Annotated in this window: 99 protein-coding genes, 2 tRNA genes and 2 pseudogenes (2 of these 103 running past the window's edge); 40 read left to right on the top strand and 63 right to left on the bottom strand. The window is 43.4% G+C overall.

Annotated features, from left to right (window positions below):
- Positions 1-449: the 5' portion of a transcription antitermination factor NusB gene (locus QJS82_RS12305; RefSeq protein WP_281490681.1), read on the bottom strand. Its footprint begins 1,138 nt before the window's first position; 449 of the gene's 1,587 nt are visible here — the first part of the coding sequence; its start codon is at positions 447-449; its stop codon lies beyond the left edge, outside the window.
- Positions 450-553: 104 nt separating this feature from the next.
- Entirely contained in the window at positions 554-1,660 is a 1,107-nt protein-coding gene (gene fmt, locus QJS82_RS12300) for a methionyl-tRNA formyltransferase (RefSeq protein ID WP_281490680.1), read from the bottom strand.
- Positions 1,661-1,893: 233 nt separating this feature from the next.
- Here fmt and QJS82_RS12295 point away from each other — a divergent pair, with 233 nt between their 5' ends.
- Positions 1,894-4,896, top strand: a complete 3,003-nt coding sequence (locus tag QJS82_RS12295) for a response regulator (RefSeq protein ID WP_281490679.1) — start codon at positions 1,894-1,896, stop codon at positions 4,894-4,896.
- A gap of 259 nt (positions 4,897-5,155) precedes the next feature.
- On the opposite strand, the gene QJS82_RS12290 is transcribed toward QJS82_RS12295, so the two are convergent.
- The 8 genes from QJS82_RS12290 to rpmH form a co-directional block, all read right to left on the bottom strand.
- A complete protein-coding gene (locus QJS82_RS12290) occupies positions 5,156-5,830 on the bottom strand; it encodes a riboflavin synthase (protein WP_281490678.1) in 675 nt (224 codons plus the stop codon).
- A 478-nt stretch (positions 5,831-6,308) separates the two neighbouring features.
- Positions 6,309-7,364, bottom strand: a complete 1,056-nt coding sequence (ribD, locus tag QJS82_RS12285) for a bifunctional diaminohydroxyphosphoribosylaminopyrimidine deaminase/5-amino-6-(5-phosphoribosylamino)uracil reductase RibD (protein WP_281490677.1) — start codon at positions 7,362-7,364, stop codon at positions 6,309-6,311.
- Positions 7,365-7,473: 109 nt separating this feature from the next.
- Positions 7,474-7,932 (bottom strand): transcriptional regulator NrdR, encoded by a 459-nt coding sequence (gene nrdR, locus QJS82_RS12280; RefSeq protein ID WP_149490272.1) that lies wholly within the window; start codon positions 7,930-7,932, stop codon positions 7,474-7,476.
- A 148-nt stretch (positions 7,933-8,080) separates the two neighbouring features.
- Positions 8,081-9,526 carry a tRNA uridine-5-carboxymethylaminomethyl(34) synthesis GTPase MnmE gene (mnmE, locus tag QJS82_RS12275; protein ID WP_281491726.1) on the bottom strand — a complete coding sequence of 482 codons (1,446 nt, stop codon included), beginning with the start codon at positions 9,524-9,526 and terminating at the stop codon, positions 8,081-8,083.
- Between the two features lie 204 nt (positions 9,527-9,730).
- Positions 9,731-11,413: a membrane protein insertase YidC gene (gene yidC, locus QJS82_RS12270; RefSeq protein WP_281490676.1), complete on the bottom strand. Its 1,683-nt coding sequence runs from the start codon at positions 11,411-11,413 to the stop codon at positions 9,731-9,733.
- A gap of 216 nt (positions 11,414-11,629) precedes the next feature.
- The gene (yidD, locus tag QJS82_RS12265) at positions 11,630-12,004 is read right to left on the bottom strand and encodes a membrane protein insertion efficiency factor YidD (RefSeq protein ID WP_281490675.1); all 375 of its coding nucleotides are present in this window, start codon (positions 12,002-12,004) and stop codon (positions 11,630-11,632) included.
- A 1-nt stretch (position 12,005) separates the two neighbouring features.
- On the bottom strand, positions 12,006-12,377 hold the full coding sequence (rnpA, locus tag QJS82_RS12260) for a ribonuclease P protein component (protein WP_201620258.1): 372 nt from the start codon (positions 12,375-12,377) through the stop codon (positions 12,006-12,008).
- 200 nt (positions 12,378-12,577) lie between these two features.
- Positions 12,578-12,712 carry a 50S ribosomal protein L34 gene (rpmH, locus tag QJS82_RS12255; RefSeq protein ID WP_007394757.1) on the bottom strand — a complete coding sequence of 45 codons (135 nt, stop codon included), beginning with the start codon at positions 12,710-12,712 and terminating at the stop codon, positions 12,578-12,580.
- A 622-nt stretch (positions 12,713-13,334) separates the two neighbouring features.
- Here rpmH and dnaA point away from each other — a divergent pair.
- The 6 genes from dnaA (at position 13,335) to QJS82_RS12225 (ending at position 22,962) form a co-directional block, all read left to right on the top strand.
- Complete coding sequence (gene dnaA, locus QJS82_RS12250) at positions 13,335-14,780, top strand: chromosomal replication initiator protein DnaA (protein WP_281490674.1); 1,446 nt, start codon at positions 13,335-13,337, stop codon at positions 14,778-14,780.
- 190 nt (positions 14,781-14,970) lie between these two features.
- Entirely contained in the window at positions 14,971-16,146 is a 1,176-nt protein-coding gene (dnaN, locus tag QJS82_RS12245) for a DNA polymerase III subunit beta (protein ID WP_201620257.1), read from the top strand.
- An 81-nt stretch (positions 16,147-16,227) separates the two neighbouring features.
- On the top strand, positions 16,228-17,478 hold the full coding sequence (recF, locus tag QJS82_RS12240) for a DNA replication/repair protein RecF (protein ID WP_281490673.1): 1,251 nt from the start codon (positions 16,228-16,230) through the stop codon (positions 17,476-17,478).
- A gap of 608 nt (positions 17,479-18,086) precedes the next feature.
- Positions 18,087-20,672, top strand: coding sequence for a DNA topoisomerase (ATP-hydrolyzing) subunit B (gene gyrB, locus QJS82_RS12235; RefSeq protein ID WP_281491725.1), 2,586 nt, complete (start codon positions 18,087-18,089; stop codon positions 20,670-20,672).
- Between the two features lie 140 nt (positions 20,673-20,812).
- Complete coding sequence (locus QJS82_RS12230; RefSeq protein ID WP_281490672.1) at positions 20,813-22,294, top strand: DUF6880 family protein; 1,482 nt, start codon at positions 20,813-20,815, stop codon at positions 22,292-22,294.
- A gap of 59 nt (positions 22,295-22,353) precedes the next feature.
- Positions 22,354-22,962 carry a manganese efflux pump MntP gene (locus QJS82_RS12225; RefSeq protein WP_281490671.1) on the top strand — a complete coding sequence of 203 codons (609 nt, stop codon included), beginning with the start codon at positions 22,354-22,356 and terminating at the stop codon, positions 22,960-22,962.
- Positions 22,963-23,078: 116 nt separating this feature from the next.
- Here the strand turns inward: QJS82_RS12225 and rlmF are convergent, their stop codons facing one another.
- Positions 23,079-24,131, bottom strand: coding sequence for a 23S rRNA (adenine(1618)-N(6))-methyltransferase RlmF (rlmF, locus tag QJS82_RS12220; protein ID WP_201629510.1), 1,053 nt, complete (start codon positions 24,129-24,131; stop codon positions 23,079-23,081).
- 243 nt (positions 24,132-24,374) lie between these two features.
- Here rlmF and QJS82_RS12215 point away from each other — a divergent pair, with 243 nt between their 5' ends.
- Positions 24,375-25,181 (top strand): crotonase/enoyl-CoA hydratase family protein, encoded by an 807-nt coding sequence (locus tag QJS82_RS12215; protein WP_281490670.1) that lies wholly within the window; start codon positions 24,375-24,377, stop codon positions 25,179-25,181.
- A gap of 27 nt (positions 25,182-25,208) precedes the next feature.
- Entirely contained in the window at positions 25,209-26,366 is a 1,158-nt protein-coding gene (locus QJS82_RS12210) for a MalY/PatB family protein (RefSeq protein WP_281491724.1), read from the top strand.
- Between the two features lie 35 nt (positions 26,367-26,401).
- On the opposite strand, the gene QJS82_RS12205 is transcribed toward QJS82_RS12210, so the two are convergent.
- The 4 genes from QJS82_RS12205 to QJS82_RS12190 form a co-directional block, all read right to left on the bottom strand.
- A complete protein-coding gene (locus QJS82_RS12205) occupies positions 26,402-26,899 on the bottom strand; it encodes a cupin domain-containing protein (RefSeq protein ID WP_281490669.1) in 498 nt (165 codons plus the stop codon).
- Positions 26,900-26,970: 71 nt separating this feature from the next.
- Positions 26,971-28,539: an FGGY-family carbohydrate kinase gene (locus QJS82_RS12200; RefSeq protein ID WP_281490668.1), complete on the bottom strand. Its 1,569-nt coding sequence runs from the start codon at positions 28,537-28,539 to the stop codon at positions 26,971-26,973.
- 154 nt (positions 28,540-28,693) lie between these two features.
- The gene (locus QJS82_RS12195) at positions 28,694-30,361 is read right to left on the bottom strand and encodes a glycerol-3-phosphate dehydrogenase/oxidase (protein WP_281490667.1); all 1,668 of its coding nucleotides are present in this window, start codon (positions 30,359-30,361) and stop codon (positions 28,694-28,696) included.
- A gap of 79 nt (positions 30,362-30,440) precedes the next feature.
- Positions 30,441-32,201, bottom strand: coding sequence for an FAD-binding oxidoreductase (locus QJS82_RS12190; RefSeq protein WP_281490666.1), 1,761 nt, complete (start codon positions 32,199-32,201; stop codon positions 30,441-30,443).
- Between the two features lie 589 nt (positions 32,202-32,790).
- On the opposite strand from QJS82_RS12190, the gene guaA reads away from it, so the two are divergent.
- From guaA to QJS82_RS12175, 3 genes and pseudogenes are all read left to right on the top strand, one after another.
- Positions 32,791-34,419 (top strand): glutamine-hydrolyzing GMP synthase, encoded by a 1,629-nt coding sequence (gene guaA, locus QJS82_RS12185; protein WP_438656149.1) that lies wholly within the window; start codon positions 32,791-32,793, stop codon positions 34,417-34,419.
- Between the two features lie 54 nt (positions 34,420-34,473).
- A complete protein-coding gene (locus tag QJS82_RS12180) occupies positions 34,474-35,451 on the top strand; it encodes a tetratricopeptide repeat protein (RefSeq protein WP_281490665.1) in 978 nt (325 codons plus the stop codon).
- A gap of 11 nt (positions 35,452-35,462) precedes the next feature.
- Positions 35,463-35,705, top strand: a pseudogene (locus QJS82_RS12175) (GMP synthase (glutamine-hydrolyzing)); the annotation flags it as partial.
- 104 nt (positions 35,706-35,809) lie between these two features.
- Here QJS82_RS12175 and QJS82_RS12170 read toward each other — a convergent pair.
- From QJS82_RS12170 to QJS82_RS12120, 11 genes are all read right to left on the bottom strand, one after another.
- Positions 35,810-36,211, bottom strand: a complete 402-nt coding sequence (locus QJS82_RS12170) for a hypothetical protein (protein ID WP_281490664.1) — start codon at positions 36,209-36,211, stop codon at positions 35,810-35,812.
- A gap of 181 nt (positions 36,212-36,392) precedes the next feature.
- On the bottom strand, positions 36,393-37,340 hold the full coding sequence (locus QJS82_RS12165; protein WP_438656714.1) for an IS256 family transposase, variant Zn-binding type: 948 nt from the start codon (positions 37,338-37,340) through the stop codon (positions 36,393-36,395).
- Entirely contained in the window at positions 37,256-37,831 is a 576-nt protein-coding gene (locus tag QJS82_RS12160) for a hypothetical protein (protein ID WP_281490663.1), read from the bottom strand. The genes QJS82_RS12165 and QJS82_RS12160 overlap by 85 nt, the downstream gene beginning before the upstream one ends.
- A 193-nt stretch (positions 37,832-38,024) precedes the next feature.
- Positions 38,025-39,038 (bottom strand): YhdH/YhfP family quinone oxidoreductase, encoded by a 1,014-nt coding sequence (locus QJS82_RS12155; RefSeq protein WP_281490662.1) that lies wholly within the window; start codon positions 39,036-39,038, stop codon positions 38,025-38,027.
- A gap of 55 nt (positions 39,039-39,093) precedes the next feature.
- Positions 39,094-40,074, bottom strand: coding sequence for a zinc-binding dehydrogenase (locus QJS82_RS12150; RefSeq protein WP_281490661.1), 981 nt, complete (start codon positions 40,072-40,074; stop codon positions 39,094-39,096).
- Positions 40,075-40,374: 300 nt separating this feature from the next.
- Positions 40,375-41,352, bottom strand: coding sequence for a zinc-binding dehydrogenase (locus QJS82_RS12145; protein WP_281490660.1), 978 nt, complete (start codon positions 41,350-41,352; stop codon positions 40,375-40,377).
- Positions 41,353-41,741: 389 nt separating this feature from the next.
- Positions 41,742-42,329, bottom strand: a complete 588-nt coding sequence (locus QJS82_RS12140; protein ID WP_281490659.1) for a GDYXXLXY domain-containing protein — start codon at positions 42,327-42,329, stop codon at positions 41,742-41,744.
- A complete protein-coding gene (locus QJS82_RS12135; protein ID WP_281490658.1) occupies positions 42,326-43,510 on the bottom strand; it encodes a DUF4401 domain-containing protein in 1,185 nt (394 codons plus the stop codon). The genes QJS82_RS12140 and QJS82_RS12135 overlap by 4 nt, the downstream gene beginning before the upstream one ends.
- Entirely contained in the window at positions 43,500-44,657 is a 1,158-nt protein-coding gene (locus tag QJS82_RS12130; protein ID WP_281490657.1) for a DUF2157 domain-containing protein, read from the bottom strand. Before QJS82_RS12130 ends, QJS82_RS12135 begins: the two co-directional genes overlap by 11 nt.
- A 123-nt stretch (positions 44,658-44,780) precedes the next feature.
- Positions 44,781-45,662: an IS982 family transposase gene (locus QJS82_RS12125; protein WP_281490656.1), complete on the bottom strand. Its 882-nt coding sequence runs from the start codon at positions 45,660-45,662 to the stop codon at positions 44,781-44,783.
- Between the two features lie 126 nt (positions 45,663-45,788).
- On the bottom strand, positions 45,789-46,043 hold the full coding sequence (locus tag QJS82_RS12120; RefSeq protein ID WP_149490298.1) for a DUF2798 domain-containing protein: 255 nt from the start codon (positions 46,041-46,043) through the stop codon (positions 45,789-45,791).
- Between the two features lie 174 nt (positions 46,044-46,217).
- Between QJS82_RS12120 and QJS82_RS13730 the strand changes: the two genes are divergently transcribed.
- A complete protein-coding gene (locus QJS82_RS13730) occupies positions 46,218-46,379 on the top strand; it encodes an aspartate/glutamate racemase family protein (protein ID WP_348651570.1) in 162 nt (53 codons plus the stop codon).
- A gap of 39 nt (positions 46,380-46,418) precedes the next feature.
- Here QJS82_RS13730 and QJS82_RS12115 read toward each other — a convergent pair whose 3' ends face one another.
- Complete coding sequence (locus QJS82_RS12115) at positions 46,419-47,933, bottom strand: MATE family efflux transporter (RefSeq protein WP_281490655.1); 1,515 nt, start codon at positions 47,931-47,933, stop codon at positions 46,419-46,421.
- A 327-nt stretch (positions 47,934-48,260) separates the two neighbouring features.
- Here QJS82_RS12115 and QJS82_RS12110 point away from each other — a divergent pair, with 327 nt between their 5' ends.
- Positions 48,261-49,208, top strand: a complete 948-nt coding sequence (locus QJS82_RS12110) for an alpha/beta hydrolase (RefSeq protein WP_281490654.1) — start codon at positions 48,261-48,263, stop codon at positions 49,206-49,208.
- A 64-nt stretch (positions 49,209-49,272) separates the two neighbouring features.
- Here the strand turns inward: QJS82_RS12110 and QJS82_RS12105 are convergent, their stop codons facing one another.
- The 5 genes from QJS82_RS12105 to QJS82_RS12085 all read right to left on the bottom strand — a co-directional run bounded on the left by QJS82_RS12105 (position 49,273) and on the right by QJS82_RS12085 (position 53,802).
- Positions 49,273-50,316, bottom strand: coding sequence for an NAD(P)H-dependent flavin oxidoreductase (locus QJS82_RS12105; RefSeq protein WP_281490653.1), 1,044 nt, complete (start codon positions 50,314-50,316; stop codon positions 49,273-49,275).
- A 407-nt stretch (positions 50,317-50,723) separates the two neighbouring features.
- Positions 50,724-51,101, bottom strand: coding sequence for a DsrE family protein (locus QJS82_RS12100; RefSeq protein ID WP_281490652.1), 378 nt, complete (start codon positions 51,099-51,101; stop codon positions 50,724-50,726).
- Between the two features lie 191 nt (positions 51,102-51,292).
- Positions 51,293-51,835 carry an acyl-CoA thioesterase gene (locus tag QJS82_RS12095; RefSeq protein ID WP_201564213.1) on the bottom strand — a complete coding sequence of 181 codons (543 nt, stop codon included), beginning with the start codon at positions 51,833-51,835 and terminating at the stop codon, positions 51,293-51,295.
- A 54-nt stretch (positions 51,836-51,889) separates the two neighbouring features.
- Positions 51,890-53,023 (bottom strand): YheT family hydrolase, encoded by a 1,134-nt coding sequence (locus QJS82_RS12090; protein WP_281490651.1) that lies wholly within the window; start codon positions 53,021-53,023, stop codon positions 51,890-51,892.
- Between the two features lie 182 nt (positions 53,024-53,205).
- On the bottom strand, positions 53,206-53,802 hold the full coding sequence (locus QJS82_RS12085; RefSeq protein ID WP_281490650.1) for a YigZ family protein: 597 nt from the start codon (positions 53,800-53,802) through the stop codon (positions 53,206-53,208).
- Positions 53,803-53,998: 196 nt separating this feature from the next.
- Here QJS82_RS12085 and QJS82_RS12080 point away from each other — a divergent pair, with 196 nt between their 5' ends.
- Complete coding sequence (locus tag QJS82_RS12080) at positions 53,999-54,703, top strand: pseudouridine synthase (protein ID WP_201564218.1); 705 nt, start codon at positions 53,999-54,001, stop codon at positions 54,701-54,703.
- 353 nt (positions 54,704-55,056) lie between these two features.
- Complete coding sequence (locus tag QJS82_RS12075) at positions 55,057-56,121, top strand: disulfide isomerase DsbC N-terminal domain-containing protein (protein ID WP_281490649.1); 1,065 nt, start codon at positions 55,057-55,059, stop codon at positions 56,119-56,121.
- A gap of 156 nt (positions 56,122-56,277) precedes the next feature.
- On the opposite strand, the gene QJS82_RS12070 is transcribed toward QJS82_RS12075, so the two are convergent.
- Positions 56,278-56,931: a DUF2939 domain-containing protein gene (locus tag QJS82_RS12070; protein ID WP_281490648.1), complete on the bottom strand. Its 654-nt coding sequence runs from the start codon at positions 56,929-56,931 to the stop codon at positions 56,278-56,280.
- Between the two features lie 431 nt (positions 56,932-57,362).
- Here QJS82_RS12070 and dnaJ point away from each other — a divergent pair, with 431 nt between their 5' ends.
- Positions 57,363-58,493 carry a molecular chaperone DnaJ gene (gene dnaJ, locus QJS82_RS12065; RefSeq protein ID WP_281490647.1) on the top strand — a complete coding sequence of 377 codons (1,131 nt, stop codon included), beginning with the start codon at positions 57,363-57,365 and terminating at the stop codon, positions 58,491-58,493.
- A 100-nt stretch (positions 58,494-58,593) separates the two neighbouring features.
- On the opposite strand, the gene QJS82_RS12060 is transcribed toward dnaJ, so the two are convergent.
- On the bottom strand, positions 58,594-59,475 hold the full coding sequence (locus tag QJS82_RS12060; protein ID WP_281490017.1) for an IS982 family transposase: 882 nt from the start codon (positions 59,473-59,475) through the stop codon (positions 58,594-58,596).
- A gap of 170 nt (positions 59,476-59,645) precedes the next feature.
- Between QJS82_RS12060 and dapB the strand changes: the two genes are divergently transcribed.
- Both dapB and QJS82_RS12050 read left to right on the top strand, forming a co-directional pair.
- Positions 59,646-60,476 carry a 4-hydroxy-tetrahydrodipicolinate reductase gene (gene dapB / locus QJS82_RS12055; RefSeq protein ID WP_281490646.1) on the top strand — a complete coding sequence of 277 codons (831 nt, stop codon included), beginning with the start codon at positions 59,646-59,648 and terminating at the stop codon, positions 60,474-60,476.
- A gap of 104 nt (positions 60,477-60,580) precedes the next feature.
- Complete coding sequence (locus QJS82_RS12050) at positions 60,581-61,525, top strand: hypothetical protein (protein ID WP_281490645.1); 945 nt, start codon at positions 60,581-60,583, stop codon at positions 61,523-61,525.
- 109 nt (positions 61,526-61,634) lie between these two features.
- On the opposite strand, the gene QJS82_RS12045 is transcribed toward QJS82_RS12050, so the two are convergent.
- The 9 genes from QJS82_RS12045 to QJS82_RS12005 all read right to left on the bottom strand — a co-directional run bounded on the left by QJS82_RS12045 (position 61,635) and on the right by QJS82_RS12005 (position 71,134).
- Positions 61,635-62,810, bottom strand: coding sequence for a type III PLP-dependent enzyme (locus tag QJS82_RS12045; protein WP_201620081.1), 1,176 nt, complete (start codon positions 62,808-62,810; stop codon positions 61,635-61,637).
- Between the two features lie 198 nt (positions 62,811-63,008).
- Positions 63,009-63,563 (bottom strand): peptide deformylase, encoded by a 555-nt coding sequence (gene def, locus QJS82_RS12040; protein ID WP_281490644.1) that lies wholly within the window; start codon positions 63,561-63,563, stop codon positions 63,009-63,011.
- Between the two features lie 313 nt (positions 63,564-63,876).
- Positions 63,877-64,131, bottom strand: a complete 255-nt coding sequence (locus tag QJS82_RS12035; protein WP_201564232.1) for a GlsB/YeaQ/YmgE family stress response membrane protein — start codon at positions 64,129-64,131, stop codon at positions 63,877-63,879.
- 437 nt (positions 64,132-64,568) lie between these two features.
- Positions 64,569-66,056, bottom strand: a complete 1,488-nt coding sequence (gene mpl / locus QJS82_RS12030) for a UDP-N-acetylmuramate:L-alanyl-gamma-D-glutamyl-meso-diaminopimelate ligase (RefSeq protein ID WP_281490643.1) — start codon at positions 66,054-66,056, stop codon at positions 64,569-64,571.
- 169 nt (positions 66,057-66,225) lie between these two features.
- Positions 66,226-66,849 carry a copper resistance protein NlpE N-terminal domain-containing protein gene (locus QJS82_RS12025; RefSeq protein WP_281490642.1) on the bottom strand — a complete coding sequence of 208 codons (624 nt, stop codon included), beginning with the start codon at positions 66,847-66,849 and terminating at the stop codon, positions 66,226-66,228.
- A 477-nt stretch (positions 66,850-67,326) separates the two neighbouring features.
- Positions 67,327-67,839, bottom strand: coding sequence for a disulfide bond formation protein B (locus QJS82_RS12020; protein WP_281490641.1), 513 nt, complete (start codon positions 67,837-67,839; stop codon positions 67,327-67,329).
- A 53-nt stretch (positions 67,840-67,892) separates the two neighbouring features.
- On the bottom strand, positions 67,893-69,467 hold the full coding sequence (gene gshA, locus QJS82_RS12015) for a glutamate--cysteine ligase (RefSeq protein WP_281490640.1): 1,575 nt from the start codon (positions 69,465-69,467) through the stop codon (positions 67,893-67,895).
- Positions 69,468-69,870: 403 nt separating this feature from the next.
- Entirely contained in the window at positions 69,871-70,251 is a 381-nt protein-coding gene (gene erpA, locus QJS82_RS12010) for an iron-sulfur cluster insertion protein ErpA (protein ID WP_281490639.1), read from the bottom strand.
- A gap of 181 nt (positions 70,252-70,432) precedes the next feature.
- Positions 70,433-71,134, bottom strand: a complete 702-nt coding sequence (locus QJS82_RS12005; protein WP_281490638.1) for an IS1 family transposase — start codon at positions 71,132-71,134, stop codon at positions 70,433-70,435.
- Between the two features lie 466 nt (positions 71,135-71,600).
- Here QJS82_RS12005 and QJS82_RS12000 point away from each other — a divergent pair, with 466 nt between their 5' ends.
- Positions 71,601-73,628: an ATP-binding cassette domain-containing protein gene (locus QJS82_RS12000; protein ID WP_281490637.1), complete on the top strand. Its 2,028-nt coding sequence runs from the start codon at positions 71,601-71,603 to the stop codon at positions 73,626-73,628.
- 271 nt (positions 73,629-73,899) lie between these two features.
- On the opposite strand, the gene QJS82_RS11995 is transcribed toward QJS82_RS12000, so the two are convergent.
- Entirely contained in the window at positions 73,900-74,262 is a 363-nt protein-coding gene (locus tag QJS82_RS11995; protein ID WP_201564246.1) for a septal ring lytic transglycosylase RlpA family protein, read from the bottom strand.
- A gap of 1,062 nt (positions 74,263-75,324) precedes the next feature.
- Here QJS82_RS11995 and QJS82_RS11990 point away from each other — a divergent pair.
- Both QJS82_RS11990 and QJS82_RS11985 read left to right on the top strand, forming a co-directional pair.
- Positions 75,325-76,305: a DnaJ C-terminal domain-containing protein gene (locus tag QJS82_RS11990; protein WP_281490636.1), complete on the top strand. Its 981-nt coding sequence runs from the start codon at positions 75,325-75,327 to the stop codon at positions 76,303-76,305.
- Between the two features lie 116 nt (positions 76,306-76,421).
- Positions 76,422-76,745 carry a chaperone modulator CbpM gene (locus QJS82_RS11985; RefSeq protein WP_201564015.1) on the top strand — a complete coding sequence of 108 codons (324 nt, stop codon included), beginning with the start codon at positions 76,422-76,424 and terminating at the stop codon, positions 76,743-76,745.
- 80 nt (positions 76,746-76,825) lie between these two features.
- Here the strand turns inward: QJS82_RS11985 and sstT are convergent, their stop codons facing one another.
- The 4 genes from sstT to QJS82_RS11965 all read right to left on the bottom strand — a co-directional run bounded on the left by sstT (position 76,826) and on the right by QJS82_RS11965 (position 81,273).
- Positions 76,826-78,028, bottom strand: a complete 1,203-nt coding sequence (sstT, locus tag QJS82_RS11980) for a serine/threonine transporter SstT (RefSeq protein ID WP_201629547.1) — start codon at positions 78,026-78,028, stop codon at positions 76,826-76,828.
- 200 nt (positions 78,029-78,228) lie between these two features.
- Positions 78,229-78,744, bottom strand: a complete 516-nt coding sequence (locus QJS82_RS11975; RefSeq protein WP_281490635.1) for a DNA polymerase III subunit chi — start codon at positions 78,742-78,744, stop codon at positions 78,229-78,231.
- Between the two features lie 35 nt (positions 78,745-78,779).
- Positions 78,780-80,435: a leucyl aminopeptidase gene (locus tag QJS82_RS11970; RefSeq protein ID WP_281490634.1), complete on the bottom strand. Its 1,656-nt coding sequence runs from the start codon at positions 80,433-80,435 to the stop codon at positions 78,780-78,782.
- A gap of 217 nt (positions 80,436-80,652) precedes the next feature.
- A complete protein-coding gene (locus tag QJS82_RS11965) occupies positions 80,653-81,273 on the bottom strand; it encodes a cysteine hydrolase family protein (protein ID WP_281490633.1) in 621 nt (206 codons plus the stop codon).
- A 416-nt stretch (positions 81,274-81,689) separates the two neighbouring features.
- On the opposite strand from QJS82_RS11965, the gene QJS82_RS11960 reads away from it, so the two are divergent.
- Positions 81,690-82,994 carry an LPS export ABC transporter permease LptF gene (locus QJS82_RS11960; RefSeq protein WP_281490632.1) on the top strand — a complete coding sequence of 435 codons (1,305 nt, stop codon included), beginning with the start codon at positions 81,690-81,692 and terminating at the stop codon, positions 82,992-82,994.
- Positions 82,994-84,235, top strand: a complete 1,242-nt coding sequence (gene lptG, locus QJS82_RS11955; RefSeq protein ID WP_281490631.1) for an LPS export ABC transporter permease LptG — start codon at positions 82,994-82,996, stop codon at positions 84,233-84,235. The genes QJS82_RS11960 and lptG overlap by 1 nt, the downstream gene beginning before the upstream one ends.
- 87 nt (positions 84,236-84,322) lie before the next feature.
- On the opposite strand, the gene QJS82_RS11950 is transcribed toward lptG, so the two are convergent.
- From QJS82_RS11950 to recN, 10 genes are all read right to left on the bottom strand, one after another.
- Complete coding sequence (locus QJS82_RS11950; RefSeq protein ID WP_438656657.1) at positions 84,323-85,270, bottom strand: IS256 family transposase, variant Zn-binding type; 948 nt, start codon at positions 85,268-85,270, stop codon at positions 84,323-84,325.
- A 165-nt stretch (positions 85,271-85,435) separates the two neighbouring features.
- Positions 85,436-86,044, bottom strand: coding sequence for a class I SAM-dependent methyltransferase (locus tag QJS82_RS11945; protein ID WP_068407352.1), 609 nt, complete (start codon positions 86,042-86,044; stop codon positions 85,436-85,438).
- A gap of 383 nt (positions 86,045-86,427) precedes the next feature.
- Positions 86,428-86,766 carry a DUF3817 domain-containing protein gene (locus QJS82_RS11940; protein WP_281490629.1) on the bottom strand — a complete coding sequence of 113 codons (339 nt, stop codon included), beginning with the start codon at positions 86,764-86,766 and terminating at the stop codon, positions 86,428-86,430.
- Positions 86,767-86,810: 44 nt separating this feature from the next.
- Complete coding sequence (xerD, locus tag QJS82_RS11935; protein WP_281490628.1) at positions 86,811-87,749, bottom strand: site-specific tyrosine recombinase XerD; 939 nt, start codon at positions 87,747-87,749, stop codon at positions 86,811-86,813.
- A 38-nt stretch (positions 87,750-87,787) separates the two neighbouring features.
- On the bottom strand, positions 87,788-89,008 hold the full coding sequence (locus tag QJS82_RS11930; protein WP_281490627.1) for a methyltransferase: 1,221 nt from the start codon (positions 89,006-89,008) through the stop codon (positions 87,788-87,790).
- A 140-nt stretch (positions 89,009-89,148) separates the two neighbouring features.
- The gene (gene tusA / locus QJS82_RS11925) at positions 89,149-89,475 is read right to left on the bottom strand and encodes a sulfurtransferase TusA (RefSeq protein ID WP_068033657.1); all 327 of its coding nucleotides are present in this window, start codon (positions 89,473-89,475) and stop codon (positions 89,149-89,151) included.
- A gap of 76 nt (positions 89,476-89,551) precedes the next feature.
- Positions 89,552-90,031: a hypothetical protein gene (locus tag QJS82_RS11920; RefSeq protein WP_068033659.1), complete on the bottom strand. Its 480-nt coding sequence runs from the start codon at positions 90,029-90,031 to the stop codon at positions 89,552-89,554.
- Between the two features lie 73 nt (positions 90,032-90,104).
- On the bottom strand, positions 90,105-90,617 hold the full coding sequence (gene ruvX, locus QJS82_RS11915) for a Holliday junction resolvase RuvX (protein ID WP_281490626.1): 513 nt from the start codon (positions 90,615-90,617) through the stop codon (positions 90,105-90,107).
- Between the two features lie 72 nt (positions 90,618-90,689).
- Entirely contained in the window at positions 90,690-91,253 is a 564-nt protein-coding gene (locus tag QJS82_RS11910; RefSeq protein ID WP_201620045.1) for a YqgE/AlgH family protein, read from the bottom strand.
- A gap of 132 nt (positions 91,254-91,385) precedes the next feature.
- On the bottom strand, positions 91,386-93,065 hold the full coding sequence (gene recN, locus QJS82_RS11905) for a DNA repair protein RecN (protein WP_281490625.1): 1,680 nt from the start codon (positions 93,063-93,065) through the stop codon (positions 91,386-91,388).
- A 557-nt stretch (positions 93,066-93,622) separates the two neighbouring features.
- Here recN and ppnP point away from each other — a divergent pair.
- Together ppnP and rlmB are read left to right on the top strand one after the other, a co-directional pair.
- Positions 93,623-93,958, top strand: coding sequence for a pyrimidine/purine nucleoside phosphorylase (gene ppnP, locus QJS82_RS11900; protein WP_068407914.1), 336 nt, complete (start codon positions 93,623-93,625; stop codon positions 93,956-93,958).
- Positions 93,959-94,232: 274 nt separating this feature from the next.
- Positions 94,233-95,003, top strand: coding sequence for a 23S rRNA (guanosine(2251)-2'-O)-methyltransferase RlmB (rlmB, locus tag QJS82_RS11895; protein WP_183619390.1), 771 nt, complete (start codon positions 94,233-94,235; stop codon positions 95,001-95,003).
- Here rlmB and coaE read toward each other — a convergent pair.
- From coaE to pilB, 4 genes and pseudogenes are all read right to left on the bottom strand, one after another.
- Positions 94,966-95,655, bottom strand: coding sequence for a dephospho-CoA kinase (coaE, locus tag QJS82_RS11890; RefSeq protein WP_201620042.1), 690 nt, complete (start codon positions 95,653-95,655; stop codon positions 94,966-94,968). The genes rlmB and coaE overlap by 38 nt on opposite strands.
- Positions 95,656-95,772: 117 nt before the next feature.
- Positions 95,773-96,672, bottom strand: a complete 900-nt coding sequence (locus QJS82_RS11885; RefSeq protein WP_281490624.1) for a prepilin peptidase — start codon at positions 96,670-96,672, stop codon at positions 95,773-95,775.
- Between the two features lie 25 nt (positions 96,673-96,697).
- Positions 96,698-97,921: pseudogene (locus tag QJS82_RS11880) on the bottom strand (type II secretion system F family protein).
- A 229-nt stretch (positions 97,922-98,150) separates the two neighbouring features.
- Positions 98,151-99,860 carry a type IV-A pilus assembly ATPase PilB gene (gene pilB, locus QJS82_RS11875; RefSeq protein WP_281490623.1) on the bottom strand — a complete coding sequence of 570 codons (1,710 nt, stop codon included), beginning with the start codon at positions 99,858-99,860 and terminating at the stop codon, positions 98,151-98,153.
- A gap of 534 nt (positions 99,861-100,394) precedes the next feature.
- Here pilB and tpiA point away from each other — a divergent pair.
- The 14 genes from tpiA (at position 100,395) to pnp (ending at position 114,637) form a co-directional block, all read left to right on the top strand.
- Positions 100,395-101,195, top strand: coding sequence for a triose-phosphate isomerase (tpiA, locus tag QJS82_RS11870; protein WP_281490622.1), 801 nt, complete (start codon positions 100,395-100,397; stop codon positions 101,193-101,195).
- A 257-nt stretch (positions 101,196-101,452) separates the two neighbouring features.
- The gene (secG, locus tag QJS82_RS11865; RefSeq protein ID WP_025652589.1) at positions 101,453-101,761 is read left to right on the top strand and encodes a preprotein translocase subunit SecG; all 309 of its coding nucleotides are present in this window, start codon (positions 101,453-101,455) and stop codon (positions 101,759-101,761) included.
- A 250-nt stretch (positions 101,762-102,011) separates the two neighbouring features.
- A tRNA-Leu gene (locus QJS82_RS11860) sits at positions 102,012-102,096 on the top strand.
- Between the two features lie 134 nt (positions 102,097-102,230).
- Positions 102,231-102,307: transfer RNA gene (locus tag QJS82_RS11855), tRNA-Met, on the top strand.
- Between the two features lie 573 nt (positions 102,308-102,880).
- Positions 102,881-103,381: a ribosome maturation factor RimP gene (rimP, locus tag QJS82_RS11850; RefSeq protein WP_201564284.1), complete on the top strand. Its 501-nt coding sequence runs from the start codon at positions 102,881-102,883 to the stop codon at positions 103,379-103,381.
- 157 nt (positions 103,382-103,538) lie between these two features.
- Positions 103,539-105,023 carry a transcription termination factor NusA gene (gene nusA, locus QJS82_RS11845; protein WP_149490341.1) on the top strand — a complete coding sequence of 495 codons (1,485 nt, stop codon included), beginning with the start codon at positions 103,539-103,541 and terminating at the stop codon, positions 105,021-105,023.
- 164 nt (positions 105,024-105,187) lie between these two features.
- The gene (gene infB / locus QJS82_RS11840) at positions 105,188-107,914 is read left to right on the top strand and encodes a translation initiation factor IF-2 (protein ID WP_201564286.1); all 2,727 of its coding nucleotides are present in this window, start codon (positions 105,188-105,190) and stop codon (positions 107,912-107,914) included.
- Positions 107,915-108,164: 250 nt separating this feature from the next.
- Complete coding sequence (locus QJS82_RS11835) at positions 108,165-108,569, top strand: ribosome-binding factor A (RefSeq protein WP_201564288.1); 405 nt, start codon at positions 108,165-108,167, stop codon at positions 108,567-108,569.
- Positions 108,570-108,577: 8 nt separating this feature from the next.
- A complete protein-coding gene (gene truB, locus QJS82_RS11830) occupies positions 108,578-109,657 on the top strand; it encodes a tRNA pseudouridine(55) synthase TruB (protein ID WP_281490621.1) in 1,080 nt (359 codons plus the stop codon).
- A gap of 378 nt (positions 109,658-110,035) precedes the next feature.
- Positions 110,036-110,560, top strand: a complete 525-nt coding sequence (locus QJS82_RS11825) for a type 1 glutamine amidotransferase domain-containing protein (RefSeq protein WP_201564292.1) — start codon at positions 110,036-110,038, stop codon at positions 110,558-110,560.
- Between the two features lie 120 nt (positions 110,561-110,680).
- Complete coding sequence (locus tag QJS82_RS11820) at positions 110,681-110,842, top strand: hypothetical protein (protein WP_201564294.1); 162 nt, start codon at positions 110,681-110,683, stop codon at positions 110,840-110,842.
- Positions 110,843-110,950: 108 nt separating this feature from the next.
- Positions 110,951-111,124 carry a hypothetical protein gene (locus QJS82_RS11815; RefSeq protein WP_281490620.1) on the top strand — a complete coding sequence of 58 codons (174 nt, stop codon included), beginning with the start codon at positions 110,951-110,953 and terminating at the stop codon, positions 111,122-111,124.
- Between the two features lie 365 nt (positions 111,125-111,489).
- Complete coding sequence (gene rpsO, locus QJS82_RS11810) at positions 111,490-111,756, top strand: 30S ribosomal protein S15 (RefSeq protein ID WP_045443035.1); 267 nt, start codon at positions 111,490-111,492, stop codon at positions 111,754-111,756.
- Between the two features lie 778 nt (positions 111,757-112,534).
- Positions 112,535-114,637 carry a polyribonucleotide nucleotidyltransferase gene (gene pnp, locus QJS82_RS11805; RefSeq protein WP_281490619.1) on the top strand — a complete coding sequence of 701 codons (2,103 nt, stop codon included), beginning with the start codon at positions 112,535-112,537 and terminating at the stop codon, positions 114,635-114,637.
- A gap of 121 nt (positions 114,638-114,758) precedes the next feature.
- Here the strand turns inward: pnp and QJS82_RS11800 are convergent, their stop codons facing one another.
- Positions 114,759-115,343 carry the 3' portion of a hypothetical protein gene (locus QJS82_RS11800; protein WP_281490618.1) on the bottom strand. Its footprint extends 9 nt past the window's final position, so only the last 585 of its 594 coding nucleotides appear in the window; its start codon lies beyond the right edge, outside the window; its stop codon occupies positions 114,759-114,761.

Here is a 115,343-nt window from a genome sequence, read left to right as displayed (position 1 = left end):
TTCTTACGGAACTTACTAGGATTCTTAGCCACTTTACGCAAGATAGCATTGATTAAACCTGTTGCATGTGAAAACTCGATTTCTTTTGCCGCTTCAACGGTTTCATGAATCGCCGCATGGTCAGCGACTTCCAAATACAGCAACTGCACTAAGCCCACTTGAATGGTGGTTCGAACTTCAACTTCATCGATAGGGTTGTCAGCTAAGGTATCGAGCAAACGCGCCAGTGCATGCCACTGACGTAATGTCGTTAGTAGTAGCGCATGGGCAAAACCTTTATCACCATCATGTAGACTGTTGAGTAACGGATCAAGAACGCTGGCAAGCGACTGACCGTTTTGAATGGCCAGTAAAGTGCGAATGACCCGTACACGTACGCTACCATTCATAATAAGGTTGCTTGATGGTTTGAGCTTATTGTTTCTTGGCGCAGTGTTGGTTTGTCTCATTAAATTGGATTTCCTTGACGTCTGGTCGATCGCGTCTGATAAAAGTTGGATTATTTGGTATTAAATTACCGATATTAAAATATACAGATTTAATTTGGCGTAGGTTATTTCGAATCGGTCGTAAACTGGTCGCCATCATTTAATTGATTACCATGGCAAATTTGCTCAGCGGTCATCGGCTTGCCACCAGCGAACTGCAAGTTAGTGATAGCTAAAGTCGTGGCTGATTCTTCATTGCTTTTTTGTTTGGTCTCATCTTCTTTGCCACAAGCTACTAATATCGCTTTGCGGCCGACGCTAATAACAGTGCCAGCAGGCTCATTGGTTTGCTGTGATGGGTTCACAGGTAAGCTGGCTAAAATTTTGACCCGCTGCCCTGCTAAAAAAGTATAAGCACCTGGCCATGGCGTCAGCCCACGAATTTGTCGCTCAATCTCAGTAGCGGATTGCGTCCAGTCGATTTCGCCTTCAGTTTTGACCAGTTTTTCAGCATAATTGGCTTGGCTGTCATTTTGGGCTACTGCTTGCGCTTGATAATGCATTAAGTCTTTTAATACCGTACTAATTGCCGCAGCGCCAAGCTCAGCCATTTTATCATGTAGGCTCGCAGCCGTATCATTGGCTTCAATAGGCGCGCTGACCTTGTGGAGCATATCACCGGTATCAAGCCCCTTATCCATCTGCATGATAGTAATGCCGGTCTCAGAATCGCCCGCCAGTAATGCACGGTGAATAGGCGCCGCACCGCGCCAGCGTGGCAACAGCGAAGCATGGATATTTAGACAGCCATAAGTAGGCGTGGTCAATACGCCAATCGGTAAAATCAGACCATAAGCCGCGACAATCATGACATCAGGTTGATAGGTTCGTAAAGTCTCACGTGCAGCCATGCCTTCTGTGCTGGATTTTTTAAAGGTGAGAGGCTGCTCAACCGCAATACCATGCGCCAATGCCACTTGCTTGACGGCAGATGCTGATAACTTTTGCCCGCGCCCTGCCTTGCGATCAGGCTGGGTATAAACCGCAACGATATCTATATTCAACGCATCTTGCTGCTTGATAAGCGCTTCAAGGCTGACAGCAGCAAACTCAGGTGTACCGGCAAATACTACTCTTAGCGGCTTAGCGACTGTTGGTATTTCGGTTACGGCGCTTTGCTCAGCTTGATTGGCGTCAATAGATATATCGGATTGTGCAGCAAGTGTGGTCATAGTCAGGCATTATTTATGGTTAATTTGCCTATTATAGGTGAGTTTGTGGTGTTGTGCCATGATTGTAATAGCAGCCATCCAGCGCTATTAATGGTGCTATTTATCTCTATAATAGTAAGCAGGCTCAGCTACTTATTTATCAAATAAGCCATAGCAAGCAAATCTGTCAGATTTATCATTATTTTACGATGCGCCATCACACCGACTTACGGTCGATTTAGGGTCATGCTTTTATGCAACAATTTCAGTCTCTCCAACGCTTGCTGATTTTTTATACGCTGACATTATTGGCGATGTTGTCAGTGTATTACTTCACCATGTTTTATGAGATAAGGCAGGATAGTAAGCAAGACAGCATAGAGAGCTTTTATGCATTGCAGTATGAGATTTCTGAGCTTGCCAACCCTGACAATACTGACATTAAAAAGGTTTTAAAAAAGCCGTTTCTAAAAGACATCAGCTATCAGCTGATTTTTATGATGCCATCTGGACAGACTTATATTCATCGTCATACCCGTCCTAATGAGCGTGATTTTAGGGGTATTACCTTTCCCAAAGTCATCGCTTCACTGCCTTCTAGTAGCAATCATTCTAGTGCCTCTACGGTAAACAATAATGCCTTAATCGGCACCATTGAGCCTGAAAGTGGTCATAAGATTTATACCATCCTGCGTCATAAGCCGCTCGATATCAATTGGATATCGTATCGCTATTGGCTGCCTTTAATGATAGCCATCATGTTTTTTACCATGGCATTACTCTATATGCTCAAACGCCATGCCAATTGGGAAAAGCTCCTCGTTTATACCGATGAGTTAAGCAGCCATACCAAAGATGCCTACATCACGCCGCCGTTTATTGAAAATAAAACCACGGCTGAGTTTTTGCGTTTAGGGCATGCTCTTAGTCGTATCAGTTATCAGCTGCATAATAATCACCGACGCATTACCACCCTAAAACATCGTCTCGAGCGTTTGGTTGATCATGCGCCGCTGCCCATGCTGATGATTATGAGACATGGTCAAATCAGCTTTTTTAATCAGCGTTTTGAGCAAGTATTTGCAACGCCCTTTCAAAGCGATAGCAATTATCAATTGACGGATTTTGTCTTTGCAGAAGACGAAACAACTCAGGCACTATTATATAAACTGGTAGAGCTGCGTGTCACTCGTACCTTATTGGTGTATGGATTACATAATAAAAAAGCCTATCAATTGCATATTACCCCATGGTTTGGTGAGCATGGACAAGTACATGGCTTTACAGTACTGCTAAATAATATCAATGAGATGGTCAATCAAAGCGCGGACTTACAACAACGAAACCAGCAGCTACAACGCCAACTTGATGAGTTTAATACCCTTAAATCAACGATGGGCCATGATTTACGCCTGCCGTTAGAGGCGATGATTGACACCTTAGAGCCGATTGACCCTAGTACCTTAACCGCTAAACAAAATAAAACTGTCACAATTTTAATTCAAACCAGTCATTCGATGCTTACCATGCTTAATGACATGCTAGATATCGGTGAGATAGAGGTGCGGAAAACCCGCCTAAATATTGAGGCGGTTGACCTGTATAAACTTGGGCAAGAAGTCAGTCAATCAGTCGTAGAGAGGACGAAAAACCAAGGGCTAGAGCTCCTTTACTTTTTTACACCGGACAGTCCGCGTTGCATTGATACCGACCATAAGCGCTTGCAGCAAATATTACGCAATTTATTAGACAATGCGGTCAAATTCACCACGGCTGGCTACGTGGCATTGACCATTGATACGGTGAGCAATACGGAGGTATTGTCCATCAAAAACAGAACTTTGATAGACGTTAATAAAGATACTAACACGCCTGAAAACACTGATATTAATAAAGAAAACATCAGTCATGCCGCACACGATTGGGTTCGATTTAGTATAAAAGACAGCGGTATAGGCCTCGATATAGCAAAGCAACACCAACTATTGACTTATCTTAATCAAAACAATAATCAAAATAACCGCCAAAGCCAAAGCAGCCAAAACAACCATCAAGCCAATAACCCAAGCAAAAACCAAAACCTTAACTACATTCAAAATAGCAGCACTGAGAAAGGGCTCGGGTTAAATAATGCCAATAGTTTTGCGCGCTTATTGGGTGGTTTTATTGAAATAAAAAGCACGGTAGCTAAAGGCAGTACTTTTAATCTTTACCTGCCTTGCAAGCGGCCAAATTATCAGCCGGTCTACCACCTTAATCCCCATCTGACCCAGATTCATCTGCTTGCGGTAATCAAACAACCGCTGCGTGCTGACTATCTGCGCCTTTTATGTGCCTATTTATCGATACCAGCCACCATCTCGACTTTTATAGACAGAAGCACGCTACAGCAACTGAGAGAGAGGTTAGCAAAAGAGAAGCAGAGCCTCGCCCCTATCTTGCTGCTAGATTATGAATACTATGAAGAGGTAAATATCGCGCTTTCCAATCAAGCCTTAGCCAGTGATAAAGATATAGACTTTGAAAAAATAAAAAGCATAAACACAGAAAATATAGCAGCTTTGCATAAAAAAGCGGAAGATGAATTGTCTGTTTATATCGATAGACAACAGGCTTTAAACAGTTTGCTTGCCGATACTGCGCTGCCAAAGATATTGGTTAGCATGAAAGCTGAACGCCGTATTCCGTCTATGCTATTAGATAGGTGTGACGGCTTTTTAAACAAGCCAATCGATGTGGCATTGTTACTCTCTGAATTACTGCGTTTGACCTTGGCTGTTAGGCAAACTTTGAGTCAACCAGAAAGTATTCAAGGGGATACCCAAGATAATACCCAAAAAAATAGTAGCCAATTAGTCACAGCTGTAGATGAAGCTAGCAGCGAAACTCTGGCGCCATTAATTTTAGTGGTAGAAGACAGTTTAACCAACCAAAAAATAGCCTGTAAGATATTGGCGAAACTTGGCTATCGTAGTGTGGTTGCAGAAGATGGGCAGCAAGCGTTAGATAAGTTAAAAGACCAGCGCCAAGAAATTGCGCTTATTTTGATGGACTGCCGGATGCCAGTGATGGATGGACTACAAGCGACCCAAGCTATTCGTGCGCAAGGGGATGATATTCCTATTGTGGCACTGACGGCAAATAATACCGAAGAGGATCGTAGCGCCTGCTTGCAAGTTGGCATGGATGAGTTTTTAGCCAAGCCTATTAATAAACTTAAACTGCAAGAGATTTTGCAAACGTTTATTAAAAACTAGGGCGTGTCCTCATTTTAAAAATGGTGATAAAAATGAGATAAATTGTAGCCAAACAAGGAAAATAGTGCAGTTAATATCGGGATATTACCAAGCTATTTGACGAAGTTTGGCAAAATTTAGCCATTTTTAGACCATTTAGATGTCTATCGATTGAATTGAGGACACGCCCTAGTAAACGCTTGCAATATTTGCCAGCCTTATTAAAGCAGCATCACAGCTAAATCGCCAGAAGGAGAGTTATAAATTTAGACTTTAGCCGTTACTTCATAAAACCATTATCTGCCAAAAACGCCTCGGTAATCTTGCTCTTTGGACTGCTTGTATTTGAGCTATCTGCTTGCGATTTATTCAATAAACGCTCTAAATAGCGCGCCACGATATCCACTTCCACATTGACCTTAGCTCCTAGCAACCAATGCTGCGCTATATTGGTCACTTGCGCGGTATGCGGAATGATATTCAGCGCAACGATATTATCGCGTACTAAATTGGTGGTTAGGCTGATACCATCAAGGGTAATAGAACCTTTGGTCGCCGTATAATGCGCCAGCTCTTGTGGTATCTCAACTTCGATATAAATAGAGCGCGCATCTTTTTGCAGCTTACTAACCACGCCTACCCCATCGACGTGACCGGCGACGATATGCCCACCAAAACGGGTGGTCGGCAGCATTGCTTTCTCTAGGTTCACAATATGACTCGGCTTTAAATCTGCTAAAGCCGTACGAGCAATCGTTTCACGTGAAACATCAACAGAGTAGTAATTATTACCAAACTCGACCACGGTCAAACAGATGCCATTAGAAGCAATCGAATCTCCCAGTTTTACATCACTAAAATCCAAACCGTCAGATTCTATCGTTAGACGGATATCACCGCCAGTCGGCTGCATAGACTTTACTTTGCCGACGCTTTCTATAATTCCGGTAAACATATCAACCTCTTTTCATTTTTTATTGCCGTTAAAGGCAGAATATATTATTTAAGCCTATTGTTTCATGTGAATCCATCAATAAATTCGTCAATAATGGCAACTATTAGCTTTTATGCTAGCTATGACGTTTATTATAAACCTAGCGAGAATAAGAAGAATTATGGGATAAGTTGTGGGTAACTAAGGATAATTCAAGACATAGCAGGGTTAAAACCTTGGTGTTTAAAGAGTTATCCACAGAAAGCCTGTTTCTTGCTAATTTTTTATTAGAAATAAAAAATATACATAAGTTATTGATTTTAAATAAATTAATCATAAATATTATTGTCAATAACCACTGATAAGTTTCATGTGAAACAAAGTTATACACAGTTTCATGTGAAACCTTTATTAAACCACTATATTTATCCACATACCCTATCAATAGGTCTAATCTTGTGGATAAAACATTGAAAGACAAGAGTATCTAGCAGATGGTTTATAAAGGGTACAAGGTCAGCTTAAGGTCAGCGCCCAATTGCTCATGACAGTGAATATCGAAACGTAGCTGCTGCGCCAACGATAACGGATTGATAGCAACCATAGGCCGTGCTTGCGTGCCTAATAAGCAAGGCGCTTGATAGACAATGAGCTCATCTACCAGTTGCTGTTGTAAAAAACTACCAGCGACACTTGCCCCTGCCTCTACCAGTACGTCATAACATTGATAGTCACGCACTAGGCTTTTTAATAATTCGATTAAATTCTCTTCCCGCCAATATAATGTATCTGAGCGACGGCATAGCTGATAGTCAGACTGCAAGTCGTGTTTTAGTCGCACTCGTCTATCCAGTATCACTATCTTAGGCGGCGGCACTCGCTCAGGCGCGACACCCAACTGATTTGAGCGTACGTTTAATTGCGGATTATCAACGATGACCGTTTCGCTACCCGTGATAATAGCGCCACTTTGCGCGCGTAATTTCTGTACATCTTCACGCGCAGCCGTGCCCGTAATCCATTTAGACTCTCCAGACGCCATGGCCGTCCGACCGTCAAGACTGGTGGCAATCTTAAGCCTGACATAAGGCATTTGGCTGCGCATCGCCTTTAAAAAGCCTTTATTTAAGGCTTCTGCTTGCGCGGTTAGCAGGCCAACGGTTACGGCTATGCCTGCTTCTTCTAACAGTTTCACACCGCGACCAGCCACTTGAGGATTGGGGTCGAGACCAGCGATGACGACACGTTTTACACCGGATTCAATAAGTGCTCGCGCGCAAGGTGGTGTGCGCCCAGTATGACTACAAGGCTCTAAAGTCACATAAGCGGTTGCACCCATGGCTCGCGTATCGGCGTCTTTTAGGGCAAAAACCTCAGCATGCGGCTGCCCCGCTTTAGGATGAAAACCTTGACCCACTACCTCGTCTGCTTGCACAATCACACAGCCGACAGCGGGATTGGGACGCGTCGTATACAAACCACGCTTGGCCTGCTCAATGGCAAGCATCATAAAATAGCAGTCTGTGGCATCTTGAGAATGATTTGAGTTTGGCATAAAGGTGGACTTAATCAATGATTGATAATTATTATTAAAGACTTTATAGAGTACAGCGAGTAAGAAATATAAACTTGCAAGCAGGCTAAATACTTAGCATGAGTCATGCTTATTTTTCATTAGGACGGATATTGGCAATCTCTTGATGAAAAGCGTCGATATCTTGAAAGTCACGATAAACACTGGCAAAGCGCACATAAGCGACATCATCGAGCGTTTTAAGCTCACTCATAATAATTTCACCCAAGACCTTACTACTGACTTCGCGCTCACCCATTTGCCGTACGCGTTTTTCAATACGGCTAATCATCGCTTCTTGTTCATCAATGGTGATCGGGCGTTTTTGTAAGGGTAATAAAATCGAGCGGCGCAATTTATCATTGTCATAAGGTTCGATTTTGCCACTTGATTTGATAATACGCGGCATCACCACTTCTACCACCTCAAAAGTCGTAAAGCGTTCCTGACAGCTATTACATGAGCGGCGGCGACGCACCTGCGCGCCTTCAGCAGCCAGCCGTGAGTCGATAACCTTGGTATCTGACGCATTACAATAGGGGCAATGCATACTCTATTCCTTGTCTTAATATTAAGCGCTATAGGAGCAATTACTGCATAAACAATGGTATCTGAACAATAGATTTAATGATTAATATGAAACATATTTAAGGCTAAGCAATTTGAGGCTAAGCAACTTAAAGACATCAATAATGACATCATTTACCAATACAGAAGCTACCAAAAATCTTACCTAATAAATCATCAGCGCTAAGTTCACCAGTAATCTCACCCAAACTACGCTGCGCTTGGCGTAAGCTTTCTGCCACTAACTCTCCGGCTTTAAAAACTGTCAGCTGCTCATGCGCTTCTGCTAACGAATCCGCGGTACGTCTTAGCGCATCTAAATGACGCGTACGGGCGATTAAGCTATTTTCTGGCGGATGAAAACCTACTTTAGCACATAAGGTTTCGACTAAGTCCTCAATACCCGCGCCTGTTTCACATGAAACATTGACCTGTTCGTAGCCACGATTCTTGATTTCTGCTTGCGAAATAGAAGTTATCTCATTACTGCTGCTATCGTTTAATAAATCGCTTTTATTGGCAATAATCAGTAAGCGCTTGGCTTCTGGCAACTCACCAAATAGCTGTTCAGCCAATTGTAGCGGTGTGCTGTCACTCTCAAGGTCACGAGTCACATCATAAACCATCAGCAGCATATCAGCCTGCGTGATAGCGGTACGGGCACGTTCAATACCGATACGCTCGACCGTATCTTCCGTCTCGCGCAGACCTGCGGTATCGGTCAAATGCAGCGTCAAACCGTTAAGCACGACGGTTTCTTGTAGCGTATCGCGCGTTGTTCCAGCAACGTCGGTAACGATAGCACGCTCTTGTCCTGCTAAGCGATTCAGCAAGCTTGATTTGCCGGCATTGGGTCTACCTGCAAGGACTACATGAATGCCATCGCGTAATAGCTGACCTTGCTTGGCAGTCGCTAGCACTTGCTGTATTTTAGCTTGCGTTTGCTCAAGCTTATCTTGGATAACCCCATCAGATAAAAAATCAACGTCTTCTTCATCGGGAAAATCAATCGCCGCTTCAACGTGCAAGCGCAGATGAATCAACTTCTCAAGTAACTGGTTAATTTTTTGTGAAAACTCACCGCTAAGCGAGCGAATCGCACTACTGGCAGCAGCGGCACTAGTCGCATCAATAGCGTCAGCGATGGCTTCTGCTTGCACCAAATCCAGTTTATCGTTATCAAAAGCACGGTAAGAGAATTCCCCTGCGCCCGCTTGTTTTGCGCCCAATTCAAACACCCGCGCTAACAGCTGATTTTGCAAAATCATGCCGCCATGACCTTGCAGCTCAATCACATCTTCGCCGGTAAACGAGTGCGGACCTTTAAAATAAAGCACCAAACCTTCATCAATGGTCGTGCCATCAGCCTGATAAAAACGGCAAAAACTGGCCATACGCGGCGTGAAAGCCAACTTACCGGTGAGCTGACACGCAATATCATAAGCACGTGAGCCCGACAGACGAATAACCCCGACGCCACCTCGCCCAAGCGGTGTAGCAATCGCCGCAATGGTTGGAAGGCTAGATAGATTAGACTTTTTAGGTGACTCATCTAAATTATCGGCGGCTAGTGCCATCTCTAAAGAATCCACAATCACTCTCAATAAGCAAAAACCCCATTATAGACGGCTTGATGCACACTGACAAAGCAAACTTCAATGAGCAATTTTTAAAACCATGACGCATGGCTGTTTTCCTCGGCTATCAATGGAGTAAAACGCCATTTTTTAGCACAAAAAAACCACCGCCGGAGCGATGGTTTTTATCAATCAATAAGCTGCTTAGTCCAGAACTTTAACGGTACGACGTTTTTGCTCTTCTTCAACTTTGCGGTTGATTAAGTACTGCTGCGTCATACTGAATAAGTTATTCACAGTCCAGTATAGAACCAAACCTGCTGGGAAGAACAACATAAATGCGGTGAAAATAATCGGTAAAAACTTCATCACTTTCGCTTGCATTGGATCAGCTGGCTGCGGGTTTAGCTGCTGCTGTACAAACATCGACGCACCCATAAGCAATGGTAAAATGAACCACGGATCCATCGCCGATAAATCTTGAATCCATAAAATCCAAGGCGCATGACGCAGCTCAACACTTTCAACCAACACCCAATATAGCGCTAAGAAAATTGGCATTTGCATCAGAATTGGCAAACAACCCGCCATCGGATTGACCTTTTCTTCTTTATAAATTGCCATCATTTCTTGCGACATTTTCATGCGATCGTCGCCATGCTCTTCTTTCAATGCCGCTAGTCGTGGCGCGATAGCACGCATTTTTGCCATTGAATAGTAGCTCTTATTTGAGAACCACATCAGGGCAATTTTCACTAAGATAGTCAGTAAAATAATTGACCAACCCCAGTTGCCGATAACCTTATGAATACCATCCAAAACGGCAAATAATATCTTCGATATTGGCCATAACAAGCCATAATCGACGGTTTGATTCAAACCTACTGCGACTTCTTTGAGCTCAGACTGTACTTTTGGACCAGCATATAAGGTTGCATTCAAAGTCACTTGCTTATTTGGCGCAACATTGACAGGTTGGCTGTTAAAGCCAATAAAATACTCATCACCCGTTTCGCGGCTAAAGAATTTACCCGTAAAGTTTTCAGGCGTCCAAGCAGACACGAAGTAATGCTGTACGATGCCAACCCAACCTTTATCGCTGGTGGTGGTCAACTCACCATCATTAAACTTGCCGAATTTCAGCTTATTATAAGGGTCATCAGGTGTGCCCCAAGCACCGCCCAAATAAGTCGCCATGCTTAGCGCGCCTTTATCAGACATCCCAGGATCTTTACTATCGTCACGTTTTAACTGTGCAAACATCTGCCCTTGCCAAGCATTGGCAGAAGCGTTTTGAATTTGATAGCTGATATCAATCGGATATTTGTCTTGGGTAAAGGTAAAGGTCTTAGTAACTGTTACGCCATCTTTTTTATACGTAAGCGGTACTGACAGCGTTTGCTGACCTTTCTCCATTACATAGTTGTTAGCAGTATGGCTGTATTTAGCGCGGCCTTCTGCGGTATCGATACCATTTTGACCAATCAGACCAGACTGTGCGACATAAACGCGATTGCTATTATTTTCTAACAACACAAAAGGCTTATCACTATCGAGCGTCGCATCATACTGCTTTAGTGCAGCATAAACGATATCGCCGCCTTCTGGATTGATTTTGATGTCATAGCGATCGGTGGTTACCGTGATAAGACCAGCACTAGCAGCAGGTGTTGCTGCTACCGCACCCGTATCTACTGGTAACGTCTGTACTGGAATGTCGCCTGCTGCGCCGCTGGTCGAAGGAATATCCGCTCCTACCGATGTTGCAGTTTTTGGCACCGTGTCTACAGCTGGCGCATCGGCATAATCATCTCGCCATGCCAAAATCAGCAGATAAGCGGTGATTAGCATCGCAATGATGATCATCACCCGAAATATCTTTTGCATAAACCTTTCCTAGATTAAAAAATTAGGGAATGAAAAATCAGGCATGTGTCATGACCACCACAGAGTATTAACCCGTATTCCTAGCGGTAATATCAGCAGTCAATCACATAAAATGTTCATCATTTTACTAAAAAACCACTCTAAATGATACCAAGAGTGTGGATAACTTGTGGGTAACTAAATAGATATCCACAACGGCCCTGTCGCTAATAAGATTTAGGCCTGTTTCATCATATGATTTAGGCGCGAAACATAGCTTATCGTATCTCTAAAAACATATAAACCTTGCCTTCTGACGTCAGCAAGTGCGATAGGGGCTAAATATTGGTAATAATAAGTAGATAAAGGTAACGGCACAAAATCAATGCCATGTCCGCCCAAAGGATGACAGCGACCAATACGTTTTAATAACAGCCAACTACCTGACCAAACGCCATGCCATGCTAAAGCTTGTTTACCGTAATTTGAGCAAGTTGGATAATAACGACAGCGAGCAGGTAATATAGGACTAATTATCTTCTGATAAAATATAATAAAAAAATAAAACAAATTATAGAAAATTTTATTTATTGTTTCTAATAAATAATTCATTTTATTTTTTTTCTATTTTTTTAAATATATTATTGATCTCATTAATCAATTCTTTATTACTTAAACCTTTTATAGATTGTTTAACAATAAAAACAATATCTTTATTTTCTAAGTTACTAGCTTTTACGCGAAACTGTTCACGTACTTGACGTTTTATTAAATTTCGCGCAACGGCAGTAGGTACTTTACGTTTAGTAATGGCCATACCGACTCGAGGCTGCTCATGGGTATTGGTACGCACAAACGCCATTAGATGGCTCTGATGAAGCTTACGCTCAGGTGCATCAAACACCTCACGAAAGGCTGCAGGCGTGAGTAAGCGCTGCGCTTTGGTGAAGCGAGCATTAGGTGGCGCTGAAACAGTATTAGACATAGTACAACCTAGTATAAGAGCTGATAACAATAGCAGAAATAGTAGCGTAGAAATAATCATAAAGTATAGAGACAAAAAAAGCGCCGATGTGGGCGCTTTTAATATATGGCTAAGTGTCAGTTGTGATGATTGACGATCGCAATCTATAAATAATAGAAACACAACAAGCACTATGAGCCATGCTTATCGCAATCTACCGATTATACAGTAAGGCGATGACGTCCTTTAGCGCGGCGACGAGCTAAGACCTGACGGCCTTTTTTAGTTGCCATACGAGCACGGAAACCGTGAGTACGTTTACGCTTGATCACGCTTGGTTGGAATGTACGTTTCATAACTCACCTATCAAAATAATGGACTAAATTCGTAATAACGGAGGATTATACCACCGCATAGTACCTTGGTCAATAAACTAATTAAGTCTGTGTTTATACAGATAAGTTTTATAACAGAGAAAATAGTCTTTTCAATGATTCATTGTTAAAAAACACTGATTTCTAATGCCAATCTACCTACTGAAAACATCTGTTTTGATAATTGAATTTTAAAAGTTATCCACAATTTTTGTCGGTCTCTATAATAATTAACTATTAATATATATAAGTATTGTTGTTATTGGGAGCCGTATTATCTGTGGCTAACCCAGTTTTTTCCTTTAATATCAAAATATTAGACTATGGGTAAGGTTGTGGATAACCTGTGGGTGAAATATGGATAACTCGTGTTGTTTACTTATCCACAAAACTATCCACAGCCTTATCCACAAAAAACAAGGTGTTATCCACAGGCCGTTTGTGTTAGATTAGCCCCCTAGCTGATGTATGGTTTTAAGTAATCTCACCATAGAGTCTCTTAGGTAAGAAACGATTCACTCTATAGGTAAAGATTCAGTGATTTTAACAATAAAAAAGTTGTTCTTTTGACCAATTATTTTGGACTATGGGGTTAGTACTTTTCATGATTGATACAGCAACTATTTGGGATAAATGCCTAAATGACTTACGTTATCACGTTAAAGACAACGTCTTTACGATGTGGTTAAGACCATTATCGGCGCATCAAGAAGCTAATAGCTTGATTATTCTTGCTCCTAATGATTACTTTGTGACCTACATTAAAAAGAACCATCTGCAAGATATACAACAGCTGGTCGCTAAACATAGCCAAGGTAGTGTCGAAGAGGTGATTGTTCGTGTTGATAATGCGGGTCGTGACATGGATGACAGCCATCAATCACAGTCAGGCTCATTGTTTGAAGACGATAAGCCCTCCCCTCCCCCGGCAGATCACAGTTTTCAAACCACGCATAATAATATTGCTAGAGCAGATATTGATGCCAATATGCGTCATGCAGAACTGATCGAGTCTGCCGATGCCAAATCATTAAGCTATCTAAATCCTGACTTCACCTTTGAAACCTTTGTCACTGGTAAGTCCAATAATCTGGCTTACAAGGCCTGTTATGAGCTTGGAAAACGCCAATCAAAAAATCGGCACAATCCTTTATTTATATACGGACCTTCTGGTTTGGGAAAAACGCATTTAATGCATTCTGTAGCACACCGCTATTTAAAAAATAAACTAAGTTTTTATTATTTCACTTCTGAGAAATTTATTAATCAATTGGTTTATTCATTAAGAAATAATAAAATAGAAGATTTTAAAAAGAAAATAAAAAAAGTAGATTTATTAATTGTAGATGATATTCACGTATTAGCAGGAAAGACAAAAAGTAGTAATGAGTTTTTAACTTTATTTGCAGATTTTACCAGTGGTGATAAGCAATTGATTTTGGCATCAGATCGCCATCCATCACAGATGACGGAGTTTGATGAACGTTTTAGGTCGCGTTTTTCGTGGGGTTTGACGGTCGCGGTTGATCCTCCTGAGATTGATACACGTGTACAAATCTTACAGAGAAAAGCGGCATCGTACGGAATGAGTCTCCCTAAAGAATGTGCATTATTTATTGCTCAAAATGTGGTTTCTAACGTCAGGCGTTTAGAAGGTGCGCTCAATCAGGTATTTGCCAATGCCAATCTTACCGGCGCGCCCATTACGCTTGAGATGGTGCAATACGCGCTAAAAGATATTGTTGCGATGCGCGTGCAAGCCGTAAATATGGACAATATTCGTAAAGTGGTTGCTGAATATTACGATATTACAATCAAAGATATGATGGGGCGCAAACGTACGCGCAGTATCGCAAGACCGCGTCAAATTGCGATGGCATTGTCACGCGAGCTAACGAGTGAGAGCTTTCCTGAGATTGGACAGTCATTTGGTGGACGCGACCATACGACCGTGATGCATGCTTGTGATAAAGTAAATGAGCTACGCGCTGCCGATCCAGCGTTTGATAAGGATTACAAAACCTTGGCTTTAATGCTGCAAGCGGGTTAGAGGCTTGTGGTATCGCAATGTTGTCATAAGCAGATATGGTTTATAATACTTTGAGTATCAGTAGACACAAGCTGTATGGATTATCGTTAGTAGACAGGGTATTATTAAGCCATTATTTTAAAATTATATAATTTAAAACCATAAAAAAATCCTTTTAATAAGAGCAACTAATAAACAAGAGTAACTAAGCATGCAATTATCGATTAATCGAGAGTCGTTACTAAAAGCTATTAACTTGATCGCCAAGGCTGCTGATAAGCGCCATAATATGGTTATCTTGGGTAATATTAAGCTACAGTTGTCTGAATCAGCGCTGATTTTGACCGCATCTGATTTAGAAGTAGAGCTGACATCGACGTTGAAATTGCCTGCCGGTGCTTGTATTGAAGCCGGTACGACGACGTTGCCTGCGACTAAGCTCAAAGATATTTGCAAATCACTGCCGTCGCAAGCGCAAGTCAATCTTACCACGCAAGAAAACGAGCGTTGCTTGTTGACCAGTGGCAAAAGTCGTTTCACGTTAGGCACACTGCCTAGCGAAGACTATCCAAGTCTTGGTAATCCTGAAAATATCACACCTTTAACCATTAGCCGTAGCCGTTTGACGGATTTGATTCATAAAACCCAATTTGCAATGGCGATTCAAGATGTCCGTTACTATTTAACAGGCATGTTGTTTGATGTTTCACAGCAGCAGCTGACTACGGTTGCCACCGACGGTCATAGATTGGCGTTAGCGCGTAGCGTTATTGACGTTAGTGCTGATTTGAATATGCAGGCGATTTTACCGCGTAAAGCTGTGATTGAGCTTGAGCGCTTGGCTTCTGAGCTTGGCAAGATGCTGGGTGATAAAGACAACGCAGTCACACTAAGCTTTGGTCGTGAGTTCTTGCAAGTAAGCTTGCCATTTGGTGATGTCGATAGTACAGGGCAGGTGAGTGATAACTTAATGGTGACCTTTACCGCGCGTCTTATCGATGGCAAATTCCCGGATTATCGCCGCGTTATGCCAAGTAATACCGATAAATTGGCGTTGTTTAACCAAGAAAAAATGACTGATGTGCTGCGCCGTGTAGCGATTTTGAGTAATGAAAAGTCTCGCGGCGTAGTATTTAACTTTGCTAGCGATGGTATGGTAGAAGTACGCGCCAATAACGCTGAACAAGATGAAGCAGTCGAGATGATACAAGCGAAGTATCAAGGCGAGCCGATGGAGCTATCTTTTAATGCTGCGTATCTACAAGATGTCTTAGGTGTGATTCAAGGTGATTTGCAAATGCATATGAGCCAATCAAATGCCTCGGTACTGGTTAATCAGCTTAACGATGAGTTCCACCAGTATGTCATTATGCCAATGCGTATATAGTGCAATTCTATTATGAAATTATTTTTTAATAAACTTTTGCCTACTAATTAGTAGGTGGTAATATAGGCGGCTGTCACTGTTATGATTGAACGTCTACAAATCTCACACCTGCGCAATCTAACCCAAGTGAGTCTGCATTCTGCTGCTTGCAACGTCATTATTGGCGCAAATGGTAGTGGCAAAACCTCCTTACTTGAAGCGATATTTTTGCTATCAAGAGGTAAAAGTTTTCGTCATCATCAGCCTAAACGCTATATCCAACACCATCAAAATGCAGCAACAGTGCATGCTAGGCTCAATGATAGCAGTACCTTAGCTATCCAAAAGCAAGCCGATGCGACGACGGTTCTACGTCTGAATCAAACCACGGTTTATAACCAAAGCATCTTAACCGAGCAGCTACCCACGCTACTGATAGATCCCTCGACGATGGATATGTTAGAGCAGGGTAGTGCCAGTCGCCGGCAGCTCTTAGATTGGCTAGTGTTTCACATGAAACAAGGATTTCACCCACAATGGGTAGCTTACCAACGCCTGCTAAAACAGCGCAATAGTTTACTAAAGAAGAGTCGCCATTTAACCCAAGTACAGCTTGCTGAGCTAAAATCATGGGATAAAGGACTCAGTAATCATGCTGCGCTTATTCATCATTATCGTGAGCGTATCTTTACAGAATGGCAGCCTTATTTTGCTGAGAGTATCGCGCAATTATTGCCTGCTTACGCTGAGCAATTAAGCCTGAGCTATAATGCTGGCTATGACACCAGTGTGGCGCTTGAGGTGCAGCTTAACGAGCGCTTAGAACAAGATTTACAACTGGGTTATACCCGTATCGGTAACCACCGCGCTGATATTCATGTGCATTGGCGCTCTATCGATATATCAGAAACGACAAGTGACGATGAAAAGGACGCTAGTTCAAATCCCACCGTAAACATAGACTTCAATACCAAACTACCAATTTTAAAAGAACAAGCGGCCAATGTATTGTCTCGCGGTGAGAAAAAGCTGTTAATCACTGCTTTACGTTTATCACAATTGCCGTTATTGCTTAATGATGAAAAGCCCCCGCTTGCTGTAGGAAAAGACGGTAATAGTGATACCGTGTTCAACAGCTATACCAAGTCGAGAGCCACGCCAGTGGTGTTGCTAGACGATATCACAGCAGAACTAGATGATAGGGCGATAGATATTTTATTGTCGACGTTAGCGCAGCTGCCATGTCAGGTGTTTATGGCCAGCTTAACCGAAGATATTTTACCGTTGGTGCATGAGTATTGGTCAGAACCTAAGATGTTTCATGTGAAACAAGGAAGTTTGACAATTTTATAAACAACAATTTATAAAAAGTCGTTTTTAATGACCAATATCAGCTGAATTTGCGCTTAACTCTTAGCGCATGTTACTTATATTCCCCCTCAATTATCATTATATTGCTTATATTTTTAGCAAAGTAATAACCATCCCAAAATACTTGCTCAATATCGATAAAACTGTCAGTAAACAGTGACTTAGCGACGAAAAAATGTTAAAATAGAGCTTTATTTTTGTCCTATTCTCAGCAAGTTATCTTACAAATTTTTATCAGTATTTTTTAAAGATTTCTTAACACTTATAAGAATCTAAGTGTTTGATAATTATACGCTTAATTTTACTCCGCTTTAATGATGGGTAAAAAAAGTAGAAGCGAATATGAAAAACGGTGCTTGAAAAACAGGCTATGTTTAGAGCTGCTTTTTTAACACGGTTTTATACGCCTTTAAACGACATCTGATAACGTTTTAGCGAATACTATAACTAAATATTTTAACCCTAAACGTTAACTCTAAGATAACGTCATTCAGTATCGCCGCCGTGGTGAGCTGATGACAAATAGCTGATGATGGCTAGATTAAGGAATGCACATGAGTGATTCATTACCTACCGACCACGAGCAAATGATGCCAGACAACGCTCTAGATACTGTTGCCCCCGCTGCTGTCCCTGAAGGATTGCCCTCTGATTATAGCTCCAAAGATATTCGTGTATTGCGCGGGTTAGAAGCGGTGCGCGTACGTCCTGGTATGTATATCGGTGATACCGACGATGGTACTGGCTTGCACCACATGGTCTTTGAGGTGGTGGATAACGCGATTGATGAGGCGTTGGCCGGTCATTGTGACCAAATTGACATCATTATCCATGAAGATGAGTCTGTTAGTGTCATGGATAACGGCCGCGGTGTCCCTGTGGATATCCATCCAGAAGAAGGGGTGTCGGCAGCACAGGTTATTATGACCGTACTGCACGCCGGTGGTAAATTCGATGACAACAGCTATAAAGTATCGGGCGGTCTGCATGGCGTCGGTGTTTCTGTTGTTAACGCCTTATCTAAAACGCTTGAGATGAACATCTGGCGTGAAGGCTATCATTATCATCAAACTTATACCGATGGTGTACCAGACGGCGATATCCAGCAGATGGAAGCGACGGATCAAACCGGTACCCAGATTCGTTTTTACCCAAGTAATGATGTCTTTACCGGCACTATCTTTGAGTACGATATTTTAGCCAAACGCTTACGCGAGCTGTCTTTCTTAAACTCGGGTGTGCGCATCGTCTTAACGGATGAGCGTATCGATAAGCGTCATGAGTTCGAACATAAAGGCGGTTTGTCAGAATTTGTCAGCTACATCAATGCTGGTAAAGATGGCATCAATGATGTCTTTCATTTTGTCAGTGAGCAAGATGATGGCATCAGTGTCGAAGTGGCACTACAGTGGACGGATACTTATAACGAAAAAGTATTGTGTTTTACCAATAACATTCCGCAGCGCGATGGCGGCACGCATTTATCTGGTTTCCGCTCAGCATTGACGCGTGGTCTAAATAGCTATATGGACCGTGAAAACTTATTTAAAAAAGAAAAAGTCGTCGCCACTGGTGATGATGCGCGTGAAGGGTTGACGGCGATTGTTTCTGTGAAAGTGCCTGATCCTAAATTCTCAAGCCAGACTAAAGATAAGCTGGTTTCAAGCGAAGTAAAATCCGCTGTTGAATCAGCAATGCACGATAAGTTTAACGATTATTTATTAGAAAATCCAAGTACTGGTAAAGCAATCGCCAGTAAGATTATCGATGCCGCCCGTGCCCGTGATGCGGCGCGTAAAGCCCGTGAAATGACCCGTCGTAAAACCACCTTAGATATCGCAGGCTTACCGGGTAAATTGGCTGATTGCCAAGAAAAAGATCCCGCATTGTCAGAGCTTTATATTGTGGAAGGGGACTCTGCAGGTGGTTCAGCAAAGCAAGGTCGTAGCCGTAAGACCCAAGCAATTTTGCCACTAAAAGGTAAGATTCTTAACGTTGAGCGCGCTCGTTTTGATAAAATGCTGTCATCTGCGGAAGTTGGTAACTTGATTACTGCGCTTGGTTGCGGCATTGGTCCGGATGAATATAATCCTGATAAAGTACGCTATCATAAAATCATTATCATGACCGATGCGGACGTTGATGGCTCGCACATTCGTACGCTGCTGTTAACCTTCTTTTTCCGTCAAACGCCTGAGCTGATTGAGCGTGGTTATATTTATATTGCTCAGCCACCACTTTACAAGGTGAAAAAAGGTCGTCAAGAGCTGTATCTAAAAGACGATGAAGCCTTAAAAGCGTATTTATTATCATCAACGATTGATAATACCAGGCTGCATATCAGTGCCGATGCGCCTGCCATTACTGGTCATGCGTTAGAGACGTTGTTAAACGACTATAACCAAACCCAGCTTATCAAAGCGCGTTTACAGATTCGTTATCCTGCGGTGTTATTGGATGCACTGACCCATACGCCAAAGCTTAGCACCGATATGACCTATGATAAGTCGGCGATGGAAGCGTGGAAGGCGTCTTTACAGACGCAGCTTGAGCACTTCGGCAGTGATTTAAATCCTGAGATTGAACTGGTCAATATCCATGCGCCGCAACCAAAAAACATGGATGCCGCTGCTGCTGATTTATTGGGTATGAAACCTGTCATCGAGCCTGAAGCGGGCGCTACGTTAGATAGTGACGGTGAAGCACAGCCTGCTAAAGCCCAATGGTTGCCACGTATCACCGTTTATGTGCATCAATTGGCGCATCATTATCTGCTCGATGCCAGCTTTATCAATTCAGGCGAGTATACCAAGCTGCTGCGCTTATCAGCTGAATGGAATACGTTACTTGCAGAAGATGCCTTTATCCGCCGTGAAGCCACCGCAGGTACCACTAAAGACATCCCAGTACGCGACTTTGATTATCTCTGGCAACAGATGATGCTTGATGCGCGTCGTGGTTTGGCGATTCAGCGCTATAAAGGGCTGGGTGAGATGAACGCTGATCAGCTGTGGGATACCACGATGGATCCTGAAAACCGTCGTATGTTACGCGTTACGATTGAAGATGCGATTGCTGCTGACCATATGTTTACCTGTCTGATGGGTGATCATGTCGAGCCACGCCGTATCTTTATTGAAGAGAATGCGTTGACAGTATCTAATTTAGATATTTAGCTTTTAAGCTTTGAGTTTATAGACCTTAAAGTTATAGTTTTGAAGTTTGAATATAATTGTTTATTGGTATAAAGTTATCTTGCTCGCAAGGTGGCTTTTTTTATGTGAAACATTACCAGTAAAATAGCGAAGGGAATACTATGCTAAACGCAGAACAAAAGAAGTATTTGTCACAACTATCAAAAATGGCCTTAATTGATTTTGTCTCTGATGTGTATGGTATAGATAAAATGCTCGATAAAAAAATTGAGCGTCTGCTATTACAATCAGATAAACCTAAACTTATAAAAAAGTTAACCACTACACTAAAAGGACTTAGAAGACGAAGGAAATTTGTAGATTACTGGGAATCTAGCGAATTTGCCACTGAGCTTCAGCACTTAGCCAGTGATATAATGAGCCTTTATCCTGAGCAACCACAAGAGTGCTTGACGTTACTTGAGTTATTTATAGAGTCTACTAATGCTAGCCTAGAACGTGCTGACGATTCCAACGGTTATATTGGTGATATTTATAGGAGTTTGACGTCATTTTGGCTAACAGTGGCTAGCACTTGCTATGAGCAAGAAAAGCGAGACATACCTGTTGATGAGCGCGATATACTCAGCCAAGCTTGGGTAAAGAAAGTGAGAGTACTGGCTGACGATAATGATTATGGTACCAAAGATAGTTTATTAGAAAACATTGATCAACTGTTATCTGAGCCTGAGATACGTGGGTTGATCGCTGATTATCAACAAGAGCGTGAGATTATCCAAACAAAAAAGGCAAATAAAGATAGGCTCAACGAAAGGCAAAACAGCCCTTTAAGCGATGATGCTTTTTCAATTAACTATGACAAAATGGTAATTGAGATCGCCATAAAAAATCTAACAAGGGCGCTAGGTGATGTGGGTTTTTTTGAAACCATATTTTTTGAGATGCAAGAGACTAGACCGGTTCATCCTCGAAGATTAGAAGAGTTGCTAACATTTCTGCTAAATCAAAGAGCTTTTGATAAGGCACTACACTACTTAAATGAAGAGTGGCAAAGCGATGGTCTATTAGATAAGATCAGACGTTTGGATTGGCTGAGTCACATATATCACATGCAAAAAGATACCGATGCGCTCATGGAGGTGCTAGGCGAGGCGTTTGAGCTACAATCAACCCCTTCGCGGCTAAAAGCTATCATGGCGGTGGCCAGTCCTGCTCAGCAATCTAAGTGGCGAAAAAGAGCTTATGAGCTGGCAGAACAACAAGAAAATGTATTTATGGCAACATCGCTACTGCTCGAGATAGGAGAGATTGAGCTTGCTAATGAGGTCGCAGTTGCCCGTCATTCCCATTTTGCTGATGTGCATTATACAGATCTAACAAGCATGTTAAAAGATTTGCCAACTAAGACAGATTTACTTCAAGTTATTATTTATCGCACTTTACTGACTGATATTCTAGACAGCTCCCGCAGCAAAGCTTATGGTCACGCGGCTCGCTACTTCCATCGTCTAACAAAGCTTGATACGGTTATTAGTAAATCGTCTAAGCCTTACAGTGAACTTGCGACCCATAAAGAATATGTCATTACGCTTAAAGATAAGCATGGTAAAAAGCATAGTTTTTGGGAAAAGGTAAACGATTAGATTGATGTAGTGTTTCACGTGAAACTTATGGCAATAAGCAGAAATAAGCGAATAATAAAATGATTGAAGTTGTATTACTTGCCATTGCTCTTGCGATGGATGCGTTTGCTGTTGCGATTGGGCTAGGGGCGAAATCACAAAAACAGCGTCGTCATTATGTGCTGCGTTTGGCGATTTATGCGGGTTTGTATTTTGGTATTGCGCAGGGCGTGATGCCACTGATTGGTTATTTATTGGGCGCAGCTTTATTAGGCTGGTTGGCTGCTGCTGCACCTTGGATTGGTGGCCTTATTCTTATCGGTCTTGGTAGCAAAATGCTTTATGAGGTGTTTTTAGGAGATGGAGAAGAGGCGGTAGATAAAGCGCTGCATATAAATAGTGAGGCAGTGTCTGTAAATGACAGCCTAAAGAAAAATATCAATCATCGCACCATGTTTACCCTTGCGATTGCCACCAGTATTGATGCCATGGCAGCTGGTTTTACGCTGAATTTGTTGGCGCTTAATGCGTGGTTAGCTTGTTTAATCATCGCTATTATCACTGCTGTTTTTAGCGTCTTTGGTGTGTATTTGGGTAAGAAATCAGGTACGTATCTTGAAGATAAGGCGGAAGCGCTAGGTGGATTAGTGCTTATACTTATTGGCTTAAAGGTGATGTTCTTTAGCTAACTTATTAACCTTTAGCTTTTACTCTATAAAAAAACACCGCCTTGGACCAAAGCGGTGTTTTTTTGTTTCACGTGAAACTTTAAATAAATATTTTTCAGACAGTCATTTTTTATTAATTACGCGTCGTCAGTATTAAAGCGCCACGCTAGAACACGGGTGTTCTTTTGTCCTTGGCTCATCTCAATGATGCGCATTTGGGCAACATCAAGCTGTTTTAATAATAGTTGTAATGGTTTCACGTTTTCTGACTTTGACACTAAACTGGTAAACCAGCCAACGTGCTCGGCAAAATCTTGGCTTTCTTTCATCATTTTGGTCAAAAAGGCAATCTCGCCGCCCTCACTCCACAGCTCTTTATGCTGACCGCCAAAGTTTAGATTTTGCGCAGCATTTCCAGCCTTGGTTGAATGGCGGCTGATTTGCTCGTTTTCATTCTTACCGCGATGGCGTTGCAAATTATGCTGCTTGCGGGTATTGGCTTGCATCGCTTCTTCTAATGACGCATGGAACGGAGGGTTGCAAATAACCACATCAAAGTAATCTTGACGACCGATGATGTTTTTAAAGATAAACTTAGGCTCAGGTTGCAGCTTTACTTTAACGGCACTTTTTAGCTTCGGGTTAGACTCACAAATCAGCGCTGCCGTGTTGACCGAAATAGGGTCGATATCACTAGCAGTAAAACGCCAGCCATAGCTTTGGCTACCGATAATTGGATAAATGGCACTGGCACCGGTACCAATATCGAGGGCATGAATTTCTTTACCTGTTGGCGGGGTATTGTCGTCATTAACGTGCGTGGTTTGCGCCAATAAGTCGGCAATATAATGGATGTAATCTGCGCGACCCGGTATCGGCGGGCAGAGATAGCCTTCTGGAATGTCCCAAAATTTAACACCATAATAATGAGCGAGTAACGCCTGATTCAGGACGCGTACCGCTTCACTATCAGAGAAGTTAATGGTTGGCTCGCCATTCGGGTTGGTGATGGTGTGCTTAGCCAATTCGGGCAGGGCACGGGTCAATAGCGCAAAGTCATAACGACCTTGGTGCGGATTACGCGGATGTAGCTTGCCGAGTTTTTTGGCGGTCTCAGGTGAGCGGTTGCGATGATTATTAGCACTTGCTCTACGGACGTTTGATGTATTGGTGATGGGCTTACTGGTCATAGTTTCGGACTGCAATGTTTGAATATAATCACCCAGTTTAGCAGATTTCGCGTTCATCTATCTGTTTATCCATTGCGACCGAATTACCTATAGCGAATAAAAAATAGCAATCTGCCTGTGCGCTTATATCTGTCCTTGCGTTATAGCATAGGGGTGTCTATATTGAAACTAAGTCAAATGAACATAAAGCGGCTATTTTATAAGCGCAGCAGATGATAATAATAAACTTAAAAGGATAAAAATATGACAACGGAAAGTAATAATCACAGCAGCGATAACCGCATCACCTATGAAACTGACGGCTATATCTGCCTGATTGGGCTTAATCGCGCCGATAAGCGCAACGCCTTTGATAGCCATATGATTAAGCAGTTATCCAAAGCACTGACGCGTTATGAAAATGACGATAACTTACGCTGTGCCTTAATATTTGCTCATGGAGAGCACTTTACCGCAGGGCTTGATTTAATGGAGCTACAAGATAAATGGAATAAAGGTGCGTTTGATTTTAATGATAATGAGATTGACCCATGGGGTATCGGTGGTAAATTACGCAGCAAACCTGTAGTCGTCGCGGTACAAGGAACGTGCTTTACCGCGGGGATTGAATTAATGCTGAATAGTGATGTGGTCATCGCAAGTGATAACTGCAACTTTGCACAAATGGAGGTACAGCGCGGTATCATGCCGTTTGGCGGTGCAACGGTACGTTTCATACAGGCAGCAGGTTGGCAAAAAGCCATGCCGTATTTGCTGACTGGTAAAGCCTTTGACGCGCAAACTGCTGATAGACTAAATTTGGTCAGTGAAGTAGTGGCAAATGGCGAAGAATACGAACGAGCAATGACTATTGCAAAAGAGATTTGCCAAGCTGCACCGCTTGGCGTACAAGGGTTACTGTCCTCAGCACAAGATGTCAGTCGTAGTGGAACTGCCGCCGCATTGGCTAATATCCATAGCTATTTGCCACATTTATTCTACTCAGAAGATGCGAAAGAGGGTGCGATGGCGATGGTAGAGAGACGTGAGGCTGATTTTAAGGGGCGTTAATAATTCAAAGATCTATGCTTTAGGAGACTGATGGTGCAATACAATTTTGATGAGATAATAGATAGACGTGATACGGGGTCAGTCAAATGGCATTATAGCGATGATACCATCCCGCTATGGGTCGCGGATATGGACTTTAAGGCCGCCCAGCCTATTTTAAAGGCGATTGAGCAAGTCGCGCAGCATGGCATATTGGGCTATACCAAACCGACTGAGGCCTTGTACGAGTCTATTATTCAGTGGCATGGCAGTCGTTATGGTTTGCAGCTAGATAAACAGAATATCTTGTTCTCGCCGGGCGTCGTGCCAAGTTTAGCGCTGATGATGAACGTATTTACTGAAGTAGGCGATGCGGTACTGGTTAATGACCCCATTTATACGCCTTTTATGACCAAGGTTGAGCAAAATAGTCGCACGCTTGTGATGTCAGCGTTAAAAGAATTCGACGGTAAATATCAGTTAGATTTAGCTGATATCGAAGCCAAGATAATCGAGCATAAGGTTAAGCTATATTTATTATGCAATCCGCACAATCCGGGCGGGCGCGTATGGACGAGGCAGGAGCTTGAAGCGTTACTGGCACTTTGCAAAAAGCATGATGTGGCGATTGTCAGTGATGAGATTCATCAAGATTTAACCTTGAGTGGTTATACTTTTACACCTCTTTTAACCCTAGCAAAAGGTTACGCGCATAAAGTCGTCAGCCTGACCTCAATGACCAAGACCTTTAATGTAGCAGGTATTAAAGGCTCGATGATATTTGCTAAAGACGATGCGTTAATAAAGAAAATCAGTCAGCAGCAGCAGTTAAATGATGAGTATGAGCTCAATTTATTTGCTTATAAAGTGATGCGTAGTGCTTATGAAGATGGCGATGAATGGCTTGAGCAGGCGCTTAATTATATTGAAGCCAATATTGACTTAACCATTAGCTTTTTAGAGGAGCATTTGCCCGATATTAAGATTATGCGCCCAGAAGCCTCGTATTTAATTTGGCTGGATTGTTCGGCTTATGCACAAGATAATCAAAAGCTTTATGATAAGTTAAGAGACGCTAAGGTTGAGCTCAATGCGGGGGTTAAATACGGCGCGGAGGGGCATCTTAAAATGCGCCTGAATGTGGCGTGTCCTGAGGCACTGCTGCGCGAGGGATTAAATCGAGTTTCTGCGGCGTTTAGTGGTTAATAAGGCTTTATAAAGCGAGACGAGATTTAATGTTCTCAAGGCTCTATTTGACCTAAATTCTCTAAGTCTACAAACTCCTTTTTGCCATGGATAGTATACATTCTGCGTTTGATGTCTGGATAATTACAGATATCAAACGCTGGTCTGTTGCCTCCCATTAAGTAGGTAGCATCCGTATCACTATTATTACGCATAGAATGCGCTGGACCGTGTGCGGGGAAACCGACAAAATCTCCTGCATGTAGTTGATAAACTTCATCGCCATAATATAGTGAAAGCTCGCCAGATAGTATATAAATGAACTCGTCTGAATTTTCATGATAGTGGTGTTGCGTGGTTTCATCACCCGACTCAACACGTACGAGATGCAGACCGAATTTGGTAAGACCGACAATATCACTTAATGAAACCGTATGGCGAATGGCATTGTCGTTAAACTGATGGACGTGTTTGGTTGCAGGGGTGTTTTCAATATCGGGTTTGGTTAGGACGTAATGCTGAGTGTTTTTGAGTGCAGACTTTGGTGTAGTCATAGCTTAGTCTCCGTTATTATTATCTTAAGCTTGAGTCTATAGAAGTAATAAAGTTAACTTAAAGGCTTAATTCACTTTGCAGGATAACCGGTAATATCTTGAATGCTTTGATATAAAGGTTTTAGGCGCTCATACATTTTTAGATAAACCTCATTATAGAGACGCTTGTAGAGTTGAACATTGGCCTCAATAGGCAAGAATTCATCGCCTAAATGGGTCATTGCCTCACTTGCAGTCGCGTGATTAGAATAGATACCAAGTCCAACTGCGCAGTTGATGGCAGCGCCTAATCCTGAAGCCTCATAAGTGTGGGGGCGATAAGCGGGCATACCAAAGATATCAGCGGTAAGCTGCATCGCTGAGTCACTTTGGGAGCCGCCACCTGAGACACGCAGGTGCTTGATGGTTTTTCCTGTACGCTTTTCAATGGTATCAAAGCCCAGTTTTAGCTCGTAAGCGAGCCCCTCTAATATAGCGCGATAAACGTGCGCCCTCGTATGCACACCCCCAAAACCAATGAGCGCACCTTTACCCTCAAGTCCCGGATGACGGACGCCGGGTGACCAATACGGCTGCATCATCAGCCCCATACAACCGGCCGGAATATCTTTGACTGCCTGATCGAGGAGTTTTTCGGTATCGATGCCTTGCGTCTTTGCTAGCTGCTCTTCATAGTGAGCAAACTGCTCTTTAAACCAGCTAACCATCCAAAAGCCACGATAAATCATATACTCCTGATTGTAGTAGTTTGGCGCGGCAGCAGTGTAGGCGGGCATATGCTTAAGGATTTCGACGTAATTGCTCGAGGTGGTGTTAATAGTCGCAGTAGTGCCAAAGCTTAAACAGGCAGTGTCGGCTGCCAGACCAGCAGAGCCCAAAGCTTCGCAAGCTTTATCGCTAGCGGCAGCAATCATCGGCGTGCCCTCTAAAATCCCCGTGGCTTTAGCTGCCTTTGCGCTGATATGACCAAGTGGCTGACCTGGCGGCACTATCTTAGGCATTTGCTCAGGTCGACAGCTAAATAAACGCCATTTAAGATCTTTAGGTTTTAGCCATGTTTGCGCTTTATAGTCATAAGGCAAATAGCCTAGGGCATGACCAGTGGAGTCGGCTAATTCGCCTGTGAGCTGATAGGTCAGGTAAGCAGATAGATTGACGTAATGGGCGGTCTTTGCCCACATCTTTGGCTCATGGTATGCAAGCCAATTACAGCGGGCTTTTTGCTGTGCCTCTTGTACCAGTTCGCCCATGCCAATAATTTTGGTTAGTGGGTTTAAAAAACCAATATCGTTGGGTTCGCCGCGGCGTAAATCCATCCATACAATAGCAGGGCGCAGTGGCTGCTTGTTTTTATCGAGGCAAATCATGGTATAGCGCTGGGTGGCGAGACTGACGCCTGCGATTTGCTCAGGGCTTATAGCGCTGGTGCGCCACAGTTGCTGACAAGCCTCGCTTAGCTTTTGCCAATAATAATCGGCATGTTGCTCGGCAAAATTGGGCTGAGTAGAAAAATAGGGTTCAATAGGGACGCGAGCTTTGGCAATCTCAGTGCCAAACTGATCAAAGATAAGCGCTCTGACACTTTGGGTGCCATTATCAATGGCTAAGAAATAAATAGGGTCATCAAGGTTCGTGGTCATAGTCGTCCTTAACTATGTGGGGATAATCATAAATGTCAAAACGTGCTTCTGGTAAAAATTTTCCTTGCTTGCTGTGCGACTTCGTCACTCCAGAGGCTACGTAAAATTTCTTCCAGTAGCACTGATTTTGAATGTCAAAGTAACTTAGAAAAATTTAAGCCGCAGGCAAATGGTAGTAGCGCTGCCACAAGTCCTGATAGCGAGCAACTTCTTGTTGCCATTTTTGCTCATCCCAGCCGAGCTCTTGCTGACATATTTTCTTTAGTCTTGTGCTGATAAGCGGCGTCATTGCGCCATGCGGTAGGATTAAACCCAAGCGTGTCCGTCGCAGTAATAAATCATCTAAATGAATAACCTGCTCATGGCGCGCGGCAAAACGAATCTCTGCCCAAATGGTGTTGCTGTCGGTGACATAAGCCAAATCTTCGTCATGCGCTAGTTCAAGTAAGGTATCGAGCTGTAAGCCGTAAAACCCTTGCAAGCGTTGTTGTAGATCTTTTGGTAAAGTAGAAAATTTAGGATTGCTTGGTGTGGTATCGCTAAAGACGTGATCGCCATTTATGGTTTGACTTTGAATGACAGATTTATCGAGCGCGAGCACTTCTTGACACTTTTCAAGGACATCTAAAGCAATAAGGCGAAAGGTTGTTAGCTTGCCGCCGCTGACGGTTACCAGATTATTATCCAACCACACGCTATGGTCGCGCTTTTCTTTACTAGGGCTCACGCGCTTACCGTCACCGCCGTCAGATATCAGCGGACGCACGCCTGCCCACGTACTGATGACATCTTCTCGATTAAGGTCGGCATCACTAAAAAGATCGTTAGTCGCAGCTAATAGATAATCGACCTCGTCGTTAGTAATACCAACTTCACTATCGTCCAAAGGCGGATGATCCAAATCGGTGGTGCCAAGGACGGTACGGTTTTCCCATGGGAAGACAAATACCGCTCTTTTATCGACAGGATGCAAAAAGGTATAGGCTTGCTTAATTGGTAAACGCTCTTTGCTTACGACCAAATGACTACCGCGTGACGGACGGATTTGCTTATGCAAGCTTTGTTCGGTTTGCTTGCTGGCTTGCATACGTAAGGTATCCGCCCAAGCGCCTGTGGCACTGACCACGACTTTGGCATAAACATCGTAATTTTGGCCGTTGTCTTCAGAAGAGGTATCTTTGAGCGTTGCGCCTACCACCAATCCTTGCTCATTGGTAATCAACGATTCTGCTTTGAGGTAATTAATCGCCTGCGCGCCGTCATTAATTGCCTCATCAAGTACGCGCATCACCAGCCGCGAGTCATCGGTCACCGCATCGCTAAATTGACTGGCGCCCAAAAACTTGTCTTGCTTGATATGCGGATTTAAACTTAGAAAAGCCTCTCTTTTAAAGTAGGTAAAATAATGCTTACCCGCAAGCCTATCGTAGACTCGTAGCAAGGTATTGAATATCCATGGCGGTGGAAACTTGCCTTTATAATGCGGCATAACATAGTGCATCTCATTCACAAGGCCACTCGCTTCACTGAGCATACGTTCACGCTCACGCACGCTAAGCAAGGTGGTCTTATAATCACCCGAGGCAATGTAGCGTAGCCCGCCATGTACCATTTTACTAGAGCGGCTGGACGTGCCCCAAGCAAAGTCTTTTTGCTCAATTAATAATACTGCTAAACCGCGCCGTGCCGCTTCGCGCGCAATCCCAGCACCCGTAATGCCGCCACCAATAATCAGCATATCCCACGGTTCTACTTGAGACGAGCGATGAGATAAAGGCGCTAGCGCTTGCTGGCGTTGCTGATGGGGCTTATTGGGGTTCATAAACGGTTTATCTCACATGACATTTAAATGAATCAATGACTTAAAATGCGTAAGTCAATTAATGGCGCTAAGGCCACCTTTAATCTTTGATTAAAACGCCGGGGTTCATACGGTGTTCAGGGTCTAGGCTTTTGAGCATATCATGAGTCACTTGAATGCCGAGCTTACCTTTTTCAGCCGCTAGGTAAGGCGCATGATCACGACCGACACCATGCTGATGCGATATCGTCGCCGTGCCATTCGCTAGACTTAAACTGGCTGCCTTTTTGATTTTTTGCCAGCGTTCTAAGGTTGGGGCGTGGTCTTTAGCTGCGCGAAAGAAATAGGTGGTATAAAGGCTGGCACCTTGTTTATAGACGTGTGAGATATGAGTAAAGGCCATGACATTTTCGCCTTCATCTGCCAAAGCGTTTTGCACCGCTTCTTGCATCTGCTGCATTTGCTCGTCGATGTTGTTCCAATTGGTTGCCGTCTCAAAGGTATCGACCATGATGCCTTTGTCCCATAAAGTGCCACGCAAGTAAGGGAATTTAAAACGTCCATGCGCCCACACGCTACCCATAATATCGGTGATTTTACCAGTGACACTACCGTGCTGCTTCAACAGCTTATTAAACTGCGTTAACGCCAATTTATTCTGCGCCTTATCGCCTGATACGCCGTAAGTGAGCATAACCTTATCTGAGCTCAGCCCGCGAGCTTTTAGATAAGTGCTAATGGCTAAAAACTGGCTTGGTGACGTGCCTAAATGTAGATGCGCATCAGTCTCGACGGCATTACTTAAACGTAGCATAGATAGGCGAACATTTTTTTGCACGGCTTGTCTAAGCACTTCTTTACCTGCTTCCCAATTGGGCAGGAAAGCCACTTTAAACAGTTCTTCCTCAGGTTGCGGTTGTACGCGCATTTTTACTTCGGTAAAGATACCAGCACGACCTTCGGTGCCCATCATCATCTCGCGCAGATCAGGCCCTGCTGATGACGCCGGAATATCAGCGATATTAAGTACACCCTGCGGGGTGACCAACGTACCGCCAGCAAACATCTGCTCGATACGTCCGTAGCCCAATGACTGCTGACCACTAGAGCGCGCGGCAATCCAACCGCCAAGCGTCGATAATTCCCAAGACTGCGGATAATGTCCTAAGCGGTAACCCTGTGCGTCCAATTGTGTTTCAACCGCTGGTCCTTGTGTACCCGCGCCAAAGGTAGCAATTTGGCTCTCGGTATCTAAGTCGAGAAGCTGATCCATCTTGCTCATGGCGATAGTGAGTACCGGGCGTGAGCCCTTTTGCGGATTGATATGTCCAACGACTGAGGTGCCACCACCAAAAGGAATGACAATTAGGTCATGCTCACTGGCGAGCGTTAATAAAGTCTCGACATCAGCGGTCGATTCAGGGAAGGCGACACCGTCAGGGAACACTTCAAAGGCGCCGCTGTGCATGGCTATCCAATCTGGGAAGCTTTGACCGCGTGCGTGTCTGAGTCTCACTTCTTTATCGATAGATACCGTTGCAAGCTTAGTCATCGCAGCAGGCAGCCGCGATTTTGGCACAGTTTTGAGTACCTGTTGTAAGCTGACAGAGGAGAGTTTTTTTGTTTTGCCGATATGTGATTTGATCAGTTTTGCGCCATGCGGCGAGACTTTTTTATTGATACTGATATTGCCCCAACCGTTCCAACGCGTCTGCTCAATAGGGGTATTGGCGGACGTACTATTGGATGTATTGGCAGAGTCATTATCTTTTGCAGCATCTAAAGCGCTGCTGTCAGCATCATTGATGGCTACTGCGGTAGAGGTGGAGTTTTTACCAAAAAGGGATTTGATTTTGCTCATAGGGACATACCTGTCAATTTATTATACAGTCAAACTCTATATAAATCGGACACGGTCACACGCGCGCAGTCTACTATCCTGTAGTCATTTCACTCGTCTTCCCTGTATCCAAATTATCTTGAACCGACTATCACTTTTATTTAGGGTGAGATTTAGGTCTGGTTTTTATAATTAGGGGCAATTTAACAATAGCTTAACAGTAATAATTAGCTTGAGCTAACCATGCTAAATCTATCGTATTAAAGCCAAATTGCTTATCCTTCGAGCATAGCACAATATAAACGAAAAATTTATACAGACTCGTCATTTGTATAATAAAAATTCATACTGTTTGTATAGTTGTTACATTTTAATGGGTTAAAAATTTCTCGTTAAGTCTGTCATTTATTCTTGAAATTATTACTTATCTCTTTTGACTCTTGCCTTGGTAACATTCAAATAATCATAAATATTTGCTATTCATTATTAATAAATATTCATAACCATCAATAACTCGCAAAAAACGTGAATAATTAACCATCTAATAGCCATTAATGGGCGCAAACTTGTTAAAATAGGGCACTAATTTTTTCTTGATGGACATCGATTTATGACCACTGCCGCTGCCACTTCTGCATTACCTACTATGCCTACTATCAAAGAAGACCGCATCCTCATTCTCGATTTTGGCTCGCAGTACAGCCAGCTTATCGCTCGCCGTGTGCGCGATTCTGGCGTTTTTTGTGAGATGTTTCCTTATGATATCGACACTCAGCGTATCCATGATTTTGGTGCCAAAGGCGTCATCCTATCGGGTGGTCCTGAGAGCGTTCATGCTGAAAATAGCCCACGTATCAACGAGGCGGTATTTGAGCTTGGCGTGCCGGTATTGGGTATTTGCTACGGTATGCAGGCGATGGCAGATCGTTTTGGCGGGCAGGTTCATGCCAGTGATATCCATGAGTTTGGCGCCGCGACGATTGAAGTTAATGGTCAGTCGCAGCTCACTGATGGTATTGAAGATAGCGTGACGGAAAACAACACCGCCAAGCTAGATGTGTGGATGAGTCATGGCGACAAGGTCATTGAAGCGCCACAAGGTTTCGATATTATCGCCAGTACGCCAAGCTGTCCGATTGCGATTATGGCCGATGATGCCAAACAGTACTATGGTCTACAGTTCCATCCTGAAGTGACGCACACCCTACAAGGTCAAGCGTTATTGGGTCGTTTCGTACATCAAATTTGCGACTGTGCGGGTGATTGGACGCCAGACAATATCGTCGATATGCGTGTGGCACAGTTAAAAGAGCAAATCGGTGACAAGCAAGTATTGCTTGGTCTATCAGGCGGCGTCGATAGCTCAGTGGTTGCCGCGCTATTGCATAAAGCGATTGGTGATCAGTTAACGTGTGTGTTCGTTGATAATGGTCTGCTGCGTCTGCATGAAGGCGACCAAGTGATGCAAATCTTTGCTGAAAACATGGGCGTAAAAGTCATCCGTGTCGATGCCGAAGATTTATTCTTAAATGCCTTAGCAGGCGAGTCTGATCCAGAAGCCAAGCGTAAAATCATCGGTAAAACCTTTATCGATGTGTTTGCCAATAGCGCCCGTGAAATCAGCGAGCAAAGCGATGGTAAAGTCATTGAGTTCTTGGCACAAGGTACGATTTATCCTGACGTTATCGAATCAGCCAAGTCGCATCAAGGCAAGGCCCACGTGATTAAGAGCCATCATAACGTCGGCGGTTTGCCAGATGACTTGGCGTTTGAGTTGGTCGAGCCATTACGCGATTTGTTCAAAGATGAAGTGCGTAAACTCGGTATCACCTTGGGTCTACCAGCAAAAATGATTTATCGTCATCCGTTCCCAGGTCCAGGTTTGGGCGTGCGAATCCTTGGTGAAGTGAAAAAAGAATATGCCGATATCTTACGTCAAGCCGATGCTATCTTTATGGCAGAATTAGAAAAATCAGGCTGGTACGATAAGACTGCGCAAGCATTTGCGGTATTCCAACCGATCAAATCAGTCGGCGTGGTTGGCGATGGCCGCCGCTATGCGTGGGTGATTGCGCTACGTGCGGTTGAAACCGTCGACTTTATGACCGCGCGCTTTGCCCATTTGCCATATGATTTGATTGAGACGGTATCGAACCGCATCATGAATGAAATCGCTGAAGTCTCACGTGTGACTTATGATGTATCTAGCAAGCCGCCAGCGACGATTGAGTGGGAGTAGCTCACGCCCTTGCAATGTGATATAAAAATAGGACGCAAAAAGGAGCAATAAGCTATGAAGTTAATTCATGTTGGTCAAGATGAATGGATGTTTGAAGAGTCGATTATTGAATTTCCTAAAAATAAATCAGCTAACGATAATGAAAGTAACCTCTTAAAAAACAAAGTAAAAAATTTCGTTGACGCCGAAATAAAAGCAGGTCGCGATATTGATGACATCATGAATGAGGTGGTGAGCAAGTTTCAAGATGAAATTATGCAAGACTTTGACGACCAGCCGCCGACCTCATTTCAAGTCATTCAAATGACTTTGGAGCGTGATGGTTATGAAGTGGCTCGTGATATTGCGCAGTTTCTAGTGTTAGAAAGTATAAATGACCCTAATGCTTACTTTAACTTAGCTTTTTTATGTGAGGAGCATGGCGATAGCTTTTTAGCCTTACTAAGTAGCCGTGAATGTATGCGACTTTATTTAGAATACTTTCCCAAAAAATTCAATTGGCAAAAAAGCAAGTTGCCTTGGGGTATTATGGAAAATCGAGCCTTTTTACGGGCGCTCTTTCAATCAGCGAATGTGTATGCAGATAGTGGCCGTTTCGACTTAGCTTGTAAAGAAGCAGAAAAATTACTGCAAGTATGCCCTAATGATAATCTGGGCATACGTGAACGCATGATAGAGCTGTATATGCTTACCAAGCAATACCAAAAAATCATTCAACTCTGCGATAATTACCCAGAAGATATGCTCGCCAATATTGTTTTTGGCAAAGTGCTGGCTTATTGCTACCAAGATAAGCTAGATAAAGCAGAAAAAGAATGGGTTATCGCGCAAGACAATTTACCTGAAGTGGCTCATGAAATACTAAAAAAACGCCATCCTAGACCACGTGGTATTGATAATAGCTATGGTATAGAAATCGGTGGTAAAGATCAGGCATATTTCTACTGGCAAGATATGGGTGAATGGTGGGAAGGAAACGCCACGGCTCAAGCATTGATCGAGAAAAAACGTGCCGAAAAGAAGAAAAAGTAATCCTTCTTAAGCAAGCATTTGCGGTATTCCAACCAATCAAATCAGTCGGCGTGGTTGGCGATGGTCGCCGCTATGCGTGGGTGATAGCGCTACGTGCGGTTGAGACCGTGGACTTTATGACCGCGCGCTTTGCGCATCTACCGTATGATTTGATTGAGACGGTATCGAATCGCATTATGAATGAGATTGCTGAAGTGTCACGCGTGAATTATGATCTGTCGAGCAAGCCGCCTGCGACGATTGAGTGGGAATAATCTCTACTTAATCTTTAGCTGAAATAAAAAAAACACTCAACTTGGTTGGGTGTTTTTTTGAATATTGATATAGAGAAGTAACATAACAAAGGCTAAGTTTTCATCTATTTGAGATTATATAATTTGCCGCTTTCATCTATAGGTCCATCTGAAGAAGACCAAACTATATAATTTCTATCTTTTATTTTTTCTAAAAGTTCTTCAGGAGGATATGGATTAGCTATTATAATTTTGCACGATACAGGTAGCGTATTTATAATTCTATCTATTTCGATTCGGTCACAAGGAAGGTAAGAGATGCCAATAAATAAACAGTAATCGCTTTCTTTTAAAACGGGCCTGAACTGCATGCTTGATTGTGAAACCCACTGATAATTTTCATACTTGTTAGCTTCATGAGGAATAATACAATGAGCTTGCTTCCGAGGATATGCCAAACTGCAATGAAGCAATCGCTTCATTGGCGCATTATTCAAATCAACAAAGTTGTTCAATGGATATTCCATGTAGATATCAATTATGCCATCGGCCATTTCAAAGTCTACAGAACCATGAGGCTTCACTAAAGGGATGCCATTTCTAATATGGTTTACTTGTGATGAGTGGTAATTTATACCTAATTTATGGTGTAATGGACAAAATTCATGCTAAAAAGTAGAAGGTAGTCGCTAATGGACATAATTCATGCTATTTGAGTGACTTTGACCCTAAAAAGTCTTTAATAAACCGCAACTTACGCTGCTCACTTAGACCGTGATGACTGTGTAATTGTCGCTTTAACTCACTGAATAATCCTTCAAGAGAATTGGTGGTATTTGGTATGTCTAAGTGCTCATATTCTTGATAAGTGAATAGCCAATCGCTATTGGTTCTGAGGCTGCGATAAGCACTTCTAAGACGTTTGTGAGTGTACCAACTTCTACCAGTATCTTCATTGGTACTACGCTCACTCAGATAGTTTTCATGAGTTAACAACCAATAATCTAAGTGCTCTATGAAGTCAGCTTTATTAAGCTGTGTTAAGTTTAAAGTGAGCCGTCTAAGCTCAATACTTGCGATATTCTTAGGTCGACGAGTGAGGTAACGAGTCACTATTTGCACCTGATGAAACTGGCACATCTGGCAAGGAGTGTGGGTAAACAGGGTTCTAAGCCCTCGTCTACCATCACAGGTGATGCTTTGTATATCAACGCCTAACGATGCTAGATGATCAATTCCTTGCTTGTAGGCACTGTTGGTTTCATGACTGACTATCGCGTAGTAAAGAACGGCTTTAGTGGTATTGTCCATAAAAACCATTAAACCGAACTTACGACCGAAGTAAGTGGTATCCATGATGATGTTAGCAGTATTCGGTCGTTTAACTTGATACTGGGTACTGACTTTATCTAAACGTCTTTGAATGGTTTTAAGACTACAATGGTATTTATCAGCCAGTTGTTGGTAGGTCTGTTTTCCTTGGGTGTATTCAGTCCAAAGGGTCTGGTTATTGAGTCTTTTGCCACCTAAAAACTGCCGTCTGCAAGCTAGACATTGATACTGTTGTTTGCCTAGCTTGCGTCCATTCTTCTTGGTGTGTTTATCATGACAAAAAGGGCAGTTTTTTGATTCATGGCTTTGATTCCTTGCAAATATAGACAGTATATAGCGTTAGACCCTACGCCAGCATGAATTTTGTCCATTACACCTAATTTATCAAAAGTTGATTCAAGCAAAAGGTCGTAATTGAATGATAGAGCTCCTTTTATCTCAGACTTATGCAGCTCAAGCCATTGAAACCAAGTCCAATCTATATTCAATTTACTACTCTGTAATAAACTGTACTCTGAAAACGCAATAGTTAAGAAATGTCTAGCTTCTAAAGTAGTTTTGAAAGAATCTAAACCAATTAAATTACAATAGAATTTGTCTAGCGCAAACCCAAAAATCTCAAAGTGCGGTTTACTGATATTTTTCTGCCATAACCTTTTTAAGCTTGGTAGGTTATCTATTAACAAATCACCTGTGGTTGGGCATATTACATTCCAGTTTAAAGGCTGCTGTGAATCAAAATTATGACTGATTCCACTCTGATTTCCAAAGCTAATTGATAAGCCATTTCCAACTACCAATGAGATTTTTGCCATTAAATATTTCTCGAATATAAAAATATGAAGGTAGGAGTATATTTAGAAGTTTTCTAGCGAAAGTACTGTGGTGCCATGAATAGAAGTATAATTTTGTTTGCCTAAAAACACTACCATACTTTTACTTAATTAAAAAAGGCAGCACCTCAAAAGAGATGCTGCCTTTTATTTATAACGCTAACTTGTGAAAATACTAACCCCGCACATTCACCACATAACGCCCAACCGTTTGACTCGCCATAAAGCGATCTAAGTATTCCGGCGTCTGCTCAAGCGTAATCTCTTCGCAGTAATTCTCTAAATTAGGCAATTTCATATCGGTAGCGACACGCTGCCAAATAGCCTTTTTATCAGCCAGTGGAATATAGACCGAATCGATACCGAGTAGGGACACCGCGCGGGTGATAAACGGCAGTACCGTCATCGAAAACTCGGCACCGCCTGCCAAACCACAAGAAGTAACCGCGCCGCCCGCTTTGGTTTGTTTGAGCAAGTTTGCCAAATAGTCGCCGCCGATGGTATCAATAGCGTTTGCCCATAGCTCACGCCCGACGGGCTTATCGCCGATTTCATTAATGGTATCGCGGTGACGGACTTCGTTTGCACCAAGCTCTTTTAGATAGTCACTTTGCTCCGGCTTACCTGAGAAGGCGATGACCTCATAGCCAAGCTGACTTAATATGGCGATACTGATACTACCGACGCCGCCCGTTGCACCCGTGACCGCGACTAGACCGTCTTCAGGTTTTGCGCCCATTTTCTCTAACTTTTGCACACTTAAGGCTGCGGTTAAGCCGCCCGTACCATATATCATGGCTTCTTTTAGCGTTAAAGAAGATGGGCATTCGACCGCCCAATCGGCAGGGATAGATATCATCTGACTGAGACCGCCGTCGGTATCCATGCCCAAATCATAGCCAAAGACCGCGACTTCTTGCCCCTCTTTAAACGTGCCAGACTTATCACTGACCACGACGCCTGCCGCATCGATACCAGGAGTGTGTGGATAATGTTTGGTGATTCTTTTATTACCTGATGCTGACATCGCATCTTTGAAATTTAACGAAGAGTAATGGACTTCGATCAGCAGATCGTTCTCAGGTAAATCACTGACGTTACGCGTTTGGATGCTTTTATCGAACGTACCGTTGCTGGTTTCTTCGACGACTAAGGCTTTAAAGGCTTTAAAGGTTTTGTTATTAGACATTGTCTGAATCCTTTTGTATTGCTCTTTTATTTGAGTGGATTTATAACGAACTATATTAAGGTTTTAACAATACTTTGCCTTTTTTGCCAGATTGCACCTTGCCAGATACCGCTTCTTTAATATTGTCCAGCGTATAGATGCCGCCTGTTGGTAGCTTTAATTTACCACTGGCAGCGCGCTCGATAAGCTCTTTTATCAAACGGCTTTTATTATCCGCATCCATCTTTTGCATCAATGCACCGCCCCAAAATCCTTTGAGTGTCGCTTGCTTAAAGATAAGATGAGTCGGATTCAGCGCGAGTGGCTGACCAGACATCGCACCCACCGCTGCCATGATACCGCCATGACCAAGTAAGCTTAGTAAGTCGCCACCAGATTGACCGCCGACAGAGTCGACTGCGCCACTTATTTTTGCATCACCGATAATGTGACGAACTTGATCTTTCCAGTCGTCATCATCGCTCACCACGTTGTTTTCAGTGATACCAATCTCAGTCAGCTCGTTTGCTGACTCTTTACTACGCACGACATTGATGGTATGGATGCCGCGCTCAGCAGCCAACATCGCAAGCGATTCGCCAACTGCGCCATTGGCTGCGTTTTGAATGACCCATTGACCTTTTTCTAGTTCTAAAAACTCAATGAGCATCAAGGCGCTCATCGGCATGGCGATAAGCTGCGCGGCCATTTCATCGTCGATGGCGTCCGGTATCGGGATGACACTGCTAGCAGGGGCGGTGAAGTACTCGGCCCACGTACCTTCGACACCGGTGACCACCACACGCTGACCCGCTTGCATACCTTTGACGCCAGCGCCGATAGCATCAATAGTACCCACGGCTTCGCTGCCAGCAAGTGCGGGCAGTTTTGGCTTGGTACCATATTGGCCTTGGATAGTGATGAGGTCGTGGTTATGGATGGAAGATAGAATAGTCTTGATACGGACTTCGTTGTCCTTTGGCTCTGGCATCGGGCTGTCAGTTATGGTTAGTACGTCTGAAGGTTTGCCAAATTCGTTATAGGTTACGCTGCGCATATTTATATCCTTTTTTATTGTTAGATAAATATCGTTGATTGTTCATTTTGAAACGATGATGATTAATCACTCATCAACCTTAACAAGTAGGACTTGATACCCGCAACCTGACTTTGGTAAATGAACGTTGCCCGCTGTTTAGAACGGTAAAATGTTATAAAAAGCTGCAAGCTGAAGAAGGTGCAGAGTTATAACCGCAAAATAAGCCATAAAAAATGGCAGCGTTCTTATTAGAAAGAACGCTGCCACTATCTCAATAAAAGGAAGAATAAAACGAAAGCTAGCTAAATGAATGATAGTTTAAGGCTTTAGCAATACCTTGCCTTTTTTGCCTGACTGCAATTTGCCATCGACAGCTTTAGTAATATCAGCTAAATCAAATACGGCTTCGACAGGCAAATGCAATTTATCACTGGTTGCCCGTTCGATAAGCTCATCGATTAAGCGCTGTTTATTTTCGACACTCATCTCTTGGCTAATTTTACTGCCCCAAAAGCCTTTTACGATGGCTTGTTTAAAGATTAGATGCGTTGGATTAAGCACCATTGGCTGACCTGACATGATGCCAAAAGATGCCAAAGTGCCACCATGACCGAGTAGCGATAATAAGTCACCGCTTGCTTCCCCGCCGACAGAGTCGACCGCTGCGCTAATGCTATCATCACCGATGGTTTGACGGACTTGTTCTTTCCAATCGTCATCTTCGACATTGATGTTATTTTTGATACCAAGGGCGTCTAACTCTTTAATCGCATCGCTACTGCGTACCAGATTAATGGTATTAACGCCGCGCGCGGCAGCCAGCATCGCAAGTGATTTACCAACGGCACCATTGGCGGCATTATGGATAACCCATTGACCGCTTTCTACTTCTAAGAATTCCAGCAGCATTAAAGCACTGAGCGGCATGGCAATTAACTGCGCGGCCATTTCATCTTTTAAGCTATCGGGGACAGCAAAGACCATATCGGCTGATGCGACAAAGTACTCTGCCCACGTTGCTTGTACACTGGCAGCAGCCACACGTTGACCGACTTTTAAGTCCTTAACGTCACTGCCAACGGCGTCAATGATACCCAACGCTTCGCTACCGCCGATAGCCGGCATTTCAGGCTTAAAGCCATATTTACCGCGAATGGTAAGCAGATCATGGTTATGAATGGAGGCGAGAATGGTTTTGACACGCACTTCATTAGGCTTGGGCTCTGGGATAGGGCGGTCGCCGAGGCTTAATACTTCAGTTGGTTTGCCAAATTCGTTATAAGTTGCACTACGCATGATAAATCCTTTTTTAATTTTTAAGTTTTTTTAAATATTTTTAACGAGCTAGTGAATTTGCAGCCATCAACAGTAACAAACCCTGCTGACTTATCGCAATATCACTTTGGTAAAGCAGGGTTGTCATCGATTGACAGTTATAAAGGTTTTAGCGCGACAATCGGTAGCATTTACAGCAGCATTGATTTTGAGTTATTAGCAGTTTGCGCTGTATAGTTAGTTCAATATAAAAAAGGCACGTTAAAAATAGCCTGCTGCTGGGATAAATTTTTCTTGCTTGCTGTGCGCTTCGCACTCCAGAGGCTTCGCAAAATTTATCCCAACAGCCCTGTATTCTTTTTGACTTGAATCAACTATATTAGGCTACTTTAGATTAATCCCTTTTTGGATTAATCATTTTTTGGACTAATCACTTTAAAGTCGTCGTCGACCAGATTGGTCAATAGCGGCTCCCCTTTATCATTGACCCGAAATAGCCCATATTCTGCCGCCTCAAACGCTTCGCCATGACCTTCTTGGAAGAAAAAAGCATTGGTCGCAAGCTGCATTGCGCCGTTACGGATACGATAGTGAATCGCCATCTCATTAGAGGCTAGATTTTTAGGTTGATTAGCCGCTAAGCGCACAAACTGTGCGACTTTATTGTTATCTAAGGCAACTATGACATAGCCATCTTCATTGGTAGGATAGCTACCGGGGTCTCTATTTAAGGCGGCAAATACGTCACGCTCTAGCGCATAGCTAAGCGTCATATAGTCGCCCTGCATAAAGCCGCGTGGATCAACGGGTGCAAGCGCTAATAAGACAGTATCGCCAGTCGTAAGATGGTTTTCATACTTTGCGATATTCCTCGTCATCACCACCAATACGAGCGCCAATCCAAGAAGGGCAATAATAATCGTAACTGCCGGTTTTTGTAGCCAATGGGTCTTTGATGTGCCCTTAATCAAGCGCTTGGTCAAAATTTTATTATTCATGACAGCCGCTCCTGATTGTCGTTAGCACTCGGTTTTATATTCGCAAAATAGCCTTTGATAAGCAACCAGCGCAGCAGTAATAGCGCGATACCGATGACCAGCATAGAGGCAGACTTGACCAATAAAGAAGTATCGAGCTGATAGTAATACCAAAATATATAACCGACCAAGGCAATAATGCCCAGTCCTAACAGCACGCGTTGGCTATTGGCAGTGGCGATAATGATAATCAAACTGGTGGCCAATAAGCCTGAGACATAAATAGACATTATCCCAAGTAATACAATCGCAGCGCTAATGAGCAGTCCTGCTGCTGATAATAGTTTGATGTGATAGCGCTTTAAAATGAGATAAGCAGCATAAAGGCTGGCAAGCGTTAATAGTCCTTGGGCCAGATAATAGTTATAGCTAAAGGCTTCTCCATAACTATCAAAGCTATTGCCATATTCAGCAGCGATAAAATAGACGGAAACACTGAGCAAAACATAGGCGCTCGCATAGCCAATAGCATTGGTAATTTCTAGAGCGTTCATTCGCCATTTGGTCGGGATAAAAGCAGCTAGCCTATAGCGTTGTAAATGAGTCACGCTAGTGATTAATGCCAATAATCCTAAGCTTATTTCAGATAAGTGATAATAATTTAATAAGTAAAACAGGCAGCTTAAGGCTAAGGTTGCGCTCAATAAACGATAGATAAAATTGGCTATAGCAACAGTCATCAACAGTTGCACAAGAAGCAATAGCACTATATTGAGTGGCTCTGTAATCTCACTCGCCAGTAAAGCATAGGCAATATAACCTTGACCTGCTAGCGTAATTGCAAAGGCTAAGCTATTCCAAAAAGGGCTATGGCGTATGCGCGCGTTATAAAATAGAAACCCGCCAATGCCGCTTAATATGCCGCCAATAATAAATACCGCTAGCGTACTATCCAGCAAACCGGTGTTATCTAATAATAAGGTCAAAAACCCTATAAAAAATAGACTGGCTAAAATACCACTCATACCAAAAAATAAGCTGATAAACCAAGGGCTAGGCGCTTCAGATGCTGCACTATTTAAAAGCTTATCACTGACATTTTGCGCGTCGATCAATCCCTGCTGTTGCAATAGCAAAAGGTCACGATTTTGCTCGTTATGGTTGATATTATTATTCATCTCATTGTTCATCTCATTGTTCATCGCTGTCCCCCTTGATTACAGTATGAGGAGCAGTGTCATCGTTCTTGATACGGGAAACTTTGCGTAGCCACATAACTGCCGACGAGCTCATGGCAATAAGTAGCAAGGCTAATATCAAAAACCCACCTGCGTCAAAACTATCCAACAGCCATTTACCGACCCAAAACATCACTACAGTAATGATAGAAAATGACAAATAAGTCAGCATCAGTAAATCAAGACGGCGCTGATAAAAGTGCCAAAACATAAAGCCGCACCAGCCTAGCCATACTATGATAGCGATAAGCGTTGCCCAGATATTTCCATTATCAAAGACCGTGACAATCGCTAGATACGTCATAAAAAACGTACTTAATAAACCGACGACATAAGTACTCCAGTGCAAGCTGGATTTGGTTGGTGAGCTGTTTATTTTAGAGTCATTTAGAGGATGTTTAAGGTCATTAGCGGTTGTCTTAGAGATAAAGTCTTTACGGTTAATAGGATTGAAGAACTTGCTAGCAATGTAAGGTTTTTTATTGTCGCAGCTAATAAGCCAACTATAAAAAGTAATAAAATTAAATAGCGCAAGGATGGCTACTTGAGAGACGTTTTGCAGGTGCTGGTTGATAAATTGCAGATTTGCGACATCCAAATAGAGTAGCAAACAGGCATTGATTAAGCCTAACCACAGCAGCCAAAGCGCAGGGAAGCGAGCGATAAGCACCCAAGGCGTAATCAATAGCGCCCAGCCAAAAAACAGCTGCCAGGTATCAGCGCCCGTTTGATACACTTGCCCAAATAGTGCCAATAAGCTACCGGTGATAATGCTAGCAATGAGCAATAATAACTGCCGAATCAGCTGAAATCGTTGTCTAAGTTGCCTAAAAGACAGTGCTACGTAAAGCGCGATGGTAATCACCAGCGCCCCTTCAACCAACGCAAATTTACCCATCTTGCCGATATTTTGCCAGTTATAGGCGATAAAGAATACAAGGGATAATACCAGCGCCACCGCGCCAATAATCAGCAGCGCTTTATCAAAAAACATCAGCCACGTGCGTTTGCTAGGATAGACTTCTAGGTGCGTTGCTGCCGCCTCGGTATTTTTAAGGGAAAGGAAACCTTGATGTAGTAACTGCTCGATAGTACGCCGTGCTTGGCTCATAGTCGCCTCTGATTAACAACAGTTTGTCGCTTATCTTAGCTGTTTTTACGCTGGCATAATGTACTAAAGTTTATAACTTAACCCCAGTTCGGGATAAGCCACATTGTAACTCATTGATACTATTTACAATGTGGCTACCTGTCCCTGCTGAGGCATATTTTTGATGGTGGGTTTATAAGGAAACCAGCAATAAGCAATCAAACCTGACCGCAAGTTTGTGATAAACCCCGTGACACTACGATGGCGTGAGTGTTCGATTTGGCACAAGTTTTTAAGCTCTCCAAACACCGTTTCAACCAAAGAGCGATGATTGAGTAGTGCCTCATCCATAGGCTCAAGTAATTGGGGTTTCATATTACGCCGAAGTTTGGTTATCAACGTAGTATCAGTGTGTTTTGTGAGCCACGCGTTTAGTGCTTTACTGATGTATCCTCTATCACCAAACACCTTGCCAAACACAGACGTTGCCATATCCTTAATAGGCACTCTGTCATCGGTATTACCCGCAGTGACTTTAATGGATACAAGCTCGCCCTTATGATTGATAATGGCGTGCAGCTTAAAGCCATAGAACCAGCCCATGCTGCTTTTGCCTCGGGTTGCAAGTCCTTCAAAGACTTTGTGACGGTAGATACGCTTGTTATGACAAACTGCTATCTTGGTTGAATCAATATAGCTGATACCCGTACAGTCGCCCATTATGCTTTGCAAGTAGCTGCACAGTGGCATGATACTGCGCGGCACTAGCTCTATAAATCGCGAGTAGCTCGGCAGGTTTGGAAACTCCCGTTTCATCATGCCAAGCATGTGATGGTAGTAAAACGCCTTAAACTGTCGATAACGTAACTGATGAAACAGTACCAAGATGGTCATAATCTCTGCTACACTTATCTGGCATGCTCTTAACCTTTGGTGTCCCGTTGCGATTAAATGAGCGTCGAACTCAGGTTTGAATTGCTGATAAAAGTCGTCAATATGGCAGTATAGTTCGGTTAGGTTGTCCATGTAAGAAGTCCTTGTTGTGAAGTTTGTCTTGGTAAACTCACTTTAGCAACTTCGGGCTTCTTTTTTTATCTTTTTTTTGAGCCCTTATCCCGAACTGGGGTTAACTTACTAAGTCTTATAAAGGCGTTAATAAAATTCAATGCGGCTTAGCAGGTGCTCTTGGATTAAATAGGCACAAATATAAGCGCTCGGCCAAGCAACCATAAAGGCATACTTCCATGAATGAAACAACGTAGTAAAGAAACCTTCGACAAACCCTACGTTAATCAGTAGCAACGCCGTCGAGATAATCGTCGACATCATCAGCGCCATTAAAAAGGTGAAAATCAGCCGATAGTATTTGCGCCGCGTGCGTATTCTGACGGTCGGGAATTTTGCCATAACGTTCTGTTGTCCTGCATGATGAGAGCCACGCTTAAATAGTATTGTAAACGTGATGTGTTGCGATGAGAAAGGATGAAATGCAGCATTGCTAGTGCTTGTCAGCGACTATGATATCGCGTGATGGGGGCGAGGTAAAATGGTTATTATCAATCATAAAGTTCGCCTTATTATATTGTTATTACTCAGGGTTTAGCGAATAAAGGTGCAGAAGGCGTCATTTTAGGTTGTACCGAAATTGGACTGCTTATTCAGCAAGCAGACAGCCCAATAGCCGTATTTGATACCACCGCTATTCATGCCGCGGCGGCGGTGGGTTTTTTACTCAGTCATTGATTTTAAAACACTTGAGCTTAAACCAATTGAATTTACTATCTATAAACCACGCGATGAGCGTTTATGCTTTCTTCTCATACGGTGTTTTTGCAGGCGTTTTTGTAGTCGACGATGCAACCTTGTGATACGGCGTATAGGGGACAGTTTCCACACCGTGGTCGGTAAGATATCACGAAACGATGCACTGGTGCCGGTATGCGCGCGAAACTCCTCAGACCTTTGCGCGGCCTCCTCTGCGGCCAAGTGTTTGCCTTTGCGCCAGCCGCCGTATAGATATAGTCCCGCTCCCATCACAGCGGTTGCTACCATACCTGCTGGAAACGATAGCCAAAGCGCATCGGTTCCAAGGAACGGATAAAGCCCGAACGCAAAGCCAAGACGCACCGGATACATCGAAATCACCATAACTATCAGCGGCCAAATCACATAGCCATTGGCACGCATGGTGCCAAACAGCACTTGCGCTATGCCAAAAAAGACAAAGCCCCATGTCGCCATTAATTGAATATGCCGCCCAATTGGCAGCGCTTCGCTGTCACTACCGAGGAAAAGCCCCAATATAGTTTCATCAAAAATGCTCAGCACCCCAATCATAGCGCCCGTCAATATCACGTTAAAGATAAGCCCCCAACGCGTGATACCTGCAACCCTATGCCATTGATTGGCACCGATGTTCTGTGCAACCATCGCACTGGCTGCGGCACTTAGCGCCATTGCTGGCATCTGCACGTAGGTCCAAAGCTGCTGGGTCGCGCTATAAGCCGCCGTCGTTTGCACGCCTTCGCGGTTGATTAACGATAGCATCGTCAACGCTGCTGAGGAGATGACGATCATCTGCAGACCCATCGGCAAACCCTTTGAAAACATTGACTTCAAGATATCTTGGTCTGCACGCAAAAAGCGCAGCTCTGGCAACTTAAGTGTCAGCACAGAGCCCCGCAGGTACATAGTAACGACCATGCCAATCAGCGCTAGCGTGTTGGCGACGGCGGTTGCGAATGCCGAGCCAAATATGCCCCATTCGGGAAACGGACCTATACCCAAAATCAGTACCGGCGTCAAAATTAGATCAATAATTACCGATATAATGATAAACCAAAGCGGCGTCGTAGAATCGCCCGTCCCGCGCAGTGCCATCATTATCAGCGTAAAGGTCAGGGTGACGGGCATGGCAATGAAAATCATCCGCAGATAGGTCAGGGCAAGGTCTACCGCACTTGGCGGCGTACCAAGCAGATCAAGAAGCAGTGGGGCAAATATCCACCCTCCTGCCGACACCAATATACTGATCGGAATAATGCTACCCAGCGCCGTTCCCATGGTTTTCTTGACGATGGCATCGTCACGGCTACCCATAGCCTGCCCAATCAAAATAGTAGAGGCCATACCAAAACCAAAAACGAAGGAGATCAGGATAAACATCAAGATATTGCCGTTCGCCGTCGCGGCCAACGCCTCTTCACCTAAAAACCGGCCCACCCAGACGGCATTAATCGAGCCGTTTAACGACTGGAGGGCTGATGATCCAAGTGTTGGCAAGGCAAACAGCAGCATCGTTTTGGCAATCGACCCCTCGGTGAGGTCGCGCTGTTTACCAGTGGAGGTATTTGTTTTACTCAATGTTGATCCTTTTGCGTTATCTATGGCTGACTGAACGAAAATGCTTATCATAAACCAGAAAGCTTGTGCCTTCTTTACTAGAGCTGTATGAGAGCTGTAAACTCTCGGCAAACTCTATGATTATTTAACTGTCATTTTTTATATGATTGTCATACAGTTTAGAGGTGAGGATAATTGCTATGATTGCTTAAGTTTAAAATAAGCTTGTGCTAGGATTATGCTTTTTAATTCATTTTGCCAGCTATTAACAAGGATGTTTCGATGCTATTAAAACGCCTAGGCCTTGCCGCGCTTTTTAGTCTTTCTATGGTCGGGTGTACCACTGCGCCTAATACGCTTGCGGTCAATACCACCCAAAAGATTATTCAATATGAGCGCTCAAAGTCTGATTTAGAAATAAAATCGCTAACGCTAGCTTCTGGCGATAAGATGGTCTATGCAGAAAACGGCAACGTCGCTGGCGAGCCTTTATTACTGATTCATGGCTTCGGCGGTAATAAAGACAACTTTACCCGTATCGCGCGTCAGTTAGAAGGCTATCATCTGATCATTCCTGATCTGCTTGGTTTTGGTGAGTCGAGCAAACCGATGAGCGCCGATTATCGCTCGGAGGCCCAAGCAACGCGCTTGCATGAGCTGCTACAAGCTAAAGGCTTAGTATCCAACATTCATGTCGGTGGCAACTCGATGGGCGGCGCTATCAGTGTGGCTTACTCCGCGAAATATCCAAAAGAGGTCAAAAGCTTATGGTTGGTCGATAGTGCAGGGTTTTGGTCAGCAGGTATTCACGAAGCACTTGCAGGCGCAACGTTAGAGAACAATCCGCTGCTGATTAATAGTAATGAAGACTTCTACAACATGTATGATTTCATCATGTATAAGCCGCCATATTTGCCAAAATCGGTCAAAGCGGTATTTGCCCAAGAACGTATCGCTAATAAAGAACTGCACGCCAAAATCCTCGAGCAAATCGTCACCGATAATGTCGAAGAACGCGCCAAAATCATCGCACAATATAAGATTCCGACGCTAGTGGTATGGGGCGAAAAAGATCAGATCATCAAGCCCGAAACGGTCAATCTGATAAAAGAAATCATCCCGCAATCAGAAGTGATTATGATGCCAGAAGTCGGTCATGTACCGATGGTCGAAGCACTTTATAAGACTGCGGATGACTATAAAGCGTTTCGTGAAAAGCTTAAGAAATAATAATCTCGATTGAATAAGTTGGTTTAATTAAGATAGGTTAGAAACTTAGCCTACCTTAATTAAACTATAAATCTTTTACCAGTCGCTCTAGCAATTCAATCGTGCTCTCTTGTCTGACCAAAGCGACCCCTTGTCCTGCCCATAAAGATTGATGTTCTGCATCGAGGTTGTTTTTCGCATGGGCACGTAAGTCGTTGGTCATGGCATTTAATTGTGGGTAGGGCGGTAGCTCATGCGCGCTCTCAAATTGGCCAAAGTCACGCAGATAATCATTTAACAAACCGCGCGCTTGCTTACCTGAAAACAGCCGCGTTAAGCGTGTCTCAGCACTGCGCTTATCTTGACTGGCATCGAGTAGCGCTTGTTTATAAATATCATTGATGCCACATTTATCTGTGGTCAAAAAAGCCGTGCCTATTTGCGCCAGTTCAGCACCGGCTGTTTGAATTGCCTTGATAGCTTGCCCAGTCATAATGCCACCAGCTGCGATTAAGGGAATATCGGTGCAAGCCCGCGTTTGACTAATCAATGTCAATAACCCCATTGGATCGTTTGCGCTTTGCGGCAACCAGCCACCGCGATGGCCGCCAGCTTCTACGCCTTGTACACATACCGCATCGACGCCAATCTCCGCCCATGCTTTTGCTTCCAATGGATGATTGGCAGTACCGATGACGCGCGTGCCTAAATCTTTTAAACGCTGAACTTGCTCGGCGCTGATAATACCAAAGGTGAAACTGGCGACAGGAACTGGATTGTCATAAAGCACTTGTAGCTGCTCTGCAAAGCTTAGCGCAGGACGTTTAGGTAACGCCATTTCGATATTTTGTTCTTGATAGTACTTAGTTAGCCAAGCAGGAGTTGGACTGTCCAAGGTATTAGAGTCATGCTCGGATAACACCATCAGATTAATCATAAAAGGGCGCTTGGTGAGCGATTTAAGAGTATTAATATGGTCATTTAAAACATCTGGCGCCGTCGTGCCACTTCCTAATGACCCTAGTCCACCAAAGTTACTGACTGTTGCTGCCAGCTCAGGCGTGGTGGCACCTGCCATCGGTGCTTGCACGATAGGGTAGGTTAAATCAAAGGTACTTAGTAAGGTCATGACCGGCGTCCTTGTTGTTTTATGAGGAGGTTTGCATGACTTACTTTAGCAAAGCTGAATGGCGTGCGTGTTAGATAATGTGTATTTAGTTGCTGAATAGGAAGGGTGGCTTTGATTATAAGACTGTTGCTAATACTTATCATTCAAAATGGGGTGGTGTTCTAAAAAGTATGCTGGCGATAGAAGCCAATAAAAAATCTATGCTAAGTTCTCTGATTCTATAGGGCTTTCAAGGCTTCAAAAACTGTTCAAGTTTTAATCAGCATACTTTTTGACACACCACCCAAAATGGGGATAAGGTCAGAAATCTAGAATTCAACGCCAAAAAATAAGTCAGCTCTTAAGTTATCAAAAGATAATTAAGAAAGCCGACCCATTTTTATAAACTATTTGCTTAGCTTAAATGCTTAATTCAACTGCAAAGAGCCTTTCGCGTTCATCAGCAGCTCAACCACATCATCACCACTGATGACGATAAAGCGTTTATCAATGGCTGATTCTTCGACACCATTGTGTTTCATACAGGCGCCGCAGACCAATACTTGACCGCCTTTTTCAATAAAGGCTTCTAGCAACTCGCCCGCAGGTTCAAATGGCGCGCCAATATTGACGTTATCTAAAGCGTTGGGTAATGCCAAATGTACCGCGTCTACCATCAATATCACCGATGCAGAGTGACCTTTTTTAAGCGCGACACCTGCCATGGTAAAGGCTAAGGTGATTTTACTTGGGTTTGAGTCACTATTATCAAATAATGTTCCGACATAATCCGTATTATTAACCATGTTATTTTCCTTATTAGACTGTTTTTTAATTAAAAAGTATTCAGTTGAGTAGGGAACTCACTACTATCCTAACATTTACTATATGTATTTATATAATGTCTTGTTAGAAAATAGTAGCTATACAGTAGTTATAAGGTTACGTAGTTGTGAATATTTGCTTGTGACTTACCAATACCGTTGAATAATTGGCTTTAAGCTTGCGGCGGCCACGGGCGGTCGGCGTCACTGACTATCCATTCTGCCACATAACCGCTCGGCGGTAGCTGCCAATCCGCTTGATCTAACGCCGCTAAGATACGCGAGGTCTCGATGACTTTGCCGCCTTCAGTGACGCCGGTACGCAGTAGGGCGGATGAGCAAGGCTTGCCCTTTACCCACATCGACTGCTCGATATATATCCAGCGCTCATCGAAACCGACGATATGAGTTTTCATTGTTACCTTATCAAAAGCGCGAATGCGTTTGCGATATTGGATGGTGCTACCAGCGACGACCAAACCCCAACGCTGCTTAAGCAGTTGGCTACCAAGCCCGCTCCGTACCGCAAAGTCAGTACGCCCTAAATCATAAAGGGTCAGCACGCGTCCATTATTCATCTCTAAAAAATTATCAATGTCCGTCAAACGACAGCGAAAAGTAATCTCGCTGGTATCTTTAAACGTTAAGGTATTGCCTTTTTTTACTTGCAGCGCGGCATGGGCGATGGTGCTGGCATAACGGATAAATGGATACATAGCACAGTCTCAAAGGGTTAAAGTTTAAATAATAGAATTGGGTTTGCCAGATTATCAATCGTTATTATAAATCTTAGACGCTACACCAATATGCTTAAAATAAGCACTGACGGTTTCGGGTATCCAATTGATATCGAATTTTGAGGTTTTTGTTTTTTTACCATTGCTGCCCGCTTGCTTGGTTTTGGCATTATCATTAGTTGATTGGGCGTTAGTCGATTGGGCATTTTTTGCCTGACCGTCTGAACGATAGCGCAGATAACCGATATGACCACCGTGTTCGGTATCTAAAATGGTGACACTATCCGAGACATCATTTGGCGTGGCGGTAAAACCAATAAAGGGGTCGTCTTTGGCGCTAATGAGTAGTAGCGGGCGCGTGACATCCCTTAGGTATGGCAAGGCAGAGGATGAGTGATAATAGTCGTTTTTAGAGCGATAGCCATGACGCGGGGCGGTGAAAATATCGTCAAAATCACTGATGCGATTGGCCGCTTTGATAGAGTTAATCTCATCTTGGCTTAAATCATTAGCCAGTGCTTTTTTAATAATTGGATTGAGCAAATACGGTGTATAAATTCGGTGGCTCAAAAAGCTATGCATGGTAATCGCAGCGGACGACATATCGACCGGCGCAGAAATCACGACTGCGCCATCGCATAGCGCGTTATCGCCATATTCGCCCATATATTTTGCCAACGCATTGCCGCCAAGTGACACGCCCACTGCGTAAATATGCGCGTAATTTTCACGCAAGTTTTCTAACATATGATGCACCTCGCCCGTGTCACCAGCGTTATAAAACACGCGCCCGTTAGCAGGAATACCGCCACAACTACGAAAGTGCGCCACAACAAAGTGCCAGCCTTGCGCGTGCATCTGATAGGCTAACGCGCGCGCATAATGACTGTCGCTGCTGCCTTCCATGCCATGAAATAACACGATTAATGGCGTTTGCTCAAGTTTGCCATTTTCTGAATCTTCTAAAACTTGAACAGGATGGGCATCGTAAAAGTCATAAGCGATATCAGTTTCACACAATGAATCTTGATTAATCACACGGCGGTAGCTTGGCGTCTTGGGCGCAAAAAACTTCGGCAAGATGCTTTGCAAATGCGGGTTGCTCAGCCAAAAGGGTGGTTTAAACGGCGCGGGTGAGAAAGGTTTGGTTGGTTTTGAAGTTGGCATAGGTCAGTCTTATATGAGTTGTTATAAAAAACAGTGACTTATCATACCGACTGCCAAGATTAAAACCAATGATTTTCAGTGAACGCATGGTTACTCAAAACAATGTTACTCAAAACAATATCACTAAAAACCATGCTACTCAAAATAGTTTGTTAAAAACAGCTAATCAAAATATACATTTCTTATGGCTTATCTAAGACACGCCCATCCATCGCCAGCCGCTCTTTTAAACTGTCGATATCTGCCTCGGCGAGCGTTACGGTTAATGTCACTTGCTTACTATAAGTCACATCATCGATACTGCCATTTAAACTTTCTACTACATAGCGGCACTGGGCTTCGGTGGCAAATTCTGCCAATATTTGTACTTGTATCATCGGCACATACGGTAGCAAAACCATCTCATCGACGGCCGCTTGCGCTGAGCCGGCATAAGCACGGGTGAGACCGCCGGCACCGAGTTTGATACCGCCAAAGTAACGCACTACGATGATAATGACGTTACCGATAGATTTATGCTGCAAAACATTTAATATCGGTCTTCCTGCGGTGCCATTGGGCTCGCCATCGTCGTCAAAGCCGGCACTGGTGGTATTATTAGGGTCACCAATGATATACGCCCAGCAGTGATGGCGGGCATCGGCATATTGCTGACGCAGTTGTTCCACGTGAAACATTGCCTGCTCACGCGAGGTCACAGGATAAGCATAAGTTATAAAGTCGGATTTTTTAATTTCCAAACGAGTAGTGACGGCATGTTTTAGCGTTTGATAGCTCATATTTCATCAGGCTTAGGTTGGATATGGTAAACTGGTCTGACTTTCACTGTTGTCCGTATTTGGCACAGTGTTCATTAATTTTTTATTATAGTACCATTTCTAACCAGTGAAGATAACGAGCAGGTCACGCTCGAATGCTAATGACGTTGGCTTCTGATTTAGGGTGGGTCACATAAAACGGATGGTAGTAAATAGTATGCGTCTAGATAAATTTCTTAGTAAAGCCACTGAGCTGTCACGTAAAGAATCAAAAAAGATTCTGCACGCCGGTGAGGTGACGGTAAATGATACTGTGGTCAAAGACCCGGGGTTACACGTCGATATCGTCAATGATGAAGTAATGTGGGCAGGCGAGCCATTGTCAGTTGCGGCTGGCAATCGTTATATCCTCCTGCATAAGCCTGAAGGCTTTGAATGTACCTTAAAAGTTAAAGAACATCCTATCGTTACTGAGCTGATTGCCGTACCAGAGCTTGGTAGCTTACGTATCGCGGGTCGCCTCGATGTCGATACCACGGGTGCGTTGTTAATCAGTGATGATGGCAAATGGTTGCACCGTGTCACCAGCCCCAAACATGAACATGCCAAGATTTATGAGCTGACCTTAGCTGAAGCAATGGATAGCGACGCTCAAGCCAATGCTGTTAAAGAAGTGGCTGAAGGTATCTTATTAGAAGGCGAGCACGAAGAAACCAAGCCTGCGATTCTTGAATTCATCGATGAAACCCATGCGCGATTAACCTTAGAGCAGGGTAAATACCATCAAGTAAAACGTATGATGGGTTACTTTGGCAACAGAGTCACCGAGCTGCATCGCGCCAGTATTGGGCATATCACTTTAGACGGTTTGGATAAAGGCGACAGTCGTTTCCTAACGCCAGAAGAAGTGGCTAAATTCTAAATTTAAGCTTTGTTAAATCATTAAAATGAATTATTAAAATATTTTTCTAAAAAGAGCAGCCACTGAAAAGTGTGCTGCTTTTTGCTGCTTGTCGTTTGCCGTGGTTATTTCTGTCAGCTGTCTGTGTTGCCTATCTCTTAAAGCTCAGTAGCAGTTTTGCAAAATTGACGGCTTAAGGCTTTGCAAAATCATCCCATGTGCTACAGTCTGTTTATTATTTTTAATCTATGTTTTTACATAATATGGTTGTCTTTATTAATAAGGTGAATTTGAAAATCCTTACTATTAAATATAGCGGTTCTTCTTTTTAGATTACTACGCAACTATTATTAAAAACCAATAGGACTGTCTCTGTGAAATTACCTGTATTAAAATCTGCCAGCTTAATCAGCGCCATATTGCTGACGACCACCGCTTGTGCGCAGCCAAGCGCCACTGATGCTATCAAGAAAAATACCAGCCAAGCGCCTCAGACCGCCCAAGCGGCTGGCAGCATAACCAAGTCAGTCGATAGTCAATTACGCCAACTGCTGACCAAAGCTGGTATCAAAACGCAAATCAATTCTATCGTAGTATCTAAACTGCCCAATATGTATCAGGTGAATTTGGCAGGACAGCCGCCGCTGCATATTACCGAAGATGGCAAATATGTCATTCAAGGCGAGCTGCAAAAGAACCCAAGCAAGCGCGTAGTGACCAAAACGCCAACGCGTAGCAGCAGTGCGCAAGTAGGCAAGCCTGTTAGCGCCAGCGTCAAATCTGCCATCCTCGCCAATATGGATGCGCTGAAAAACATGAGTGCAAAAACACCGTTCTTTTATACCGCAGTACCGGGCGTCATTTGGGGCGCAACATTGGAAGGCGTGCCTTTTTTATTATCAGATGATGCGCAGTATATTACCGATGGTGAGATATCCGTGATTGAAAACGGTCAGTTTATCGGGCTCGATCAAGAGTTTGAAAAGCGTAAAAATCAATCGGTATTTGCGACTTTAGATGGTAGCCAGCTGATTAATTATCCAGCGACCGGCCCTGAAAAAGCGGTCATTTATGTGGCCAATGACGTCAATTGTCCTTACTGCCGCCGCTTGCATCAACAGCTGCCCATGCTTAATGCCAAAGGTGTGACGGTAAAAACCATCGGTTATCCGATATATGAGCAGTCGCCTAAGCAAATGCGCGCTATCTGGTGTCAGAGCAATGAAGACAGTCGTCGCAGCGCTTTTGATAAGGCAATGTTAAAGGGAGAGATGACCCCTGCACCAGCAAGTTGTAACGTCGATTATGTGACTCCTAACCGTGAAAAAGCGGCAGGGCTTGCGGTAATGGCGACGCCTGCTATTTATCGTGAAGATGGCGTGCTGTATCAAGCAAGCTTTGAGAGCCCTGAGTTTTTAGAGTTTTTGGGCGTAGAGTAGTTAGTGTTAACTATTTTAAGTCTATGAGATAAAGTCTTTAATAAAAATAACTCATAAAAAAACTGCCTTATGAACTTAGCTTATAGGGCAGTTTTTTTATTGCGCTTAATGATTGATTCTATCCGTCTATCTCAGTGACAGCTATTGCAGCAACAGCTATTGCGGCAAGACGATATCAACGATTTGCCAATTTATCAAACCATCTCGCTGCATCTCGATAGTAAGCGGATAACCTTTAACCTGACCGCTGATAGTAAAGCAATTAATGCCGCAATAGCTCAGTGTTGGCTTATCGCTATCCGTACCTTGCGCTGCTTGTTGTTCCAGTTCCGCCGCTTGCTTTTGCATGATTTGCTGCATCTGGTTTTTGACGACTGCATTGACGTCGCCGCGATTGATGATTAAGTTTTGAATCAGGTTCTTTAAATCGACTTGATTACTGGCGATTGCCCATGCGGCGGCAAGCTCCTTGGTCGCGGTATTGGCCTGACCTTGGGTATTAATCAGTTTTTCGATATTTTGCGGGGTAATAGCACCATCGACTGCTTGGATAATAAAACCATTGGCTGCTTCCGTTAATGGCGCACCGCCAAGTTCCGCAACCAATGGATATTTGGTCATGGTTAGCGCAAACTGGCCGGTCAGCTGATTTTGGATACTTGGACGTACCTGTTCATAATCAATCGCCGCTGCGATAGTCGCGCCATCTTTAGCATCATAGGCATTTTTCAGCTGATAGGCGCTATAGTAAGGCGAGCCGCCATAGACAGCGACTGCAATGACAATCAATAAAACAATCAGCTTTTTCATAAAAATTGCTACCTTAGCGCAAACGCAATGGCGGTAAATCTCAAAAATAGGATTTAAAACCCCATCAATATGGCGCTAAATATTAGCATGGCCGGCCTTTATAAAGGTATAAAAACCTTTGCTCAATTCTTAACAAAACCTTTTTTAGCAGGCTTAAAACCTCATAAGTCAGAATTTCAGCATCCAAGCGCTTGATAAATCATGTTGGCATCTCCATAAATAGCGCAAACTTTTAATAAATTGATTTGGCTAAGCAGCATCCCACCGTATTCGCTTGCAAGATTCATAAATCATCCTCTTTGCCGCCACGTATTTCGCTATGTTTCATGTGAAACCTTTTAGTGCGAGTGTAGGTAGAATGATAAGTAGGGTGATTGACTCGGGTTGATGAATCGACCGACCGGTGGACTGTGAAGACGATAGGAGAGCCCATGAGTAAGCGCGATTTTTATGAAATATTAGGTGTCAGTAAGACTGCTGATAGCAAGGAAATTAAGCGAGCCTACCGCAAGCTGGCCATGAAATACCATCCAGACCGTAACTCTGAAGATCCTGATGCTGAAGATAAGTTTAAAGAAGCATCGATGGCTTATGAAGTACTGAGCAACGAAGAAAAACGCTCAGCTTATGACCGTATGGGTCATGCTGCGTTTGAAAACGGCATGGGCGGTGGTGGTTTCGGCGGCGGCGGTGGCAATTTCCAAGATATCTTTGGCGATATCTTTGGCAACTTTGGCGATATCTTTGGTCAGTCGCGTGGCGGCGGTGGACGTTCACGTCGCGGCTCAGACCTGCGTTATGTCATTGAGCTGACGCTAGAAGAGGCGGTACGTGGCTGCAAAAAAGAAATCAGCTTTACGGCTCCTGCGCCTTGTGATACTTGTGATGGTAAGGGCGCCAAAGATGCCTCTGATATCGTCACTTGTCAGACCTGTCATGGTCAAGGTCAAGTACGTATGCAGCAAGGCTTCTTTGCCGTACAGCAAGCGTGCCCACAGTGTGGCGGCTCTGGTAAACAGATTAAAAATCCTTGCTCTGACTGTCATGGTAATGGCGTTAAGGACAAATCACGTACGCTTGAAGTGTCTATTCCAGCGGGCGTCGATGATGGTGACCGCGTCCGCCTAGCAGGTGAAGGCGAGGCAGGTGGCGCTGGTGTACAGAACGGCGATTTATACGTCGAAGTACGCGTGAAACCGCATGATGTCTTTACCCGTCAAGGCGCCGACCTTTATATGGACGTGCCAGTGAGCATCACCGATGCGGCACTCGGTAAAGAAGTTGAAATCCCAACCCTAGATGGCAAAGTGAAAATCAAGGTTGCCGAAGGCACGCAAAGTGGTAAATTGTTGCGTGTACGCGGTAAAGGCGTGACGCCAGTACGTACGACCATGAAAGGTGATTTGATTTGCCGTGTGGTTATCGAGACGCCAGTGAACCTGACTCGCGAGCAAAAAGACCTGTTGCGCCAGTTCCAAGATACACTTGATGGCGACAGCAAGCATCAGCAGTCACCACATAAAAAATCATTCTTTAAAAAGATTGGCGATTTATTTGATTGATAGCTAAGTTTAACCGTTTATGTAATTTTAAGGCCTATTGTTTCACGTGAAACGATAGGCCTTTTGGTTGATGCTATAAAAAACCATTTATACCCCACTCTCAACTTGAAATAAGCAAATCAAACTGAAGAGGCGGATTACCAAGTTTTTTGTTGAGTACAAAGCACAGATTGTGTGAAAGAATCTTACGAATCAATCGATGAGACAAATGCCATAAATCTCTTGCTCGTACCCTTTGTATATTAAATCGTTCTGATAGCTGACCAATGACTGTTTCAACGATACGGCGGGCTTTCATTAGCCGCCTTACCACAGGTTTGGGTCTATCCTCTTTCATGTTGGCTCTGAGTGGCGTTTGTAAATCCACGCCTTGAGCGTCGTAGTACGATGTCAGACTAGGGCTGATATACCCTTTATCAGCGCCAAGTAGCCCATGAATATGAGTGGTGATTTCTGGGGCAACCGCTCTTTCATCAACATTGGCAGGAGCAAAGGTAAAGCCTTTAATCATGCCCGATAAGTTAACAAGCAAATGGCCTTCAAAGCCATAGTACCTCTCTTGCTTAGCGGCACAGTAGCTAAAAGCTGCTAAGTCTTGATAATTCTTATGCCGATAAGCGCGTCCATAATGACAGACGGGTATCGGAAAGCCATCCATAAAATGAATGTTGTCACGGCCTTCAATTTGACTGACTTTATCTTGTATCTGCTGTTTGACTTGCCACAGATTAGCGCAATGCTTTGCGAAGTTAGGATATGAGCCGATGGCTGGAAACCAGGCTTGCCAATGCTGGGTAAAGTATTGCCAAATTTGTTTGTCTTGATCAAGGTGTAAAAATTCACCGACCATCTCCATGCAAATAACCTCAGGATCACTTAGCTTTGGCGCGTAACCTGCACTTCGCAAGGGTTTGGTGACGACTATTTTGTAATATTGCTCTACCATTAAATAGATATTGATGATAAATTCGTCTATGGGCATCTCACAACTCCATTGTATTCTTGGTCGAAAACAATAGATTAGTGAGGTGCTCTTCTTTTTTCAATTACTTTCGAAGTTGAGAGTGGGGTATTTATACATTATATTTGCTAAACTTAACCTCATAAATTTAAAAACCAATCTATTAAAAATAAAATATCTAGGGTAGTTATATGAGTCAGCAAGAAAATAAACAAAGTATTAAAGTCGGCGTTATTGGTGCTGGTGGTCGTATGGGGCGTATGCTTATCGAAGCGGTACAGGAAAACCCGCAAACGACACTAAACGCGGCGATTGAGCGTCAGGGTTCAAGCCTTGTCGGTGCCGATGCTGGCGAAGTTGCAGCGATTGGTCGTCTAGATGTGCAGATTGTCGATGATTTAAAAGCCGTTATTAATGACATTGATGTGCTGATTGATTTTAGCTTACCTGATGCGACCGAACAAAATATGCAAATCTGCGCGGCGAATAAGGTTGCGATGGTGATTGGCACCACAGGCTTTAATGAACAGCAAGAGCAGGTGCTGGCAGAAGCAAGTAAGCAAATCGCTATCGTCTATGCCGGTAATTATTCAACAGGCGTCAATCTGTCCTTAAAATTGCTCGGTATGGCAGCAAAAGCATTTGGTAATGATGCTGATGTAGAAGTCATCGAAGCCCATCATAAGCATAAAATCGATGCGCCATCGGGTACCGCTTACATGATGGCAGAAGCGGTCGCAGAGGCGCGCGGGCAAAACCTAAAAGACGTTGCCGTTTATGGTCGCGAAGGACAGACCGGCGAGCGTAAAGCCGGCAGCATTGGTATTCATGCGATACGTGGCGGTGAAATCATCGGTGATCATACCGTGATGTTTATTGCAGATGGTGAAGTGGTTGAAATTACCCACCGTGCGCGTGCACGTATGACCTTTGCCGCTGGTGCGGTACGTGCAGCTACTTGGGTTATTAAGCAGGAAGTTGGTCAATATAATATGCAAGATGTTTTAGGATTAAATGACTAGGCTTTAACGAGCAATATTTGAATTATGAAGGTTTTTTTTGCTTGTTGCTTAATGGCTACTTGATATGGCTTTTGATAGCGTTTAACTATTGCTAGAGGTCAGTTATGAATAAGTTTAGTGAAAATCTAATAGCGCGTTTTGGTCGCACAGTGGCTATACTTAACACTATTAAAAATATAAAAACGGCCAAAACCATAATTTATACGCGCCCGATAGCATTTACCTTAAGTTTAACTATACTGCCAATAGTCGTGCAAGCTGCTGCTTATCAAACCTATGTCATTCATACCTATGGCGGTGAGGCGTTATTACCAGCCGTTCGTCAGCAGTTAAATGCCAGTCGCGACGGCGGCACGGTATCGACTTATCAAGATAAATTAGTATTGCATACCACTACTGCTAATTATCAAGCCGTACAACAATTACTTAGCCAAATTGATGGTCAACCACAATCCTTGACCGTTGCAGTACGTGTGGGTAATAGTAGTCAATCCCAAGGTAATATCCAGCAAGGTCAGGTCATTATTAGCAATCGCGGTATTCAGGGCACAGGTGTAATTAACCAACGTAGCAGTCAGCAACAAGGCAATAATTTATATCAAGTACAAACGTTGTCTGGCAGTGCTGCAAGTATCAGTACAGGCACGCTGTATTCGCTGAATCAAACCTATATTGCTAATAGTTATCCAAATTATCCAGCCTATCCGATTTATCATGGTCCGTCGGGGCAAATTATTATTCAGCAGCAAGTATTATTACCAACGACCCAAGGGATTGCCGTTACGCCAAGGCTATTGCCAAATGGGCAAGTTGAAGTAACATTAACCCAAGTAGAAGAACAGCTCGTGCGCGCTAATCCTTCTTATAATCGCTATGGTTATAATAATAGCGTGCAAGGGCAAAGATTACATAGCACCATCATCGTGCCACGCGGGCAATGGGTCAATATTGGACAAATTTCACAAAATAATCAAAGCCAAAGCTCAGGTTATGGCAGTAATCGAGTTATTAGCAGCAATAGTGTGCCTATCTCGCTATTGGTACAGTAGTTAGTATTTACTAATGCCACCTCGCTGAACATATTAAAATAGACACAAAAAAGCGCGGTACTGCTTATCACAGTACCGCGCTTTTTTATTGACATTGATTGTTTAAAAGTTAATCAATATAAATCACTTCTAACGGTGGGAAACCATTGAACTCAACCGACGAATACGAGTTGGTATATGCACCCGTGGTTAACCAAAAGATTTTATCGCCAATCTCAAGCTCTTCTGGCAACTGATAACCGGCTTCTTCATACATAATATCGGTTGAGTCGCAAGTTGGACCGGCTAATACAACCGTGCCTTCGCTGGTTGACGTTTCCATTTTAGGCGTATAAACAGGGTATTTGATGGCTTCACCCAAAGTCTCGATTAAGCCTTGGAATAAGCCCACATCGGTATAGACCCAGCGCGTCAAATCCGTATCCGATTTACGTGAAATAAGCACCACATCACTGACCAATACACCCGAACCACCAACCAATGAGCGACCGGGTTCCAAAATAATATCAGGCATCTCATCTTCATTATAATCATCGGTCAGATAACGGGTAATCTCTTCCGCGTAGACTTTTACTGGATTGACTTCGCTGATATAGTTCGCTGGAAAGCCGCCGCCCAAATTAATCATTTGTAGCTTAATGCCTTCTTCATTTTTCATCCAGTCAAACATATATTTGACCTTGGCAAGCGCATCATCCCAAGCAGCAACGTCTTTTTGCTGGCTACCGACGTGGAACGAGATGCCATACGGCACTAAGCCCAAATCGCGCGCTTGTATCAACAGATCAATCGCCATATTTGGATGGCAACCAAATTTGCGTGATAGCGGCCATTCTGCGGTTTCAGACCCTTGTACTAAAATACGTACAAAGATTCTTGAACCAGGCGCGTGCTTAGCGATATTTTTTAAATCCGCTTCTGAGTCGGTCGCATATAAATCAATACCTTTCTCAAAAGCATACTTCACATGCTGCGCTTTTTTAATGGTATTGCCATAAGAGATACGTGATGGCTCAACGCCGCAATCGAGCACGCGGTCAAGCTCGTAGATTGACGCACAGTCAAAGTTTGAACCAAGCTCAGCAAGCAAGTTAATCACTTCAACCGCAGGACTTGCCTTCATTGCATAATGAATTTTCGCCTTTGGGAAAAACCCGACCATTTCCGCATATTTGGTTTTAATACGGCTAAGGTCGACGACCAAAAACGGGGTTTCGCGACCTTCGGCAGCTTTGGTGAATTTCTGCCAGCCGGCAGGGTCAAAATATTGGTCAATTTTGATCATGGTCATGGTTGGAAACCTTTAATGAAGACACTAGATGTCAGAGGATAAAAACGTCAGAGAGTAAAAGCCAATATCAACGTCATAAGCTTATTATCGTAAGTCTTGTTATTAATAACGCTTAATAACAATCGTAATTTATTAACGATATTTCTTAATGATAATAAAATAACAGCAAACACGGCTTAAAAAATGAATAAATTAAGAGCTGGCCGTTTGCGGCTGTTTATCCGCGATTTGTTCACCCTGTTTTTCGCGTATTTTAAGCACTTTACGGACTTTATCACGCGCACGAGTTTGCTTAAGACGCGATAAATAATCGACGAAGATGACCCCATTTAAGTGGTCCATCTCATGCTGAATGCAAACGGCAAGTAAGCCTTCGACTTCTTCATCAATCTTATTGCCATTCTCATCTAAGGCTTCGATACGCACTTTATTCGGACGCTCAACCTTATCATAGACTTCAGGTACCGACAAACAACCCTCTTCGTACGGCTGCTTTTCTTCTACCAATGGCGTGACTTTAGGATTAATAAACACCCTTGGGCTGTCTTTATCTTCAGATAAATCCATCACGATTAGCTGAATATGGCGATCGACTTGGCTTGCTGCCAAACCAATACCTTGGGCATCATACATCGTCTCAATCATATCGGCGATTAAGGTTTTGATTTCAGCCGTGACTTCCTTGACAGGCTTGGCAATCGTGCGCAAGCGCGGGTCGGGATAACTTAAAATAGGGAGTAACGCCATAGGGCTCACCTCAATGATAAAGATAAAATAGGTCTGATATTATAAGATAAATGGGGACAAAAGTAATGCTTATCAATACACGACGCTTTATATCCTTGTTTGATAACATAAGCAAAACTTATGATTAATGGTTAAGACAGAATGTAAAAAATAAAACCCGCGCCATAAAAAAGGTCCTGCATCGAGCAAGACCTTTTCTTTATTATTTCTTTATGATGGAGCCTGTTAAATGTTCAATTAAATTGGTAGCTAAGTCAGCTGACACCTAAATTAAAATCCATTTAAATTGAAATACATCAAAACTAAAATAATATTATACGTTGCGCTTACTCATAATCATCTCATAGATAAACAGTAAGATAATCGCACCGATTACTGAGAAGATAAGACCGATAAAGCCGCCATCAGCATTGATACCGATTAAGCCTGCAACAAAACCACCCAGCATCGCACCAACGATACCCAAAACGATGGTCATAATCCAACCCATAGGGTCGCTACCTGGCTTGATAGCACGTGCCAATAAACCTGCGACCAGACCTACAATAATCATCCAAATAAAGCTCATTTTATTCTCCTAATATGTTGCCATTTATAATATGTTACTTATTTATATTGCTTTCTTTTAATGGATTCATTGTAGTCATTCCTGAAACCAAAAAGTAAGGACAAAATGTTATCTGTGTACGGGCTATGTGAGGAAAAAGCAATATTTGCTATCAAGCAGATGAGATAGGTAAACAGTAGGTTACAAAGGTAGTAAAGTCGCTAACAGACTTAATAGTTAGTAGTGCTAATGTACAGCGTTCTAAGGGGGAGGTTTTATTTAATGGAACGCAGTAACATAGGCAAGTTAGGGGGACAAGTTAGGGAAAATTAAGTGATAGAAGTGATAGAAGCGAGGTAGGATTGACATTGTAGATTATTAGATATAAAAAAAGCGCCGCTCGTTTAACGAACCGCGCTTTTAAGCATTGTTAATATGTTTAGTTTTTTAACAAAGTCTTATTGGGTGCGTAGAGCTGTTAATAGACGCTGATGAATACCTTCAAAGCCACCGTTTGACATAATCACAATAGCATCACCTGCCTTTGCATGGGTGCTGATATGCTCAATAATAGTATCGACGCTAGAAAGTACCTGTTGGTTACCCATATTTGGATTTACCATATTGGCATTTTCGATGACTTCTCTTAAGCCCCATTCAAGTCCCGTAGGCTCATACCATAACGTATGGTCGGCGAGGGCAGCGGACTCAGCCAAGCTGTCTTGATGGATGCCCATTTTCATAGTGTTGCTACGCGGCTCAATAATTGCCCAAATGCGTCTGTCTGCCAGTTTCTTTTTGGCACCATCTAAGGTGGTGGTAATGGCGGTCGGATGATGGGCAAAATCATCAAACACCAAGATATCATTTACATCGCCAATCAGCTCCATGCGGCGTTTGATACCGGCAAAGGCTGACAATGCAGCGCACGCGGTTTTGACATCGACACCAACGTTATAAGCGGCGGCGACCGCAACCAAGGCATTATTGACATTATGAATGCCGCTCATTGACCAATTGACGACTCCTGTTGCTTCTTCATCAGCCGTGAAACTAATATTGAATTGACCGCCATCGGCGCTGATAAGCTCAGCTTGCCAGTCGCTGTTATTTTTTAACGTCTGCTCTTCTGTATTGGTATTATCTGCCGCTGAATCCAGCACAGCTGTACGCCAAATTGGTGTCCAAACGCCTTTTGCCAAGGTGTCTTCTAAACTGATAGTCGCCGCTGGCATGATAATTTTGCCCGTGCTTGGAATCATGCGCACCATATGGTGAAACTGGGTTTGGATGGCATTTAGGTCGGCAAAAATATCGGCATGGTCAAACTCAAGGTTATTCAAAATCGCCGTACGCGGACGATAATGGACGAACTTTGAGCGCTTATCAAAAAACGCTGAATCGTACTCATCGGCTTCGATAACAAAGTAACCCGTTTTTTCAGCGTCATCATTATTTTTTTCAGCGCCCAAGTAGCTGCTATGGGCAAAGACTTGCTGTAAGTGCGCATCAGTGGTATCGACCAATGGCACGCCGCCAATCAAGAACCCTGCATCAATACCTGCATAATGTAGTATCCATGCCAGCATGGTCGTCGTTGTGGTCTTACCATGCGTACCTGCCACCGCAATGACGTGGCGCGATTGCAGCACTTGCTCGGATAAAAACTGTGGTCCTGAGGTATAGCGTAAACCGCTATCTAGCATATATTCGATGACATCCATACCACGTTTCATCGCATTACCAACCACCACCAAATCAGGCGCTGGCTGCAAATGTTCGACCAAATAGCCTTCGGCAATCGTGACGCCTGCATTTTCAAGTTGGGTAGACATCGGCGGATAGACATTGGCGTCTGAACCCGTGACCGTATGCCCAAGCGCGCGTGCCAATAATGCCAGCGAGCCCATAAAAGTACCACAAATACCAAGAATATGAATATGCATAGACGTTCCGTACGAGCTTGAAAAAGGGAATTGAGCTTGAATATTAGGCAACACATATTAGTGCAGCAGACAGCTCAATAGACAAAGGCTTATTGTAAAGTAAACACCAGAAGATGACCAATAAAAAACGCCTAGCAAGTAGGCGTTATGTGCTTATCCATTGACACGTTTATTTGCGCGCCAAGCTATAGTCATCATCAGGATTTTTATCTGCGTCTAACTTAATCAAAAGGTTGTCTTTGATATGATAGGTTTCAATATTTTTTCTCTCATAAACAATCATAATCATATCGTCATCTTGGCGATAGACGCCAGATTCTAATAAAGGCGCGCGCGCAGGTTCTGCGTGATTAAAGATACTGGTTTTTAGTACGGAGCCATCAGAAAACAGGTTTAGGGTAATATCGATATTAGCGCAAGATTCGCATGGCACGATGCCGCCATAATCACCCATTAAGGTTGCCTGTAGCGTGCTTTCGTTATTTGATGCAGAAATCATCGGCGTACGACGAGCATTATCATTTATATTGGCCGCCGCAATAAGCGAGGTGCCTTCTTCGCTATTTGCCTTATCTGCTACCTTGTTCGCACTGCTCTTTTGAGACTCATCGTTTGGCACCTCAGCTTGCTGCGTAGCGTTAATCGGCGCACCTTGCGTCGTTTTATTATTGGTAGATGAGGACGCACTGTCACAGCTCATGAGCAGCAAACAGACGGGTAACGCCAATAATGGGCGCATACAGCGTCTGATAGTCGTAACAGCAGAGAAGGAAGTAGACCAAAAAGTTATCATAGTATTACCAAAAACAGTTTTTTAAATAGTATGGCTAGACGCTATCAGTATAATAAATGAGCTAAAGCTTTGAGAGAAATCAAAGAAGATAAGAAAAACAAGCTTAACGGCAATAGCTAAAGTGTGCGACCTTGACTTCGTTAATTTATGTGAGAAGAGTAAGCGAGTAGATAAATAGTAGCGCATTTAGGCGCCACAAAAACCGTACGATAAATACTTTCTATATACGATTAAAGCGTTATAAAGCCGCCCTTTATTCCAATAGGGTAAATAAACCCTGCAAAGATATCAAAGCGTAAAAGTGACTAAGGAGGCTCTTTAGGTGAACTCTATAATCATAAGGGCGAATAAATACCTTTATCAGCTGCAAAATAAGATACAAAAAAAGCGCAAAAATAAAAACCGTCAGTGTAATTAAGCATGACGGTTTTAGTTGGTTATTCATTAAAGCAAATAGCAAAATGGCTTATGAGTACTCTAGCGCACAGGACGAACAATGCGCCACAATATAAGCACATGCGTTAATATCAAAATACTAAATAAAATCAAAGATTGCTCTGGGATACTCAGCCCCATAAACGTCCAGTCGATAGAAGCACATTCACCAGAACCGGCAAACACTTCTTTTAGTACCTGCTGCATAGGGAGGGTATCGAGCCAGTAATCTAAACCTGGGCCACATGACGGCACTTGGTCAGCCGGTAGATGCTGTAGCCAAACATGACGCCCTGCTACTATCGCGGCCCAGCCAATACCTGCCAAGCTACCCAACCATAGTAGCAAGCGTGTCGCCATTGATTTTGGATTAAATACCGCCGCGATGAGCGCAAAGCCGCCCATCACCATCAGCCCAATACGCTGAAAAATACACAGCGGACAAGGCGAAAACCCCATATAACGCTGCAAAAAAAACAACGCAAAACTCATGCCTATTACGGTCATTATCACTAAAAACACTTGCAGATTACGGTAAGTGGTCAGCTGTCGCATGGGGCGCATACTCTTATAAAGTGCTCATTGATGAAGGGTAAAATTATAAAAATTTAGCGATATTGCTGTAAGAAATCCATAAAATCTTCGGTTTCAGCGGCTTCAAGCTCAGCTTGCTGTAGGATAGATTTTTCGGCAAGTACTTCATATTTGGCTTGCGTGTTTGGACTCAAAGTCTGTTGTAATAACGACTCACGATGCTGCTGCGCTAAAGTAAAGCCAAGCTGCCATAAACTGCCCAAACGCTTACTATCAGAATTAACCTGCGCCGAAATAGTTGACTCAGAGTGTCCTGCTTTACCTTGCATCAAGGCAACCGCCGCACGATAGTCATTACCACCATAATGTGCATCAAGCAGGGCTGCCAATGGCTGCATACGGCTTAAATGGGTGAGCATCCAGCTTTCTAGAGTTTGTTCAGCGCCGTTATTGATAATCTGTAAGTTTTCACGGCGACCTTCATTGACCACGCGCTCAAGATTAACAGCCAAGGCTTCTTCTTCTGCAGGCAGCAGCTCTGGCGAATCACTCAGTAAGCAATATAGCGCCATCACTTCTAAAAAGCAGGCACTAGATAAGCGAATACCAATATCGCTATACGGGTCAAGGTCAATAGCACGAAACTCAACGTAAGCAATGCCGCGACGCTCAAGCGCTTCGGTTGGGCTCTCGCCACTTTCGGCGATTTGTTTTGGGCGGATAGGGCTATAGTATTCATTTTCTATTTGTAGAATATGATCATTGATTTGAATCGGGTTGCCATCGGCATCATTTAAGCCCAGTTTCTCAAAGCTTGCATGCGGGGTTTGAATCGCACGGCGCAGCCCCTTGATATACTCGGGTAAATTGTTATAGCGGATATCGAGATGTTCTTGCACGCTGTTGGTATAACCGAGCTTACCCATACGTAGGCTGGTCGCAGTCGGCTTATAATAGGTCGAATCATTGAGCAGCTCAAGGTCATGCTCAACCCCTGACACAAAGCAAGGGCAGACACTGGGACTTGCACCCAATAAATACAGCACCAAACTGGTCAGACGTTTAAAGTTACGAATCAATCCCAGATACTTATCGTTTCTAAATTCTGTCAGGGTCAGGTCTTGTGCGGTTGGCGTTTGCGCTTGCCACGCGGCAAATAAATCATCGCCAAACGATAGGTTATAATGTAAACCAGCAATCGTCTGCATACGGCGACCATAACGGATGCCAAGTCCACTACGATATAATGTTTTCAGCTTACCGGTATTAGAGCTGCCATAATCGGCCAGTGGGATATCTTCATCATTGGACGACAGCATACACGGCATCGATAGTGGCCACATCAGCTCACCTTCAGGCATACCTTGATAGACCAATAAATGCAGTTGGCGCAGCATATTTAAGGTTTCTTTTGGCGAGGTCTTGGGGTCAGTGATAAGCTCAAGCAGGCTTTCTGAATAATCCGTGGTGATAAACGGATGGGTAAGTTTGGAGCCAAGCTTAGTCGGATGCGGCGTTTGTGCCAAATAACCATCAGGTTTGACACGCAGCCCTTCTTTTTCGATACCGCGGAGCATACCCGCTAGGTGCTGACTGTCAAACCAGTTTGGAATTTTAAAATCGACAAAGCTGCTCGCAAAATTACTCATAATAGTCATCTGTTGTTATTAGTTATGTTCGGTCGAAACACAGGCGGTCCGACCGCAAAAAGGGGTTAGAGAATCACGTCAGTTTAGCCCAAAGCGACCCTAAAAACCACGTGCAATTACAAATACAGTAAGCTTTGCCGGCGTTCAATTCGAACAGTTTTAATGCAAAAACTGGCGATAAAATAGCCGCAAAAACCTAAGATAAAGAGGGTCGGTTGTACTTCTTGGGCTTTACTTTCCCATAGCTTGTATGGTGCGTCATGACCGCTTTATCAATATCAAACCGTCTAATATTATCTATTACTCATAAAGCGGTAGACTAAAAAGCACCTAACGATAAGATAGGTGCCTCAATAAAATAAAGAAAAATGATTCAAAAATTATTGATTTAAAAAACAGTGATTTAGATAGAAAACGATGAGCCACAGCCACAAGTGGTGGTGGCGTTCGGATTGGTGACGATAAAGCGCGCACCTTCTAAGCCTTCGGTATAGTCAACTGTAGAGCCTTGTAGATACTGATAGCTCAGCGAATCGACGACTAGGGTCACATCGTCATTATCAAAATTCGCATCGTCCTCATTGAGCTCGTTGGCAAAGTTGAAACCATAAGAGAAGCCTGAGCAGCCACCACCCGTCACATATACACGCAGCATCAGGTTGCTGTCACCTTCTTCTTCACGCAGACGACGCACCTTTTGTGCGGCACTGTCCGTTAGGTTTAAAACAGTTGGATCAACGGGTTGGTTTGAGCTTGGGTTAAATTGGTTGGCTGATTCGTTCATATCTACCTCAGTTGCTAAAATCAAATGATATTGTTTTTTATTGATGCGAGGTCGTCTATTTATACAGGATAGGGCGACTGATCCGTAGCGGCTGATACGCATAGGCTACGGTAACATTAATGAGATTGGGTCACTACTAGACATTTAGACATTCGGTGGTGGTTCAAAAAGTAGGCTGACATTAGACATATCCATGATTGATGTAAAAGAAAGCTAAATCAAAGGCTTTAAAGTGATTTTCCAGTTTTTTAGAAAAGTTACAACTTCGCCTAAATGCTCGCCTTACTCGATGTCTGATAGTGCAATTATTGCCTTCAATACCGACCGTGAAAAACTTGCCAATGACTTGGGTAAAGCCCTTAAAACCAGTAACAAAGCTATCCCACGTATCACTAGCGATTCTAGCACAACTGACGCCTAAGGCTTTCAGCTTAGCTTTAAGCTTTTTGACAGTGTTAAGGTCTCGTTTTCCCCACACATAGGCAACAATTTCACCTGTGTCACGGTGATAGGCATAAATTAGCCATTGTTTGTTGGTCTTTTTACCTACGAATGTCCAAAGCTCATCGACTTCAAGACAGTCATATTGCCTTTGCTTGGGGGTTATTTGGTAGTGACACTTTTTTAGGGTGGCCAGTACTTTGCCTTTGCTGATTCTCTCAACGCAAGCGATGTCTTTTATGCCACTGCCTCGAACCATAAGATGTCGTATTTTGCTATCTTTTTGGGAGTGACAGCCTTGGTACGTTAAGGCATGGTCGCCAATAAACTGCCGTTTGCAGTCTTTGCATTTATAGTTTTGTTTACCATAGCTTTTGAAGCCATTTTTCTTTATACTGTCACTTAGACAGGCTGGGCATTTGATGTATAGTGTGATTTGCATTTCACTATTTTATCAATTTCTCAGCCTACTTTTTGAACCACCACCAGACATTCATATAGACATTCATAGTTTGGGGTATGCATATTTGGCACAAGACGTTAGACGCTCATATCGAGCTGTCATGGTGGCATACGCTGAAGCCCATACTATCATGGCTATTAGCACTTAACTGCATGATGTCAATAGTGTTTTACTAGTATAGCATAATTGGGCTAATGATTGATTTGTCAAGGGTAACAACAGCGTTCACGACTAAAAAAGTGATTGAAACTGCAAACTTTTAAATAGCCTACGCCTCATTATCATAACAAGCGGTTTTTAGCAGTATAAAGGTTTGAATTTAAAATACTTATTTAATTGTTTGCCTATGCGGCAAGCGTTTGAAATAATAGCCGCCAGTAAACATGCCAGACGTGTGTTTTTTATTGCCTTAAGTTTTACATTATTGTTGAGATGAAGAAATTATATGATCGAATTTAAAGACGTTGGTGTTCGCCGTGATGGTCGTGAGTTGTTTGCAGGGGCAAGCTTCCAGCTACATCCGGGCCATAAAGTTGGCTTAACGGGCAATAACGGCACAGGCAAATCAACCTTGTTTGCCTTATTATTGACGCGTATGGGCACCGGTGATACCGAAGTGACGCTTGATAAAGGCGAAATCAGTATTCCTGATAGCTGGCATGTGGCGCACATGGCGCAGGAAGTGGGCGCCAGTACCCAAACGGCGATTGATTATGTCTTAAGTGGCGATGAGCAGTGGTATGAGATTAATGCGGCGTTAAATGATTTGAGCAGTGTCAGTGACGATCAAATTGGCGTATTGCATCAGCAGTTCGATGAGATTGATGGTTACCGTACCCCGACCAAAGCGGCACAAATCATGGCGGGTCTTGGTTTTAATACCAGCCAGCATGAGCTACCCGTTGAAGGATTTTCCGGTGGTTGGCGTATGCGTTTAAACCTTGCCAAGACCTTGATGAGCCGCGCTGATTTAATGCTGCTTGATGAGCCAACCAACCATTTGGATTTGGATGCCATTCTTTGGCTTGAAACGTGGATTAATGCCTTTAGCGGTCTAGTCATTGTTATCTCGCATGACCAAGCGTTTTTGGACGCCACCGTCGGGCATATCTTGCACGTCGAGCAACAAAAAATCACCCTTTATACCGGTAACTATCAGCAGTTTATTCGCACCCGTCATGAGCGCATGGCGCAGCAGCAGCAAGCGTTTGAAAAGCAGCAAGCGACCAAAGCGCATTTGGATGACTTTATTCGTCGCTTCCGTGCCAAGGCCAGTAAAGCCAAACAGGCGCAAAGCCGTATTAAGCAGCTTGAGCGTATGGCGGAGCTGTCACCGATGATGGCGGACAACCCGTTCTCGTTCCGCTTTTATGAGCCGGCAAATATGAGCTCGCCCTTAATTGAGCTGAGCAATGCCGATATTGGTTATACCGATACCGCGCTACTGCATAATGCCAATATTCAAGTGACGCCGGACACGCGTATTGGCTTGCTTGGGATGAATGGCGCTGGTAAATCGACTTTGATTAAAGCCTTGGTTGGCGAGCTTGGTATTTTATCAGGCAGCTATCGCGTTTCTGATACCCTAAAGCTCGGTTATTTTAACCAGCATCAAATGGATGCTTTGGATGCAGCAGCAACGCCGATGCAAATGCTACGCCGCCTAGCGGGCAAAACCTCTGATGCAGAATTGCGCTCGTTCCTCGGCAGCTTTGACTTTCGCGGTGAGCGTATCGACACGCCAAGTGAGCTGTTTTCTGGTGGCGAGCGAGCGCGTTTAACCTTGGCATTAATCGTCTGGCAACGTCCAAACGTGCTGGTACTCGATGAGCCAACCAACCATTTAGACTTACAAATGCGTCAAGCTTTGACCATCGCTTTACAGGGTTTTGAAGGGGCAGTGGTATTGGTATCGCATGACCGCGAGCTGATTGCCAACGTCTGTGACGAGCTGTTTTTGGTCCATGACGGTATAATCGAAGAGTTTGATGGTGATATCAGCGACTATGGTAAGTGGCTTGCTGAAAAGCGTAAGCAAGAAAATACGCCCGATAAAAGCAATAGTAAGAAAAAGAGCAAAAAGGACAATAAGAAGTTTGTTTCACGTGAAACAAACACCAGTTTAGCTAGTAATCAAATTAGTAATAAAGCTGCTATTGCCCCAGCAAAAGCCGCTCAGTCTGCGCTTAGTAAAGAAGAACAACGCAAATTGGCCGCTGAGCAACGCAAACTTACCGCGCCTATTCGCCGTGAGATTGAAGACACAGAAAAAGCCTTGGCTAAGATTACGGATAAATTGGCCAGTTTAGAGACCAAGCTTGCTGATACTGAGCTATATGAAGAAAGCCGTAAGGCTGATTTACTGGTGTTACTCAATGAACAGACGGCACTACAACAGCAGCATAGCGATAATGAAGAGAAGTTGTTGCTCGCGATGACGACGCTAGAAGAAATGGAAGCGGCTGTTAAATAGGGGGCAGTCAGTTGGCAACTATTAATTATTTTGAAGTAGTAGCTTCACTTTAAAAGGACACACTGCTGGTATGAATTTTCCGTAGCCTCTGGAGTGCAAAGCGCACAGTAAGCGAGGAAAATTTATACCAGCAGAATACTATTTCTGCCGTAACTTTTTATTTTAAACTGACTATATAAGCTATTGAAGAATTATTCAGCGATACAAACCAGTGTTTTAAAATCATCGAGCATAAAAAAGGGAGAGCGTGAGCTCTCCCTTTTTTATTACATTATTCCATACGGTATTTACCATCACCATAAGATAGTATCTTCATAGTGGTGGTACAAAGTTCACAGTTTATTTTACCAGCAGCGGCTTTCGATAAATCCAAAATGCGACCTCTAATAAAAGGTCCTCTATCGGTAATTTTTACGATCACGCTCTGCTTTGTCTTTTTATTGGTCACTTGTACCTTCGTACCAAACGGCAGCGTCTTATGCGCGGCGGTTAGCGAGTTCATATTGAAGATACTGCCACTTGCGGTACGTTTGCCGTGAAACTTACTACCATAGTAACTGGTGTTACCGGCAAAAACGGTGGTACTGAGCAGCAGCGATAAAGTGATGACTAAAGACTTGATTAAATAAGACATTTAATACCTTTTTTCTATTGATGAGATAGACAGATACTCTTGCCTATGTTATCCATGCCCCTATCAGCTTGAATAATATGGGTATTTTACAATAAGGAGCTTACTTCGTTCTTACGGCTCTGTAAAAAACGCCCCAGTTCAAATATCTCATAATAGAGTAGTAGAAGACGTTTTTATAATCATTAGTGAGACTTGCTACTAATCCTGTAGACCTTGGTATATATGGCCAATTCTGTGAAACTTGTTTATTAGGCTAAGTGAATAGATAAACACTGCAAGTGCTGATAAAGTGGTTTTTACATCAAAAAAGTTGGTCATAGTGCTTCAGTAAATGTAAAAACTAATTCTGCTTATGTAGTTAAGATTATCGGAAAGATACGCTATATGAGGGCTAAAGGCTTATATTTAATAATTTTAATATTTAAAAAGGTAAAATGAGATAGTATTGAAAATAATGTAATAAAATCTTGCTATATTCTTACTATTTCTGCAGAAATCACAGTATTTGGCGTTTTGTGAGAATAATCATTTTGTACTTAGTTAACCATCTAGAAGATTGACATAGCTCTTATGTTTAGGCAGGCGCGCGCAAAGTTTGGCAAGCACATACCTAGCTATGCTATGGTAAATGCGACCGCTTATGAATCAAAAACGATATGCAGATAGACATGCAGATATACATGCACATAAAGCCATCACGTTTGGTTTGCGCTAGGCGTGACAAACAAAGTGCTGAGTTGTCTTATATTGCTTCTAAACGAGAGGGTCGTGCAGCCATTGTCCTCACCAAATTGACATTACGGCAACAGCTGTCAAAGAATAATGATGCCAGAATCATAGTAACGCACGCTAATATAGTGACAAACGCTACTACAGTGACGCATGCTAATAACGATGCTTTAAGCAATGCAGATAATATAAATGCTAGTATCGTTTGGCATCATTACTGGTAACACTTTGATGATGACAGCCGTATGCTAAAAATGAAATATTCATTCATTGCCCCCATATTATGTATTAAATAAATGATCAGTAATAAATACTATAAGAAGGAAAAATAACATGGCAGAGAAAAATTACTATGACATTTTAGGGGTCAAAAAAGACGCCACAGATGCTGAGATTAAAAAGAAATATCGTAAGCTTGTGCGGCAATACCACCCTGATGTCAGCGACGATCCAGACGCTGATAATAAAATCGCGGAAATTAACAACGCTTACGAAACCATTAGAGATAAAGACAAGCGGGCGGAATACGATGCCATGCTCAACAATCCCTTTGCCGGTCAGGGCGGTGCAGGTGGCTTCGGTGGGCAATCAGCGAGCGGTGGTCAGGGTGGTTTCCGCTGGGAAGATATCAAAGATCAGTTTGGCGAAGGTCAAGCTTATGGCGATGGTGGTTTTCGCTTCGACGATATTTTCTCCGCTTTTGGTGGCGGCGGCGCGCGCGGACAATCGCAGCAGGGTGGTTTTAGGTCGCAAAATAGCCAAGGTCAAGACCAACATGCAGAGATTACCGTCGATTTGTCCTCAGTTTACAGCGGCGATGACTACAGTATTAAATTAAACGTTCCCGTTCGCCAGCCAAATGGCAGCGTCGATTACGAAAATAAAACCCTGAAAATTAAAATTCCAAAAGGCATTACTGATGGCAAGCAAATTCGTTTAGCTGGGCAAGGTGCGGCCGGTATTGGTGGCGGTAAAAACGGTGATTTATTTTTAAAGGTAAAAATCCGTCATGCGGATAATATCCGTATCGAAGGCGCTGATGTCTATCAGACGGTCAATGTAGCGCCATGGGAAGCGGCACTGGGCGAAAAAATTAACGTCAGTACCCCAGCAGGAACGCTTGGCGTGACGATTCCTAAAAACAGTAAATCGGGGAGCAATTTACGTTTAAGGGGTAAAGGTATTCCTGCTAAGCAAGCGGGCGATTTATATTTAACCTTAAACATCGTTAACCCTGATATCAGCAGTGAGTCCGCTACCAAAGCCTACGAGCAGCTTAAAGAAGCCTTTGCTGAGACCAATATCAGCCGTTAAAAAATACGTTTAAAAATGCCAAAAGCTACGCAAGTAGCAGCAATATAACAAAGAAAACAGCAGAGATGAAGACCATACGATAACGATAAAATAAAGAGCAAACGAGGATAATCGCCATGAAACACTCGCCTGAATTTACCGACATTATCTTGAGCTTAGATGAGCTTGTATCTGCCTGTGGTCAAGAGCGCCAATGGGTCATCGAATTGATTGAAGAAAATATCATCGAATATGATGTGCCAGAGCGTCAGCAATTTACCGGTTATCAATTGACGACTGTGCGCCGTGCCTCACGCCTTAGCCGCGACTTTGAAGCGAGCGTACCGGCAATTGGACTGATACTTGAGCTATTAGATGAGGTGGAACAATTGCGTCAATTTAAACGCCAGCTAGACATGCAGACACCAGTGATTGAAGTAGATGTCGATCATTTAAAATAATAGGTAATTGATTATTTAACATATAAAAAAAGGGTCTCTATTATGAGACCCTTTATTATTTGCAAGTATCGTTTTAAAAACTAGCGCGCATATTTTGGATCAGCAGCGGCAGTGAATAAAACGTCGGTTGATGAGTTCAAGGCAGTTTCTGCAGAGTCCTGTACCACACCGATGATAAAGCCAAGTGCCACCACTTGCATAGCAATATCGTTTGGAATACTAAATAGGCTTGCTGCTAATGGAATCAAGAGTAATGAGCCACCAGCAACACCTGAGGCGCCGCAAGCACTAATCGTCGCGACCAAACTTAATAATAGCGCTGATGCAAACGACACTTCGATGCCAAGCGTATGCGCTGCAGCAAGGGTTAAGACGTTAATCGTGATAGCAGCGCCTGCCATGTTAATGGTTGCACCGAGTGGAATGGTAACCGAATAAGTGTCTTCGTGTAGACCCAATTTGCGCGCAAGGTTCATATTGACAGGGATATTGGCCGCTGAACTACGAGTAAAGAATGCGGTAATCCCTGACTCACGTAAGCAGGCAAACACTAATGGATAAGGGTTTTTACCGGTTTTAACCAATACAATCAGCGGGTTGACGATTAAAGCAATAAATAGCATACAGCCGACCAATACCATCAAGATATGAGCATAGCCCGCCAACGCAGCAAAGCCTGTCTCAGCAACGGTATTGGCAACCAAGCCTAAAATACCAAAAGGTGCTAGAGCGATGACCCATTTGACCACTTGTGAGATGGCGTCAGAAAAATCACTGACCACGGTACGCGCGGTATCGCTTGCTTGACGTAGGGCAAAACCAATGATAATTGCCCACGCTAAGATACCAATATAATTGGCTTCAGCGATAGCCTGAACGGGGTTGGCGACCAAATTCATCAGCAAGTTGGTCAATACTTCTTGAAGGTTGGCAGGTGGTACTTGCTCAATGGTGGCATTGACCAATATCAGCTCTGTCGGGAATAAAAAACTTGCCGCAACCGCCGTTAATGCAGCCAAAAAAGTGCCGAACATATACATAATAAGCACGGGTTTGACATACACTTCATTGCCGCTACGGTGTTGGCTAATGGCTGCCATGACCAAGATAAATACCAGTATCGGCGCGACCGCTTTTAGCGCCCCGACAAATAGCGTCCCTAGTAATCCTAACGCAATACCGATATTTGGTGCCAGCCAGCCAATCAAAACCCCCAATATTAAACCAATAATAATGAGCGGTACCAGCCCTATACGCTGATACATCGCAATCAATGAACGCATCTATACACCCTCGACTTTGTCAATAAATATAAAATTTATAATAGAACGGAAAAGTAATCGAAGGATGGTAGCATTTTTTGCGATAAGCGCCTACCTCTCACCCACGTAGACATGGGGTTATAGGGTAGCAAAAAAGCGTGGTACGGTAGGCAAATAAAGGGCGCTAGCAAGGTGAGAAAATAAAGATAAAAATCAATAAATTAAACTTTAAAGTGCGTGAGCTCATAGCCTAATTGTTTATAACTCTTATACTTATGACGACCTTCTTGCACGCTATTGGCATCGGGTTTTATCAGCTCAAGTACCCGAGTAGGCTGGGCATCATTGGTTGCTGCCATAAAGTCATTAACAGGATAGATGGTGGTATTTAGGACAATACCTTTAAAATCGGCTGGCATATAACTGCCCAATAAAACGGGTGCTAACGGTTGACTGTTAATAGGGTTAATAGCCGTATTTTCGCGATGGCTAGTATCAGTATCAGTATCAGCACCGTCACTAATATTAGAATCTAAAAGCCGCTGATGCGGTATAAAGCTTGTGGCATCATGTGACCATAGTGCTTCATCGAGCGTCGATAGCAAGGCATCTTGTTGGTCGATAAGAATCAGTAACGACTGGCTGCTTTTATTAAGCGCCGTTTGGGTCAACTGACAAATAAAGCCCAAGAAATCTTGGGCTTTACTCTCACTTAAAACATAAAAACTAACTTTCATAAACTGGTCTTCATCAATGAATTATTCACAACTGATTAAGCCATGTTTGCGCTGTTTTTGAGGTATTGCATAAACAATGGTACAGGACGACCGGTTGCCGCTTTGTCTTTACCTGAATTCCATGCGGTACCAGCGATATCCAAATGCGCCCATGCTTGACCTTCTTCGACGAAGCGCGATAAGAAGCAAGCCGCAGTCACAGCACCCGCACCTTTACCACCGATGTTTTGCATATCAGCGATAGGCGAGTCAAGCTGCGCTTGATAGTCGTCATCCATTGGCATATGCCAGATTAAATCGCCCGATAAGTGACTGGCGTTTTCTAACTCAAACAACACGTCTTCGTCATTACTAAATACCGCTGAGCGTACGTGACCTAAGGCAACCACACAAGCACCGGTCAAAGTTGCCACATCGATAATTGCTTTTGGATTATAGCGTTGTACGTAGCATAAAGTATCTGCTAATACCAAACGACCTTCCGCATCAGTATTTAAGATTTCAACCGATTTGCCGTTCATAGCTTTCACGATATCACCAGGGCGCGTGGCATCACCTGATGGCATATTTTCCGCACAAGCAAGGGCACCAACGACGTTAATCGGTAGACGCGCTTCACACAAAGCTTTAATCGTACCGAGTACCGATGCTGAACCGCCCATATCAAACTTCATCTCATCCATTGCCGCACCCGGCTTGATTGAGATACCGCCTGAATCAAAGGTGACGCCTTTACCGACTAAGACGATAGGCGCGTCATCATTGGCAACTTGTAAATCGTTATTTGTATCAGCGTTTTTAGATGATTTCTTAGGCAGTTTGGTCGGTAATTTATCCGCTAAGGCTTTTAGACCGCCTGCGACTTTGGCGCTGTTAGTGATGCCTTTATTAGCGTTAGCGCTAAAGTTAGACTTTCCGCGATACTCCATGAGTACCAATTTACCTTCTTTGGCAGAACCTTGCGCAACGGCTAAGAAGCAACCCATGCCTAGCGCTGACATCTCATCTTCACCCAATACGGTGACTTTTAATAGGTCAGGATAGGTTGTGGCCAATTCTTGTGCTTGTTCAGCCATATAAGCTGGGAAGCAAATATTACCCGGCTCATTGGCGACATCACGGGTCAAGCTTTGACCGGCGAATACTGCTTCAGCAAATGTTAATGCAGCTTCTAATGACTCGTCAGCCAATAAATAGATATCGGTTAAAACTGGCGTGGTTTGCTCAGATTTATATTTATCGAAACGGTAGCTTGCTGCTAGTAAATTCAAAGCAAACTGACCGAAATGATTTTCTTCTAATGCATCACCTAGGGCGACGGTAATAGAATCGACGCGTTTTTGCGTGCTTTGATAAATGGTATTGGCAATTTTTTGCAATACGCTATGACCAAGCTTATCAATATTACCAACACCGACCAATAACAGCTGTACTGGATTTTCTTTCGCCGTTTTTTTATCACCAGCCAAGGCATAATCAGCGACGGTCTCGCAAGCTTTACCATTAAAATGTGATACTTCCATCAACTGCTTAATGCGCGTTTGATAATCGCTTAATGCGGCTTCAGCTAAGATGTTTTTCTTATCATCGATAAGCACCACAAGGCAGGCCGCGTCTTTACTTTTGGCTTCTTTTTTAAGAATTTTTTGCGTATGCGTCTTTGGTAGGGTTTGGGTTAATTTAATATTCATATAATTATCCTTATTAGAGTTATGAAATTAGCATGATAAAAACGGCAGGTTTTATTTAAATTGCTTATACCTGTTAAATCATTTGGGCTAATGAGCCATCGCAATAGTGTAGCATATTGCAAGGCGAGTGCGCAGTGAGCAAGGCTTAGGTAATATATTTGCACAATTTTGCGATAATTATTTAAGTAATTGTTTTATGTCTTTATAGAGTAGTAATTTACTCACCAACCAATTCGGCGGTCGTCACTAAAGCGGCAAATCTATCTTGTAATGCAGCCATCGCGGTCTCGTGCATTACTTCTGCACTTATGGCTTCTTTTTTATCATTCGGCAAGGCGCGAGTGGCACAGGCATCATGGCAGACAAAACTGTCAAAGCCCAAATCAAACGCCGCTCTGACGCTTGAGCTGACACACATATGACTCATAAAACCTGCGAAAATAATTTGCTGCTTTTGCGTGCCTGCTATTAGCGTTTGTAGCTTGGTATCGTAAAAAGCATTAGGATGTTTTTTGACAATGACGGTTTCACCCGTCTTTGGTTGTAATTCAGCGACAATATCGACATTTGATGATAAAGGATCAAAAACTCTATCATTATCGGCGCCGTGATGGGCGATATGGACAATAGGAATGTCTTGCGCGCGGGCTTTATCTAATAACAGACGCGCATTTTTAATGGCGTTAGCACCAGCTTGCCCCAATGGCATCGCCCCATCGACGTATTCGTTTTGATAGTCAATAAAGACGATAGCGCAATTTGACCAATCAAGTGCATCAAATTGACCACCAGCAAGTTCAATTAAAGTAGCGGGCGTAGAAGTGAGTTTGTCTGTCATTAGTATTCTCCGTTGAGCGTTATAAGTATAAATTTTGCAGGTATTCAGTCTAGCAATGAAATCTAAAGATAGGCGCGCAAGGATACCAAGGACAAACAAACTTTTCTAAATGACATAAAGTAAAAATATAGGGCAAATACTTAATAGAATTGCTCTGATATTAAGTGAGGCTTATAACTTGTATACACTGTACGCTTTCTTGGTTTTAGCTATTATCTACTAAATAATCTAGCGTTATAGCAAGATAGAGGCAATGTTTTTCAACACATTTCACAGCCATTTTTGAGCAAAATATGCTAGGATTAACGGTTATCTTTATCGCTACTATTTATAGAGTATCGTCAGTCAAACGGCGATAAATTGTGCGCATACCAACCTTTTTCTAAAGAGTGCCTATTGTGATATTACGCCGCTATATGACTCAACAAGTTGCCTCAACGACCGCCTTGGTATTGGGGTTTTTAGTGGTGATGATGCTCGGCGGCCGCTTAATCCGTTACTTTGGCATTGCCGCAGAAGGCAATCTGGACATCAGCTTATTATTTACCATCATTGGTTATAATTTGCCTTACTTCTTAGAGCTTATCCTGCCATTGGCATTTTTTATCGCTCTCATGCTGGTATTCGGGCGCTTGTATGTTGACCAAGAAATGGCGGTGATTAATGCCAGCGGTGTGTCGCGCGGCAAACTTGGCCGTTTGATGACGCCTTTGATATTGGCATTATTTGTTGGGGAAGCGGCTTTATCTATCGTTGGTAAACCGTGGGGCGTACGCTCATCTGAGAGTGTTTGGCAACAGCAAGCGTTGACCAGCGCTTTTGATTTAATTCGCCCCAATCAGTTTATCAGCAGCGGTAATTATCATTTGTATGTCGGCAGCTTAAGCGATGATAAAAAGCAATTGCAAGATGTGATATTGATTCAATCCGAGCCTAAGCCTAAAGGCAGTGCGGCAAAAAATGCGGCCGTTGATGTTAATAATAATATTGACCCAGAAACTGCTGAGCAACTCAATATCCCAGAGCTGCCAAATGCGCTTATAAGCGATAAAGTTATAAGCAAAGACCATATCAGTAAGGATACCATTACCCTTGCCAAACGCGCTCAGCAAGTAGATACCGGCAGTAGCGGCGTCACCCAATTGGATTTATTCCAAGGTCGCCGTTATGAAGTCGGCGCGGGCAGTCTAAAGTACAATCAAGTGGGCTTTGATCGCTACCGTATCACTTTGACCGAATCCTCTAAAGAAGTCATCACCGAAGCCAATATCGAAACCCAAGCGATTGGTCCATTATGGCAAGCTGCAACGGGCAGTACAGCAGTGAATAGTGAAAATGCACTTCGAGCGGCGCAAGGAGAGCTTGGCTATCGCTTGGCCTTGCCTTGGCTCATGATTATTGCACCGATGCTGGCCGTGCCACTGGCGCAAGTACGCCCGCGTCAAGGTCGCTGGTTGCGTCTGTTCCCATCGATTTTATTATTTGTCAGCTGCGCGTTGGGTATTATTTCTCTCAAAAATGCGGTAAGCAAAGGCAGTGTTAGCGTTTGGGCGTATGCATGGTTGGTATTAGGTTTTATGGCATTGGCGCTCTATATGAATTGGGGCAGCCGCGTCCAACATCGTTTGCGTTTTCGCAAACCAGATGAGTTGTTAACCGTTAGCGAGCATCAAGGCAATATTGACCATAAAAGCAATGGCTCACAAGGAGGACAATCCTAATGAGCGCTTTATTCTCTAAATCATCATCGTCTAATTCATCAAAGCCAAATTCGCCAAAAGCCAAGCTGAAACTTGCGCCTAAACCAACCAATCTAAAAGTGCTGAGCCGTTACGTTAAACTAAACGCTTTGCTTGCCATCATCGGCGCGGTTATAGGCTTGTGGGCATTGCAGCTGGTATTTTCTTATTTGTCTGAGCTAGATTCGTTAGATGATAACTATACGATGGGCGAGGCGATTAAATATATCTTTTATCGCTCGCCGTACTTTTTAGAGCAATTTATCCCAACGGGCGCGTTACTTGGCGCGGTGGTCGGTTTGGGTTTACTTGCCAATAAAAGCGAGCTGGTCGTCATGCGCGCCGCTGGCGTCAGTGTTTATCGTATCGTCGGCTGGGTGTTGCAGCCTGCCTTGATTTTTGTGCTATTGGCATTAGTGATTAATCAGTTTGTCCTGCCGTATTCGAATCAATTGGCGCAAGAGATTAACGATGAAGATAATAGCTCGCTTGTCACCTCGGTACGTGGTTATTGGACGGTACAGCCACGCTTTGAGAGTACAAAAGACGGCAGTGCCAAGCCAGATGGCAGCGATATTTTGTATATCGATTATGCCGATGTGCAAGGCAATATCGGCGAGGTCAAACGCTGGCATTTGGATAATAATGGCAATCTGCAAACTGCTATTCATGCTGAGGGCGGCAAATATATCGGCCGCGAACCGATAGATACTAATAGCAGCAAGCCGAGCGAGCAATATCGCTACGAGTGGCAGCTCAATAATATGACCAAGCTGATGATTGGTCAGGGCTTTGAGAGTAGCCAAGCTATTGCACCGTCAGATACCTTGAGTTTGCCTTTTGCCCCTGAGTCGGTGTATTTACTCACTCGTAAGGCCGAAGATTTGTCATTGACTCAGCTGTATGAGCATCGTCAATTTATGCGCCAACAAGGCACGCGCTCGTTAAGTCATGAGTTGGCATTTTGGCAAAAGCTGCTGTCACCGTTATCGATTTTATCGCTAGTGATTGTTGCTTGTTCATTCGTCTTTGGCTCACTACGCACGCATAGCTTGGGTTTACGTATCGTCGTGGCATTACTATTCGGCTTGCTGTTTAGTTATGTGCAAGACTTGGTTGGCTTTGTCTCATTGGCGACTGGTTTTTCGCCATTATTAATGGTGCTATTGCCAATTATCGCCAGTGCGATTTTGGGTGGATATTTACTTAAGCGGCAAATGTAACCTTAAAAATGTAATTGTAAAAATAGGTGTAATGGACAAAATTCATGCTAAAAAGTAGAAGGTAGTCGCTAATGGACATAATTCATGCTATTTGAGTGACTTTGACCCTAGAAAGTCTTTAATAAACCGTAACTTACGCTGCTCATTTAGACCGTGATGACTGTGTAATTGTCGCTTTAACTCACTGAATAATCCTTCAAGAGAATTGGTGGTATTTGGTATGTCTAAGTGCTCATATTCTTGATAAGTGAATAGCCAATCGCTATTGGTTCTGAGGCTGCGATAAGCACTTCTAAGACGTTTGTGAGTGTACCAACTTCTACCAGTATCTTCATTGGTACTACGCTCACTAAGATAGTCTTCATGAGTTAACAACCAATAATCTAAGCATTTTGTGAACGGGGCTTTATCAAGCTGTGTTAAGTCTAAAGTAAGCCCTCTAAGCTCGATACTAGCAATATTTTTAGGGCGACGAGTGAGGTAACGAGTCACTATTTGTACCTGATGAAACTGGCACATCTGGCAAGGGGTGTGGGTAAATAACGTACGCAGTCCTCGTCTACCATCACAGGTAATGCTTTGTATATCAACGCCTAACGATGCTAGATGATCAATTCCTTGTTTGTAGGCACTGTTGGTTTCATGACTGACTATCGCGTAGTAAAGAACGGCTTTAGTGGTATTGTCCATAAAAACCATTAAACCGAACTTACGACCGAAGTAAGTGGTATCCATGATGATGTTAGCGGTATTTGGTCGCTTAACTTGATACTGGGTACTGACTTTGTCTAAGCGTCTTTGAATGGTTTTAAGACTACAGCTATACTTGTCAGCCAGTTGTTTGTAGGTCTGTTTCCCTTGGGTGTATTCGGTCCAAAGGGTCTGGTTATTGAGTCTTTTGCCACCTAAAAACTGCCGTCTGCAAACTAGACATTGATACTGTTGTTTGCCTAGCTTGAGTCCATTCTTTTTGATGTGTTTATCACGACAAAAAGGGCAGTTTTTTGATTCATCGCGTTGATTCCTTGCAAATATAGATAGTATATAGCGTTAGACCCTACGCCAGCATGAATTTTGTCCATTACACCTAAAAATATAACTTTAAAAATATAGTTCTAAAAATTTAGCCATAAAAAATCCCGCTACGACATCATCGTGTTAGCGGGATTTTTGTTTGCTCAGCTTTTAAGTTGCTTAAGCTTAGTCTTTGGTCGCCATGGTAATGGTATAGGTTTTACCTTGTTTGACTTTTTCGCTATTGCCAAATACTTCGGTAAACGAGCGTTTCATAAACTGACGTAAGCCATTAATGGTCACCACATAAAAACGCCCACCTTGACGCATGCGCGCATAAGCATCAAGGAAATATAGATAATGCTGCTCTTTACCTACTTTGGCCGGCAAGTTCGACATCACAAGGCTAAAGTCTTTGTCCTTTGCCACATGATTAAAGCCATTTGATAAATGCACATCGACATTTTTTAGACCGTTTTTCTCGCAATTACGGCGCGCATATTCTACCGCCATAAAGTCTTTATCAATCAAGGTATGCAGACCATTCGGGCATTCACGCGCCGCCGTCATACCAAGCACGCCATAGCCACAGCCCAAATCGATCGAATCATCATCCGCTTGAAAATCCACATAATCAAGCAGCATCAAACTACCATCATCGAGCTTTTGCGGTGAAAAAATACCCCAAGTGGTCGCAAAATCAAACGGCTTGCCCAGCACATCTTGGCGAAAGTTGATATCTTCACGCCAGTGTTCGGCGCTTTTTAATAGGTCAGCAGGGGGTCTATGGCTCATGGGGTTCTCAGATATTGGATAAGTAAAAGGGGTGCGCTGCTCAATTGGACAGCGTGCATATCATGATGCACTTTATTGAGGCTATTGTAACGAGAAAAAGGCAGGTTTGCAGCTATGTATTTATGGAATTGTATGGTGGGAAGTTGTTATTGCAAAAATTGTGATGGGAGCCAATCCTGCTATCCGCTACTATCAGGGCTAAACCGCGCCGCAAGGCGACTGGTATATGATTACGAATATACGATTGCGTCATTTGAAGATGGGTAGGGTGTGGCATGCGCACCTGAATCAAAATGATGTCTAAAATTGGTGCAAAAGGCGCACCCTACATCTAAGAAATTATAGAAATTCAGCACATCTTTGTTACCGAAAAACCTTTAATCCTATTTTTTCAAACTCTTCTTTAATAAATGATCAAATATAAACGGACCAAATGGCAAAAACGAGCCAAGCACACCTGCAGGCATTGCCCATAGCGGCAATTTTATTTTGCTAGTTGCAATCAACAGCATCAAAATATAGGCGATAAACAATGCTCCATGCGCCATACCGATATATTTCACTGCTTCAGGAATGCCCATCAGATATTTTAGTGGCATGGCGATACCAAGCAATAATAAAAAAGAAGTGCCTTCTAAGTAACCCATGATGGTCAGGTTTTTGAGGGCAGAATTTTGCCCTTTTGTTAGGGTAGGCAGAGTAGATGGCTGAGCTTGCAACACGTTATATTCCTTTTACAATCATCAATAAATAGTCCATTTCAATTTTAACCGCGCGGATGATGCTCGGCATGCAACTTCTGCAATCTCGCCGTCGCCACATGGGTATAAATCTGCGTCGTTGATAAATCACTGTGTCCCAGTAATAACTGCACGCTACGCAAGTCCGCGCCATGATTTAATAAATGCGTAGCAAAGGCATGACGTAAGGTATGCGGTGATAACTCTTTATCAATGCTGGCAATTTTGGCGTATTTCTTTAATAGATACCAAAAGTTCTGCCTTGTCATATAGCCGCCTTGCGCGGTCAAAAACACCGCTTGGCAATTACCCGATTTCAAATGCGCAATCAAATCGCCGCGAGCATGCGTTAGATAATCTTCCAGTGCATCTGCTGCGTATTCGCCGAGTGGCACCAGTCGGGTTTTATTACCTTTCCCCGTAATTTGTAACCAGCCAGAATTTAGATTGACTTGTTCAAGCGACAGATTAATCAACTCGCTAACCCGTAGACCGCACGCATAGAGCACCTCTAACATGGCTTTATCACGTAGACCGAGCGCCGTGCTGCTATCAGGTGCCGCCAATAGGTTATCGACATCTGCCTCGCTCAAATCCTTTGGCAGTGGACGACCTAATTTGGGGCTTTTGATACGCTCGCACGGATTGTCCTCGCGCAGATTACTAGCAATCATCCATAGATAGAACTGGCGCAAGCTTGACAGCATACGTGCTTGCGTGCGTGGGGTTTTCCCTTCTTGAGTAAGGGTAGATAGACAGTGCAGCACGTCTTCAGGTTGCCATTTCGTCAGCGCGATAGGATTGGTCAACTCGCAAGAACGCAAATCGCGCACATAAGCGTTACGCGTCCGCGTTGCAAGTCCACGGGCAAGCATCGCTTGTCGAAACTCGGTGATATAAGTAGGTTCATCATCAACGGCTAGCGCTTTAGGTTGGCGCTGTTGCACAGCACGGTCGCGGCTCATAATTTGATACTCAATGATTAATTATCAATTATTAAAGATTAGGCAGCTTCTAAGCACCATAATGAGGTGACTTCCGCACTTCGCGCCACAAATAGAGGATCGGTATTATCTTGACTGCGACCATGCTTAGGTTTTGTATCGAGACGATATTTTACTTTCAAACCACTATTAGCAAACCAGCCTAATAATTCCTCACGAGTACGTAGCTGCAAATGCTCAGCCAAATCCGACAGAATCAACCAGACTTCTCCTTGCTTAGCTAAATGAGATTTCGCGCCCTGCAAAAACCCACGCAGCATCGCACTGTTGGCATCATAAACGGCATACTCTAACGGCGAGCTGGGCTTAGCAGGCAACCAAGGTGGATTACAGACAATTAAATTAGCGCGTGGCGCATCAGTCGGATAAAGGTCTGCTTGCTGCAACTGCACGTTAGCTAGCCCTTGGCGCGTAAAATTTTCGCTGGCGCAGGCCAAAGCACGCGGATTTAAGTCGGTGGCAATTACCTGCTTCACACCGCGCTGCGCTAAAATAATAGCCAGCAACCCAGTGCCCGTACCAATATCATAGGCGACATCATGAATTTTCGGCAATGGTGCATCAAGCAGTAGCTGCACATACTCATGGCGAGTTGGCGCAAAAACGCCATAATGCGGGAATATCGATAGACCTAAACTTTCAATTGGGACGCCTTTTTCGCGCCACTGTGCTGCACCAAGCGCCCCTTGTAGGTCACGAAATGATAACACGCAAGAATCATCTAGCTGGCCAAATGCTGCCATACAAGCTGCACTCACATCGGGGGCGCGGCGTAACTGGCTGACATAATTGGCATCAAGTTCTAATAGCAAGCGGCTTAATATGCGCGCACGCTGCGCTTGGATTTGGCGCTGCTGATGAAATAAGTTGGGAATGTCTTTGGATAACTCTGAAGATTCAGTTGCAGTTTTATTAGACTTAGCAGACTGATTTGCTGCTTTTTTTATTTTACGCTGCTCAGAGCGCTCATTGGTACGCTCGATACGTCGGTTGAGCGCTTGTAGCAATTGCTTGGCATTATGAAAGTCACCGCGCCACAGTAATGAAGTGCCCTCGCAAGCCAAACGGTAAGCCTCATCTGCGGTCGTTTTATCATCAATCAATACAATACGCGCAGGCGGCATATGATTGCTTTCCGACAACCAGCGGGCTTGATGTAAGGTTTCGTTTCCGTCTTTGTTTTCCTGCCACTGCACATACTGCTTTTGGGTTGCTAACACGCTATCTACCTTTAATTTGTGAATGATATGTTTCGTACAAAGCAAAGATATCTTGATGCTATTACTGCTGTTACTTTATTAATGTACTGGCGTTCTTAGTGCTCTTAGGTTACTAATGCTCTAGGGTCAATCAAATACATTTAAGCATTCTTTTTCTTGACCAAATACCGATAAAGCGTGGCGCTGATAGGTGCGTTATTATCGTCAGCAACTGTGATTTCATCCGGATCAACATTTAAAGGTACATTTTCAGCAAGCGTTTCTTGCTGCACAAGCTCATGGCCCAAATGACGGCAAAAATTAGGAATATCGCGAGTGGTTGCAGGGTCGGTGGCGAGTATCTCAATCACCGCACCGGCTTCGGCTTTACGAATGATTCGATGCAGCATCATCACTGGCTCAGGGCAAATAAGCCCTTGGGTATCTAGATGATGTTGAATCGTGCTATCAGATATTGAAGTTGTCATAGTCGTCGTTTTAAATTAATAAAAGGTTAAATTTTTTTGCTATCTATTGCTTAGCATTATTTTCTGTTCAGTTGTTTTACACTTCTTCAGCGATTTCGGCTTCTTCTTCAGTTTCTAAAAAATTAAAAAAGCGCTTAAAGCTAACTTTGAATAAAAACGCCACCCCAAGCCAACAAGATAACCCCAACCAAGCAGTATCGGCAAATAAAAGCCCGCCAACCAATATGATCGTTGATACGCCAATACTCATAGCAATCATCGATGGCTGATTTAAGCGATAACGATAAATAACCAACGCATCGTAAATGGTAATGGGAATGGTCAACGCCACTAAAGCGTAGGGCAAGTTATAGAAAAGTTGATAAAGCAGCTGATTGTCATGAAAGGCTTTGATACTGGCAATGGTGCCAAAGACCATGAAGGCGAGAATAGCGGCATAAATAAGATAAATCGCTATTTGGTTTGCTCGCTGAGCGCCTTTGATACGCGCAATCGCTAGCGGCGCAAAGCCACGTTGCGACTTGTTTTGCAAAGATTGGTCTGAGACAGTGGTCATATTAATCAGTCATTATTCGTTTAGATGATATAGCAAAGAGGCGCGGTATGTTAGCAATGGACTTACTGCTATCTTAATGCGCTTTAATCGCGTCGATGGCGATACTGCTACTGGGATCAGCAAAGTAAGTCGACATCAGGATACAGGCGGAGATATCATCAATTGGATCACGCTCGTTTTTAATCCAGCCGTTTTCCCACGCAATTTCGCGTGCTGCGACTGAGGTCAGGCGCTCATCGCAAAGACTCACGACTACCGGCAGATGCTGCTCCATAATTCTATGTGCTAAGCGGCGGGCAAATTTGTGCGCCCGCTTGGACAGCATTGAGCTGCTACCATCCATATTCAGTGGCAATCCGACCACCACTTTTGCCACGCCCCAAACCTTGATAATACCGAGCAGATTATCCCAATCAGGCTGACCGTTATTCATCGCCAAGATATCAAAGGCACGCGCAGTCTCGGTAATGGTATTACCTAAGGCCATGCCCATCTTTTTGACGCCATAATCGAGTGCCAAGATAAGATGCGGCTTAATCGCTGGTTCGACAGCTGTCGTATCTGTTATAAGCGTGCTATCTACCATAATCAGGGGTGTTTCCTATTTCTGTCTTCATTAAGCAAATGCTGCTAAGTATATAGTACTCAATATATAACGCTAGGCATGACCAATATCGCTGCTTAAATAGTCAAAATTAACGCCAATCTTATCGGCAGCGATTTGCCAACGCTCTTCAAATGGCGTATCAAACAATAAGTTTAAATCAGCAGGGCAGACGAGCCAGTCGCCGTTATTGAGCTCTTGGTCGAGCTGTTTTTTACCCCAACTAGCATGACCTAAGCACAGCTGATAATGACCAACGCCTTGACCAGCAGCGATACGTTTTAGGATATCTTGACTGGTAGTGATACAGACGTTTTCTGATATTGCAAAAGACGATGCCCATTCTGGCTGACCCGTATGCAGGACAAAGCCGACTTCTGGATACATAGGGCCACCTTCTAGCGCCACATCTTCCATCACTTGCGGATTAGTAACTTCAATGTCTAAATCCTCTAACAGTTTGCCCACGCGTGACTGCTCTAATGGCCGATTGACCATCAGACCGAGCGCACCGTGTTTATCGTGGCGACAGATATAAATCAGCGCCTGCTCAAACCGTGGGTCTGACAGCTCGGGTGCCGCAATTAAGAAATGATGGGTCAAATTGGCTTTGGACATAGCAAAAAACGCAACCTAATGTGAATGGTAAAATAACAGAGATGACACACCACTATATGGCGATACTGAGTAAAAAATCAACCAAAGCAAATATTTAGCGCTTATTCGACGTTAATGGTGCACCGTAAATGTTTATTTAACATCGGTCAATAAACTACGCGCATGGTCACGGGTGACATCAGTAATGGTCACACCGCCAGACATACGTGCCAGCTCATCAACTTGCGCACTATCGGTTAATATTAATAGCTCGCTTTCGGTTTGTTCATCATGATGTTTTTGTACCAAGATATGTTGATGCGCTTGCGCCGCGACTTGTGCTTGGTGGGTAATGGCTAGTAGTTGCTGCGTCTGCCCAAGCGCGCGTAATAACTCACCGACCACTTGCGCGGTGCCGCCACTGATGCCAACGTCCACTTCATCAAAGACGAGCATTGGTTTGGCGGCATTATTATCAGCATTGGTCGCTTGCAATACTTGCATCACCAGCGCCATTCGTGACAGCTCACCGCCCGAGGCAATCTTATGTAGCGGCTGCATCGGCATACCGACGTTGGCGCTAAATAATAAATCAATATCATAGCAGCCTTGCGCACTATATTGGCTCGTATCGGCCTTTTTGGTAAAGACAAACTCGCAGCGAGCGTTGGGCAGGGCAAGCGGTTGCAATTGCTTAATCAGCTGCTTACTGACAATCGGCGCCGCTTTTGAGCGCTCTTTATTTAATTGCGTTGCGAGCGTGAGATAATCTTGCCATGCTTGCTCTATTTGCGCCGCCATCGCATCGCTGCTTGGCTCGTTTTCTAATTGTGCTAATTGTGCTTCCCAACCTTTTGCTTCATCGATTAAATCATTTGCTGGCAAGCCATGCTTACGTGACAAACGATGCCCGAGACTGATTAAGCTATCGAGTGTTTGCAGGCGCTCAGGGTCAGGTAGCTGTTGCTCCGCATAATCCGATAACAAACCTGTGACCTCAGTGATTTGCAGCTGGGCTAAATGCAACTGTTCGGAAGCCTGCTCAAAGGTTTGACTGACGCCCATTTGGTTGTCACAAAGCTTAATCGCTTGCCCGAGCAAGGTCATAACATCAGGCTCATCGCTGTCATTATCGAGCAGATGCAAGCCATGACTGGCCTCTTGCATTAATGCTTCAATATTGGATAACTCTTCGTGCTCCGCTTCAACTTCTGCATAATCAACGGCGAGTAGTGGCTCAATGTCGGCAAGCTGGCTTTGCAACAACTGCATACGGTCTTGGCGCTGGGCTTCGCGGCTTGCGATATCAGCAGCACGGCGTTTGAGCTGCTGATAAGCTTGGTAGCTGCTGGCCGTTTGTTCTGCCAATGGCGTGATTTGTGCCATCTCGTCCAGCCATTGCACCACAAACTGCGGCTTAAGTAATGCTTGCTGGGCATGTTGACTATGGATATTAACCAGTAAGGCGCCCAAACTTTTAAGCTCCGCCAAGCTGACCGGCGTGCCATTTAACCACGCTTTTGAGCGCCCTGTATTACTAAGCTGACGGCGAATCAACACTTCAGGTTCTTCTAAGGGTCGGTCGTTTTTGGCAAACCATTCGGCAACGACGTCATTATTTTCTACATCAAACTGGGCATAAATATCGGCGTGCGCAGCCCCGTGTCTGACCATCGCACTGTCGGCGCGCTCACCTGCGCATAAGGATAGTGCATCCAATAATAACGACTTGCCAGCACCCGTCTCACCGGTGATGACATTGAAGCCTTCAGCCACACTCAGCTCATGCTGAGCAATCAATGCAAACTGATGTAAAGTTAATGATACGAGCATCAACGCCTCTCATGGCAGACAATGAACTTCACCAATTATGCTGATAATTCATGTCTAAAATAGGTAAATAAGGAAATAAATGGCTTTGGTTAATGGTACTAATGAGATAAATGAGATTGGCAAATATTATGGTGGCAAAAGACAGTAAATACAAATTTTAAAGGTAATCAAAGTATGGTCGTGCATTTAATAATAAAGCAAACTTTCCTAGTCGCTGTAACAAACTTTATAGATATAATGTGGTAGCATAATCTCACATAATGATAAACTCTTACCACCAGATTTTCATACAATCTGTGCTACAAGGTTGGTCTTATAGATAAACAAAGGCAGTACTATGACGGTCAAAGTCAGAGGTGCATCAATATTTCAGACAATGTAAGCTCAGCCGGAGGCTATGTTTAGCTGCTAGTGACGTTAAGCTCAATATAGTGTTAGTCGTTAAAAATTAGTCATTAAAAAGAGGTTGTTTAACTGTCATTTAGGCAGTGAATTAATCTCTGGTTTTTCAATTTGGTTTTTTAGTTTGGCAATAATTATTTGATAAGGAAGCCACTATGACAGCGGCGCAATTTACCAATGTAACAGTCAATGCTCAAGCCACGATATCCTACGATGGTCGTTGCTCAAGCCATACCATTATGTTTGAGGACGGTCGCCATAAAACGTTAGGGGTTATTTTGCCTTGCGACAATTTGGTTGAACACTATCACTTTAGCACCAATACCTCTGAACGTATCGAAATCATCAGCGGTGAGTGTGAGGTGAAAATAAACGGTGAAGAAGAATTCAGCTACTACCGCGCAGGACAATCATTCGTGGTCGAAGGCAATAGTGGCTTTAACTTACGCACGGAAGAAATCGTGCAGTATATCTGTCATTTAGAAGGTTAATGCTATTTAAGGTTGCTTCTATTAAAAGATAAAGCTCTTAAAAATTCATACTATCAAAAGTCAATGCGGATAAGGGTGTTAAAAGACTACTTCTGACACCTAAAACGAAGCACTTAAAAAGAGATAAATCTTAAATAAGGTTTGTTTCTTTTTTTTTGACGATTTTTTTAATAATAATATTTCGTTTAGCCGCTGATTAGTTGCTACAATTATCGTTATATTTTTCTTCTTTATCGCCGCGCGCGATACCCACTTTATAATCAATAGGCCTATTATGGCAAAACCTAGCTATTTCTATGGTATTCATGCAATTGATGCCTTACTCGAACACCGTCCGCTTGATGGACTCAGCTTATTTGTGCAGCAAGGACGTGAGACTGACAGCCACGTGCAAGCGATTATGGCACAAGCACGTGATAATGGCATTAGTATTCAACCGACGCAAAAAGACAAGCTTACGCAACTGTGCGGCAGCCCGCAGCACCAAGGCGTGGTGCTTAATGCGCGCCCGTTAGGTTTCGCTGACGAAGGCTTGCTCGATACTATCGCTGGACGTGAGCAGTGTTTATTATTGGTGCTTGATCAAATTACCGATGCCCATAACTTTGGTGCCTGTTTACGTACCGCAGTGGCCATGGGCGTTGATGCGGTCATTTGTCCAAAACACCATGCGGCAAGCTTGACGCCAACCGTTGCTAAAGTATCGGTAGGGGCGGCAGAGATGATGCCTATCGTCAGTGTGACCAATTTGGCACGTACGCTAACCAAAATTAAAAACGCTGGTGTATTTGTCTTTGGTACGGCCTTAAATGCAGAGGCTAAGCCAATACATGAGGCAGATTTGACGGGCAAAACCGCTATTATTATGGGATCAGAAGGTGAGGGCATGCGTCGCCTGACAACAGAAAGCTGCGATGAGCTGGTTTATATTCCGATGTCAGGCAACGAGCATGGTAACTTACAGAGTTTAAATGTGAGTGTTGCTACCGGTATGGCGCTCTACGAGATTAATCGGCAGCGAACTTTAGCTGCTGGGCAAGCGTAAGATAGTCTTGGTGTAAAGGCTCAAGCTGTACATATAATGCCGCAAGATCGCTCTCGTTGAGTACCACATCATCCGCATAACGATTACGCTCTTCGCGGCTTAGCTGATTGACCATAATGGCTTTAATCTTTTGTACGCTTTGCTCGTCACGCTGGCTGGCACGCGCAAGTTGGGTGTCCTCGGTGGCATCCATTACCAAAATACGGTGGCATAAATTGGCAAGCCCCGCTTCTGCGCCTTCAATGAGCAGCGGCGCTGATAGCACCACGTACGGTGACGTGCTGGCTGCTAGTTGCAGTTTTGCCGCTTCACGTATCGCTGGATGGGTGATTGCTTCAAGCTCAATCAGAGCCTCAGGATGAGTAAAGACATGGGTGCGCACAGCAGCGCGATCCATTTCACCATCGGCCTTTAATACCCAATCACCAAATTTTCTCTTGATTTTGCGTAAAGTGGTGCTACCTTTAGCGACAACTTGATGAGCAATCACATCCGCATCAATAATATCAATCCCTTGCTGGGCAAACCAGTCGCTTGCCGCCGACTTGCCGCTGCCGATACCACCGGTTAAACCGATGACCAATGTCTTACTTTTGGCTTGGTGAGGCTGTGGTTGAAAGGAATAAGACGAAGATGAGGCATAATTTGACATAATGATGACTTATTTAACTGATAAAAGAGGGATGACCGTAATACAGCAATAGCCTATTCTAGCAGGTTAAAGACCCTGTTTTTAGAAATTGCGGGTCTACTTGCATAGGATAGATGGCTAAGTATACATCCCTAGATACCAATTGACGATGTCTGAGCCGTATAGTAAAGCGATGATACCGGCAATCGCGATATAAGGACCAAAGGCAAAAGGACGACTTTCCCCTTGTTTTTTCATTAGAATAAGCCCAACGATTGAACCAAGCAGTGACGACAGTAAAATAATTAACGGCAACATCATAGGGCCAAGCCAAGCACCCAACACCGCCAATAATTTAAAGTCACCTTGTCCCATGCCATGTTTTTTAGTGATGAGATAAAAGACTTTGACCACAACCCACAAAGATAGAAACCCAAGCAATAGCCCCCAAATGGACTGAGTAGGGGCTACAAACCAGCCTTGAGAGTTTACCGCCAAGCCTAATCCTGCTAATGGAAAAGTCAAGCGGTCAGGCAGTAGCTGCGTATCAAAGTCAATACCGGTCAATGCTACCAGCGTCCAGACCAAAATCAGGGCAGATAATCCAGCGGCGCTGACGCCAAACTGGTAAATGACCAAGATAGATAGTAGGGCGGACGCCAACTCAACAATAGGATAACGCAGCCCAATAGGGGCTTTACACTCCGAGCAGCGTCCACGTAATGCAAGCCAACTTATTAAAGGGATATTCTCATACCATTTTATTTTATGGGCGCAATGAGGACAGCGTGAAGCAGGTGTGCTTAATGTGATAGGGGTATCGGTGGCAACGATATCTGCTAATGGCTGCGTATGTTCACGCGGCATGTCCGCTTGCTCAGCCATAAACTGGCTACACTCTTGTCGCCAAGCCGCTACCATCATTAGCGGTATACGATGAATGACGACATTTAAAAAACTGCCGACACAAAGACCGAGTAGGCCAAATACGACTAAAGCAAGAGTCATATTTTCTTGTAATAATTGTATAAATTGCATGAAGTCGTTGTCCTTGTAGTAGATTTTAGCCTACCACTGAGCCCATTTGGAAGATTGGTAAGTACATGGCAATCACTAAGCCGCCGACTAACACCCCTAGCACTGCCATAATTAGCGGCTCCATTAAGCTGGTCAAACCATCAACCGCGTTATCAACTTCATTTTCATAATAGACCGCTACTTTATCGAGCATCTCTTCTAAGCTACCTGACTCTTCACCGATACCGACCATTTGAATGGCTAAACTTGGGAATAGATTGGTTGAACGTATGGCAAACTGTAGTTGCTGACCTGTTGAGACATCGTTTTTGATTTTCTGAATGGCATTATAAAATACCACGTTATTTGCTGCACCAGCGGTAGAGTCTAAGGCATCGATAAGTGGGACACCAGCGGCAAAGGTCGTCGATAGTGTACGCGCAAAACGGGCGATAACGGCTTGGTAAGCGATATTACCAAATATTGGCGCCTTTAAAACCGCACGGTCTAAGAAATCACGGAATTTCTTAGACCGTTTTTTCGCCTCTGAAAAGCCAATAATAGCACCGCCAATAACCACGATTAAAATAAACCACCATGCCTGCATCCACTCAGACATCCCTACTACCATTTGAGTAAAAGCGGGTAGCTCGGCACCAAAAGAGCTGAATAAATCAGCAAATACAGGAACTACTTTAACTAATAGAATAATGGTGACGATAATGGCAACGACAACAACCGCAATCGGATATTTCATTGCTTTTTTAATTTTGGCTTTTAACAGCTCACTTTTCTCTTTATAGGTCGCAACGCGCTCTAACATGGTCTCAAGTGCACCTGATTGCTCACCAGAATCGACAAGTGAACAGAATAGGTCATCAAAGTAACGCGGATGCTTGCGCAGTGCCGACGCAAAGGTACCACCTGCTTCAATATCAGCTTTGATTTGCAGAACCAAGTCTTTCATACTCGGGTTATCAAGTGAGTCGGCGACAATCTCAAAAGACTGGGTCAGCGGCACACCTGCTTTCATCATGGTGGCCAATTGACGGGCAAAAATGGCAATATCAATAGGTTTGATAGATTTTTTGAAGGTATAGAGTGGCTTTGGCTTTTTCTTGATGCCTTTAACCGTAATACCTTGTTTGCGCAAGGTGGCTTTTGCCAGCTCCAAGCTACGACTGGTAGTCTAGCCTTTCACTTTTTGTCCGCGCCGGTTTACCCCATCATAGACAAAGTCTAACAGCATGTCGGTTTTAGCTTTTGCCATGTTACTACCCTCAAAAATTGTCTAATAGAGATACTGCCAAGCTATAAAAAATTGCCAAACTATAAGAAGATACCTGACCCGCATTTTGGATGTGGCATACTTTGTTTTAGCATAAAAAGCCAGTATATATCTGTTTTATATTTAAGTACATCTGTTAGGTAATATTGCTGGTTTATAAAAATCCATGCTTAAAACTATCACTCGTGGCGTTTTTATGTTCTACGATAGTTTATTCAGAGGTCACGCGCATCATTTCTTGAATACTGGTCACCCCTTGTAACACCTTTAAAACACCAGAGCGGCGTAAGTCTCTAAAGCCGTTTCTGAGTGCCGCATCTTTAATGTCTATCGCGTTACCATCTTCCATAATAATACGGGAGATATCAGGGCTGACTTTCATCACTTCGTAAATACCAACACGCCCTTTATAACCTTCACGGCATTCGTTACAGCCGACAGGCTCATAAATAATATTGTCTGGATTGTCTAAATCAGCATCGGTAAAGCCCAGTTCAAGCAGGCTTTGACGCGGGATATTGATTGGTTTTTTACAGTTCTTACATAAGCGCCGTGCCAACCGCTGAGCAATGACCAAGTTTACTGACGTTGCGATATTAAATGAGGCAACACCCATATTACGTAAGCGCGTTAAAGTTTCAGGTGCAGAGTTTGTATGCAGGGTCGACAGCACCATATGTCCCGTTTGTGCCGCTTTGATCGCAATTTCGGCGGTTTCAAGGTCACGAATCTCACCGACCATAACGATATCAGGATCTTGCCGTAAGAATGATTTAAGCGCATTGGCAAAGGTCAAATCCACCTTCGGGTTGACGTTGACCTGATTGATACCTTCAAGGTTAATCTCGACCGGATCTTCGGCAGTGGAAATATTGGTCTCGCCGGTATTTAAAATATTAATACCGGTGTAGAGCGACACGGTTTTACCAGAGCCGGTAGGACCGGTGATAAGTAACATACCTTGCGGCTTATGTAAGGCTTCTAAAAACATCTCTTTTTGATCGGGCTCATAACCTAATGCTTCAATACCAAGCATGGCTGATGAAGGATCCAAGATACGTAAAACCAGTTTTTCGCCAAATAAGGTAGGTAAAGAGTTTACTCGGAAATCGATGGCTTTATCTTTAGATATCTTAAGCTTAATACGGCCATCCTGCGGTATACGGCGCTCGGAGATGTCCATCTGCGACATCACTTTTAAGCGTGCCGCAATCTTACTCGCCAGTTGTACCGGCGGGCTGGCCATTTTTTGCATCACACCATCGACACGGAAGCGCACCCGAAAGGTTTTCTCGTAGGGTTCAAAATGTAAGTCTGAGGCGCCCATACGAATGGCGTCAACCAGCATTTTATTGACGAACTTTACAACCGGTGCTTCATCGACACCGTCACTAAGCTTGGTTTCACCTTCGTCTTCTTCGCTTTCATCAAATCCAATATTTAAATCGTTATCAGAAAAGCTGTCAAAATGCTGCATGGTATCGGCGTAAAGGTTTTCAATACGCTTTTTTAACTTATCTTCTTCAACGACGACGGTTTCAATAGATAGGCGTGAGTTAAAGGCAATGGCGTCGATGGCATCAATACGGGTCGGGTCACTCAATGCCACGAATAAGCGCTGTCCGCGCTTAAAAAGCGGTAAGGCATTAAACTTACGCACGATTTTTTCATCGACCAAGTCTTTTGGTATGACGTCTGAGCTGAGCGCATCAAGATCAAAAAGAGGGTCGCCAAACGCTTGTGACAACATCTGTGCCAACTGATAAGCATTGGCAAGCTTGTGGTCGACCAAATAAGGCACTAGCCCTATTTGCTGTTGTTGTGACTCCGTTTGCGCCGTTTTCATATGCGCTTCGCTCACAATACCTTCACTAATCAACTGCTGTGCTAAACCGCCGTATTTACTGGCTGTAATAGACATTAAGACCTCTCTTTGCTTGATATCAAATAGGCTAAATTTTTTAGACTGAATTTTACCGAAACCACATCATTATAATATTTATAGCGCATTCACTTTGAACTCGCACACAACTATTAGCATACATAGCGTATCGATTTTATTTTAAACCAACTATATATAGTTAATAACCAACATATAGTTAATAACCAACGATCGACCATGACATATATAGTTATGTCTAATAAGCGAGTGCCAATCAGTTGTATCTAACTTGTTGTAATTATTGCTAGTCAATCATACAGATGATTGATTGTCTTGGTTTTATTTATTATAAATAGAATGATATCTAAATTTACTGCTGTTAAAAGACTTTATATAGGGTATGAGATTGTTAGTCTATAAGAAATAACCACTTAGAAAAAATATAATGGAAGAGTCGGCAAAAAATCAGTTTCGATTCTGACCGCACTATACTATAGCACTTGGGAAATATTTGTTATACTTGCGCGCATATGAGCCATATTGGCAGCAATAGATAAGACAAGGTATATAAGTATGCAAGCTTGGGTAATTGGAAATTGGAAGCAGAATCCAGCAACGAGCCATGACGTCAAGGCGCTATTAGACGACTTATTAACTGCCGTTAGCAGCAAAGAGCAATCTGATATCGCTGCCTGTCAATTAATGGTCGCACCAAGTTTTATTCATTTAACAGCTGTCAATGAGCGCCTAAAAGGCAGCTCGGTGTTGTGCGCCGCACAAGATATCAGCGCGCATAGTGCAAGCACAGGCGCTTATACAGGCGATTGTTCAGCGCAGCAAATTGCTGATGCTGGCGCAACATGGACGATATTGGGTCACTCTGAGCGCCGCCAGTACCATCAAGAATCGCATGACTGCTTATTGCAAAAAATGACTCATGCACTCACGCAAAACCTGGGCGTGATATTTTGTATTGGCGAAACCCAAGCGCAGTACGATGCAAAGCAAACACTGGCCGTCATTGATGCGCAATTAGCCGTTATTAAGGACTTGCTTACTCAGCAACCAGAACTTATTGCAGGTTTACCATCGCGTTTAATCATCGCTTATGAGCCAGTTTGGGCGATTGGCACTGGCAAAGTACCGACCGTGGCGGAGGTGAGTGCAACGCATCAACATATTAAGCAAACGCTTGCGAGCTTTAATGCTGCATTAGAAAACATGACGGTCTTATATGGCGGTAGTGTCAATGCTGACAATGCCGATAGCTTTGCCGCCGATAGCATGATTGATGGTGCATTAGTTGGCGGCGCATCATTAAAAGCAGAAAGCTTTTTAGCTATTGCTCAGGCCTTTAGCCGTGCTATGGCTTAACAAAATCAAATAAAACAGCCGTTTAATAAATACTGAATGGCTACTTTATTCAAAAAATGTCTTTAGCAGTTGGCAAAAGTGGCTTTAACAGTGCCCTTGCAATCGTGTACAATGCGCCTTATTTATATAATCGCTTTGTTTATACAACTGGTTTGGCAATATTAGATGTCAATTGTTAAACATCACTCATTTTTACTATTAATCCCTACGATTTATTTTTCGTTATCAGTCGTCATTACGCGGCAAAAGAGGCCACCATGTTTACGTTTATATTAGCCCTGCACATTATCGTGGCGATTGCCATGATTGGCTTGATTTTGATACAGCATGGTAAAGGGGCAGATGCTGGGGCTTCTTTTGGTGCTGGCTCATCAGGCACGGTATTTGGCGCCGCAGGGACTGCAAACTTTTTAACGCGTGCGACCGCCGTATTAACGGTGATATTTTTTATCACCAGTATGACGCTTGCCGTGCATGCGCGTAAACAGGCAGAAGACCAGTTTCGTTTAGATGCGCCAGTATCAGCACCGCAAACGCCGCGTCCTTTGACGCAAAATCCTCAGTAGCTATTTTTAATAGTTATTGATAGTTTGTAGTCAGTATTTAATGACTATCATTAGTGACTGTTTATAAGTTAATAATGGCTGATTTTGAATAGAGTGGTTGTTAAGTGGCTTTTGCTGCAGGCAGTACTTGCTATTTTAAGAGGTTAGTTTTACAATGCTTCTCTGTTTTTAGCAGTCTTTAACCTTCGATGCCCTCCTTAAGCATCTGTTATAAAGGGTTAAAGGTGAAAAACAGCACAGTGAGAAAGATGCGATTGTGGTGGAATTGGTAGACACGCCATCTTGAGGGGGTGGTGGCGCAAGCTGTGGGGGTTCAAGTCCCCCCAATCGCACCAAGCTTTATCTGTACGATGTTTTACTTGAACGGTATAAGATTGGAATTATCGTCGACAATACTTAATTTAGTATTTATTTAAAATAAGTGTTGACACTTCTATAAAACCTCCCTATAATACGCGTTCTAGATTGATGCGGGGTGGAGCAGTCTGGTAGCTCGTCGGGCTCATAACCCGAAGGTCGTTGGTTCAAATCCAGCCCCCGCTACCACTTTTTATACTGATGTTTTGTACACTAAATTTGTCAGTAACGATTAGCCCACCATTATGTTTGTGGGTTTTTTTGTATCTGATGGTCGGTGTTATCGCGATATCTATCCTACTTATGCTAAGCTCTATCTCTATAGAGTGCGATGCTATTCGTTACTAACCATCATCTGCCGCGACCGGCGCGATGCTTGGTAAGCATACTATCCTTTATTCCTCACGCTTTTATCGATAGTTCTGCTTTATAAATAATAAAGGCATTGTCTGGTTGAGCTTGATGTTTTTTATGCTCATCCCTATATAAAAGCACGAGTCATAAAACGCCTAGCATATAAGGCTATGCATAATAGTGACGTGTTTACGTTTTAAGAATAGAATGATAATCATGGCTGAAGTAATATTCTTGTCTATATAAGACGATGCTTAATAAAGCTTTGATTGATAAAACTCTGATTCATAAGATTTTGATTAATAAAGCGCTGTTAATAAATTTTGAACTTATAAAAGTTCGATGCATAAAATTAAAAACACTTAACTCGCTATGTTCGAGAAGTGAATAGGAAAAGATAAATAGATTATGAAGCTTTCGACAAAAGTTACAGAACTGACCAATATTATTGCTCCTGCAGTTGCTGCTTGTGATGTGGCGCTATGGGGTATTGAATTTGCGCCTCAAGGCCGTCGCTCATTATTACGCATTTATATTGAGGCATTGCCAGAAGAGCAAGCGCAAGATAAACAAGTAACGATTGAGGACTGTGCAGCGGTGAATCATCAAGTGAGCGGTATTCTTGAGGTTCATGATCCGATTGCTGGCGAATATATTTTAGAAGTGTCGTCACCGGGTTTTGACCGTGCGTTCTTCTCTGATGAGCAAATGCATGCCTACGTGGGTCAAACAGTGAGCTTACGTTTGATACAAGCGATTGGCGAAGGCGATAAAAAACGCCGTAAAGCTACCGGTACTTTAGACAGTATCGATGCGACCACGTTAAAACTGACTGCTACCGATGGTGAGCAGTTTGAGATTGCGTTAAGCAATATTGATAAAGCCAACCTGATTTATGAAGATGCTTAGTCTTAAAGACTGGTTTTAAAACAGCTTTTCTTAAAATAGCTTCCTTATAAATTGGTATTTTAATCTCCAAGCAGCTTATGGCTGACGGTGAAAATATAGCGTCAACACACTAACGATAAAGTTTAAGTCAATTATAAAACGATAGGACAGGTATAGCATGAGTCGTGAAATCTTAACGGTAGTAGAAACTGTCAGTAATGAAAAGGGCTTAAATCCTGAAGATATCTTTGAAGCAATCGAAGATGCTTTGGTGGTATCCACTAAGAAAAAAGTATATACCGATCAGCCGGAAGTAGAAGTGCGGGTGTCAATTGACCGTGCAACCGGCGATTACGATACTTATCGTTACTGGACAGTGGTTGCAGATGAAGACCATGAGATGCCTGCGTGTCAGCTGGCGATTACCGATCTTGACCAAGATGAATGGTCAATTGGTGATATCAAAGAAGAGCAGATCGAATCGATTGAATTTGGTCGTATTGCTGCCACTCAAGCCAAACAAGTCATCATCCAAAAAATTCGTGAAGCGGAGCGCAATTTAGTAGCTGATGCTTTTGAGCCACGCGTTGGCGAGATGATGTATGGCGAAGTCAAAAAACAGACTCGCGATGGTTATATCATTGATTTAGGTGATAACGCTGAAGGGTATTTATCACGTGACCAAATGCTGCCACGTGAGCAATTACGCGCAAAATCGCGTATCAATGCCATTTTATATCATGTTAACCGTGAAAATCGCGGTGCGCAGTTATTGTTATCACGTACCCATCCTGAAATGCTCTCAGCGTTAATGCAAAAAGAAGTGCCTGAGATTGCAGAACAAATTATTGAAATTCGTAACGTTGCTCGCTTGCCGGGTACGCGTGCTAAAATAGCTGTGAAGACCAACGATCATCGTATCGATCCCGTTGGTGCTTGTATCGGTATGCGTGGTACACGTATCCAAGCCGTACAGCAAGAGCTTGATGGCGAGCGTATTGATGTGGTGGTATGGTCAGATGACCCTGCCCAATTTATCATCAGCGCTTTAGAGCCAGCTGACGTTAGCAGTATCATCTTAGATGAAGACACTAAAACTGCGGATATTATTTTTAGCACCAATGATCAATTGGCGCGTGCGATTGGCTCACAGGGTCAAAACGTTCGTCTGGCTTCTGAATTAACCGGCTATAAGCTTAATATGATGCTAGAAGAAGAGTATCAGCAGCGTCAAGCAAACGAATCGAAAGCCTTTATTGAATTATTTTATGAGCGTTTAGAAGTCGATAAAGACTTAGCACAAGCGCTTGTCGATATCGGTTTTACCAGTATTGAAGAAGTCGCTTATGTACCTGTCGAAACTTTCTATGATATTGAAGGGTTAGACGACGAAGCGATTGACATGATTCAAGAGCGTGCGAAAGAAGTTGTCATCGCCGATGAATTGGTCAAACAACAGAACATGAAAGAGCCAAGTCAAGAACTACAAGATCTTGAAGGGATGACGGTCAGTTGGGCTTATAAAATGGCGCAAAAAGACATCATTACCGTGGATGACTTGGCAGAACAAGCCGTCTTCGATTTAGAAGATATCGAAGGTTTAGACTCTGAAACCGCAGGAAAACTCATCATGAAAGCTCGGGAATCTTGGTTCAATGAATAAGCGGTAACTGCATATCGCTGTCTTTTAGTGATATGCTATCGATAATAAGGGCTGGTACGACGTAACATAATCAAGTGCAACATAAGTACTAGCCTTAACCCAATCATTTGTAGCCAACAACTGAATTGAACATATAGCAAATAATAGACAGTAGGTGATAATAAATGGCAGATAAGACCGTCAAAGAACTGGCAGATATGGTAGGCAAAACCGCAAGTGCTGTACAACAGCAACTGGTAGACGCTGGACTGCCTGCTCGCGCAGAGGGTGACCTAGTCACCGAGCTTGAGCAAGAGAAGTTGGTGACGTATTTAAAGCAAAGTCATGGTCAGCAAGAAAAGCGTCGTATTAGTCTTAAATCTAAAACGACTAGCACCGCGCGCGTGACTGGCTCTTCAGGTAAATCTAAGAGCGTCAATGTGGAAGTGCGTAAAAAGAAAGTATTCGAAAAACCTGACCCAGAAAAAATGGCTGAAGAGTTGGCTGCTCGCGAGCAAGCAATGATTGAGGCACAAGAGCGTGCTACTAAAGACGCTGAAGAACGTGCGGCTACTAAGAAAAAAGCTGAAGAACGTCAAGCAGCGACCTTAGCAGCGATGCGCGCAAGCTTGGGCTCTAGCAAAAAGTCAGACGATAAGAATGACGATATCTCAACCTCAGTGGTTGTGAAAAAAGGTGGTAAAACGGCGGTAGAAGTTAAGCCAAAAGACCAACCGAAGAAAAAAGTTGCAGCGACGAAACCAAAAGTCGAAACGGCTGTTGAGCGTAAAGCTCGCGAAGCGCGTGAGAAAGAAGAAGCACGTCTACGTGAAATCGAAACCGAAACACGCCGCGCGCAAGCCGAAGAAGCGCAAAAGCGTACGCTTGAGCAAATGCGCAAAATGGCTGGTAAATATACCGATCAGCCTGCTACTGAAGTTCGTAAAGATGAGCCATTAGCAGAAGGTTTGGTTGGTGACGCTTTAGAAGAGTCATTCGAAAAAGAACGTCGTGAAATCAAACGCGGTACCAGTAGCACTAGTGCCCGTGGTCGTGGTCGTCGTAAAAATCAAGATGAGCGCGAAATTAAAAACCGCAAAAACGGTTTACGTTCAACGCAAGCCTCACAGCATAAGTTTGAAAAGCCACTCGATAAAATCATTTATGATGTCGAAATCAGTGAACACATTACTGTTTCTGATTTAGCGCAGCGTATGGCGGTTAAAGCTCGGGAAGTGACCAAATTACTCATGAAAATGGGTGAAATTGCTCGCGAAGAAGATACCATTGATCAAGCGACAGCCAGTCTGATCGTTGAAGAAATGGGTCACAACCCAGTACCAGTTAGTGATACGAAAGTTGAAGACGATCTACAAGATGCAGTTGATGAGCGCAGCAGTAACGTACAAACGCGTCCACCAGTCGTGACTATTATGGGTCACGTTGACCATGGTAAGACTTCACTATTAGATAAAATCCGTGAAACTAAGGTTGCAACTGGCGAAGCCGGTGGTATTACCCAGCATATCGGTGCTTATCATGTGAAAACTGGTCGCGGTGTTATTACCTTCCTTGATACCCCGGGTCACGCAGCCTTTAGTGCCATGCGTTCACGCGGTGCCCAAGCGACGGATATCGTTGTAGTTGTGGTCGCTGCTGATGATGGCATGATGCCACAAACTGAAGAAGCGATTGATCATGCGCGCGCTGCTGGTACACCTATCATTGTTGCTATCAACAAGATGGATAAGCCAAGTGCCGATCCTGATCGCGTCCTTAATGAATTGACTGCTAAAGAAGTGGTTTCAGAAGAGTGGGGCGGCGATACTCCAATGGCTCGTATCTCAGCCAAAACAGGCGACGGTATTGATGAGCTATTAGAGCTTATTAGCCTACAAGCTGAACTGATGGAGCTAGAAGCGCCGTTAGATGGTGCTGCTCAAGGTGTGGTTATTGAGTCAAGACTTGAAAAAGGTCGCGGTCCAGTTGTTAGTGTCCTTGTCAAAAAGGGTACGCTGAAACAAGGCGACTTAGTATTAGCAGGCGAGCATTACGGTAAAGTTCGTGCGATGACCGATGAACATGGCAAGCGTATTCAATCAGCAGGTCCTTCTATTCCAGTAGAAATCTTAGGATTGCCTGAAACGCCAGCCGCTGGTAGCGAATTCTTAGTCTTAACCGACGAGAAAAAAGCCCGTGAAGTGGCTGACTTTAGAACCAATCGTGAGCGTGAGCGTCAGCTTGAGCGTCAGAACGCCATGCGTCTAGAGAGCATGTTCGATCAGATGGAACAAGGCGATGTGTCATTCTTGAATATCGTACTAAAAACTGATGTTCGTGGTTCGCTTGAAGCCTTACTTGCTGCATTAAATGAGCTATCAACTGATGAAGTTAAAGTCAGAGTCATTAGCTCAGGGGTTGGTCCAATCTCTGAGTCTGATGTGACATTAGCAGAATCTAGTGAAGCGGTATTGTTAGGTTTCAACGTCCGTGCAGATGCAACCGCACGCCGTAAAGCTGACGCTGCTAAAATGGATATCCGCTATTATAGTGTTATCTATGGCTTGATTGATGATGTTAAAGCAGCGATGAGCGGTATGCTTGCACCTGAACATCGTGAGAAAATCTTGGGTGTTGCAGACGTTCGTGAAGTGTTCCGCTCTAGTAAATTTGGTGCAGCTGCTGGTTGTATGGTGGTTGAAGGTACTATTTATCGCAACAAACCTATCCGTGTATTGCGTGATGACCAAGTTATCTTTACTGGTCAATTACAATCATTACGTCGCTATAAAGAAGACGTCAATGAAGTACGTACCGGTATGGAATGTGGTCTGGCTGTTCGTGGTTATGACGTCGAAGCTGGCGATAAAATCGAAGTCTTTGAAATCCAAGAGTTCGAACGTACAATCTAAATTGGTTGCATGATAATAAAGTTATCCAATTGTTCTATGATTTAAATAATAGAGTCAATTGGGTAGCTTGTTACTATTCAGCTGTACTTAGGCCTAACAGGTACACCCTGCTAGGCCTTTTTTATCAAAAACTGCGTCTTTTTATAACAGTTTATTAGCTATAAAGACCTGTGTTTTTGAACGATATTTTTTAATAAAAAGCCGTATTTTAATCAATAAAAATAAGTCGTATGACCAACAGGGTAATAACATGAACCAACGTTTACAACGCTTAGCAGATCAGATTCAGCGTGAGCTTGCTGTCCTTATCCGTGATGCCGTCAATGACCCGCGTTTGACGGGTTTTGTCACTATCTCTAGTGTTAAAGTCAGCCCAGACTTGGGCTACGCTGATATTTATGTCACCATTATGGAGCCTGAGCTCAACGATGCTATGACTAAATCTAACCATGAAGACAGTATTAAAGTCCTTAATAAAGCTGCTGGCTTTTTGCGTACTGAGCTTAGCCACAGTTTAAAAACTCGCACCACGCCGCGCCTACGTTTCCATTATGATGAAGTCACTGCTCGTGGTAACTATATGATGGATTTGATTAGTAAAGCCGTCATTAAAACTGAGCAAAATGAATCCGATGAGCAAGAAATACAAGAGTAAGAGCCATTATGTCGATAGCTGCTACCAAGACCAATAAGATGCCTGATAAGATAAAAGTCAATGGCGTGATTTTAGTGGATAAACCTCAAGGTATGACCTCACAGCAAGTGGTGTCAAAGGTAAAGTACCTGTTTAAGTCGCCCAATCATGACAGTAAAAAAGCCGGTCATACGGGGACGCTTGATCCGATGGCAACCGGTTTATTACCTATTTGCTTAGGTGAAGCCACCAAGTTCAGTCACTATCAACTTGATGCCGATAAATCTTATCAAGCGACTATTCTATTGGGTAGCCAGACAGATACGGGTGATGCCGATGGGCAGGTTGTCGCTCAAGAAGATATTCCATCATTTGATGCAGCGAGGTTAGAAGAGGTTGCGCAGCAGTTTTTAGGCGCTCAACAGCAGATTCCACCGATGTATTCGGCGTTAAAAAAAAATGGCAAGAAGCTATATGAGTACGCGCGCGCGGGTATTGAGATTGATCGCCCGTCACGAGATATTGTTATCAAAGCAATCGACTTAACAGAGATAGACACTAAGCAACTCCAGTTAACGGTCACTTGTTCTAAGGGTACATACGTACGCGTATTAGCAGAAGATATTGCTAAAGTGCTAGGCACCTTAGGACATCTAACCGCTCTACGACGTGTCCAAGTCGGCGACTTTCATATTGACGCTGCGATTGCTTTGGCGGATTTAGAAACGTTAGCTCTGGATGGACGTCAGGCGCATTTATTGCCCGTGGATGCCTGCATCAATCTTGAGGCTGAGCTTGCATTGACCGCTGAACAGTGTGCCCGTGTACAAATGGGTCAACGCTTAAATGTTATTGAGCAGCTAACCGACGATTTACGAAACTATATTTCAGCTACCGCCGAGCAACAGTATAGTCATGATGAGAATAGCGTTACTCAAAAAAATGGCGATGATGGTAAAGGTGATGATAGTCAAGGTGATAGTGAGGCTTTGTTGCCTTATGAAATACCGGTAGATATCCGTCTAGTAAATGAGCAAGGGCAGTTTATTGGCCTAGGCGCGGTAAGTTTAAACGGTCGACTACAACCTAAAAAGCTGATTCAGTTATGAGGTAGCTTTCCAAAGCAGCTTAACTGAAACTAGGTAAAGCTTACTAAGAGTTTACACTAATCACATATCGTCACATTTAATTGCAGGTTTCGCCTATAGTGAAACCTGCTTTTTTTGTACCTTAGTTAAGTCAGCTAAGGAAAGCGCGACAAGGATATAAAAATAATAGGATTCTTATAATAATTAAAATCATTATTTATTGAAATATAATTATAAAAAGCTGTCTCTATAAAAATAAAAAGACATTAACTAATATAATTTTAGATTTTAAATTTTAAATTAAAGACAATAAATAAAGATGCATATAAAAAATAATAAAATTAACGAATCAACGTACGAATTAAAGCATAACGTATGAATTAAAGCATAAGGATTATTATGAAAACCATTGCCTTTTTATTACACAACAACTTCGAACAAGCAGAATACGAAGAGGTAAATAACCAGCTAAAAGAAAAAGGCTATAAAACCCTTTTAATTACCACCAATAAAGACAAACAAGTCCAAGCGATGCAGCAGGATGTTAATAAAGGCGCTACCTTTACGGCTGATATATTTGCTAAAGACGCCGAAGTTGCTGATTATGATGCGTTAGTGTTGCCAGGTGGGACGGTAAATGCCGATACCATACGCGGCAATAAAGAAGCACATACCATTATCAATGCCATCAACGAGGCTGGTAAGCCCTTAGCGGTAATCTGTCATGCACCTTGGGCGCTGATTAATACTGGTATAGCTAAAGGTAAAACGCTGACAGCCTATCATACATTACAGCTAGATTTAGAAAACGCTGGGGCAACTTTCGTAGATAAAAGCGTACAAGTAGACGGTAATCTGATTACTTCACGTAATCCAGACGATATTACAGACTTTGTTGCCGCTATTGATAAGGCATTGTCTTAGTCACGAGATTTAGCAGCTAGCAGTCAGTGAAGTAGCAAGTCATTGCGTCACAGTAAGTGCTGCAAATATAAATACAAATTAATTTCTATCATCAATGACAATCATAAAAAGGAAGCTATTATGTCAAACTCTAACCCAAACGATACCAAATTTGAGCAACAACGTTCTGAATCAGCAAAAGCGGCATTAAAAGGTCAAACTGAAGATAATCATACCGAAGATTCAGAAGCTGCTGCCGAGCGTATTGCCGATAATTTAAAAGATGCTAAAGAAGAAAAATAGTTAATTTACTAATGCTTTAGCGTTAGCAAAGGGCTATTACTTTGGTAGCTATATTAGTAACCGTAAATGCTTAGTAAATACAGAGAATAATTATAATTAGGAGTTACTATGACTGATTCAGAAAAACATTTAGATGCACAAGAGCAGAAAATTAAACAGCAGGCGGAAGATATCAATCCTAGTGAGAGTACTAGTCCTGATAGCCTAGCAGAAGCAACGACAGCGCCGCTTGATGACGATGCCCTTGGTGGTACTGCCACGCAAAATGACGTTAAAAAGTAAGCTATTATAAGTTTATAGCTATCACTGCTAGCCTCTGCATCTTTAAAAGTTAAACTGTAAATCTCCTATAAAAAACTGCTGCTAGTTCAGCAGTTTTTTGTTATAATCGCTGTCATATTTAAATATCGTTTTAGATAGAGCTTATCTTTGCTTGGATAGAAGTGTAAGTTAACGGATGTTTTATCTTATTCTAAGCCGTATTTAAATAAACGTTATCATTGATAAGTTTGTCGTACACTAGGTCAACTCTAGTAATGCAGGGTTGTCCTGAATGACGGTTAAACTATTTTATTTATTATTCTATTGCACCTTGATGCTTAAATGTTAAGTACATCTTGGCGCTTATAGCATTGCCGGAGAGATTTATGCTAACTAATACCGATCGCGAACAAATCATTGCTCAGTACCAACGTGGCGAAAACGACACAGGCTCACCAGAAGTTCAAGTAGCTTTGTTAAGTGCGCGTATTAATGACTTACAAAACCATTTTAAAGCACACAAAGCTGACCATCATAGCCGTCGCGGTCTTATCCGTATGGTTAACACGCGTCGTAAACTACTTGACTACCTAAAAGGTAAAGATCTTGGTCGCTATACCACCCTTATTAGCCAATTAGGTCTACGTCGTTAATTTGGCGACAATAGTACGAGTGGTCGCTAATATAGAATATGCCAGAATGTGGCAAAATTTTAGATTTTTTGCTAAACCATTTGGAACTTGTTTGTTGAACTCGATAAAATAGATTTTTTCTAAAGACGGTGTGGAATAGTTTCACGCCGTTTTTTTATGCTTATTAGGATGGTGTATTTGATTGCGCGCTGGGCGTAAATACTAAAAGCGTATGCCATACGATGATTGCAGCATAAAGAATGATTCATGAGCAGCTATTGAGTGGTCATGATGAGCAAACAGACGGTTTTGTATTTCATTGGTCAATGGTTATAAATCACTGTAAAATGATGCCTTGTGCATTTTAGAGACATACTGGCTCGCAAATATTTGTATAACTTACCATTAGCTGATGACTGTTTATATAGCATGGAAGATAATATAAATATGTTATGAAAGAAAAGCAGCAAACAGTGCCGTATCGGATGCTAAGGTATTTTGATTTGGTAACCCCTTTAATAGTAAGTATAAAAAACCAGAATTAAAGAAGAGCAGATTGGCACAAGACCGAATGTAAACAAGTAATATATCAGAAGTACGTGCTCTATTTTAAATAAATTGCAGATGCATCAGATATATAGATGATGAAACCCGCGCTAATTGACGCAGTTTTTAACTGAATCACTGCCAGTTAGTATAGTAGCTAAATTAGCGGCTACATCCAAAGAATTTTAAATGACAGATATCAGCTTGTTATAGCGCTGATATCACTTTCGTCAGTCAATATTAGGAAAATTATATGACAATGTTTAATACCATTAAGCGTGAATTCCAATACGGCGACCAGCAGGTCGTTATCGAAACGGGCCGTATCGCTCGTCAAGCAAACTCTATTTTAGTCCACATGGGCGGCGTGTCTGTACTAGTAGCAGCCGTGGTAAAGTCTGATGCTAAAGAAGGTCAAAACTTCTTTCCATTGACCGTAAACTATCAAGAAAAAATGTATGCAGCTGGTAAAATCCCTGGTGCTTATGGCAAACGTGAAGGCCGTGCCAGCGAAGCCGAAACGCTAACCTCGCGCCTGATTGACCGCCCGATTCGTCCATTGTTCCCTGAAGGCTATGTGAACGAGATTCAAATCACGGCAACGGTTGTTTCATCAGACAAGAGCCAGTCTGCGGATATTGCTGCGCTAATCGGTGCTTCAGCAGCACTCGCTATCTCTGATGCACCATTTAATGGCCCTGTGGCTGCTGCCCGTGTTGGCTTTATCAATGGTGAATACGTTCTGAACCCAACGCTTGAACAGCTTAAAGAGAGCGACCTTGACTTAGTAGTTGCTGGTACTAAATCGGCCGTTTTGATGGTTGAATCAGAAGCGAAAGAGTTGTCTGAAGACCAAATGCTAGGCGCGGTTTTATACGGTCATCAGCAACAACAAATCGTGATCGATAACATTGCGTCAATGGCCGCAGAAATTGGTACTGCTAAGCAAGAGTATACTGTACCTGTTCGCGATCAAGCGTTAGAGAGCAGCATGAAAGCGCAGTTTGGTGAGCAAGTGGCTGACGCTTATACCATCACCGATAAGCAGGAACGCTACACCAAGCTTGATGAAATCAAACAAGCCATTATCGATGCATTAGCGGGCGATACGGAAGCAGAAACTTATAATGATACTGTTTCTGAGCTAAAAGAAATTTACAATGACCTAAAATACCGCACTGTTCGTGACAATATCTTGTCAGGTAAGCCGCGTATTGATGGCCGTGATCTTGAAACCGTTCGTGCTCTTGATGTGCAAGTAGGCGTATTACCATTTACCCATGGTTCAGCACTATTTACCCGCGGTGAAACGCAAGCATTAGTGACCACCACGCTTGGTAACACGCGCGACGTAAACATGATTGATTCATTGGCTGGTACGATTCGTGACCATTTCATGTTGCATTATAACTTCCCGCATTTCTCAGTCGGTGAAACCGGTCGTGAAGGCATTCCAAAACGTCGTGAAATCGGTCATGGTCGCCTAGCGCGCCGCGGTGTTGAAGCGATGCTTCCAGATAGCGAACGCTTCCCGTATGTGATTCGTGTGGTATCCGAAATCACTGAATCAAACGGTTCATCTTCAATGGCTTCGGTTTGTGGCGCAAGCTTGGCATTGATGGACGCTGGCGTACCATTAAAAGCACCGGTTGCTGGTATCGCGATGGGTCTGGTTAAAGAAGGCGAGCGCTTTGCGGTATTGTCTGACATCCTAGGTGATGAAGATCATCTTGGCGACATGGACTTTAAAGTAGCGGGTTCAAAAGACGGTATCACAGCACTACAGATGGATATCAAAATCGAAGGTATTACCGCCGATATCATGGAGCAAGCGCTTAAGCAAGCCCATGCTGGTCGTATTCATATCTTAGATGCGATGAACAAAGTATTGCCTGCAAGCCGTACTGAAATCAACGCTCATGCGCCTAACTATGCGGTTATCGAAATCAACCCAGACAAAATCCGTGATGTCATCGGTAAAGGCGGCGCAACGATTCGTCAGCTAACCGAAGAAACTGGCGCGGTTATCGATATCGATGACGCTGGTACGATTCGTATCTTTGGTGAAAACAAAGCAGCAACCAAAGCGGCTATCGGTAAAATCGAAGCAATCACCGCAGAAGTTGAAGTTGGTAAAACTTATGAAGGTACGGTCGCTCGTATCGTCGACTTTGGCGCATTCGTTAACGTATTGCCAAATACTGACGGCCTCGTGCATATCTCGCAAATCGCAGACGAGCGCGTAGAAAACGTATCTGACTATCTAAAAGAAGGTCAAATCGTTAAAGTATTGGTACAAGACGTTGACAACCGTGGTCGTATCAAACTGACTATGAAAGGTATCGAGCAAAGCTAATCCTCGATATTTGACGTAATTTAATATAGTCAAAACCTAAAAAACCGCTTTGGTTGCTGATAATTAGCAATCAAGGCGGTTTTTTTATGCGCTCAAAAAATAATGACAATGAGAGAATAATCTATATGTTGATGTCTTTAGGAAGGTGAATATCAATACGCAGCTTGGGCAAATCTTCTAGGTGATGGGTAAGAAGGGGGAGGATATCGCTATGCCAATCTAGAGCAATTGATTTTGCTAGTTCGGTGTCATTAATAGCATTGTTTTGAGCAGAACCGTTTTGAGCAGAATCGTTTTGCGCATGACTAGTAATAAACGGACGCGCTAATAGGGCAACCCTACGAATCCCTTGATAACGTATTAAAGGTATCAGCTGCTGTTGTAAATCGACTAAAGCTGCGGTCAGCCAACGAGCTCTGGTTGGATGATAGGGGTGGTCTGATATCACAAGATTGGCGATATAACTTGGCTGATTGCCATTACTGCTGACGCCAAGTCCCGCTTGCTCGCGTGAGCGTTTATGCATTAAACAACTACCGACCATTAGGCTACCATCACGGCAAGCACGATAGTAGCGTTGGTAGTTGTCTGGATATAGGTTTTTGCTTCGTATAAGGATAGGGTCTAAAAGGATACCGGCGTTATTTACAGGCAGTATCAGCAACTGAGCGCTGCTATTTAAAATAGGGGCATGGGTGGGTTGTAG

This window comes from Psychrobacter maritimus, from assembly GCF_029953575.1.
GTDB lineage: Bacteria > Pseudomonadota > Gammaproteobacteria > Pseudomonadales > Moraxellaceae > Psychrobacter > Psychrobacter maritimus.
The sequence above is the reverse complement of the archived record's forward strand: the minus strand, read 5'-3'. Positions and strand labels throughout refer to the sequence as shown.

What these genes read in the sequence shown, in the direction of transcription:
- fmt (WP_281490680.1), bottom strand. Translation starts at nt 1,660, where the DNA reads ATGACCACACTTGCTGCACAATCCGATATATCTATTGACGCCAATCAA.
- QJS82_RS12295 (WP_281490679.1), top strand. Translation starts at nt 1,894, where the DNA reads ATGCAACAATTTCAGTCTCTCCAACGCTTGCTGATTTTTTATACGCTG.
- QJS82_RS12290 (WP_281490678.1), bottom strand. Translation starts at nt 5,830, where the DNA reads ATGTTTACCGGAATTATAGAAAGCGTCGGCAAAGTAAAGTCTATGCAG.
- ribD (WP_281490677.1), bottom strand. Translation starts at nt 7,364, where the DNA reads ATGCCAAACTCAAATCATTCTCAAGATGCCACAGACTGCTATTTTATG.
- nrdR (WP_149490272.1), bottom strand. Translation starts at nt 7,932, where the DNA reads ATGCATTGCCCCTATTGTAATGCGTCAGATACCAAGGTTATCGACTCA.
- mnmE (WP_281491726.1), bottom strand. Translation starts at nt 9,526, where the DNA reads ATGGCACTAGCCGCCGATAATTTAGATGAGTCACCTAAAAAGTCTAAT.
- yidC (WP_281490676.1), bottom strand. Translation starts at nt 11,413, where the DNA reads ATGCAAAAGATATTTCGGGTGATGATCATCATTGCGATGCTAATCACC.
- yidD (WP_281490675.1), bottom strand. Translation starts at nt 12,004, where the DNA reads ATGAATTATTTATTAGAAACAATAAATAAAATTTTCTATAATTTGTTT.
- rnpA (WP_201620258.1), bottom strand. Translation starts at nt 12,377, where the DNA reads ATGTCTAATACTGTTTCAGCGCCACCTAATGCTCGCTTCACCAAAGCG.
- rpmH (WP_007394757.1), bottom strand. Translation starts at nt 12,712, where the DNA reads ATGAAACGTACATTCCAACCAAGCGTGATCAAGCGTAAACGTACTCAC.
- dnaA (WP_281490674.1), top strand. Translation starts at nt 13,335, where the DNA reads ATGATTGATACAGCAACTATTTGGGATAAATGCCTAAATGACTTACGT.
- dnaN (WP_201620257.1), top strand. Translation starts at nt 14,971, where the DNA reads ATGCAATTATCGATTAATCGAGAGTCGTTACTAAAAGCTATTAACTTG.
- recF (WP_281490673.1), top strand. Translation starts at nt 16,228, where the DNA reads ATGATTGAACGTCTACAAATCTCACACCTGCGCAATCTAACCCAAGTG.
- gyrB (WP_281491725.1), top strand. Translation starts at nt 18,087, where the DNA reads ATGCCAGACAACGCTCTAGATACTGTTGCCCCCGCTGCTGTCCCTGAA.
- QJS82_RS12230 (WP_281490672.1), top strand. Translation starts at nt 20,813, where the DNA reads ATGCTAAACGCAGAACAAAAGAAGTATTTGTCACAACTATCAAAAATG.
- QJS82_RS12225 (WP_281490671.1), top strand. Translation starts at nt 22,354, where the DNA reads ATGATTGAAGTTGTATTACTTGCCATTGCTCTTGCGATGGATGCGTTT.
- rlmF (WP_201629510.1), bottom strand. Translation starts at nt 24,131, where the DNA reads ATGACCAGTAAGCCCATCACCAATACATCAAACGTCCGTAGAGCAAGT.
- QJS82_RS12215 (WP_281490670.1), top strand. Translation starts at nt 24,375, where the DNA reads ATGACAACGGAAAGTAATAATCACAGCAGCGATAACCGCATCACCTAT.
- QJS82_RS12205 (WP_281490669.1), bottom strand. Translation starts at nt 26,899, where the DNA reads ATGACTACACCAAAGTCTGCACTCAAAAACACTCAGCATTACGTCCTA.
- QJS82_RS12200 (WP_281490668.1), bottom strand. Translation starts at nt 28,539, where the DNA reads ATGACCACGAACCTTGATGACCCTATTTATTTCTTAGCCATTGATAAT.
- QJS82_RS12195 (WP_281490667.1), bottom strand. Translation starts at nt 30,361, where the DNA reads ATGAACCCCAATAAGCCCCATCAGCAACGCCAGCAAGCGCTAGCGCCT.
- QJS82_RS12190 (WP_281490666.1), bottom strand. Translation starts at nt 32,201, where the DNA reads ATGAGCAAAATCAAATCCCTTTTTGGTAAAAACTCCACCTCTACCGCA.
- guaA (WP_438656149.1), top strand. Translation starts at nt 32,791, where the DNA reads ATGACCACTGCCGCTGCCACTTCTGCATTACCTACTATGCCTACTATC.
- QJS82_RS12180 (WP_281490665.1), top strand. Translation starts at nt 34,474, where the DNA reads ATGAAGTTAATTCATGTTGGTCAAGATGAATGGATGTTTGAAGAGTCG.
- QJS82_RS12170 (WP_281490664.1), bottom strand. Translation starts at nt 36,211, where the DNA reads ATGGAATATCCATTGAACAACTTTGTTGATTTGAATAATGCGCCAATG.
- QJS82_RS12160 (WP_281490663.1), bottom strand. Translation starts at nt 37,831, where the DNA reads ATGGCAAAAATCTCATTGGTAGTTGGAAATGGCTTATCAATTAGCTTT.
- QJS82_RS12155 (WP_281490662.1), bottom strand. Translation starts at nt 39,038, where the DNA reads ATGTCTAATAACAAAACCTTTAAAGCCTTTAAAGCCTTAGTCGTCGAA.
- QJS82_RS12150 (WP_281490661.1), bottom strand. Translation starts at nt 40,074, where the DNA reads ATGCGCAGCGTAACCTATAACGAATTTGGCAAACCTTCAGACGTACTA.
- QJS82_RS12145 (WP_281490660.1), bottom strand. Translation starts at nt 41,352, where the DNA reads ATGCGTAGTGCAACTTATAACGAATTTGGCAAACCAACTGAAGTATTA.
- QJS82_RS12140 (WP_281490659.1), bottom strand. Translation starts at nt 42,329, where the DNA reads ATGAATAATAAAATTTTGACCAAGCGCTTGATTAAGGGCACATCAAAG.
- QJS82_RS12135 (WP_281490658.1), bottom strand. Translation starts at nt 43,510, where the DNA reads ATGAACAATGAGATGAACAATGAGATGAATAATAATATCAACCATAAC.
- QJS82_RS12130 (WP_281490657.1), bottom strand. Translation starts at nt 44,657, where the DNA reads ATGAGCCAAGCACGGCGTACTATCGAGCAGTTACTACATCAAGGTTTC.
- QJS82_RS12125 (WP_281490656.1), bottom strand. Translation starts at nt 45,662, where the DNA reads ATGGACAACCTAACCGAACTATACTGCCATATTGACGACTTTTATCAG.
- QJS82_RS12120 (WP_149490298.1), bottom strand. Translation starts at nt 46,043, where the DNA reads ATGGCAAAATTCCCGACCGTCAGAATACGCACGCGGCGCAAATACTAT.
- QJS82_RS12115 (WP_281490655.1), bottom strand. Translation starts at nt 47,933, where the DNA reads ATGCTGCTGTTTGCCTTGCCAACACTTGGATCATCAGCCCTCCAGTCG.
- QJS82_RS12110 (WP_281490654.1), top strand. Translation starts at nt 48,261, where the DNA reads ATGCTATTAAAACGCCTAGGCCTTGCCGCGCTTTTTAGTCTTTCTATG.
- QJS82_RS12105 (WP_281490653.1), bottom strand. Translation starts at nt 50,316, where the DNA reads ATGACCTTACTAAGTACCTTTGATTTAACCTACCCTATCGTGCAAGCA.
- QJS82_RS12100 (WP_281490652.1), bottom strand. Translation starts at nt 51,101, where the DNA reads ATGGTTAATAATACGGATTATGTCGGAACATTATTTGATAATAGTGAC.
- QJS82_RS12095 (WP_201564213.1), bottom strand. Translation starts at nt 51,835, where the DNA reads ATGTATCCATTTATCCGTTATGCCAGCACCATCGCCCATGCCGCGCTG.
- QJS82_RS12090 (WP_281490651.1), bottom strand. Translation starts at nt 53,023, where the DNA reads ATGCCAACTTCAAAACCAACCAAACCTTTCTCACCCGCGCCGTTTAAA.
- QJS82_RS12085 (WP_281490650.1), bottom strand. Translation starts at nt 53,802, where the DNA reads ATGAGCTATCAAACGCTAAAACATGCCGTCACTACTCGTTTGGAAATT.
- QJS82_RS12080 (WP_201564218.1), top strand. Translation starts at nt 53,999, where the DNA reads ATGCGTCTAGATAAATTTCTTAGTAAAGCCACTGAGCTGTCACGTAAA.
- QJS82_RS12070 (WP_281490648.1), bottom strand. Translation starts at nt 56,931, where the DNA reads ATGAAAAAGCTGATTGTTTTATTGATTGTCATTGCAGTCGCTGTCTAT.
- dnaJ (WP_281490647.1), top strand. Translation starts at nt 57,363, where the DNA reads ATGAGTAAGCGCGATTTTTATGAAATATTAGGTGTCAGTAAGACTGCT.
- QJS82_RS12060 (WP_281490017.1), bottom strand. Translation starts at nt 59,475, where the DNA reads ATGCCCATAGACGAATTTATCATCAATATCTATTTAATGGTAGAGCAA.
- dapB (WP_281490646.1), top strand. Translation starts at nt 59,646, where the DNA reads ATGAGTCAGCAAGAAAATAAACAAAGTATTAAAGTCGGCGTTATTGGT.
- QJS82_RS12050 (WP_281490645.1), top strand. Translation starts at nt 60,581, where the DNA reads ATGAATAAGTTTAGTGAAAATCTAATAGCGCGTTTTGGTCGCACAGTG.
- QJS82_RS12045 (WP_201620081.1), bottom strand. Translation starts at nt 62,810, where the DNA reads ATGATCAAAATTGACCAATATTTTGACCCTGCCGGCTGGCAGAAATTC.
- def (WP_281490644.1), bottom strand. Translation starts at nt 63,563, where the DNA reads ATGGCGTTACTCCCTATTTTAAGTTATCCCGACCCGCGCTTGCGCACG.
- QJS82_RS12035 (WP_201564232.1), bottom strand. Translation starts at nt 64,131, where the DNA reads ATGAGCTTTATTTGGATGATTATTGTAGGTCTGGTCGCAGGTTTATTG.
- mpl (WP_281490643.1), bottom strand. Translation starts at nt 66,056, where the DNA reads ATGCATATTCATATTCTTGGTATTTGTGGTACTTTTATGGGCTCGCTG.
- QJS82_RS12025 (WP_281490642.1), bottom strand. Translation starts at nt 66,849, where the DNA reads ATGATAACTTTTTGGTCTACTTCCTTCTCTGCTGTTACGACTATCAGA.
- QJS82_RS12020 (WP_281490641.1), bottom strand. Translation starts at nt 67,839, where the DNA reads ATGCGACAGCTGACCACTTACCGTAATCTGCAAGTGTTTTTAGTGATA.
- gshA (WP_281490640.1), bottom strand. Translation starts at nt 69,467, where the DNA reads ATGAGTAATTTTGCGAGCAGCTTTGTCGATTTTAAAATTCCAAACTGG.
- erpA (WP_281490639.1), bottom strand. Translation starts at nt 70,251, where the DNA reads ATGAACGAATCAGCCAACCAATTTAACCCAAGCTCAAACCAACCCGTT.
- QJS82_RS12005 (WP_281490638.1), bottom strand. Translation starts at nt 71,134, where the DNA reads ATGCAAATCACACTATACATCAAATGCCCAGCCTGTCTAAGTGACAGT.
- QJS82_RS12000 (WP_281490637.1), top strand. Translation starts at nt 71,601, where the DNA reads ATGATCGAATTTAAAGACGTTGGTGTTCGCCGTGATGGTCGTGAGTTG.
- QJS82_RS11995 (WP_201564246.1), bottom strand. Translation starts at nt 74,262, where the DNA reads ATGTCTTATTTAATCAAGTCTTTAGTCATCACTTTATCGCTGCTGCTC.
- QJS82_RS11990 (WP_281490636.1), top strand. Translation starts at nt 75,325, where the DNA reads ATGGCAGAGAAAAATTACTATGACATTTTAGGGGTCAAAAAAGACGCC.
- QJS82_RS11985 (WP_201564015.1), top strand. Translation starts at nt 76,422, where the DNA reads ATGAAACACTCGCCTGAATTTACCGACATTATCTTGAGCTTAGATGAG.
- sstT (WP_201629547.1), bottom strand. Translation starts at nt 78,028, where the DNA reads ATGCGTTCATTGATTGCGATGTATCAGCGTATAGGGCTGGTACCGCTC.
- QJS82_RS11975 (WP_281490635.1), bottom strand. Translation starts at nt 78,744, where the DNA reads ATGAAAGTTAGTTTTTATGTTTTAAGTGAGAGTAAAGCCCAAGATTTC.
- QJS82_RS11970 (WP_281490634.1), bottom strand. Translation starts at nt 80,435, where the DNA reads ATGAATATTAAATTAACCCAAACCCTACCAAAGACGCATACGCAAAAA.
- QJS82_RS11965 (WP_281490633.1), bottom strand. Translation starts at nt 81,273, where the DNA reads ATGACAGACAAACTCACTTCTACGCCCGCTACTTTAATTGAACTTGCT.
- QJS82_RS11960 (WP_281490632.1), top strand. Translation starts at nt 81,690, where the DNA reads ATGACTCAACAAGTTGCCTCAACGACCGCCTTGGTATTGGGGTTTTTA.
- lptG (WP_281490631.1), top strand. Translation starts at nt 82,994, where the DNA reads ATGAGCGCTTTATTCTCTAAATCATCATCGTCTAATTCATCAAAGCCA.
- QJS82_RS11945 (WP_068407352.1), bottom strand. Translation starts at nt 86,044, where the DNA reads ATGAGCCATAGACCCCCTGCTGACCTATTAAAAAGCGCCGAACACTGG.
- xerD (WP_281490628.1), bottom strand. Translation starts at nt 87,749, where the DNA reads ATGAGCCGCGACCGTGCTGTGCAACAGCGCCAACCTAAAGCGCTAGCC.
- tusA (WP_068033657.1), bottom strand. Translation starts at nt 89,475, where the DNA reads ATGACAACTTCAATATCTGATAGCACGATTCAACATCATCTAGATACC.
- QJS82_RS11920 (WP_068033659.1), bottom strand. Translation starts at nt 90,031, where the DNA reads ATGACCACTGTCTCAGACCAATCTTTGCAAAACAAGTCGCAACGTGGC.
- ruvX (WP_281490626.1), bottom strand. Translation starts at nt 90,617, where the DNA reads ATGGTAGATAGCACGCTTATAACAGATACGACAGCTGTCGAACCAGCG.
- QJS82_RS11910 (WP_201620045.1), bottom strand. Translation starts at nt 91,253, where the DNA reads ATGTCCAAAGCCAATTTGACCCATCATTTCTTAATTGCGGCACCCGAG.
- recN (WP_281490625.1), bottom strand. Translation starts at nt 93,065, where the DNA reads ATGCTCGTATCATTAACTTTACATCAGTTTGCATTGATTGCTCAGCAT.
- ppnP (WP_068407914.1), top strand. Translation starts at nt 93,623, where the DNA reads ATGACAGCGGCGCAATTTACCAATGTAACAGTCAATGCTCAAGCCACG.
- rlmB (WP_183619390.1), top strand. Translation starts at nt 94,233, where the DNA reads ATGGCAAAACCTAGCTATTTCTATGGTATTCATGCAATTGATGCCTTA.
- coaE (WP_201620042.1), bottom strand. Translation starts at nt 95,655, where the DNA reads ATGTCAAATTATGCCTCATCTTCGTCTTATTCCTTTCAACCACAGCCT.
- QJS82_RS11885 (WP_281490624.1), bottom strand. Translation starts at nt 96,672, where the DNA reads ATGCAATTTATACAATTATTACAAGAAAATATGACTCTTGCTTTAGTC.
- pilB (WP_281490623.1), bottom strand. Translation starts at nt 99,860, where the DNA reads ATGTCTATTACAGCCAGTAAATACGGCGGTTTAGCACAGCAGTTGATT.
- tpiA (WP_281490622.1), top strand. Translation starts at nt 100,395, where the DNA reads ATGCAAGCTTGGGTAATTGGAAATTGGAAGCAGAATCCAGCAACGAGC.
- secG (WP_025652589.1), top strand. Translation starts at nt 101,453, where the DNA reads ATGTTTACGTTTATATTAGCCCTGCACATTATCGTGGCGATTGCCATG.
- rimP (WP_201564284.1), top strand. Translation starts at nt 102,881, where the DNA reads ATGAAGCTTTCGACAAAAGTTACAGAACTGACCAATATTATTGCTCCT.
- nusA (WP_149490341.1), top strand. Translation starts at nt 103,539, where the DNA reads ATGAGTCGTGAAATCTTAACGGTAGTAGAAACTGTCAGTAATGAAAAG.
- infB (WP_201564286.1), top strand. Translation starts at nt 105,188, where the DNA reads ATGGCAGATAAGACCGTCAAAGAACTGGCAGATATGGTAGGCAAAACC.
- QJS82_RS11835 (WP_201564288.1), top strand. Translation starts at nt 108,165, where the DNA reads ATGAACCAACGTTTACAACGCTTAGCAGATCAGATTCAGCGTGAGCTT.
- truB (WP_281490621.1), top strand. Translation starts at nt 108,578, where the DNA reads ATGTCGATAGCTGCTACCAAGACCAATAAGATGCCTGATAAGATAAAA.
- QJS82_RS11825 (WP_201564292.1), top strand. Translation starts at nt 110,036, where the DNA reads ATGAAAACCATTGCCTTTTTATTACACAACAACTTCGAACAAGCAGAA.
- QJS82_RS11820 (WP_201564294.1), top strand. Translation starts at nt 110,681, where the DNA reads ATGTCAAACTCTAACCCAAACGATACCAAATTTGAGCAACAACGTTCT.
- QJS82_RS11815 (WP_281490620.1), top strand. Translation starts at nt 110,951, where the DNA reads ATGACTGATTCAGAAAAACATTTAGATGCACAAGAGCAGAAAATTAAA.
- rpsO (WP_045443035.1), top strand. Translation starts at nt 111,490, where the DNA reads ATGCTAACTAATACCGATCGCGAACAAATCATTGCTCAGTACCAACGT.
- pnp (WP_281490619.1), top strand. Translation starts at nt 112,535, where the DNA reads ATGACAATGTTTAATACCATTAAGCGTGAATTCCAATACGGCGACCAG.